General features: G+C 71.4%; 76 protein-coding genes, 1 pseudogene and 1 riboswitch. Of the genes and pseudogenes, 56 read left to right on the forward strand and 21 right to left on the reverse strand.

The features are described from left to right. A partial coding sequence (locus tag ABT297_RS17460; RefSeq protein WP_350550190.1) for an indolepyruvate ferredoxin oxidoreductase family protein occupies positions 1–2,850 on the reverse strand: 2,850 nt, incomplete at its 3' end. Between the two features lie 42 nt (positions 2,851–2,892). Next, positions 2,893–3,804, reverse strand: coding sequence for a hypothetical protein (locus ABT297_RS17465; protein WP_350550193.1), 912 nt, complete (start codon positions 3,802–3,804; stop codon positions 2,893–2,895). 84 nt (positions 3,805–3,888) lie between these two features. Here ABT297_RS17465 and ABT297_RS17470 point away from each other — a divergent pair, with 84 nt between their 5' ends. The 13 genes from ABT297_RS17470 (at position 3,889) to ABT297_RS17530 (ending at position 15,625) form a co-directional block, all read left to right on the forward strand. Beyond that, complete coding sequence (locus ABT297_RS17470) at positions 3,889–4,734, forward strand: enoyl-CoA hydratase/isomerase family protein (RefSeq protein WP_350550377.1); 846 nt, start codon at positions 3,889–3,891, stop codon at positions 4,732–4,734. A 16-nt stretch (positions 4,735–4,750) separates the two neighbouring features. Continuing rightward, on the forward strand, positions 4,751–5,746 hold the full coding sequence (locus ABT297_RS17475; protein WP_350550196.1) for an acyl-CoA dehydrogenase family protein: 996 nt from the start codon (positions 4,751–4,753) through the stop codon (positions 5,744–5,746). Further along, a complete protein-coding gene (locus ABT297_RS17480; RefSeq protein ID WP_350550199.1) occupies positions 5,747–6,925 on the forward strand; it encodes an acyl-CoA dehydrogenase family protein in 1,179 nt (392 codons plus the stop codon). It abuts the gene before it with no gap. 251 nt (positions 6,926–7,176) lie between these two features. Continuing rightward, the gene (locus ABT297_RS17485) at positions 7,177–7,998 is read left to right on the forward strand and encodes an enoyl-CoA hydratase/isomerase family protein (RefSeq protein WP_350550202.1); all 822 of its coding nucleotides are present in this window, start codon (positions 7,177–7,179) and stop codon (positions 7,996–7,998) included. 4 nt (positions 7,999–8,002) lie between these two features. After that, positions 8,003–8,887, forward strand: a complete 885-nt coding sequence (locus ABT297_RS17490; protein ID WP_350550204.1) for an amidohydrolase family protein — start codon at positions 8,003–8,005, stop codon at positions 8,885–8,887. A gap of 1 nt (position 8,888) precedes the next feature. Continuing rightward, a complete protein-coding gene (locus ABT297_RS17495; RefSeq protein ID WP_350550206.1) occupies positions 8,889–9,986 on the forward strand; it encodes a Gfo/Idh/MocA family protein in 1,098 nt (365 codons plus the stop codon). Beyond that, the gene (locus ABT297_RS17500; protein WP_350550209.1) at positions 9,964–10,620 is read left to right on the forward strand and encodes a cysteine hydrolase family protein; all 657 of its coding nucleotides are present in this window, start codon (positions 9,964–9,966) and stop codon (positions 10,618–10,620) included. The genes ABT297_RS17495 and ABT297_RS17500 overlap by 23 nt, the downstream gene beginning before the upstream one ends. Further along, a complete protein-coding gene (locus ABT297_RS17505; protein WP_350550212.1) occupies positions 10,611–11,387 on the forward strand; it encodes an SDR family oxidoreductase in 777 nt (258 codons plus the stop codon). The genes ABT297_RS17500 and ABT297_RS17505 overlap by 10 nt, the downstream gene beginning before the upstream one ends. A gap of 37 nt (positions 11,388–11,424) precedes the next feature. Continuing rightward, the gene (locus ABT297_RS17510; protein WP_350550215.1) at positions 11,425–12,255 is read left to right on the forward strand and encodes an ABC transporter ATP-binding protein; all 831 of its coding nucleotides are present in this window, start codon (positions 11,425–11,427) and stop codon (positions 12,253–12,255) included. A 2-nt stretch (positions 12,256–12,257) separates the two neighbouring features. Then, positions 12,258–13,148 (forward strand): ABC transporter permease, encoded by an 891-nt coding sequence (locus ABT297_RS17515; RefSeq protein WP_350550218.1) that lies wholly within the window; start codon positions 12,258–12,260, stop codon positions 13,146–13,148. A 32-nt stretch (positions 13,149–13,180) separates the two neighbouring features. Continuing rightward, positions 13,181–14,263 (forward strand): ABC transporter substrate-binding protein, encoded by a 1,083-nt coding sequence (locus ABT297_RS17520; protein ID WP_350550221.1) that lies wholly within the window; start codon positions 13,181–13,183, stop codon positions 14,261–14,263. A 3-nt stretch (positions 14,264–14,266) separates the two neighbouring features. Next, entirely contained in the window at positions 14,267–14,566 is a 300-nt protein-coding gene (locus tag ABT297_RS17525) for a hypothetical protein (protein WP_350550223.1), read from the forward strand. An 81-nt stretch (positions 14,567–14,647) separates the two neighbouring features. Beyond that, the gene (locus ABT297_RS17530) at positions 14,648–15,625 is read left to right on the forward strand and encodes a zinc-binding dehydrogenase (RefSeq protein ID WP_350550380.1); all 978 of its coding nucleotides are present in this window, start codon (positions 14,648–14,650) and stop codon (positions 15,623–15,625) included. Here the strand turns inward: ABT297_RS17530 and ABT297_RS17535 are convergent. Beyond that, positions 15,598–16,536, reverse strand: a complete 939-nt coding sequence (locus ABT297_RS17535; protein ID WP_350550225.1) for a TIGR03619 family F420-dependent LLM class oxidoreductase — start codon at positions 16,534–16,536, stop codon at positions 15,598–15,600. The genes ABT297_RS17530 and ABT297_RS17535 overlap by 28 nt on opposite strands. A gap of 145 nt (positions 16,537–16,681) precedes the next feature. On the opposite strand from ABT297_RS17535, the gene ABT297_RS17540 reads away from it, so the two are divergent. The 8 genes and pseudogenes from ABT297_RS17540 to ABT297_RS17575 all read left to right on the forward strand — a co-directional run bounded on the left by ABT297_RS17540 (position 16,682) and on the right by ABT297_RS17575 (position 23,315). Then, on the forward strand, positions 16,682–17,188 hold the full coding sequence (locus ABT297_RS17540; RefSeq protein ID WP_350550227.1) for a nuclear transport factor 2 family protein: 507 nt from the start codon (positions 16,682–16,684) through the stop codon (positions 17,186–17,188). A 234-nt stretch (positions 17,189–17,422) separates the two neighbouring features. Next, positions 17,423–17,632 (forward strand): annotated as a pseudogene (locus ABT297_RS17545) (AfsR/SARP family transcriptional regulator); the annotation flags it as partial. Between the two features lie 18 nt (positions 17,633–17,650). Then, positions 17,651–18,928: a BTAD domain-containing putative transcriptional regulator gene (locus tag ABT297_RS17550; protein WP_350550382.1), complete on the forward strand. Its 1,278-nt coding sequence runs from the start codon at positions 17,651–17,653 to the stop codon at positions 18,926–18,928. A 513-nt stretch (positions 18,929–19,441) separates the two neighbouring features. Continuing rightward, complete coding sequence (locus ABT297_RS17555) at positions 19,442–19,990, forward strand: MauE/DoxX family redox-associated membrane protein (RefSeq protein WP_350550230.1); 549 nt, start codon at positions 19,442–19,444, stop codon at positions 19,988–19,990. Next, positions 19,987–20,523, forward strand: a complete 537-nt coding sequence (locus ABT297_RS17560; protein WP_350550233.1) for a TlpA family protein disulfide reductase — start codon at positions 19,987–19,989, stop codon at positions 20,521–20,523. The genes ABT297_RS17555 and ABT297_RS17560 overlap by 4 nt, the downstream gene beginning before the upstream one ends. 2 nt (positions 20,524–20,525) lie before the next feature. Further along, positions 20,526–20,978 carry a S26 family signal peptidase gene (locus ABT297_RS17565; protein ID WP_350550236.1) on the forward strand — a complete coding sequence of 151 codons (453 nt, stop codon included), beginning with the start codon at positions 20,526–20,528 and terminating at the stop codon, positions 20,976–20,978. Positions 20,979–20,988: 10 nt separating this feature from the next. After that, on the forward strand, positions 20,989–22,857 hold the full coding sequence (locus ABT297_RS17570; protein ID WP_350550239.1) for an ABC transporter ATP-binding protein: 1,869 nt from the start codon (positions 20,989–20,991) through the stop codon (positions 22,855–22,857). 8 nt (positions 22,858–22,865) lie between these two features. Continuing rightward, complete coding sequence (locus ABT297_RS17575; protein ID WP_350550242.1) at positions 22,866–23,315, forward strand: S26 family signal peptidase; 450 nt, start codon at positions 22,866–22,868, stop codon at positions 23,313–23,315. Here ABT297_RS17575 and ABT297_RS17580 read toward each other — a convergent pair. The 3 genes from ABT297_RS17580 to ABT297_RS17590 all read right to left on the reverse strand — a co-directional run bounded on the left by ABT297_RS17580 (position 23,303) and on the right by ABT297_RS17590 (position 25,976). Then, positions 23,303–25,087 carry an ABC transporter ATP-binding protein gene (locus ABT297_RS17580; RefSeq protein ID WP_350550244.1) on the reverse strand — a complete coding sequence of 595 codons (1,785 nt, stop codon included), beginning with the start codon at positions 25,085–25,087 and terminating at the stop codon, positions 23,303–23,305. The genes ABT297_RS17575 and ABT297_RS17580 overlap by 13 nt on opposite strands. A gap of 5 nt (positions 25,088–25,092) precedes the next feature. After that, positions 25,093–25,662: a TlpA family protein disulfide reductase gene (locus tag ABT297_RS17585; protein ID WP_350550247.1), complete on the reverse strand. Its 570-nt coding sequence runs from the start codon at positions 25,660–25,662 to the stop codon at positions 25,093–25,095. A gap of 116 nt (positions 25,663–25,778) precedes the next feature. Then, positions 25,779–25,976, reverse strand: a complete 198-nt coding sequence (locus tag ABT297_RS17590) for a hypothetical protein (RefSeq protein WP_350550249.1) — start codon at positions 25,974–25,976, stop codon at positions 25,779–25,781. A 379-nt stretch (positions 25,977–26,355) separates the two neighbouring features. Here ABT297_RS17590 and ABT297_RS17595 point away from each other — a divergent pair, with 379 nt between their 5' ends. From ABT297_RS17595 to ABT297_RS17685, 19 genes are all read left to right on the forward strand, one after another. Beyond that, positions 26,356–27,654 (forward strand): SidA/IucD/PvdA family monooxygenase, encoded by a 1,299-nt coding sequence (locus ABT297_RS17595; RefSeq protein ID WP_350550251.1) that lies wholly within the window; start codon positions 26,356–26,358, stop codon positions 27,652–27,654. After that, positions 27,651–29,015 carry a diaminobutyrate--2-oxoglutarate transaminase family protein gene (locus ABT297_RS17600; protein WP_350550254.1) on the forward strand — a complete coding sequence of 455 codons (1,365 nt, stop codon included), beginning with the start codon at positions 27,651–27,653 and terminating at the stop codon, positions 29,013–29,015. The genes ABT297_RS17595 and ABT297_RS17600 overlap by 4 nt, the downstream gene beginning before the upstream one ends. A gap of 1 nt (position 29,016) precedes the next feature. After that, entirely contained in the window at positions 29,017–29,361 is a 345-nt protein-coding gene (locus ABT297_RS17605; RefSeq protein ID WP_350550256.1) for a cupin domain-containing protein, read from the forward strand. Then, positions 29,351–30,511 (forward strand): NAD(P)/FAD-dependent oxidoreductase, encoded by a 1,161-nt coding sequence (locus ABT297_RS17610; protein WP_350550259.1) that lies wholly within the window; start codon positions 29,351–29,353, stop codon positions 30,509–30,511. Before ABT297_RS17605 ends, ABT297_RS17610 begins: the two co-directional genes overlap by 11 nt. A 10-nt stretch (positions 30,512–30,521) precedes the next feature. Further along, the gene (epsC, locus tag ABT297_RS17615) at positions 30,522–32,732 is read left to right on the forward strand and encodes a serine O-acetyltransferase EpsC (protein ID WP_350550262.1); all 2,211 of its coding nucleotides are present in this window, start codon (positions 30,522–30,524) and stop codon (positions 32,730–32,732) included. Positions 32,733–32,756: 24 nt separating this feature from the next. Next, entirely contained in the window at positions 32,757–33,884 is a 1,128-nt protein-coding gene (locus tag ABT297_RS17620; protein ID WP_350550265.1) for a hypothetical protein, read from the forward strand. Beyond that, positions 33,823–34,554 (forward strand): hypothetical protein, encoded by a 732-nt coding sequence (locus tag ABT297_RS17625; protein ID WP_350550268.1) that lies wholly within the window; start codon positions 33,823–33,825, stop codon positions 34,552–34,554. The genes ABT297_RS17620 and ABT297_RS17625 overlap by 62 nt, the downstream gene beginning before the upstream one ends. A gap of 9 nt (positions 34,555–34,563) precedes the next feature. Then, entirely contained in the window at positions 34,564–37,719 is a 3,156-nt protein-coding gene (locus ABT297_RS17630) for a non-ribosomal peptide synthetase (protein ID WP_350550271.1), read from the forward strand. Then, complete coding sequence (locus tag ABT297_RS17635; RefSeq protein ID WP_350550274.1) at positions 37,716–38,507, forward strand: thioesterase domain-containing protein; 792 nt, start codon at positions 37,716–37,718, stop codon at positions 38,505–38,507. Before ABT297_RS17630 ends, ABT297_RS17635 begins: the two co-directional genes overlap by 4 nt. Before the next feature lie 18 nt (positions 38,508–38,525). Continuing rightward, complete coding sequence (locus tag ABT297_RS17640) at positions 38,526–39,695, forward strand: winged helix-turn-helix domain-containing protein (RefSeq protein ID WP_350550277.1); 1,170 nt, start codon at positions 38,526–38,528, stop codon at positions 39,693–39,695. Positions 39,696–39,967: 272 nt separating this feature from the next. Beyond that, positions 39,968–40,669: a LuxR C-terminal-related transcriptional regulator gene (locus ABT297_RS17645; RefSeq protein WP_350550280.1), complete on the forward strand. Its 702-nt coding sequence runs from the start codon at positions 39,968–39,970 to the stop codon at positions 40,667–40,669. 9 nt (positions 40,670–40,678) lie between these two features. Further along, the gene (locus tag ABT297_RS17650) at positions 40,679–42,103 is read left to right on the forward strand and encodes an MFS transporter (RefSeq protein ID WP_350550283.1); all 1,425 of its coding nucleotides are present in this window, start codon (positions 40,679–40,681) and stop codon (positions 42,101–42,103) included. A 35-nt stretch (positions 42,104–42,138) separates the two neighbouring features. Then, a complete protein-coding gene (locus ABT297_RS17655; RefSeq protein ID WP_350550285.1) occupies positions 42,139–45,486 on the forward strand; it encodes a non-ribosomal peptide synthetase in 3,348 nt (1,115 codons plus the stop codon). A gap of 14 nt (positions 45,487–45,500) precedes the next feature. Then, positions 45,501–52,727: a non-ribosomal peptide synthetase gene (locus ABT297_RS17660; RefSeq protein WP_350550287.1), complete on the forward strand. Its 7,227-nt coding sequence runs from the start codon at positions 45,501–45,503 to the stop codon at positions 52,725–52,727. Beyond that, the gene (locus tag ABT297_RS17665; protein WP_350550290.1) at positions 52,720–53,496 is read left to right on the forward strand and encodes an SDR family oxidoreductase; all 777 of its coding nucleotides are present in this window, start codon (positions 52,720–52,722) and stop codon (positions 53,494–53,496) included. Before ABT297_RS17660 ends, ABT297_RS17665 begins: the two co-directional genes overlap by 8 nt. Before the next feature lie 27 nt (positions 53,497–53,523). Further along, the gene (vioD, locus tag ABT297_RS17670) at positions 53,524–54,633 is read left to right on the forward strand and encodes a capreomycidine synthase (RefSeq protein WP_350550291.1); all 1,110 of its coding nucleotides are present in this window, start codon (positions 53,524–53,526) and stop codon (positions 54,631–54,633) included. Further along, positions 54,630–55,661 (forward strand): Rieske 2Fe-2S domain-containing protein, encoded by a 1,032-nt coding sequence (locus tag ABT297_RS17675; protein ID WP_350550293.1) that lies wholly within the window; start codon positions 54,630–54,632, stop codon positions 55,659–55,661. The genes vioD and ABT297_RS17675 overlap by 4 nt, the downstream gene beginning before the upstream one ends. A gap of 20 nt (positions 55,662–55,681) precedes the next feature. Further along, complete coding sequence (locus tag ABT297_RS17680) at positions 55,682–56,425, forward strand: thioesterase II family protein (RefSeq protein ID WP_350550296.1); 744 nt, start codon at positions 55,682–55,684, stop codon at positions 56,423–56,425. Then, on the forward strand, positions 56,426–57,166 hold the full coding sequence (locus ABT297_RS17685; RefSeq protein WP_350550299.1) for a thioesterase II family protein: 741 nt from the start codon (positions 56,426–56,428) through the stop codon (positions 57,164–57,166). 45 nt (positions 57,167–57,211) lie between these two features. Here ABT297_RS17685 and ABT297_RS17690 read toward each other — a convergent pair whose 3' ends face one another. Then, the gene (locus ABT297_RS17690) at positions 57,212–58,141 is read right to left on the reverse strand and encodes a D-2-hydroxyacid dehydrogenase (RefSeq protein ID WP_350550301.1); all 930 of its coding nucleotides are present in this window, start codon (positions 58,139–58,141) and stop codon (positions 57,212–57,214) included. Between the two features lie 14 nt (positions 58,142–58,155). After that, complete coding sequence (locus tag ABT297_RS17695) at positions 58,156–58,362, reverse strand: MbtH family protein (RefSeq protein WP_350550384.1); 207 nt, start codon at positions 58,360–58,362, stop codon at positions 58,156–58,158. A 185-nt stretch (positions 58,363–58,547) separates the two neighbouring features. On the opposite strand from ABT297_RS17695, the gene ABT297_RS17700 reads away from it, so the two are divergent. Genes ABT297_RS17700 through ABT297_RS17745 form a run of 10 tightly spaced genes read left to right on the forward strand, consistent with a single transcriptional unit; the run spans position 58,548 to position 74,544 of the window. Beyond that, positions 58,548–60,377, forward strand: coding sequence for an amino acid adenylation domain-containing protein (locus ABT297_RS17700; RefSeq protein WP_350550304.1), 1,830 nt, complete (start codon positions 58,548–58,550; stop codon positions 60,375–60,377). Between the two features lie 2 nt (positions 60,378–60,379). Then, entirely contained in the window at positions 60,380–61,672 is a 1,293-nt protein-coding gene (locus ABT297_RS17705) for a cytochrome P450 (protein WP_350550307.1), read from the forward strand. Then, complete coding sequence (locus tag ABT297_RS17710; RefSeq protein WP_350550310.1) at positions 61,659–62,936, forward strand: cytochrome P450; 1,278 nt, start codon at positions 61,659–61,661, stop codon at positions 62,934–62,936. The genes ABT297_RS17705 and ABT297_RS17710 overlap by 14 nt, the downstream gene beginning before the upstream one ends. Before the next feature lie 2 nt (positions 62,937–62,938). Beyond that, positions 62,939–63,955: a guanitoxin biosynthesis L-enduracididine beta-hydroxylase GntD gene (gene gntD, locus ABT297_RS17715; RefSeq protein WP_350550312.1), complete on the forward strand. Its 1,017-nt coding sequence runs from the start codon at positions 62,939–62,941 to the stop codon at positions 63,953–63,955. 13 nt (positions 63,956–63,968) lie between these two features. Then, positions 63,969–67,151: a non-ribosomal peptide synthetase gene (locus tag ABT297_RS17720; RefSeq protein ID WP_350550315.1), complete on the forward strand. Its 3,183-nt coding sequence runs from the start codon at positions 63,969–63,971 to the stop codon at positions 67,149–67,151. Further along, positions 67,148–68,302 (forward strand): pyridoxal-phosphate-dependent aminotransferase family protein, encoded by a 1,155-nt coding sequence (locus ABT297_RS17725; RefSeq protein WP_350550318.1) that lies wholly within the window; start codon positions 67,148–67,150, stop codon positions 68,300–68,302. The genes ABT297_RS17720 and ABT297_RS17725 overlap by 4 nt, the downstream gene beginning before the upstream one ends. Further along, positions 68,299–71,994, forward strand: coding sequence for a non-ribosomal peptide synthetase (locus ABT297_RS17730; RefSeq protein ID WP_350550321.1), 3,696 nt, complete (start codon positions 68,299–68,301; stop codon positions 71,992–71,994). The genes ABT297_RS17725 and ABT297_RS17730 overlap by 4 nt, the downstream gene beginning before the upstream one ends. Next, complete coding sequence (locus ABT297_RS17735; protein WP_502885582.1) at positions 71,991–72,305, forward strand: phosphopantetheine-binding protein; 315 nt, start codon at positions 71,991–71,993, stop codon at positions 72,303–72,305. Before ABT297_RS17730 ends, ABT297_RS17735 begins: the two co-directional genes overlap by 4 nt. Further along, positions 72,302–73,564 carry a cytochrome P450 gene (locus ABT297_RS17740; protein ID WP_350550323.1) on the forward strand — a complete coding sequence of 421 codons (1,263 nt, stop codon included), beginning with the start codon at positions 72,302–72,304 and terminating at the stop codon, positions 73,562–73,564. Before ABT297_RS17735 ends, ABT297_RS17740 begins: the two co-directional genes overlap by 4 nt. Then, positions 73,561–74,544 carry a thioesterase domain-containing protein gene (locus ABT297_RS17745; RefSeq protein WP_350550326.1) on the forward strand — a complete coding sequence of 328 codons (984 nt, stop codon included), beginning with the start codon at positions 73,561–73,563 and terminating at the stop codon, positions 74,542–74,544. Before ABT297_RS17740 ends, ABT297_RS17745 begins: the two co-directional genes overlap by 4 nt. Here ABT297_RS17745 and ABT297_RS17750 read toward each other — a convergent pair. The 6 genes from ABT297_RS17750 to ABT297_RS17775 all read right to left on the reverse strand — a co-directional run bounded on the left by ABT297_RS17750 (position 74,444) and on the right by ABT297_RS17775 (position 80,737). Beyond that, complete coding sequence (locus ABT297_RS17750; protein WP_350550329.1) at positions 74,444–75,385, reverse strand: alpha/beta fold hydrolase; 942 nt, start codon at positions 75,383–75,385, stop codon at positions 74,444–74,446. The genes ABT297_RS17745 and ABT297_RS17750 overlap by 101 nt on opposite strands. A gap of 101 nt (positions 75,386–75,486) precedes the next feature. Continuing rightward, entirely contained in the window at positions 75,487–75,645 is a 159-nt protein-coding gene (locus ABT297_RS17755; protein WP_350550331.1) for a hypothetical protein, read from the reverse strand. After that, the gene (locus tag ABT297_RS17760; RefSeq protein WP_350550333.1) at positions 75,642–78,134 is read right to left on the reverse strand and encodes a bifunctional lysylphosphatidylglycerol flippase/synthetase MprF; all 2,493 of its coding nucleotides are present in this window, start codon (positions 78,132–78,134) and stop codon (positions 75,642–75,644) included. The genes ABT297_RS17755 and ABT297_RS17760 overlap by 4 nt, the downstream gene beginning before the upstream one ends. Before the next feature lie 8 nt (positions 78,135–78,142). Continuing rightward, positions 78,143–79,450: an alpha/beta hydrolase gene (locus tag ABT297_RS17765; protein ID WP_350550335.1), complete on the reverse strand. Its 1,308-nt coding sequence runs from the start codon at positions 79,448–79,450 to the stop codon at positions 78,143–78,145. Then, positions 79,447–79,815, reverse strand: coding sequence for a hypothetical protein (locus ABT297_RS17770; RefSeq protein WP_350550338.1), 369 nt, complete (start codon positions 79,813–79,815; stop codon positions 79,447–79,449). Before ABT297_RS17770 ends, ABT297_RS17765 begins: the two co-directional genes overlap by 4 nt. Before the next feature lie 304 nt (positions 79,816–80,119). Then, a complete protein-coding gene (locus tag ABT297_RS17775; RefSeq protein ID WP_350550341.1) occupies positions 80,120–80,737 on the reverse strand; it encodes a TetR/AcrR family transcriptional regulator in 618 nt (205 codons plus the stop codon). Positions 80,738–80,833: 96 nt separating this feature from the next. On the opposite strand from ABT297_RS17775, the gene ABT297_RS17780 reads away from it, so the two are divergent. Continuing rightward, entirely contained in the window at positions 80,834–82,234 is a 1,401-nt protein-coding gene (locus ABT297_RS17780; RefSeq protein WP_350550344.1) for an MFS transporter, read from the forward strand. Between the two features lie 102 nt (positions 82,235–82,336). Here ABT297_RS17780 and ABT297_RS17785 read toward each other — a convergent pair whose 3' ends face one another. From ABT297_RS17785 to ABT297_RS17795, 3 genes are all read right to left on the reverse strand, one after another. After that, positions 82,337–82,651, reverse strand: a complete 315-nt coding sequence (locus ABT297_RS17785) for a DMT family transporter (protein WP_350550347.1) — start codon at positions 82,649–82,651, stop codon at positions 82,337–82,339. A 20-nt stretch (positions 82,652–82,671) separates the two neighbouring features. Then, positions 82,672–82,736: riboswitch (guanidine-III (ykkC-III) riboswitch) on the reverse strand. Between the two features lie 18 nt (positions 82,737–82,754). Then, positions 82,755–83,807, reverse strand: coding sequence for a CU044_5270 family protein (locus ABT297_RS17790; protein WP_350550350.1), 1,053 nt, complete (start codon positions 83,805–83,807; stop codon positions 82,755–82,757). Continuing rightward, positions 83,800–84,372: an RNA polymerase sigma factor gene (locus tag ABT297_RS17795; protein ID WP_350550352.1), complete on the reverse strand. Its 573-nt coding sequence runs from the start codon at positions 84,370–84,372 to the stop codon at positions 83,800–83,802. Before ABT297_RS17795 ends, ABT297_RS17790 begins: the two co-directional genes overlap by 8 nt. Positions 84,373–84,514: 142 nt before the next feature. On the opposite strand from ABT297_RS17795, the gene ABT297_RS17800 reads away from it, so the two are divergent. Beyond that, positions 84,515–87,778, forward strand: coding sequence for a S8 family serine peptidase (locus ABT297_RS17800; protein WP_350550355.1), 3,264 nt, complete (start codon positions 84,515–84,517; stop codon positions 87,776–87,778). A 106-nt stretch (positions 87,779–87,884) separates the two neighbouring features. On the opposite strand, the gene ABT297_RS17805 is transcribed toward ABT297_RS17800, so the two are convergent. Then, on the reverse strand, positions 87,885–88,328 hold the full coding sequence (locus ABT297_RS17805; RefSeq protein WP_350550357.1) for a MarR family winged helix-turn-helix transcriptional regulator: 444 nt from the start codon (positions 88,326–88,328) through the stop codon (positions 87,885–87,887). 64 nt (positions 88,329–88,392) lie between these two features. Between ABT297_RS17805 and ABT297_RS17810 the strand changes: the two genes are divergently transcribed. Both ABT297_RS17810 and ABT297_RS17815 read left to right on the forward strand, forming a co-directional pair. Then, complete coding sequence (locus ABT297_RS17810; RefSeq protein ID WP_350550359.1) at positions 88,393–89,460, forward strand: alpha/beta fold hydrolase; 1,068 nt, start codon at positions 88,393–88,395, stop codon at positions 89,458–89,460. Next, positions 89,457–90,173, forward strand: a complete 717-nt coding sequence (locus ABT297_RS17815) for an alpha/beta fold hydrolase (RefSeq protein ID WP_350550361.1) — start codon at positions 89,457–89,459, stop codon at positions 90,171–90,173. Before ABT297_RS17810 ends, ABT297_RS17815 begins: the two co-directional genes overlap by 4 nt. Positions 90,174–90,212: 39 nt before the next feature. Here the strand turns inward: ABT297_RS17815 and ABT297_RS17820 are convergent, their stop codons facing one another. From ABT297_RS17820 to ABT297_RS17830, 3 genes are all read right to left on the reverse strand, one after another. Further along, the gene (locus ABT297_RS17820) at positions 90,213–90,422 is read right to left on the reverse strand and encodes a TolB family protein (protein ID WP_350550364.1); all 210 of its coding nucleotides are present in this window, start codon (positions 90,420–90,422) and stop codon (positions 90,213–90,215) included. Positions 90,423–90,469: 47 nt separating this feature from the next. Next, positions 90,470–91,102, reverse strand: a complete 633-nt coding sequence (locus ABT297_RS17825) for a hypothetical protein (RefSeq protein ID WP_350550367.1) — start codon at positions 91,100–91,102, stop codon at positions 90,470–90,472. Positions 91,103–91,220: 118 nt separating this feature from the next. After that, positions 91,221–92,663 (reverse strand): amino acid adenylation domain-containing protein, encoded by a 1,443-nt coding sequence (locus tag ABT297_RS17830; protein WP_350550370.1) that lies wholly within the window; start codon positions 92,661–92,663, stop codon positions 91,221–91,223. Between the two features lie 121 nt (positions 92,664–92,784). Between ABT297_RS17830 and ABT297_RS17835 the strand changes: the two genes are divergently transcribed. Next, positions 92,785–93,150 carry a VOC family protein gene (locus tag ABT297_RS17835; protein ID WP_350550373.1) on the forward strand — a complete coding sequence of 122 codons (366 nt, stop codon included), beginning with the start codon at positions 92,785–92,787 and terminating at the stop codon, positions 93,148–93,150. 188 nt (positions 93,151–93,338) lie between these two features. Then, positions 93,339–94,754, forward strand: coding sequence for a nitrilase-related carbon-nitrogen hydrolase (locus tag ABT297_RS17840; RefSeq protein WP_350550375.1), 1,416 nt, complete (start codon positions 93,339–93,341; stop codon positions 94,752–94,754). Positions 94,755–95,611: the final 857 nt, after the last annotated feature.

Raw genomic sequence — 95,611 nt, forward strand, 5'->3', positions numbered from 1 at the left:
ATCGAGCCCGGCCGCTCCCAGCCGGCGGGTCGCGACCGGCGCATCGATCGCGGTCGGCGTGGCCACGTGGCGCCGGCCGGCCCGGAAGGCCGCGATGTTCGTGTCGACCGCGACGCCGTTGAGCCGGATCGCCTCCTCGATCGAGCCGGCCGACAGCGGCAGGGCCCCGACCTGGTAGGCCACCCCGAGCAGCAGGACGTTGGCCGTTGTCTCGTCGCCGAACAGGGCGCGGCTGAGCTGGGTGACGTCCACCGCCGTGGTACGCCCGACCGCGTCCCGGATGCGCTCCAGCAGCGCGTCGGACGGCGGGAGGCTGGTCGCGATGTTCGTCACCACGGCCGAGGTCGGCGTGAGCGATGAGGCGACGACCGACACCGTCCGCTCCGGATCGGTGCGGGCGAGGTGCTGCGGTGCCGCCCCGCTGAGCATGTCGAACACCAGGTAGAGATCGGCCTGGCCGTCGGTCACCGCGGCGGTGCGGTCGTCGACCGGGGCGGCGCCGATCTGCAGGTGGGACACGACCGCTCCGGCCTTCTGGCTCATCCCGGTCTGGTCGAGGCCGGCCGTGTGGAGCCCGTCGAGCAGGGCCGCCGTGGCCAGGATCTGGTTGACCGTGACCACCCCGGTGCCGCCGATGCCGACCAGGTAGACGCCGTAAGCCTTGTCGCTGACCGATGCCTTGGCCGCCGGCTCGGGGGGTACCTCACCCGAGTCCGCGCGGCGGGGCCGGGGCCGGCGCGGGGTCGCGGCCGCCGTCGTCCGGACCGTGACGAAGGACGGGCAGTCGCCGTCCAGGCAACTGAAGTCCGAGTTGCACGACGTCTGATGGATCTGGGTCTTGCGGCCCAGCTCGGTCTCGACCGGCTGGACCGAAAGGCAGTTGCTCTTCACGCCGCAGTCGCCGCAGCCCTCGCAGACGAGCTCGTTGATGACCACCCGGCGGTCGGGCTTGGGCAGCTTGCCAGAGCGGCGCATCCGCCGGGCCTCGGCCGCGCACACCTGGTCGTAGATGAGCACCGTGACGCCCTCGACCGCGCTGAGGCGCTCCTGTGCGGCCAGCACCTCCGAGCGCGGCAGCACGGTGACTCCCTTGGCCAGGTCGCGCACGCCGCGGTAGCGCCCGGGATCGTCGGCGCACACGATGATCTGCTTGACGCCCTCGGCGGCCAGCTCGCGGGTCAGGGCCGGCACCGGCATGCCGCCCGCGATCTGCTGACCGCCGGTCATCGCGACGTAGCCGTTGAACAGAATCTTGAAGGTGATGTTCACGTCCGCCGCGACGCAGGCGCGCACCGCGAGCAGGCCCGAGTGGGAGAACGTCCCGTCGCCCAGATGCTGGAAGATGTGTCCGGTCTGCGAGAACGGGGACATGCCGATCCAGGGCACGCCCTCGGAGCCCATCGGCACGACCGGCAGCTTCTGGTTGCCGGCCAGCCGGGGGTCGAAGTACGACATGCCGTGACAGCCGACGCCACCGCCCACGACGGCGCCGTCGGGGAGCACGGTGGACCGGTTGTGCGGGCATCCGCTGCAGTAGGCCGACGTGCGGTTCAGCAGCGGCAACGGAATCCGGCCCGTGGACGGGGCGCGGACCGGTTCGGGCAGGCCGAGTTCGCGCCGCAGGATGGGCTTGATGCGGTCGACCCCGAGCTCGCCGTAGGCGGGCACGAGCAACCGGCCGTCGCGGTCGCGCTTGCCCACGACGGTGGGCCGGTGCGGGGTCGAGTAGAGCGCGCCGCGCAGGGCCGACTCGATGAAGTCGCGCTTCTCCTCGACCACCACGATGTGCTCGAGGCCGTCGGCGAACTGCTCCACAATGGACGGATCGAGCGGATAGATCATGCCGAGCTTCAGCAGGCGGACGCCCCGCTCGCGCAGGCCGGCGTCGTCCAGGCCGGAATCGGCCAGCGACTGCCGGACGTCGTAGTAGGTCTTGCCGGCCGCGACGATCCCGATCCGGGCGCCGGTCCCGGCACCGGCTACGGCGCCCTCGATCCGGTTGAGGCCGTTGGCGGCGGCGAAGGCGACGGCCGCGAGGTGGCGGCGCTCGAGCAGGTCCCGCTCCCGGTCGACGAGGATCGTGGGGACGAGTTCGATCCGCTGCCGGTGCTGCCACGGCTCGCCGTCGATCTCGAGCGCCGGGTGACGCAGGGACAGCCGGTCGGGGGCCAGGTTCACCGAGCCCACCGAGTCGGCCACGTTGGTCACCACCTTCAGCCCGACCCAGCAGCCCGAGTACCGGGACAGCTCCAGCCCGATCACGCCGAAGTCCAGCAGCTCCTGGGTGGTGCCGGGCACGAGCACCGGCATCAGCGCGTCGTAGAAGGCGGTCTCGCTCTGGTTCGGCAGCGACGAGGACCTCGCCGCCGGGTCGTCGCCGGCCACCGCGATGACGCCGCCGAACGGGCTCACGCCGAACTGGTTGGCGTGCTTGAACGCGTCGCCGCACCGGTCCACGCCCGGCGCCTTGCCGTACCAGAGCCCGAAGACGCCCTGCAGCCCGTCGCGGAACCCGCCGGGCGACGGCTGCTGGGTCCCGAACACCACCGCGGCCGCGAGCTCCTCGTTCACGCCGGGCACGTGCCGGATGTCCTCGGTCTCGAGGGTGGCGGCCGCCCGGTGCAAGGTGAGGTCCAGCCCGCCCAGGGGCGATCCGGGGTAGCCGGACGCGAGGCCGCCGGTGCGCAGCCCGGCCGCCCGGTCGATCCGGTGCCGGTCCAGGAGGATGCGCGTGATCGCCTGGGTGCCGGTGAGGACGACGGTGCCGTCGTCGGCGTCGTAGCGGTCCGTCAGTTGGTAGCCGGCGCGCTGCAGGCCAGCCGGTGTCACCGCGCTCACCACGTCGGTCATGGGTGTCTCGGGCCCTTCGTTGCGGGGATGGGCGACTTCACGTCAGGCGGACTCGCCGGTGGCCAAGGGCACCCGGGCAGCGCTGGACGGGTCGCGCGGATCCTTGTAGAGCAGGATGGTGCAGGCGCCGCCGTCCAGGCCGGCCGGGCAGAGGTTCACCGGCCAGGGCACGCCGAGGCGCTCGCGGGCCATCTCCACGTGCCAGATCGGCACGTGGGTGCGGTAGATGGTGGTCGGACGCCCGCCCCAGGTCACCCGGTGCTCGTCATCGACGACCGCGAGACCGAGCCCGGCCGCGAACCGCCCGTCGATGACCTGGCGGGAGCAGGTGCCGCACGGGTCCTGCACGATCGTGAACTTCTCGTCGTCCTCGCTGACCACGAGGTCGGTGAAGTGCCCCTGCAGCAGGCGGACCAGGTTTACCAGGCGCTCGCCCGGGGGCCGGTCGATGTCGTTCATGAGGCCGCGCAGGGCGTCCTCGCCGCGGTGCCGGTGGAACGCCTCGAGCTCGTCCGGGCCGTAGCTGGTGTACACCTGGGAGAGCAATGCGGACAGCCAGTCCCGCAGCACGTCGATGGCCGAACGCCACTCGGCCTCACGGTGGTCGAAGATCGCCAATGCGCCATCCGCGTCGCCGTCGTCGGCGGCCTCGGTCACCTCGTCGACCATCGAGGCCGGCGCCTCGTCCCGCACGGGATCGACGCCCGGATACGCCGCGAAGAAGGCCAGGGTCCGGTTCACCAGGAGGCGCAGGCCGTCGCGGCCGTGACGCTGGACGGCGGCGTCGAGGATCGACGTGACCCAGTCGAGGTAGCGCTCGCGCTGGCCGTGGTGCTCGCGTTCGAGCAGCGCCAGCTCCTCGCGCAGGCCATCCACGTCGGACCCTTCGAGCCGGCGGAGCAGCCGGCCGCGGGGCGACATCGACAACGCTCGCAGCGCCTCATCGGTGAACACACGATTCGATCGACCAGTCTTCACGTCGGCCCTTCTGCTCACCCTTGACGTCTAAGGGTTTAACCTTATAACCTCCGCGACGTGATGCACAACACATCAGTTGCCGGCGACGATGCGGCGCTGACCACACTGCGACTCTCCGTGGACGCCGGGGTCGCATGGGTCGAGCTGAACCGCCCCGAGGTGCTGAACTCGTTCGACGAGACGATGCTGCGCGAGCTGGCCGGCGTGTGGGCGCGACTCCGCCTCGACGACGAGGTGCGGGTCGTGGTCGTCACCGGGGCCGGCGAGAAGGCGTTCTGCACCGGGTACGACCGCTCGGGCCTCGACGCCGACGACGGCGAGGACGAGTCGACCGCGCTGCTGAAGGCGAGCAGCCCGTTCCTGCGCGCGGATGTCGGGGACTTCCTCGGCCCCAAGTCGTGCGGCCTGTGGAAGCCGGTCGTCGCCGCGGTCAACGGCATCGCGTGTGGTGGCGCGTTCTACCTGCTCGGCGAGTCCGACATCATCATCGCCGCCGACAACGCCACCTTCTTCGACCCGCACACGACGTTCGGCATGCCGGCCGTGTTCGAGCCGCTGCACATGTTGCGCCGCATGCCGCTGGGGGAGGTACTGCGGCTGACGCTGCTCGGATCGGCCGAGCGGATGTCGGCCCAGCGTGCGCTCGAGATCGGCCTGGTGTCCGAGGTGCTGCCGAGCGACCGGTTGCGGGCGGCGGCCGGGGCGATCGCCGGGACCGTCGCGGCCCTGCCGACGCTCGCGGTGCAGGCGACCCTGCGCTCCATCTGGGCCGGCTCGGAGATGACGCCGGGACAGGCGCTGGGCGTCGCGCACGCGCTGGTCGCCGCCGGCACCGATCCGGCCGCCCTGGCCGCCGGCCAGCAGGCGTTCCGTACCGGCAACCGGCCGCAGTGGCGGCTGCGATGAACGGCGGGAACGGCTGATGGACTTCACCCTGTCGACCGAGCAGCTCGACCTGCGGGCGGGCCTGACCGCCCTGCTCGCCGACCACTCCACGCCCGAGCGTGTCCGGGCGGCCGAACCGCTCGGCTTCGACCCGGCGCTGTGGGCGGTGCTCGGCGAGTTCGGCTTCCCCCAGCTGGCGAGCTCCCGCGAGGGGGCACCGGCCGGCCTGGCCGAGCTTGTCATCGCCGCCCAGGCGGCCGGGGCCTGCCTCGCCTCGGCCCCGTTGGTCGAGACCGTGGTCGCGACCCGGCTGCTCGACCGCCTCGGCCGCACCGACTCCGCTGACCTGGTCACGTTCTCGCCCCGGCCGGCTGTGGCCGGGGTCGCCCGGACGGTGCCGTGGGCGGCGGTCGCCGATCGGGTCCTCGCGTGGGACGGGGGCCGGATCGTCGCGTCCAGGATCGGTCACGACGCCGACTGTCCGAAGCAGACCATGTCCGGATTGGCGATCGGCCACGTGGACCTCACCGGCGCGACCGTGCTCGCGTCGGGACCGGAGGCGGCCGCGCTCTTCGACGAGGCCCTGGCCGACTGGCGAGTCCTCACCGCGGCCGGACTGGTCGGCATCGGGGCCGCGGGCCTGCGCCTCGGCGTCGAGTACGCGAAAACGCGCCACCAGTTCGGCCAGCCGATCGGCTCGTTCCAGGCCCTGGCCCATCAGCTGGCCGACGCGGCGACGCTCGTGGACGGGGCCGAGCTGCTGGTTCTCGAGGCGGCCTGGGCCGGTGACACCGGCAGCACCCGGCGGCACGGCCTGGCCGCGATGGCCTTCGCCTTCGCCGTCCGGGCCGCCGGCCAGGCCGCCGACCGCAGCCTGCACGCCCATGGCGGCTACGGCTACACGATGGAGTACGACATCCAGCTCTACTTCCGCCGAGCCAAGGCACTGGGACTCCTCGGCAGCGGCGCCGGCGCGGCCACCGATGCCGTCGTCACCCTCGCACTGGCCGACACCGATGAGGGGCGGCGGTAGATGGACTTCGAGCCTTCCGAGGCGCAGCGACGGTTCCGGACCGAGGTCCGGCAGTTCCTGGCCGAGCTGCCGCCGGCGACCTCGGCCGCCGTACACGACTCCGGCACGCTGCACAGCTGGAGCGTGCACCGAGCCATGGCCGAACGCGGCTGGCTGGCCGCGGCCTGGCCGGCCGACCAGGGCGGGCAGGGCCGGGATCCGTTCGAGATGGCCACGCTGAACGAGGAGTTCGCCCGGGCCGGGATCCCGATCGAGGGCTGGCTCATCGCCGAGCTGGTGGCGAAGACGCTGCAGATCGTCGGTACCGAACAGCAGCGGCGCGAGGTCATCCCGGCCATCCTGAGCGGCGAGATCCTCATGTGCCTCGGGTACTCGGAGCCGGACTCGGGCTCCGACGTCGCCGCGGCCCGCACCCGGGCGATCCGCGACGGCGACGAATGGGTCATCGAGGGCCAGAAGATGTTCACCACCATGGCCCACGAGGCGACCTACGTCTTCCTGCTGGCCCGGACCAACCCGGACGTGTCCAAGCACCGCGGCCTGACCATGTTTCTGGTACCGCTCGACGCCGAGGGCGTGGAGGTGCGCCCGGTGCACACGCTCGGCGGCGAGCGCACCAACGCGACGTTCTACGAACGGGTCCGGGTCCCTGACAGCGCCCGGGTCGGCGAGGTCGACGGGGGCTGGGACGTCATGATGGTGGCGCTCGCCTTCGAGCGGCAGCCGGCCGCGGCCGGGCACCTGCTGCACCTGGTCGACCGGGCCATCGCCTGGGCCCGCACGCCCGGCGCCGACGGGCACGCGCCCATCGAACGGCCCGAGGTACGGGCCTGCCTGGCCCGGGCCTACACCGACCTCGAGGTGAGCCGCCTCATGGGCTACCGCATGACCTGGCTGACCGCGCGCGACGTCCTGCCCCACACGGAGGGGTCGCTGGCCAAGCTGTTCAGCTCGGAGGCGCTCATGCGGGCGGCATCGTCCTTCGTGGACATCCTCGGCGCGGACGGGCTGCTCGCCGGCCACGGCACCGAGGCGCCGGCCGACGGCTGGATCGAGCACGAGTTCCGGCACTCGGTCGTGACCACCATCTACGCCGGCACCAGCGAGATCCAGCGGGGCATCATCGCGGAGCGGCATCTCGGCCTGCCCCGGGCCCAGGCGAGGCGGGCGAGCACATGACCGGTTCCGGAGCGAAGCGGAGGAGGCCGGTCATCATCGGCTCGGTTTGGAGGGCATGCGGCCGGAGCGGAGCGGAGGCGGCATGACCGGTTCCGGAGCGAAGCGGAGGAGGCCGGTCATCATCGGCTCGGTTTGGAGGGCATGGGGCCGGAGCGGAGCGGAGGCGGCATGACCGGTTCCGGAGCGAAGCGGAGGAGGCCGGTCATCATGGGCTCAGTTTGGGAGTGCGGCCGGAGCGAAGCGGAGGCAGCATGACCGGCTCCGAGGACGTGACCCAGCAGGTGCGCTGCACCGTCGCGGACGGTGTGGCCCGTATCGTGCTCGACCGTCCCGAGAAGCTCAACGCGCTCGGACCACCCCAGCGCGAGCGGCTGATCGCAGTGCTGGACCAGGCCGGCTCGTCGGTCCCGGTACGGGCGGTCGTGCTCTCGGCCGTCGGCCGGGCCTTCTGCGCCGGCGGCGACCTCAGCCTCCCCCGGCGCGATCCGGCCGTGGACGGCCGACCGGCCCGGGTCGTGGGCGAGACCGGGCCCGGTGTCCGCAGCGCGCAGGCCCTCATCGCGGCGGTGCTCGACTGCCCGAAGCCGGTCATCGCCGTGGTGAACGGGGTGGCCGCCGGCATGGGGGCCCAGCTCGCCCTCGCGGCCGACTTCGTGGTGGCCTCGACCAGGGCCCGGTTCGCGGAGCTGTTCATCACCCGCGGGATCGTGCCCGACGCCGGGGCGGCGTACCTGCTACCCCGCATCCTCGGGCTGCACCTGGCGAAGCGGCTGCTGCTGCTCGGCGGAGATCTGCCCATTGTGGACGCCGAGCGACTGGGCATCGTGCACCAGCTGGTCGAGCCGGAGGAACTGCAGACCGCAGCCGACGCGCTGGCCGCCCGACTCGCGGCCGGGCCGACCGTCGCGGTCGGTCTGGCCAAGCGACTGCTGAACCAATCGCTGGACTCGGATCGGGTCGCGGCGTTCGACCGGGAGGAGATGGCCGTGGCCATGAACGTCTGGACCGAGGACAGCGCCGAAGGGCTGCGCAGCTTCGCCGAGAAGCGCGACCCGGTCTTCCGGGGGTGGTGAGGCGATGCCCAGGCCCACCGATATCGGTGTCATCGACCTGATGATGGGAATCCCCAAGGGACCCACCGACGACAGCTGGCGCAGGTTCCTCGGCACCCAGCTGCGCGACCAGGAGAGCCGGGAGACGTACCGGTTCCCGGCCGAGTACATGTACAAGAGCCTGCCCGACCAGCGGTTCAGCACCGACGGCGCCAAGGCCGTGCTGCTGGAGATGGATCGCTGGGGCGTCGAGCGCGGTATGATCACGGTGAGTTACGACGACGAGCTCGCGGTCGCGGCCCTGCGGGCCCACCCCGACCGGTTTCTCGGCGCGTTCCCGGTCGACCCCAACGCCGGGATGGAGGGCGTGCGCGCGCTGCGGCGGGCGGCCGAGGAACTTGGCGTGGTGGCGGCGAGCGCGATGCCGAGCGGCCTCAACCCGCCGGTGCCCATCAACGACAAGAAGTTCTACCCGATCTACGCCGCCTGCATCGACCTGGACATGCCCATCTTCGTCTGTGCCGGTGTGCCCGGCCCCCGCATCCCGTTCGCGGCCCAGGAGGTCGCCCTCATCGACGAGGTCTGCTGGTTCTTCCCCGAGCTGCGCTTCGTCACCCGCCACGGGTGCGAGCCGTGGGTGGACCTGGCCGTGAAGCTGCTGCTGAAGTGGCCGAACCTGTACTACTCGACCAGCGCCTTCGCCCCTCGCTACTACCCGAAGGAGATCCTGGACTTCGCCAACACCCGCGGCGCGGACAAGGTGCTCTACGCCGGCTACTTCCCGTTGGGCCTGTCGCTGGAGCGCATCTTCACCGAGCTCGACGAGCTGCCCCTGCACGAGCACGTGTGGGAGAAGTTCCTGCGCACCAACGCGCTGAACGTGCTCGGTCTCGCCGCGGACGGAGCGTGACATGTCCCGTCGCGCGATCGTCGTCGGCACCGGCTTCGGCCTGCGGGTGCACGTGCCGGCGCTGCGGGCGGCCGGGTTCGAGGTGGCCGGGCTGGTCGGCCAGGACGCCGAGCGGACGGCCCGCCGGGCCCAGCGGGTCGGCGTCGCGGCCGGGTTCGACTCGCTCGCGACCGCCCTGGACGCCACCGGGGCCGAGGTCGTCACGATCGCCACGCCGCCGGACACGCACGCCGAGCTGGCCGGGCTGGCCATCGCGGCCGGCCGGCACGTGATCTGCGAGAAGCCGCTGGCGCTCTCGGTCGAGCAGGCCGAGGCCATGACGAAGGCGGCCGACGCGGCCGGCCTCGTCGCCCTGGTCGGCACCGAGTTCCGGTGGGACCCCGCGGTCGAGGCGGTCCGCGACGCGATCGCCTCGGGCCGCGTGGGCCGGCCGCACACGGCCACGATCGTGCGCTCCTACCCGATCCTGGCCGCCGCCGAGGCGGGCACGCCGGGCTGGTGGTTCGATCCGGCGCGCGGTGGTGGATGGCTGCGGGCCAACGGCACGCACCTGCTCGACCAGCTCCAGCTCTGGCTCGGCCCGATCGTGGAGGTGTCGGCCACGCTGGGCCAGGCGGTGCCCCGGCCGGCCGGCGGGGCCGACGACGGCTACGGCGTGCTGTTGCGCACCGCGACCGGTGCGGTCGGGGTGATCCAGGAGTGCGCGGCGGCCTGGGGCGAGCCGGTCGAGGTGACCCGCGTCGCCGGCACCGCGGGCACGGTATCCATTGTGGACGGTCAGGCCCTCCTCGCCACGCCGGACGGGTCGCGCCGGCTGACCCCGGACGCGCCTCCGCCGCCATCGACGGTCCCCGGCAACAGCCGGCCCTGGACCGCGCGGGAGATCGCGTCCTACACCGGCCTCGCCCGCTGGCTGTACCAGCGGCTCGACCACCCGGGCGGCGAGGCGGCACCCGGCTTCCCCCGCCCGGCGACCTTCGCCGACGGCCTGGCCGTGCTCCGCGTGGTCGAGGCGATCCAGGCGTCGGCCGAGCGGCGCTGTGCCGTCCCCGTTCCGTCCAGCCCAGAGGAGTCCCATGAGCCGACGACTCGACAGTGACGTGATCCGACCCGGCGACACCGCGGTGCTGACGATGGAACTGCAGCGCGGCATCGTCGGCACCGAGAGTCTGGTGCCGCAGCTGGGCGAGCAGTTGCGGGCCTCCGGCGGGGTGGACAGCGTGCGCCGCCTGCTGGCCGCGGCCCGCCCGGCGGGGGTCGCGGTCGTGCACGCCACCGTGGCCCACCGGGCCAACGGCCGGCGGGCCGCCGGTAACGCGCCGATCCTCGAGCGGGCCGAGGCCATGCCCGATCACCTGCTCACCGGCTCGGTGTCGGCGCAGCTGTTGCCGGAGCTGGGACCGGAGCCCGGTGACATCACGGTCGAGCGGCTGCACGGCGTGACCCCGTTCACCGGTACCGAGCTCGACGCGACCCTGCGCGGCCTGAGGGTGCGCACGATCGTCCTCGTCGGCGTGTCGTTGAACATGGGCATCCTGGGCGCCTCGATGGAGGCGGTGGGGCTGGGCTACCGCGTGGTGGTGCCGGTCGACGGCGTGGCCGGCGTCCCGGCCGACTACGCGGCGGACGTGATCCGGTACAGCCTGCGCCACCTGGCCACACTATCCACAGTGGACGACATTGTCGCGGCCTGGCCGGCGCCGGCCGAGCGGGCGGAGCCGGCATGGACCTGAGTGGACGAGTCGCCGCCGTCGCGGGCGTGGGCCGGGGACTGGGCCGCGAGCTCGCCGTGACCTTCGCCGAGTCCGGGGCCGACCTGGCCCTGCTGGCCCGCCAGGGTGCGTACCTGGACGAGGTCGCACGCGAGGTCGTCGCGGCCGGACGAGCGGCACTGTGCCTCCCGACCGACCTGACCGACCGGGCCCGCTGCGCCGAGGCCGCGCGGCTCCTGAGGGAGCGGTACGGTGCGGTCGACGTCCTGGTGCACAACGCGTTCTCCCGGCCGCCGCTCGGATCATTGGGCGAGCGCTCGGCCGCCGACTGGCACGCGGCGGTCGACGGCAACATCCTGTCGGCGACCAACCTGCTGTACGAGCTGCTGCCACTCATGAAGGGCCGGCCGGCGGCGGTCGTCCTGGTGAGCTCCATCTCGGCCCGCCGGCCTTACCCGGAGTCCGGCATCTACGCGGCCATGAAGTCGGCCATGCTCACGCTGGTCCAGATCCTGGCCCGCGAGCTCGGCCCGCACGGGGTCCGGGTCAACGCCGTGGTTCCCGGCTACATCGAGTCGGACAACCTCGAGACGTTCTTCGCAGACGCCGGCACCCGCCAGGGTACGAGCGCCGCGCAGGCCCGGCAGAGCGCCGAGGCGACGACCTGCCTGGGTCGGTTCGTGACGCCCCGCGAGGTGGCCGACGTGGTCGCCTTCCTCGGGTCGTCCGCCTCGGCCGGCGTGACCGGGCAGACGCTGGACGTCAACGCCGGCCAGTGGTTCGGCTGACCCGTCAACACCCCGCCCTGAGAACACCTGGAGCACAGTGGACACACAGACACGGCACGCGACCTCGGCGCCTCCGCCAACGGCGCCCACCAACGCCAAGCTGCTCGCATCGGGCGTGGAGCGGCAGTTCATCTCCGGAAAGCAGCGCGTCCACGCCCTCGGCCCGCTCGACCTGCGGGTGGCCGACGGCGAGTTCGTCTGCCTGGTAGGTCCGTCCGGCTGCGGCAAGTCGACGTTCCTGCGCATCGTCAACGGACTGCTGCCACCGACCGCCGGCACCCTCGACCTCTGGCTGGACGAGGGCCGGGCGGCGACGTCCATGGTCTTCCAGGACTACGGCGTGCTGCCGTGGAAGACCGTCCTGGCCAACGTGCGGTTCGGCCTCGACATGGCCAAGGTACCGCGGCGGGAGGCGAACGAGCGGGCGATGCACTGGATCCGCCGGCTCGGTCTGAACGGCTTCGAGAAGGCCTACCCGGCCACCCTCTCCGGTGGCATGCGCCAGCGGGTGTCGATCGCCCGGGCGCTCGCCGTGCAGCCCCAGATCCTGCTCATGGACGAGCCGTTCGCGGCCGTGGACGCCCAGATGCGGGTCGTGCTGCAGGAGGTGCTGCTCAAGGTCTGGGAGGAGGACCGGCGCACGGTCATCTTCGTGACCCACAGCATCGAGGAGGCACTGGTCCTGGGCGACCGCGTGGTCGTCGTGTCGGCCCGGCCCGGCCGGGTGGTCAGTGACATCACGGTCCCGTTCGAACGTCCCCGCTCGAGCGACCTGCGCCGCATGCCTGAGTTCGCGACCCTGCAGCAGAACGTCTGGGATGTGCTGCGCGACGAGGTCCAGGCCTCGTTGGCGGCGGGAAAGGAGTAGTCATGGCCCAGCCAACCGCGCTCGTGCCGCCGGACGAGCAGACGAACGGACGCGTGGTACGCCGCGAGGCCTCGGCGACCCCGGAGAAGGCCGCGGTCCGGCGGCGCCGGCGCCGGCTCATCGAGATCCTGCTGGGCCTCGGCGCCCCGCTGGTGCTGTTCGGGCTGTGGCAGGTGGCCGCGACGAGCGGTGCGGTGAACCCCCTGTTCTTCCCTCCGCCGACCAAGGTCTGGAGCTCCGCCCTGCAACTCGTCGAGAGCGGCGAGCTGTTCCACCATCTCTGGGTCAGCCTGACCCGGGTGCTCATCGGCTGCGCGATGGGCGTCGTCTCGGGGGTGGCCGCCGGCATCGCGCTCGGCGCCTCCCGCTGGATTCGGGCCGCCCTCGAGCCGCTCCTCTCGGCGCTCTACACGGTGCCGAAGCTGGCCATCTTCCCGTTGCTGCTGCTCATCTTCGGCCTCTCCGACACGGCCCTGAACGTGGCCATCGGCATGACGGTCTTCTTCTTCATGTGGGTCAGCACGATGGCGGCGTTCCTGGCCGTGAGCCCGGGGCACCGGGAGGTGGCGCAGAGCTTCAACGCCGGGCTCTGGCAGACCTTCCGCCATGTCCTGCTCCCGGCCGCCCTGCCACAGATGTTCATCGGCCTGCGGATGTCGGTCAGTGTCGCCGTGCTCATGATGGTCGGCGTCGAGTTCACCCAGGCGAGCGAGGGCATCGGCTATCTCATCTGGTACTCGTGGACGCTTTTCCAGGCGCCCAAGATGTACGTCGGCATCGTGGCGGTCGCCGCGATGGGACTGCTGCTCAGCAGCATCGTCAAGTGGGTGTCGCTGCTCGTGCTGCCGTGGGCTCGCGTCGAGATCGAAGGCGGCGACCGGAACCTCCTGTAATCCGTTTCCCTGTCCCGAGAAAGGAAGTCACAGTGCGCCGATTAGCTGTCACGTCCCTCGTCGCCATGCTCGCCGCCTCGCTGCTCTCCGCCTGTGGCGACAACGGCGCAGCGCCGGCCTCGACCGCGACCCCGCCCGCGACCCCGCCCAGCGCCGGCCCGACCGGGCCGAACACCCCGGCGCCCAAGCCGCTGCCGAGCGAGGTCACGGTCAATGCCTCGCTCCCCTTCCGCAACATCGAGGCGTACGCGCCGTTGCTGCTCGCCGAGCACTTCGGCGAGTTCAAGAAGGAAAACATCAAAATCAACATCCAGCTCGTCCAGACGAACAACCTCGTCGTGCTGATGCAGAAGGGCGACATCGACTTCGCGCCGGCCGCGCCGTCGGCCGGTCTGTTCAACGCCATCGCGGGCGGGGCCGAGATCAAGGGTGTCGGCGGCGGCGTCGGCTGGAGCCCGGCCAACCACCAGGGCTACTACGTGCGCAAGAGCCTGCTCAAGGCGGACGGCTCCTTCACCGCCTGCGACCTGAAGGGCAAGAAGGTGTCGACCGGCTCCGCGACCGGTCTCGGCTCCCCGGCCGTCGTGGAGCTGGCCGCGTACCTGAAGACCTGCGACCTCACCGTGAAGGACGTGACGATCGTCCCGCTGGGCGGCGCCGACCTGCTCGCCGGACTCGACTCGGGCGCCGTCGACGCCGGCAACCTGAGCGACCCGGTGTGGAGCACCGCCGAGGCGGCCGGCCACAAGCTCATCATCCCGTTCAACGCCTCCATCACGAGCTACTGGATGGGGAAGATCCGCACCGAGAAGCCGGACGTGGCCGCGGCCATCCTGCGCGCGCTCGTCCGGACCAGCCGCACCTACCTGCAGGGCGACTACCGCAGCAACCCGGAGGTGAAGCAGGGCCTCATCAAGGCGATGGAGGCGACCGAGGCGCAGCTCACCGGACCGTCCAGCCTGATCTTCGACCCGGACTTCAAGTTCCCCATCTCGAACATCGCGCCCATCGAGACCGCCTGGGCCCAGATCGGCGGCATCGTCAACTTCGACAAGCCCCTGCCCGAGTCGAAGCTCTACGACGACGGGCCGCGGCAAGCGGCGCTGGCCGCGTAGCCGATGCGTAAGTTCCTGGCCATCGGCCACCACGGCCCGGTCGATCCCGAACTGGGACTGCGGATCGCCGACGTGGCCGTCGACTGGATCTCGGCCCGGCTGGCCGACGGCACCTTCGACTGCCTGTACTCGGTGGCCGGCGGCGGGCGGATGATCGTCGCGAACGTGGACAGCGAGGAGACGCTGCTGGCGATGCTGCGGTCGGCTCCGGACGCACCGCGCGAGTGGACGTTCACCGAACTGTTCGACGGCATCGAGGTCATCAGGAAGTACGTCGAGTCCATGCGGACCGAGAACGCGTGAGATACCCGCCGGGCGGGCCCGATGGCCCGCCCGGCGGGCCGTCCGAAGGCTCGTCCGAGAGGGAGTACAGCGTTGAGTGACATGTGGGCAGCCCAACTCGTCGCACCGTCGACGTTCGCCGACGTCCGCGTGCCGGCGCCGACCGCGGCGGCCCTGGCCCCCGGCGAGGTACTGCTGCGGGTGCGCGCCGGTGCGATCTGCGGCAGCGATATGCCGTTGTTCAAGGGCGCCATCCAGCGCTCGGGCGGGCTGGGCAACCACCCGGACGGAGCGCCCCCGGGTCCGGGCTGCCCGATGCACGAGGTCGTGGGTGACGTGCTCGCCTCCCGGCATCCCGACTTCGAGGCCGGCGCCACCGCGGTGGGCTGGGCCCTGGGCCAGGACGCGATCGCCGACCTGGTCGTCACCGAAGGGGACTCGCTGGTTCCGGACGACGGCTCGCTGCCGCCGGCCGGCGCGGTCGTCGCCCAGCCGCTGGCCTGTGTGATCTACGCGGTCGAGCGGATGGGGGACGTGGCCGGGCAGCGGGTCGCCGTCCTCGGCCAGGGGCCGATCGGCATGCTGTTCAGCCATGTCCTGAAGTCGATGGGCCGGGCGGCCCACGTGGTCGGCGTCGACCGCGTCGACCGGTCGGCCGAGGCGCGGGTCTTCGGCGTCGACGAGTTCGTCCGGGCGTCGTGCGACCGGTGGGTGGAGTCGCTCGCCGCGGACGACCGGCCGCAGGTCGTGGTCGAGTCCATCGGCCACCAGGTCGGCACCCTCGCCTGCGCCGTCGACGCGGTCGCCGGCGGCGGCCTGGTCTACTACTTCGGGGTGCCCGACGACCTGGTCTATCCGGTCCCGATGCACACGTTCTTCCGCAAGGACCTGACCCTGCGGGCCGGCACCACCAAGGACCGCCGGCGGGTGCTCCGGCTCGCCCAGCAGTACCTGCGGGAGCACCCATCGATCCTGGACGCCTACGTCACGCACCGGCTGCCCATGGCGCGCGTCCAGGATGCCTTCGAGCTGGCGGCAGCCCCGCGCGCCGGTCAGCTCAAGGTGGTCCTCGAGTCGTGAGGGTCGCGCGCGTCCCGGGCGTCGAGCAGGGGCCGCAGGAATGCCGGCAGCTCCTCGGGCGCCCGGACGAACGCGAGCGGGTGCACGATGACGCAGTCGGCGCCGGCGTCCCACAACGCCCGCGCCTCCTCGAGGACGGGCATCGCGCCGGCCTCCTCGGCCGACTTCCCGTGCGCCACCAGCGTCGTGGCCGCGGTGACGGTGACCGAGCCCGGATCCCGGCCGACCCGGCGGCACTCCTCGCCGAGGCCGGCGATCGCGGCCCGCACGGCCTCGGTCGGCATCGGGGGCGCCCACCAACCCACGCCGAGGCGCACGATGCGCTCGATCGCCCGGGGGGTGGGGTTGAAGCCGAACGACAGCCGCAGGTCCGCGCCCTGCACCGGCACCGGCATGCTGTGCAGGTCCGTGAAGTCCAGCCGCCGGCCCTCATGCGCCGCGGGGCCACCGGCCCATAGCGCGCGGCAGGCCGCGACCTGCTCCTCGAGGTACCCGAAGCGGCCCTCGAACGGCCGCTCGGTGACCCGGTACTCCTCCACCTGCCAGCCCGCCCCGAGGCCCACATCGAGCCGCCCGGCACAGATGACGTCGAGCGTCGCGAGCTGTTTGGCCAGCAGTACCGCGGGGCGAAGCGGCGCGACGAGCACGTTGGTGCCGACGTGGGCGCGCTCGGTGACGGTGGCGACCGCCGCCAGCGTGATCAGCGGATCGAACCAGTTGGTCGAGATCGGGTACGGGAAGCCGACGGCCACCCGGTCGCGGTGAGCCTGCTCGCTCATCGTCACGTGGTCGGGCAGCACGAGCAGGTCGACGCCCATCCGGTCGGCCAGGGTCGCCGCCTCGAGGATGCCGGTGAACCGGTTGCCGTAGAGCTCGTCCATGCCCATCAAGTTGAAGCCCAACCGCGCCATTGCGTCTCCACTTCCGCCATCGGAACCGTTGGTAGCCAACGGGTTTCTTAACCAAGCAAGTGCTTGGTAGCTTACCTGTGTGGGCCCGGATCGCACCAGGCCAAGGCTCCACACCGGACAGTCGACGTGATCCCGAGGAGGTTCGATGACGAACGAGGATTCCGACCGAGCGGCCATCCGTGAGTTGGTGTGCCGGTACTGCAGGGGCATCGACCGGCTGGACATGGACCTGGTCCGGTCCTGTTACCACGACGGGGCGATCGACCATCACACCGGCTTCGACGGGCCCGTCGAGGAGTACATCGCCTGGGTGGAGCCGAAGCTGCGCGGCTTCGACGGGACCATGCACCTGGTCGCGAACCATCTCGTGGAGTTCGCCGGGTCCCGGGCGCTGTCTGAGACCTACGGCATGGCCGTGCACTGGGGTGCGCCGTCCGGCAGCGCACGCATGAACTTCACCAGCGGCTTCCGCTACGTCGACCTCGTGGAGCGGCGGGACGGCGAGTGGCGGATCCTCGAGCGGTACGCGTCGCGCGAGTGGACGCGCTCGGACGCCAATCTGTTCATGCCTCGCGAGGGTCCGGGCCCGGCCGGGCGGCGGGACCGGGAGGACTACGTCTACCGGCTCCGGAGCCGGCTGATCACACCGTAAGGGGGAGTGGCCTCATCTCCCTCAACCCGAGCTCGCACCGAAGTCAAAAACTGACGCGAATCCCGTAAGAAAGTTTCGAGATGGCATCAGACGGTTTCATCAAGTCATCGAAACATTGCGGTAACCGTCTGGACATCGCTAGGCTGTTCGCGACCGAACGACACGCGTTCTGCGGGGGATGTGTTGAGGTTCAGGCTTCTTGGCGCAGTCCAGATCTTGCACGGAGACACGGTCGTGGCGATCGGTCCGGCGAAACAGCGCAGCCTGATGGCCGCGCTCCTGCTGGAACCCAATCGGGTGGTGCCGGTCGACAGACTGGTCGATCTTCTCTGGGACGGGCGGCCGCCGGCTTCGGCGGTGGCGAATGTGCGTACGTACGCCTCACGGCTGCGCCGCGCGGTCATCGACTGCCATGGTGAGCGACGACTGGAGAGTCACGGGGCGGGCTACCGTCTGTCCATTATGGATGATGAGCTGGACCTGACCGCGTTCCGTGGGCTCAGCCAGGCCGGACGGGCCGCGCTCGCCGAAGGGCAGGCGAACCATGCGGTCGAGCTGCTCGGCCGGGCGCTGGCCCTGTGGCGGGGCGCGGCGGCCGAGGACGTCGAACGCTCCGCGGCGCTCGACCGTTGCCTGGGGGCGCTCGACGAGCAGCGGCTCGTCGCCGTCGAAGACTGGATCGACGCGAAACAGCGGCTCGGCGAGGGCGGCAGCCTCATCGCCGAGCTGCGTAGCCTGGTCGACGAGCATCCGCTGCGTGAGCGGCTGTGGTCGTCGCTGGTCCTGGCGCTCTACCGGTCCGGCGACGTCGCCGGCGCGCTCACCGTGTTCGGCCACGCCCGGCGGTCGCTCGCCGAGCATCTGGGCGTCGACCCGGGACCCGAGCTCACCCGGCTGCACCATGCCGTGCTGCGTCGGGACCCGGCCCTCGACGGTGTCAGAGACGCCGGAACGGCCGTCCGGGTCGCACCGGTCATCACCTCCGCGGCGCCGCTGTCGCCGGTCGGCGCGCCCGCGACCGTGCCGCCGGCCGGCGGTGCCGTGGCGGTTGCGCCGCAGGCGCTGGTCACAGTGCCCCGCGAGCTGCCGGCCGACACCGCGCCACTGGTCGGCCGGGACCGCGAGCTGGCGGCCATCGAGGCGATCCTGAGCGGGTACCGCCGCGCGGGCGCCGTCTACCCGCCGCTCGACGGGCCGGTGTTCATCGGCGTGCACGGACCGGCCGGCGTCGGCAAGTCGGCGCTGGCAGTGCAGGCAGCCACCCGGCTGAGCCGATACTTCCCCGACGGGCAGCTCTACGCCGACCTGCGCGGCTCGGCACCCGGTCGGGAGCCCCGCCGTCCCGTCGACGTGCTTGCCGGGTTTCTGCGCTCGCTGGGCGTGCCCGAGCCGTGGACGCCGTTCTGCGAGGAGGAGGCCGCGGCCCGGTACCGTTCGACGGTGGCCAACCGGCGGCTGCTCGTGCTGCTCGACGACGCGGCCGACGAGGCGCAGGTCCGGCCGCTGCTGACCGCGACCGCGGGCAGCGCGGTCCTGTTCACCGGCCGGCGCCAGCTCGCCGCACACGACCGCGTCGTCCATGTTGAGCTCGGTCTTCTTGACCTGGACCACTCGGTGGAGCTGCTGGCCCGATTGTGCGGCGCGGCCGGGCCGCAGCGGCAGTTCAGCCGGCTGGCCCGGGAGTGCGGTGGTTCGCCCGTCGCACTGCGCGGCGCCGCCGCCCGCGCGATGCGCCGCTGACCCGGCGCACCGGCGGGCCACGTCACCAGCTGTATCGGCGGCGCGGACCACCGGAACGCTGGATCTCAACACGGCTGGATGACGCGGCGGGTCACACGCGGCAGCGCGCGACCCGCCGGTCACCCGGCTCTACTACACGCAGCGGTAGCTGCACTTCTTCTGGGTGCAGCCGCCAGGACCCGTGTAGTAGCAGCAGTACTCGTATTGGTAGCCACCCGCGCACGGTCCCGACGTCCGCCGGCCCGTGGGGACGCACTCCCCGCACGCCGCCGCCGTCGCGCGGGGAGCGACCGCACCGAGCAGCCGATCGACGATCTTGCCAACCTGTCGCATTGTTTCCCTTTCGTTCGTCTGTTGAGACCCCGGGCTCGTCCAATGTGGACCGGCCCGGCGAGGACACGCTAGCGGCGGCGGATACACCGCCGATGGAGTTGCCCGCCGAAGCGGTGTACTGGCGATGTGCGGACGATGTATCGCGGTCGCCTAACGTGCGGTACCGACGGATGGAGGCACATGGGGTACGTATTGTTCGGCTGCCAGGTGCTGACCGGTCTGGTGTTCGTCGTCGCGGGCATCACCAAGCTGCGCGACGTCGACGGCTTCCGGCGGTCCATGCTGGCCCTGGTCCCGCTGCCGGTCGCGCTGTCGCCGGCGGCGGCCCGCGCGCTCATCGGCCTCGAGCTGCTGGTCGTGGCGCTGCTGGTGGTGCCGGCCACCGTCGCCGCCGGTCTCGCCCTGAGCCTGATCCTCGACCTGGCGTTCACTGTGGCGATCGTGCTCGCCCTGCGCGCCGGCAGACGGGCGCCCTGCGCGTGCTTCGGCCGGACCGAGCGGCCGCTGGGCATCCGGCACGTCGTCCGCGACCTCGTCCTGGCCGCCGTGGCCCTGCTGGGCCTCGTCGCGGCGGCGGCACCCCATACCCCGGCAAACGCCGGCGGGCTGCTGGTCGCCGGGCTTGCCGGCGCCCTCGGCGGGCTGCTGGTGATCCTGCTCGACGACATCGTCGCGTTGTTCGCGCCCGGCCCCTCCGGCCGGGCTTCATCCGCTGAGGAGGCGTGGTGACAGTACTTATCGCAGCCGTCGTCCTGGTCGGCGTGCTGTGCACGGTCGACCTCGCGCTGACCGTCGGTGTCATCCGGCGGCTGCGTGAGTACGAGGTGCAGCGCACCGTTGGCGGCGCGTCGACCTCGCTCGCGCCTCCGGGTACACCGGTCGGGCAGTTCGCCGCGACCACCGTGGACGGCGGCGAGGTCACCCGCGACGCGCTGGCCGACGCCGGCGGAGCGCTGGTCGGATTCTTCACCCCGCACTGCGAGCCGTGCGAGCAGCAGCTGCCCGAGTTCGTGGCCTACGCGGGGGCGCTGAGCACACCGGTGCTCGCGGTGGTCGTCGGGGCATCGGGCGATGTCGCGGACCTCGTGCGGGCCCTGGAACCGGTCGCGCGGGTGGTCGTCGAGGAGCCCCTCGGTCCGCTGGCCGCGGCGTTCCAGGTGCGGAGCTTCCCATCGGTCATCACCGTCGACGGCAACGGCCGGATGACGGCCGGCGGCCACGCTCTCGCCGCGGTACGCCAGCCGGTCCCCACCGGGCGTTGACAATGTCGGTCGTCGTCGCCGCCTGCACCGTGGTGGCCGGGATCGTGGCGGGCATCGTGTGGCTGCGCTACCGATTCGTGGTGGTGACCGTCGCCGGGCACAGCATGGCACCGACCTTCGAACCCGGTGACCGGGTCCTGGCCCGGCGTGCCCGCCTGGGCCGGGTGCGTGCCGGCGACATCGTGGTCGTCGGGCCCGCCGGGCGAACGCCGGCCGCCCTGCCGCCACCGGGCCACGGCCATCCGTGGATCATCAAACGGGCCGTCGCGGTGCCGGGCGACCGGGTGCCCCGGGAGCGGGTGCCGGCGCTGGCCGCCGTCGCCGAGGCCACGGTACCGCCAGGCAAGCTCGTGCTCCTCGGCGACGGCCCGCACAGCTCCGACTCCCGACAGGTCGGCTACTTCGACGGGGCCCGGCTCGTCGGCCGCGCCGTGTACCGACTGCCACGACGCTGAGGACCCACCCATGCGCCGATCCGACCCGACCCGAGTCCCCACCCAAGCCCCGCACCCGGGTGCCCTGCGGGCCCTGCCGGCCGCGCTGGCGCTCTACGCCCGCGCGGCGCCGGCCGCCGCTGCCGTGCGGCTGCTGGTCGCCGTCGTGACCGGCGGCGCGCCCGTGGCAATGGCATGGCTGACGAAGGTACTGCTGGATCGGCTGACCGGACAGCCCGGGCCGAGTGTCTGGTTGAGCGCACTGGCGCTCGCCGGCACCGGCGCTGCCGTGTCGCTGGCGGTGCACGCCGGCCAGTACGCCGACCGGGAGATCGGCCGCCGGGTCATGCTGTTCACCCAGACCGAGCTGTTCACGGCGGCGAGCCGGCCGGACGGCATCGCCGAGCTGGAGGACCCGGCGCACCAGGACCGGCTGCAGCTGGCCCAGATCGCCGGCCAGTCCGGGCCGCAGCAGTTGGCCGGCTCGGTGCTCGGCATCGGCCAGGCGGCGCTGACCATCGGCGGCTTCCTGGCCGCCCTGCTCGCCGTCTCGCCGCTCGCCGGCGTGCTGGTGCTGGCCTCGGCGGTACCGACGCTGTGGGCGCAGCTGCGGATCGGCCGGCAGCGCACCGAGCTGATGACCCGGATCACCCCGAACACGCGCCGCCAGATCTTCTACGCCAACCTGCTTCTCGACGTACGGGCCGCCAAGGAGATCCGGCTGTTCGGGCTGGGCGACTTCCTCCGCGGCCGGATGCTCGCGGAACTGGGCACCGCGCAGGCCGGCGAGCGCGCGGTGGACCGCCGGGCGCTGCGGGTCGACGCGTCGCTGGCCCTGCTGACCGCCGTCGTGTCGGGCGTCGCGCTGGTGGTCACCGCCGTCCGGATCGGCCACGGCGCCGGCGGTGTCGGCGACCTGGCCGTGCTGGTCGCCGCCCTCGCCGCGGTGCAGGGCGCGCTGGCCGGGATCGTCACGCAGGTGGCCATGGCCAACCAGGTGCTGGTCCTCTTCGGGCACTACGCGGACGTGGTACGTCCGGACACCGCCCGCCAGGACCGGCCGGGACTGCCGGTGCCGCCGCTGCGCGAGGGCATCGAACTGCGCGACGTATGGTTCCGCTACCACCCCGATCACGACTGGGTGCTGCGGGGCGTGAACCTCACCATCCGGCCCGCGCAGTCCGTGGCACTGGTCGGCCTCAACGGCGCCGGCAAGTCCACCCTCATCAAGCTGCTCTGCCGGCTCTACGAACCGACCCGGGGCGCCATCACCTGGGACGGCCGGGACGTGCGCGACCTCGACATCACCGAGCTGCGTGCCCGCATCGGCGCGGTCTTCCAGGACTACATGAGCTACGACCTGTCCGCCGCGGACAACATCGCCGTCGGCGACCTCACCGCCGACCAGGAGCGGCTGCACACCGCCGCCGACGCGGCCGGCATCGGGTCGACCCTGGCCGCGCTGCCGCAGGGATACCAGACCATGCTCAGCCGCATGTTCGCCGGCGACTCCCCCGAGGAGCAGGGCCCCGGAGCCTCCGGCGTGGTGTTGTCCGGCGGGCAGTGGCAGCGCGTCGCGATCGCCCGCGCCATGCTGCGCACGGAGGCGGACCTGCTCATCCTGGACGAGCCCTCGGCGGGCCTCGACGCGGTGGCCGAGGACGGCATCCAGCGCAGCCTGCGCCGGCTGCGGGCGGGCCGCAGCAGCCTGCTCATCTCGCATCGGTTGGGCAGCCTGCGCTACGCCGACCACATCGTGGTGCTCGACGGGGGCGAGATCGTCGAAGAGGGCACGCACGAGGTCCTCATGGACCTCGACGGCAGGTACGCCGAACTGTTCCGCATGCAGGCCGACGGGTACCAGCTCGGCGTACCCGCAGAGTCGTCCCGCCACGGTTAGACTGCCTCGTGCTGATCGTGCTGATCATCCTGGCGGTGATCGCCGTGGTGGTCGTGCTGGGGCTTCTTCTCCGCCGGGGACTGTTGGTGAGCCGGGTTCGCGGTGGCAGCATGTTGCCGACCTATCAGGATGGCGACATGCTGCTCGCCGTCCGGCGTGGCCTGTTCCGCCGGCCGCGCGCGGGTGACGTGGTCGTCTGCCGGCTACCGTATGGTTTCGCCATACCGGGCGGCGGCGACAATCCGTTGCTGGTCAAACGGGTCGGTGCCGTCGCCGGCGATCCGCGCCCGGGTGGTGATGGTGTGTCGGACCCGCTTCCCGCCGGCACGATCTACGTCGTCGGCGACTCGCCCGGTCACAGTCTTGACTCGAACACGTTCGGTCCGTTGCCGGAGGACCTTGTCGTCGGTGTGGTGGTACGCCGCATGTCGGGCGCCCAGCCGTCTCAGTCCCGGTAGCCGTCGGCTTGGTGGTGGAACAGGCCGGCGTACCTGCCGCCGCGGCTGATCAGCTCCTGGTGGGTGCCGGCCTCGGCGACGACACCGGCCTCCAGCACCACGATCAGGTCCGCCATCCGGACCGCGTTGAGGCGGTGGGAGACGAGCAATCGCGTACGCCCTGAGGTGCGCTGGTGGACCAGCCGGTGCACCTCGAACTCGGCCTCGGCGTCCAGGCCCGAGCTCGGCTCGTCCAGAATCAACAGGTCCCGGTCGGCGCGCATGAGCATCCGTGCCAACGCCAGCCGCTGCCACTGCCCGCCGGACGGCATCACTCCGGCCCGCTCGTCGCCGTGCTCCGATCCGTGGGTACGGCTGAGCATCGTCGCATAGCCGCTGGGGAATCGCTCGATGGCGGCGTGGATGCCGGCGAGCTCGGCGACCGACCGGACACGGTCCGGGTCGTCGAGGTGCCGCAGGTCGCCGAGCCCGATGTTCTCCGCCGCGGTCAGGTCGTACGTCATGAAGTCCTGGAACACCACGCCGATGCGCTGCCGCACCGAGTCGGGGTCGAGCTCGGCAAGGTCGACACCGTCCCACAGGATCCGCCCCTTGGTCGGCTCGTACAGCCGGGTGAGCAGCTTCACCAGGCTGCTCTTGCCTGCGCCGTTGAGACCGACCACGGCGACCGAGTGACGATACGGAATCCGCAGCGTCACCCCGCACAGCACCCAGGGCAGGTCCTCGCCGTACCGGAACCAGACGTCCTCCAAGGTGATGCCGTCGCGCAGCGGCTGCGCTGTCGCGCCGATCGCCGCGACATCCGGTGCCAGGTCGGCCAGAGCCCGAAAGTGCCCGATCAGCAGGAGCGCCTCCGCACCGGCTGCGAGTTGCCGCACCATGCCCGCCACCGCAAGCGCCAAGGCGGGCAGCGCGGCAAGCGCCACAACGACATCACCCGGTGTCAGTAGCCCGTTCATCGCCCTGAATACCACCAGCGCGATGCCCGCACCGACCGCCACCGCGGACAGGGCGTCGAGCCCCGCCTGTACCCGGAACACCCGCCACCCGAGCGTCCGCTCGATATTCATAATGGTGCTCAGCTCGCGGACCATTCGGCCGTGGAAGAAGTCGCCGAGGCCAAAGATCCGCAACTCCTTGGCCGCCTGCGGTTCGGACTGCAGCCGGGCGTAGAACAAGGTGCGGCGCTGCGCCGGGCTCACCTCGACCTGCACGTCGACCCGGCGCCGGGCCAACCGCAACACGGCGACCAGCTGCGGCACGACCGCCACGCAGGCCAACCCGGCGACGGCGGGACTGACCGCGATCAGCGCGACGAGGAAGCCCACCAGCGAGCTTCCCGCCTGCAGGAGCCCGTTGGCGACCGTCACCAGCTGATACGGCGCGGCTTGTCCGGCCCGCTGGGCGAGCTGGAGCCGGTTGTGGAAGCTCGGGCGCTCGAACATCGCCAGGCCGGGAAGCCGGTTCAACGTGCCGAACAACTCGCCCTGCGCGGCGTGCTCGATTCGCCGGCTGACCTGCTCCTGCACGTAGCGCAGCCAGCCCTGGCCGAGCTGGCCGAACAGGAGCGTCGACACCAGCCCGCCAACGAGCAGCGCCTGCCCGGTACCGCCGTTGGCGCGGTGACCGGCGAGCCCGTCGACGATCACCTTCGTCAGCCACGCGGCCGTGACCGGAACGACACCGAGAACCAGCGAGCCGGCGACCGTGACGAGTGCGCCGACCCGATGACCCCGCCAGATCAACCGAACGGCCGCACCGAGCCTGCGCACGAGCGTCAGCCGGCCGTGGCGCCGACCTGTACTGCTGTTCTGGCACGCAGCAGGTCTCGCAGGCTGCCGGCGGTGGCTTTCGGTACGCCGTCCGCGCCGACGAGGTAGAAGGTCGGGTACTTGTCCACCCGGAAACCGTATTGGATCGGACCGCCGAACTGCTCCTCCACGATGACCGGAGCGTCCCCGACCTCGGCTCGCAGGGCGGCCGGCTCCGGCTCCTCGCCGGGCACCAGCGCGGCGACGATCAGGATCTTCCCGCCGGGGGTCTCAGCGTGTTCCCGCAGGAGGGGAAGCTGGACCTTGCAGGCGGAACAGCCGTAGGTGAGGAAGGCCACGACGGACTCTTCGCCGACCAGCCAATCGGCCGAAACCGGCTCACCACGCAGCGATGTGGCGGTGAAGTCGCTGATATCAAGGTTCGCGGGCACCGTGTCGACCGGTGGACGGCCACGTTCCAGCCGGTGCAGGCGTTCAGTGAGGTCGCGCAGCCGGCGCACGATCCCAAGCAGGAGCAGCAGGCAGAGCAGGACGACGATCGCGAGAACCACCACAGCCGCGTCGAGAACCGTCATGGGCGTTGTAACCCCTCTCAAGGAGAATCCACGTCACGACTGTGCGAGCACAACGGCAGCGGACGGTGTGTTCGCCGGCCGCTGCCGTATGCCGTGCTTCGGAGCGCTTTCGATACTCAGCAATAGCCGACGTTCGTGCACTTGCATCCCGTGTGCTCGAAGCAGCAGCGGTACCAGTCGACCCGCGCGCCCTGGACGCAGCACTTGTAGACGCAGGACGGGCCGTCGCAGCTCAGGCAGGCAGCCTGTGCGTCGGCCGAGGGTACGATCCGTTCCAGCACGCGGTCCGCGAGCATCTTGACGGATTTCACCACGATGATTCCTTTCCCTTACCGAAGTTCATCACGGATTCGATGGCCACCTCGTAGCAAGGTTCGAGCTCTGTCCGCCAGACTTATCGATGGCGGTACACGCCCTGTCCACATCTGGTACACACCCGACGCGCCCAAGAACGGAGCTGCCGGACGCCGCAAGCGCATGAGCAACGCGGTCGGATCGGGCGTCAGCGACGCAGGGCGGACTCGGCCGCCACGACCCGGGCGATCTGTCGCCGGGTCGCGCCGGCTGTCCACAGCGAAACGTTCGTCATCCGCAATGTGTTGATGCGGCAACCAACTCGGGTGCGACGACGGTCGGATGGGCGGTGCCTAGCCTGATCGATGTCGGGAAGGTGCGGCAAGAGGACGGTGCACGATGCCCCCGGATCTGGATGTCGTTGGCATCGGCTTCGGCCCTGGCAACATCGCCTTGGCCGTCGCATTCGAGGAGCTCGAACTTGGCCTGAGTGCGCACTTCTTCGAGCGTAACTCCGGTCCGAGCTGGCAGTCGGGCATGCTCCTCGACGGCTCCGACATCCAGCACAACGCGGCTCGCGACCTCGCCCTCCCTCGCAACCCGCGCAGCCGCTACACGTTCTACAACTACCTGTTCGAGCGCGGGCAGCTGTTCGAGTACCTCAACCTGGGCCTGCCGTACCCGTTCCGCAAGGACTACGCCAACTACATCACCTGGGTGGCCGGCGAGTTCGCGGGCCAGGTCACCTACGGTAGCGAGGTACGAGCGGTGCGTGCAGGCGGCGACGGCGGCCGGTTCGTCGAGGTGGAGCTCGCCACCGGCGAGCGGGTTCATGCCCGGGCCGCGGTGGTCGCGCCGGGCCGGCAGCCGCGGATCCCGGCGACCTTCGCCACCGTGGCCGACCCGCGTGTCTTCCACTCGTCGCTCTACCTGCACCGGCTGGACCGGTTTTCGGCGCGGCCGCGACCTACGGTGGCGATCATCGGGGCGAGCCAGTCCGCGGTCGAGCTCGCCCTCGACGTGTCCCGGCGTTGGCCCGCGGCCACGGTCGTGAACATCATCCGCGAGTTCGGCCATCGGCAGAAGGACCTCAGCCCGTTCTCGGGTGAGGTCTACTTTCCCGCGTTCACCGACTACTACTACGACTCCACCGAGCCGGCCAGGCGCGAGCTGGACCGCCAGCTTCGGTACACCAACTACTCGGCCGCCGACCCCGACGTGCTGAACGCGCTCTACGTGCAGATGTATGCCGACCGGCTGGACGGGGTCGAACGGGTCCGGCTGGTCCGCAACACCGCCGTCACGGCGGTCGGTGTGAGCCCGGACGCGGTCCGGCTGGAGCTGACCGAGGTGCATCGCGGCCAGGCGAGCACGCTGGACGCCGATGTCGTCATCCTGGCCACCGGATACCACGACCTCACCGATGCGGCCGGGCCGCAGTTCCTGCCCGGCATCCTCGGCGAGGTCGCCGGTGGCGTGGCCCGCGCTCCCAGCGGCCACGCCCAGGTCGACCGCGACTACCGGCTGCTGCCCGGCGGCGGAGGCTCGCTGCCGCCGATCTATCTCAACGGCCTGTGCGAGACGACGCACGGACTCGGCGACGCGGGATCCTTCAGCCTGCTCTCGGTGCGCTCCGCGACGATCGCCACCAGCATCGCCAAGCAGCTGGCCAACACGCGCGGTGAGGAGGCACCATGACCGTCCCCGCGGTGACGGAACAGGTTCAGCTCGAGATACGCACGCCGATCCCGGGCCCGGGATCCACCCACCTGCTCCGCGAGCAGGAGCGGCTGGAGTCCAATGCCCGGACCTATCCGCGGCGCCTGCCGATCGCCGTCGACCGGGCCTTCGGCCCCTACCTGCGCGACGTCGACGGCAATGTCTTCATCGACTTTCTCAACGGCGCGGGTGCGTTGCCGCTGGGACACACCCACCCCGAGGTGGTCGAGGCGGTCGAGGCGCAGCTGCGCCGGCACGTCCACGGCCTGGACCTGCCGAGTCCGGTGCGCCAGGAGTTCGTCGACGCCCACCTGTCGCTGCTGGCGGAGCCGATGCGCTCCCAGACAAAGATCCACTTTTGCGGTCCGACCGGCGCGAACGCCATCGAGGCGGCGATCAAGCTCTGTAAAGTCCACACTGGACGGTCCGGCATCGTCGCATTTCAGGGTGGCTTCCACGGTTCGACGCACGGCGCCATGTCCGTCAGCGGTCTGGTCGGTCCGAAGAACCAGGTCGGCGCTGCGATGCCCGACACGCACTTCCTGCCGTATTCGTACTGCCGGCGCTGCCCGCTCGGGCTGTCCCCGTCGAGCTGCGACACCAACTGTGCCACCTACCTGAGCAACACCCTGCGCAACGACTTCGGCGGCGTGCCGCGGCCGGCCGCGATCCTGCTCGAACTCGTGCAGGGCGAAGGCGGCGTCATCCCAGCCACGGCCGAGTTCGTCCAGCGGGTCGCCGCGACTGCCGCCGAACGGGACATCCCGCTGATCGTCGATGAGATCCAGACCGGATACGGCCGTACCGGAACCTGGTTCGCCTTCCAGCGCTACGGCATCGAACCCGACGTGGTGGTCGTATCGAAGGCGGTGGGCGGGATCGGCCTGCCGGTCGCCGCGATCCTGTACAACCGGCGGCTGGACTCCTGGGCGCCCGGCACCCACATCGGCACGTTCCGCGGTCATCACCTGGCCTTCGCCGCCAGCGTGGCCACCCTTCGGGTGATGCACCGCGACAACGTCCTGGACAACGTCACCGAGCAGGGCGACTGGATGTTCCGGCAGCTACGCGGCCTCGCCGCTCGGCACGCCGCGATCGCCGACGTGCGGGGGACCGGCCTGATGGTCGGCGTCGAGATCGCCGACCCGGCCACCGGGCAACCCAGCGGAACGCTCGCCGCGGCGGTGCAGGCCGCCGCGCTCTCCCGCGGGCTCATCGTGGAGGTCGGCGGCCAGCACGGCTGCGTCATCCGGATGCTGCCACCGCTCAACGTGAGCCGTGCGGTCGTCGATACCGCCATCGCGATCCTGGACGAGTCACTGGCCGAGCTCGGGAGCTGACATGCTGCGCCACAGCTGGACCAACGACGACATCACGCCCGAACCGGACTACGCCGTGCGTGCCGTGCGCCTCGCCCGGCTCGGCAACGAGCCCTACGAGGGCGGCGCGTGGGTCATCGTCGATCCACACACGACCATGACCGAGCACGTCAATCCGGTGGGCGAAACCGAGATCTTCTACGTCATCGAGGGATCCGGCACCCTCGTTGTCGGCCAGGAGTCCAGCGTGGTCCGGCCGGGCGACAGCGTGCTGATCCCCCCCGGTGAGCGCCACCGGCTGCACAACGACGCCGACACCCCGTTGCGCATGCTCGCCCTGTGGTGGGGGGCCGGCAGTGACGGCTAGTGATGTCACGGTCGTAGGGGGCGGCGTCATCGGTGCCAGCATCGCCTACCACCTGGCCCGTCGCGGCGTCGACGTGACGCTCTTCGACGCCGCCGATCGCACCGCCGGCGCGACCGTCCACTCGGCCGGGCAGATCCGGATGCACCACTCCGACCTGTTCGACTGCCGGCTCGCGGCCTTGTCGCTGCCGACCTATGAACGCTGGGCGCAGCGGATCGGCGGCCACTGCGGCTTCGCGGCGGTCGGCTTCGCGTTCCTGGCCGACGCCGACCGGCGCGCCGAAGTGGCCACCATCGTCGCCGCGTTGACCGGCCTCGGGATCGAGGCCACCGCGATGTCGCCGCAGCGGTACCGGACGCTCGCGCCCGAAGTGAGCCTCGACGGCGTCGGCACGGTGGCGGTGGAGCCACGCAGTGGCTACGCGCATCCGGCCCGCACCACCGAGGCACTGCTGGTCGCCGCCGGCCGCCTCGGCGCCCGGGTGGTGCGCTCCACCGCCGTCACCACGCTGCGACGGCACGGCGCGACGGTGACCGGAGTCCGGACCGCGGCGGGCATCCATCACAGCCCTCGGGTGGTCGTTGCCGCCGGCGTTCACAGTGCCGCCCTCTGCGCCACCGCCGGACCGCAGTTGCGCCTGCGGACCCGCCGCGTGGGCTGGGCGATCGCCGTTGCCGCCCCGCCGGCACACGTCATCATCGACGACACCCTCGGCGTCTACTTCCGGCCGCACGGAACCGATCGCGTGCTCTTCGGGGTCCCGCTCGACGACTGGGACCCGCCCGCACCACACGACCCGGCGCGGCCGGACACCGCCGCGCCGCAGCGGGACCGCATCGACCGGGCCCAGCGCACGGTCGCGCAGCGGCTGCCCGCGCTGCGTGAGGCTCCCATCGCATCCGCGGCTGCCGCGATCGAGGCGTACTCCCCGGACAACCACCCGCTCATCGGCCCGCTGCCCGATCTCGCCGGCGCCTACGTGTGCACCGGATTCAGCGGCGGTGGGTTCAAGGTGGCACCCGCCGTCGGTGAGGCGGTCGCCGATGAGATCGATGCCGGCCACCCGCGCGAGGAGCTGCAGCCCTATCGGCCGGATCGGTTCGAGCGGGGAGCCGCGATCGCTCCCGCCGTCGCCTATCGGCACATGTGAGGTGGGTAGCGTGCGTGGGCGGCTGGCGGAGGACATCGACGTCGTCCTGGCCAAGGATCCGGCGGCGAGGTCCAGAGCGGAAGTCCTGCTCTATCCGCACCTGCACGCCATCTGGCTGCATCGCATCGGGCACTGGCTGTACCGCCACGGCCACCGGCTGCTCGCTCGGGCGGTCGGCCAGTTCGGCAGGCTCGTCTCCGGCGGCATCGAGATCCATCCTGGTGCGCGGGTCGGACGCCGGCTGTTCATCGACCACGGCTGCGGGGTCGTCATCGGGGAGACCGCGGTCGTCGGCGACGACGTCATGCTCTACCACGGCGTGACCCTCGGCTCGGTCGGCTGGGCGGCGGACCGGTCGGCCGGCAGTGGCACCCGGCGCCATCCCGCCGTTGGCGACAACGTCGTACTCGGCGCACGTGCCAGCGTGCTCGGCCCGGTGACCATCGGCGACGGAGCGCGGGTCGGGGCGCACGCCGTCGTGCTGACCGACCTGCCCGCGCAGGCCACCGTCCCGGCCGGCGCCGTGGTCCGCCGCCGGCACACCACCGCCGCATACTTCCCTGTTGCGCCGACCGAAGGGTTGCCTGACATGTCCCGTACGAGCGGACAGGTCCTCATCACCTGCGCGCCACCGAACCCGAACGGCGACCTGCACCTGGGCCACCTCAGCGGACCGTTCCTCGGCGCCGACGTGCTGCGCCGATACCTGTGCGCCCGAGGCGTCACCGCGCACTACGTGAGCTATACCGACGACGAGTCGTGCTACGTGCCGCGCCGGGCCGCGGAGCTGGGCGCGGGGGCGAAGCAGACGGCGCACAAGTTCACCCGGCGCATCGAACAGACCCTGGCGCTGGCCGACATGCTTCCCGACTACTACGCCCACCCGCACCGGGAACCGCGCCACGCCGAGACGGTGCAGGCGCACTTCCTGCGGCTCTACCGGGCCGGCCTGATCGAAGAGCGAGTCATGGCGACGCCGTACTGCGAACACTGCCAGCGCTACCTCTACGAGGCCGATCTGCGCGGGCAGTGCCGGTTCTGCGGGCTGGCCTGCGACGGAACGTACTGCGAGGACTGCGGATTCCCGCAGGATCCCCAGGGCATACGCAACGCCCGCTGCATCCGCTGCTCGGCCACCCCGGTCAGCCGGCCCTCGTCGCGACTCGTGCTCGCGCTGTCCGGCCAAGCCGACGCACTGCGCGGCCTCTACCAGAGGCGGTCCTGGTCGCCGCGGATTCAGAAGCTCTGCGAGGAACTGCTCGAGCTCGGCCTGCCGGACACCCCGATCAGCCGGATCTACGACTACGGCGTCGCGGTCCCGCTCGCCGGTTGGGAAGGCCACGTCCTGGACACCTGGTACAGCGGGATCTACGGCTACATGGCGGCCACCGAAGGACTCGGCGTCGCTCTGGGCGATCCCGGCCTCGCGCAGAACCTCTGGCACGATCCGGAGACCACGCTGGTTCACTTCATCGGCTTTGACTGCGGCTTCTCCCACGCCGTGCTGTGGCCCGCACTCCTGGAGGCCGAGAACGGGCTCGACGGCAGCGATCTGGTCCAGCCCCGCCACATCATCAGCAACGAGTTCTACCAACTGGAGGGCGAGAAGTTCTCCACCAGCCGGGGGCACGCGATCTGGGGCTCGGACTTCCTGCGGTCCAATCCCGCGGACGCTCTTCGCTTCCACCTCTGCCGCACCAATCCGGAGCGCGAACCCACCAACTTCTTCCGCGCCGAGTACGAGCAGTGCTACACCCGCTTCCTCAGCGACCAGCTCGAGGGCTGGGCGGCGACGCTCTTCGAGCGTGTCCGCGCCGGTGGTGGCAGCATTCCCGAGTCCACGCCCTCGCAGTGGCCCGGCGCGGTACGCGAGCTGATCGAGCGGCTGCCCGGCCGGGTCGCCGACGCCCTGGAACCCGCGACGTTCTCGTTGCGCCGGGCGGCGCAGGAAATCGAGAGCGCCGTCGCCGTGGCGAGCAACGATCTGGCACGGTCTCACGGTGACGCGGCACCCGAGCAGCTCGCCGCGCACGCCGAACTGCTGGCGGTGCTCGCCGCGGTTGCGGCACCGCTCATTCCGACCTGGTCGGCACGAGTCTGGTCGCAGCTTCAGCCGAGCGGGACGGCCGGCGCACCGCCGTGGCCCGAGCCCGGCCAGCGGCTGCTCCCGGCCGGCACCGCCCTGACCGCCGCGTACCAGCCGATCTTCGCCGGCCGCTGATCGATGGGCGTTGGGCTCACGCCGATGCCGGTGTTGCGGCTGGCCGCGGCGGTGGTCGGGGTCGCCGGGCTGTTCCTGCCGGCGACGCTGCGGCCGGCGGGCCCGGCCGCGCTCATCGCGTGGTGTTACCACGGTGCCGCCGGTCTGCTGCTGCTGCTCGCGTTGCGCCCGCTGGCGAGCCCGAGCAGCGGCGGTGTCGCGGCCGTCGCCGGCATGGTGTTCGGCGCGCCGGTGCAACGCGCGCTGCGCTGGTGCTACATCGTCGGCGTCACCGCGGGCCAAGCCGTGGTCGCCACGGTGGGTGGGCACCTGGTGGCGGCGGCCGCGTCGGCGCCCTGGGTCCAGTTGCCGGCGACGCTGGTGATCCTGGCCGGCGCCGCCGTCGCCACGGCCGGCGGCTGGCGCGCGCCGGCGTGGGTATCGCCGGCCGGCTTCGCCGCGGTCATCGCCTGCATCCTGGCCGGATCGACCGTCGCGCTCAGCGGCGCCGGCGCGGCGGCGTTCAGCTGGCCGCAGCTGGCGGTGATCGCCGTGTTCGCCTTCGTCGGCTGGGAGAGCGTGCTGCGTCTGGCCGCGCCGCCGGTCTGGGCCGTGGCCGCGGCCGCCGGCGCCGTTGCCGCCATCTACCTGAGCGCGGCCACGCTGCCGCACGACGGTACCGCCGGCCCGGCCGGCCGTGCGCTCATGGCGCTGGCGGCGATCGTCTGCGCCGTCGCCTGCCAGCGCAATGTCGCCATGGTCGCCGATCTCGCCGTTGCCGACCGCGCCGGCGTGGAGGCGACCGCGACCGGTCGAGGCCGCACCCGCGCCGTCGTCGCCGGAGCCTGCGCGCTCGTCGCGGCCGGCGGCGCGGTGCTGATCGGCCAGGAGCGGATCTCCGTCTTCTCGGTCCTGCTCATTCCCGGCGCCATGGGGCTCGCGGTGTTCGTCACCGCGGCGCTCGCCGGGGCCCACGCCGGGCGGGGGTGGGCGCGCGCCTGCGCTCTGCTGGCGGCAGCCGCCTACCTCACGCTCCTACCGTTCGCCGGCTACCCAGCCTGGCTGGCGGTGATCCTGTTCGTCCTCGCGTTCGCGGTATCCGGAGGTCGCCATGCCCTTGTTCTCCCAAGGTTCCTTCGACGCCTTCCGCGCCGTAGCGAACGGTCCGGCTAGTACCCAGTTCGGTGCGACCGGCGAACGCAGCTTCGCCGCGCTGCGCGAACTCACCCGCCAGGTACAGCCCGTACCGGTCACCTTCGTTCGCTCCGCCGCGCCGGTGCGCCTCGAACTGGCCGCGCTGAACCTGCCGGCCAGCAGCCACGGCATGCTCCGCCGGGTGCTGGACCCGGCCGCGAACATCCACGTCCTGGCCTGGTGCTGGGATCTCAGCGGGCGCGCGCCGGTGGTGCTGCCGAACGCGGACAGTGCCGAGGCGAAGCGGTGGCGACTTGATCTCACCGACGGGCGCCGCAGCCTCGGGGAGAGCCTGGTGCTGTGGTCAGACCAGCCGGTCGTGGCCGGCCTGTGCGTGCGCGTCATCGTCTGGGAGGGTGAGCACGCCCGCGTACCGGAGGAGATCGGCGAGGCGATGCGCCACTCCCGTCTCACGGCCGTCCTCACCGGCCTGCCGGACCCGGCCCGCACCACCATCACCTCCGCGATCATGGCCAGGGAGGCCGCCGCCGGCCTCGGCACGGACATCGCTCCGGTGCTGCGCGCGCTCTGCCCCGACTACGTCGACCTGTTCGAGGGCTTCTTCCCGGCCACCAGCGCTCCGGCGGACGCGGAGGAGATCAGCCATCGCGGCGATGATGCCGAGCTCCGCGTCCGCATCAGTGGTTGAGAGGGATCCATGGAACTGAAGCCGCTATCCCGGGCCCAGTACGACGCCTGGCTCGGCCACCACTTCGCCCCCGTGGCGTGGTCGGGCACCGTCACCAGCGTGCGGCGCCTGCGCGCGGCCGTCGATCCGGTGACACTGCGGCCGGCGCTGGCCGCCTTCGTCGAACGGCACGACCGCTTCCGCAGCCGGTTCGTGTCCACTGTGGATGACGTACGGCGCGAGGTCGTGCCCGCGTTCGCGGTGCCCCTCACGGTCGACGACCTGACCGCACTTCCCGCGGCCGAGCGCGAGCACGCGATCGACCGTGCCATCGACCATGAACGGCACATGTCGTTCAACCTCGAGTCAGGCGCGCTGCTGCGGGCCCGGCTGATCCGGTGCGCGCCGGACGAGCAGGTCCTGTGCCTGACCACCCATCGGATCTGCCTCGACCCGCACTCCGTCGACCTCGCCGTCGACGAGCTGCTCGATCTCGCCGTCGGCGGGCCGGGCCGGGGCGAACCGACGCCGGCACCGCCGATCACCGATTCCGGTCTGGCCTTCTGGTCACGGGCCGCGGCCGGCGCGGTGAGGCTGGAGTTGCCCACCGACCGGACCCGGCCCGACCAGCCCTCCGGCGCTGTCGGGCGGACCGGCAGGCGCCTCGGCTCGCGCGCCACCGAGCACGTGCTCACCGCCGCCCTCGTCGTCCTGTCCCGGCACGGCAGCCAGCCCGACGTGACCGTCGGCTACCGCCACGACGTGGCCGAACCGCACACCCTGCCGCACCCGGCGGCCGGATCGCTGCTGCGACTCCGGCTGGGCGACAACCCGACGTTCGCCGAAGCCGTCAACCGGGTCACGGCGGCCTGCCACGCGGCCGCGGAGCATCCACTGCCGACGCTGGACGCGTTGCGCCGAGCGGTGCCGAGCCTGCCCCAACCACCGGCGCGGGTCGCTGTCACCACCGTCGCGGCCGAGCCGCCGGCGAGCCCGCGGCCGGCCCGGATCGACGAGACCGCCGGGAGGGGGCACCCGGTGGCCGGCGCCGAGCTCGAGCTGATCCTCGAGGCGGCAGGCGAGGACACGGTTGTGTCCGCGCTGTTCGACGCCGACATCTTCGACACCGGCCGCATCGAGCGTCTGCTGGGGCACATCGATGTGCTCGCCGCCGCGGCGGCCGGATCCCCCACCGCGGCGGTGTCCGAGTTGGCGATGCTCACCGACAGCGAACAGGCGCAGCTGATGACCGCCTGGCAGGGGCCGGCCGTGGAATATCCGCGGGAGCCGGTGCACGCGCAGATCCGCGAGCACGCTCGCCGCCGGCCGGATTCCATCGCACTGCGCTGCGACGGCCTCACGGTGACCTACGGCGAGCTGGACCGCCGGGCGCAGGCGCTGGCCCGGCGGCTCCGCCGGCTCGGCGTCGGCCGCGACGACATCGTCGCGCTCCTGCTCGACCCCGGCATCGACGCGGTCGTCGCGATGCTCGGCGTCCTGCATGCCGGCGGCGCCTTCGCGGTGCTGGACCCGCAGCACCCGACCCGGCGGCTCGAGTTCATCCTGGCCGACACCGCCGCGCGCGCCGTGATCACCCATGCGGCCCTGGCGGACCGGCTGCCGGCCTCGACCGGCTGGGCCACGCTGACGATGGACACCGACCCGCCGGACCTCGAGGCGGCGGCCGGCACGACAGACCTCGAGCTCGCCGAGCTCGCCGACGAACACGCGCTGGCCTATGTGCTGTACACCTCCGGCTCGACCGGGCAGCCGAAGGGTGCGCTGATCGAACACGGATCGCTGTCCAACTTCGTGCTCTGGCCGCGCTGGCTGTTCGACCTCGGACCGGGCGACCGGATGTTGCAGCACATGACCCTCGTCTTCGACTTCGCCGAGGGAGAGATCTTCACCGCGCTCACCAGCGGTGCCACGCTGGTCATCGCGCCACCGCGATCCCGGTCCTCGCCGGCCGAGCTGGGTGCGCTCATCGCCGACGAGGACATCACCTGCGTGTTCGGCCCCCCGGCCATCCTGAACACGGTGGACGCCACTGCCTGCCCGCACCTGCGCTACATCGTCGTGGGCGGCGACGTGTGCACACCCGAGCTCGTCAATCACTGGAACACGCCCGGCCGGCGGTTCATCAACGGCTACGGGCCCACCGAGGCGACGGTCGGCTGCACAGCGTATGAGTGCGAACACCGGACCTGGACCGCTCAACCGCCGATCGGCCGGCCGATGCCCAACCGCCTTACCTACATCCTCGACCCGGCCGGCCGGCCATGTCCGGTAGGCGTGCCGGGCGAGCTGTTCATCGGTGGGGCCGGCCTGGCCCGCGGCTACCTCAACCGGCCAGGACTCACCGCCGAACGGTTCGTCCCCGACCCGTGGCACTCGGGGCAGCGGCTGTACCGCTCCGGTGACCTGTGCGAATGGACACCGACCGGCCAGATCCGATTCCTCGGCCGCATCGACACCCAGGTCAAGCTGAATGGCCTTCGGGTCGAGCTGGAGGAGATCGAGGCCGCGATCGCCGGCCATCCCGACGTGAGCCAAGCCGCGGTCTCCCTTGTGGACCCGGCAACCGGGCCCCGGCGCCTGGTCGCCCACGTCGTGCCGGCGGCGGAAACCTTCGACGTCGCCGCGCTGCGCGCACACGTGGCCGGCATCGTCCCGGGCAACCTGGTTCCGGCGCACTTCACCCCGATCGATGCGCTGCCGCTGACCGCGGTAGGCAAGATCGACCGCGCGGCCCTGCGGGCGCTGCTGCGAGGCGCCCAGCCGGCCGAGGAGTTCCGGGCTCCACGCACGCCCGTGCAGGCGCTGCTCGCGGCCGTCGTGGCGGAGCTGCTCGCGGCCCACCAGGCGGGACAAGCGCCGGTCGGCATCGACGACGACCTGATCGACGCCGGCTTGCGGTCGCTGGACATCGTGCTCCTCGCCAGGCGCGTCAGCGCGTCCCTCGGTGCGGTGCTGCACCCGCGGGAGGTGCTCGCCGCGCGCACCATCGCCGCCATCGGCGAACTGCTCTCCAGCGCGCGCCCGGCACAGGCGATGCCGGCGCCGGCGGGAACGACCGGGCCGGCGCCGGGCGGTGCACCGGACGCGGCACCGCTGGACCCGCTGGCACTGCTCGAGCGGATCGAGCAGATGGACGACGCCGAGATCGCGCGGGTCATGCGGTGACGGTCGGCATTCCGCCCGATCGCCTGCGGCTGCTGCGGCAGCTGCGCCGGTCGGCATCGCCGGTACCGCCCGGTGTCGTCGATACCACTGTGGTGGTCAAGCCCGACGGCGGCCGGCCGCCGTTGTTTCTCGTACCGGCCGTTTCCGGCTCGCCGTACTCCTACCTCGGCCTGCGCGCCCTGCTGCCGGCCGATCAGCCGGCGATGACCTTCGAGGGTCCGGGGCTGTCCGGCTCGGACCCGCCACCGAGCACTGTCGAGGAGCTCGCGGCGCATTACCTCACCGCGATCCGGCGGCACCGGCCACAGGGGCCGTATCTGCTGGCGGGGTGGTCGTTCGGCGGCACGGTCGCGTTCGAGATGGCGCACCAGCTCACGGCGGCGGGTGCCCGCGTAGCGTTGCTCGCCCTCGTCGACGGTGCCGTGCCGGCAACCTTCGCCAGCCCCGACGAGGACGAGGTCGCGGCGGCCTTCACGCGCGATCTGGCCGGCTACGGCATCACGGCCGACGCCCTCGAACCGGACTTGTGGCAGCGGCGCTTCGAGGTATTCCGGGCCAACATGCGCGCCTATCGGGCCTACCGGGCCCGAGTCTGGCCGGGGCCGGCGGTGCTCATCCGCGGCGCCACGTCGACCGAGCCGACGGCTGGGTGGCACGCGTGGTGCCACGGTCCGGTCGCGGAGTGTGTCGTGCCCGGAGATCACTACTCGATGTGGGAGCCGGCCAATGTGGGCGCTGTGGCGGACGCGTTGAGCGCGGCCGCCCGCACCGCGCTGGCCGGCGGATGACGGCCAGGGGCGGCGCTGATGGGTAACGATCGATTCCCGGGCGCGAGCCTGCCAAGTCTGTCCGCGCGCGAGGCGACCCGGCTGGCGGTGCGGGCCCAGGGCTTCGCCGGCCTGACCGACGCGACGTCAATGCTGGACGCGGTCGGTGCGGTGCAGCTCGACACGATCGCGGTGCTCGCTCGCTCCCACGAGCTCGTCGGGTACTCCCGGCTCGGTCCGGTCGGGCGGGCCGCCGTCGAGCACGCCTACTGGCGCACCGGACGGGCCAGCGCGTTCGAGTACCCGGCACACGCGGCCTGCCTGCTTCCGGCCGCCGCGTGGCCGTATTTCCAGTTTCGCCGGCGCGAGAAGCAGGCGAAGAGCAGCGCGCAGCTGCACGCCGACCCGGTGCTGGCCGAGGTCCGCGCCCGGCTGGCCGATGGACCGGTGACCGTGACCGATCTCGGCGGGGCGAGCGGCGGACCCGGCTGGTTCAACCCATCGCGGGTCAAGGTGCTGGCCGAGTGGCTGTGGGGGACCGGTGAGGTGGTCTGCACGCAGCGGCAGGGCTTCAAGCGCGTCTACGACCTGCCGCACCGCGTCCTGCCCGAGCAGGTGCTGCGGGCCGATCCGGACGACGACGCGTGCCATGACTATCTGGTTCGCGCCGCCGTCCGGGCGATGGGGGTGGCGACCCGGCATGACATCGCCGACTATTACTGGCTTCGCCTGCGGGCGGTCGATCGCGCGCTGCAGCGCAGCGATCTGGTCGCGGTGCGGGTCGAGGGCTGGGACGACGTCGGCTGGACGCAGGCCGCGTCGATCGAGCGGCCGGCCCCGCCGTGCCCGCGCACCACGCTGCTGTCGCCGTTCGACTCGCTGATCTGGACCCGAGACCGGATGCGGCGGCTGTTCGGCGTCGTCGTGCTCCTCGAGGCCTACCGTCCCAAGCACGAGCGCGTCAACGGGTACTTCGCGATGCCGGTGCTGTCCGGGGAACGCATCATCGGCCGGGTGGATCCCGCGCGGGAGGGCAACACCCTGGTGCTGCGCCAGGTGGCCCTCGAGCCGCCGGCAAACGCGCAGCAGGTGGGCCGGCTCGCCGAGGCCGTCCGCGAGGCGGCGCGGTGGGTGGGGTGCACCGCCGTCGCGGTGGAGCGCGCCGAGCCGGCTCAACTTGCCCACCGGCTGACTCGTGCCCTCGGCTAGCGACGTGCGTCCAGCGTTTACCGCGATGACCACCTCGCCGTCGACCCCGGATCCTTAAGCCCGTTATAAAGACAGCTCTGATTTCCTTAAGCCCATTATAAAGACATCTATCGTTCCCGCGCTCGCGTCGCTAGACTCACGCCTCGTTGATCATGTGCACAGGAGGATTGCCATGCCAGTGGACTCTTCGTTAACGAACCCGACTCCGCTCGGTCGGACGTAGCCGCACCGAACGAGGGAGATGGATCGATAAGGGTCGCAGGTCAGACGCTATGCAGAACAACGTTAACCGCTCCGTGCGCCCCGTCCGGGTCGTGGTCTGCGAGAGCGAGCCCCTGGTCCGGGAGGGCCTCAAGTCCAGCCTTCGCGAGGCGAACGTCGAAGTCGTCGCTGAAGTCGAAACGAGCAGCCAGCTGATGCATGAGTCCGTCCGGCACGAGTTCGACGTCGTGCTCATGGGGGTGGCTCAGCCTTTTCCCGAGCGTACTGACCTGGCCGCCATGGCCAGCCGCCTGCGGTGCCAGTTCGTCGTCATGTTGCGGGCCTCGGACCAGGAGGCCTTCATACCCTTCGTCCAGTCCGGTATTCGCGGCTTCGTCGCGAGCCAGACCGCGCCGGCCGACGTGTCGCACGCCGTCCGATCGGTCGCCCGCAACGAGGCGTACCTCTCGCCGGTGCTGGCGCGCCAACTGCTCGACTGGCTCGCCGACCGGCTCAGCCAGCCGACCCGCCAGCCGGACGTACCAACCGCCAAGCTCAGCGAGCGCGAGCAGGAAGTGCTCGCCTTGCTCGGCGTCGGCGCCTCCAACGCGGAGATCTCGCGCAAGCTGCGCATCCAGGAGACGACCGTGCGCAGCCACGTCTATCACATCCTCACCAAGCTGAATCTTCGTAGCCGCACGGAGGCCGTCCTGTACGGGTTCCAGACCGGACTTCGCCAGGCGGGGGAGAATGGGCTCCGCCAGGCCGGATAGGAGGCACGCATGAAGGCCGGCGCCGCGGAGGTTCCATTGCGTCGACTACTCACCCACGGCGGCTACTGGCGATGGTCGCTCGCGACCCAGCTCATCCGGCTGCCGGCGTTCATGGCACCGATGGCGTACGTGCTGGCCAGCGTCCACCTGATGGGCGGCCCCGGTCCAGGAGCGCTCGTCCTCGCCGTCATGCTGGTCGTCGGCGAGCTCTCGGCACCGTTCGCCGGGCGCGTGATCGACCGCTTGGGCGTGGCCCGCTGGGCCCCGCGTTCGCTGTTGCTCAGCGCCTTCGGGCGGCTGGTGCTCGCCGGCCTGTTCGCGCTGCAGTCGCCGACGTGGCTACTGGTGGTCGTCGTCACCGTGTTCTCGTGCATCGGCTCCGGCGCCGGCGGGATCGTGCGGGTGATGCTCGGCCGCACGGTGCCCGACGAGATGCTGCCCAAGGCACTCGCGATCGACTCCTCGATGGTGGAGTTGGTCATCGTCGCCGCGCCCTTCCTCGTGACGGTCGCCGCGTTCGGCGGAGGTCTGGCCCCCGTCATCGTGATGTCGGTGTGCTCCGCGATCGGCGCGATCCTGCTGTGGGACCGCCGTGCGAGCCGGTCGCCGGCGGCATCACAGACTCCCGAGCCGACGGGACAGCAGCCGGGGGAGTCGTCGGCGGCGACACCCGACGCGGCGACGGCCGACCCGGCGGCGACGCGGCCGGCCGGCGTACAGCGGCGGCGTTCGCTGTGGCGCAACCGCGAGTACGTGTTCTGGGTGCTGGTGGCGATCGCGTTCGGCCACCTGCTCGGGACGGCCGAGACCGGCGCGCTGCCGCTCGCGCTGCACCTGGGCGCCAACAACGCCGTTGCGGCCGTTCTGATCGCCGTGCTCGCCGGCGCCAGCGCTGTCTCCGGAATCCTCTACGCGGTGTACAGCAACAGGATCCGGCTGAGCAACAACGTGCAGGCGGTCGGGCTGGTCGTGCTGATGGTGGGCAGCTCCGTGCTGATCGCGTTCGGACCCGGCTGGCCGGCGATCGTGGCCGGGTTCTTCCTCCTGGGTGTGTGGACCGCGCCGATCAACACGGTGCGCTCGTACGCGGCCGGTCTGGTCATCCCGAAGGATCGCCAGGTCGAGGGATTTGCAGTGATTGATACCGCCAATGGCATCGGCTTCGCCCTGGCGGCGCTGTTGCTCGCGGTGCTTCCGGTTGAGGGCATGCTCGCCGTGGGTGGCCTGACCGGCCTGCTGGCCATCCTGCTCGCACCGGTCTTGCTGAGCTCGGAGGCCGCGTTCAACCCGATGCGGCGGTGGTTGCGCCGCTCGCCGGCAGGCCCGTCGCAGCAGCAGGACCAGCCGCCGGCCGGCGCCGAGAGCAGCGTCGACGAGCGCGGCGTGGATGAGCCGGTCCGTGATGTGTTGACGGCGGCTCAACAAACGGAATGATTCGATGCGGAAGCGGCCTACCTAGAATCGAGGCCGTGACCGCTGACTCGGCATCCACCGCCTCCGCGCAGCGACTCGAGCTTCTCCGTCGCCTTCGCGGAGGCGGTGGCCGTTCGGGGCCGGTCATCCCTCGGCGGGCCGAGGGTGCCTCCGCGCCGGCCAGCTCGCTGCAGCAGGGGTTGTGGTTCATCGATGTTGCGACGGGGCCGACCGCCGCCTACAACCTGCCCGCCGCTCTGCGGCTGCGCGGTGCGCTCGACGTGGCCGCGTTGCGCACCGCGCTCACCGCGCTGGTCGCCCGGCACGAGTCGCTGCGCACCACGATCCGTGAGGTCGACGGCGTCGTGACGCAGCTCGTGGGCCCCGCCCGGAGCGTCGACCTGGCCGTGACCGACCTGACCGCGCGGCCCGGAGCCGGCCGCGAGACGGAATTGGCGCAGACGCTGCGCCGGATCGCCCGGGAACCGTTCGACCTCGCGACCGGCCCGCTGTTCCGGGCAACGCTGGTGCGGGTGGCGACCGACGAACACGTCCTCGTCCTCACCCTGCACCACATCGTTGCCGACGGCTGGTCGATGGGCGTGGCGCTGCGCGAACTCGCGGAGTTCTACCGCGCCGGCGTGCAGGCGGGTCCGCCCCGGCTCGCCGGGCTCGACATCCAGTACGGCGACTACGCCGCGTGGCAGCAGCAACGATTCGGCAGCCCGGAGTACGAGCGGGATCTGCGGTTCTGGCTGGCCCGGCTGGACGGGGCGCCGTCCTATCTGAACCTCGCCACCGACCATCCGCGGCCGGCGGAGCAGTCCTTCGACGGCGCCGAGGTCCACTTCCGCTTCGACGACGACGTGGTCGCCGCCATCCGGGACGCGTCCCGGGAGCAGCGGACCACGACATTCATGACAGTGCTCGCGGCGTTCCAGGTCGTGCTGGCGCGCTACTGCCGCCAGGACGACATCGTGCTGGGAACGCCGGTGGCAGGGCGCACGCAGCGGCAGACCGAGCCCGTGGTCGGCATGTTCCTCAACACGGTGCTGTTGCGGGCAGACCTGTCCGGCGATCTCACCTTCGGCGAGCACCTGGTGCGGGTGCGCACGACCGTGCTCGACGCCCTGGCACACCAGGAGTTGCCGCTGCACCACCTGGTTCAGCGGCTGCGGCCGGACCGCGGTGCCGGCTACACCCCGTATCTGCAGGTGATGGTCGACGTGGCCAGCACCGACGACCTGGTGGTCGCGATGCCAGGGCTGCGGGTGGAGGTCGAGCGGGTCGACGCGGGCGAGGCGAAGTTCGACCTCATGCTCGACATCGACGACTCCGCCGGCCACATCCGGGCCACGCTGGGCTACCGCACCGACCTGTTCGAACCTGCCACGATCGAGCGGTTTGCGCGTCACCTGCAACGGGTCCTGCGCCTGGGCCTGGGCGATCCGTCCGCGCGTATCTCGTCGATCGAACTGGCCGACGCGGCGGAACGCGAACGCGTCCTCGCCCTCAATCCTCCGGCCCCCGTCCGCGACGAACAGTGCGTGCACGAGCTGATCGCCGCCCGAGCGGCCCACGCCCCGGACGCCGTGGCGGTGCGATACGAGGGTCAGCAGCTACGGATGCGTGAGCTGATGCGCCGGGCCAACCAGTTGGCGCGGTACCTGCGCGAGCGGGGTGTCGGGCCGGAGACGGCGGTCGGGCTGTGCCTGCCGCGCTCACCGGAGCAGGTGATCGCGCTGGTCGGCATCCTCTGCGCCGGAGGCGCGGTGGTGGCATTGGATCCCGAACACCCACCGCAGCGGGTGGCCGCGCTGGCCCGCGACGCGCGGTTGCGCCTGGTGGTCACCAGCCAGGATGCGCAACCGGCCGGCCTCGACGACGGCGGGCGGATCGAGCTCGTCCGCGTCGATCTGGACGCGGAGCGGATCGCCGCCGCTCCCGGGGCGCCGGTCGACGCCGCGACGGTCCCGGCGAACCTCGCCTATCTGCTGTTCACCTCCGGCTCGACCGGCCACCCGAAGGCCGCGATGAACACCCATCGCGGCATCGTCGCGCACCTGACCTGGGTCCAGGAGACGTACCGGCTCGACGAGTCCGATCGCGTCCTGGCCCGCACGCCGCCGAGCTTCGACGACTGGGTCCGCGAACTGCTGTGGCCGCTGATCGCGGGAGCCTGCGTCGTGCTCGCGCCGCCGAACAGCCATCGCGACCCGGCGGCGCTGATGCGCCACATGGATGCCGAGGGCGTCACGGTGCTGCATGTGGTTCCGTCGCTGCTGCAGGGGTTCGTCGAGCAGCCGGCGACGCTGGGGCGCTGCGCGTCGCTGCGACTGGTGATGACCGGCGGTGAGGCGCTCACCGAGTCGCTGCAGCGCGCCTATCGAGACCGCTTCGACGCGCCGCTGGTCAACCACTACGGCCCAACCGAGACCGCCATCGACGTGACGCGGTGGGAGTGCGCCCCGGGCGACGGCGTGCCGATCGGCCGGCCGGCGACCGGCAGCCGCGTGTACGTCCTCGACGCAGCCGGCCGGCCCCAGCCGATGGGCCTGTCCGGCGAGCTCTACATCGGCGGCGCGCAGGTGGGCCGGGGCTATCTCGACCGGCCCGGCCTCACCGCCGCGGCGTTCGTTCCGGATCCGTTCGCACCGACCGCCGGTGCCCGGATGTACCGCACCGGGGACGTCGCACGCTGGCGCGGCGACGGCGTGCTCGAGTACCTCGGTCGAGACGACGACCAGCTCAAGGTGCGCGGCCACCGCATCGAACCGGCGGAGGTGCAGCGGGCGTTGCTCGCGCACCCCGCGATCCGTGAGGCGGCGGTGATCGTGCGCGAGGACCGGCCCGGCGACCGCCAACTCGTCGCGTACTGCGTGCCGGCCGGCGACGAGCCGGATTGGCCGGCTGTGCGTGGCCGGCTTGCCGCGGTCCTGCCGCACTATCTGGTGCCGAGCGCCTTCGTAGCGCTGCCACAGCTGCCCCGTACCACGGCCGGCAAGCTCGACCGCCGCGCGCTGCCGCCACCCGGCCCGGCAGCGCCCCGAACGGGCGTGGTCGCGGCGCGCACCCCGACCGAGGCGGTAGTCGTGCGGGCCTGGCGAGCGGTGTTCGATCGGGACCTGATCGATGTCCGGGACGACTTCTTCGACCTCGGCGGGCACTCACTGCTCGCGGTCCGCGTCGTGGCCCGGCTCCGGGAGGCACTCAAGGTCGATGTGCCGGTGAACACGCTGTTCGTCGCGACCACAGTGGAGCAGCTGGCCGCGCAGCTCGACCGGTTGCTGGCGCAGCCGAGCGGCGGCGGGGCCACGCCGATCCAGCGGGTCGACCGGGGCCGCTACCGGACGCGGTCGCACCGGCCCGGTGAGACACCACACGAGCACGCCGCGCTGACCTAGCGATGGGGGCCTACATGTCAGTCGATCAACAGCACGAGACCGACCTTGTCGTGGTGCCGGCGTCGTACGCACAGCAACGGCTGTGGTTCCTCGACCAGCTGGTTCCCAACGGATACTTCTACAACCTCCCGCTGGCGATGTGGCTGCGCGGCGAGCTCGACCACGAGGCGCTGCGCTGGGCACTCGGCGAGATCGTGGCGCGGCACGAGGCGCTGCGCACCACGTTCGCCGCCGGCGAGCCGGAGCCGCAGCAGGCCGTCGCACCGCCGGGCGCGGTGGACGTCCCAGTCATCGACCTGACCGACCGGCCGGAGCACGCCCGCGCGGCCGCCGTGCGCGACCTGCTCAACGAGCAGCAGCGCCGGCCGTTCGACCTCACCACCGGGCCACTGCTGCGTGCCTGCCTGCTGCGGGTCGACGAGCGTACGCACGTGTTCTCGGCGGTGTTCCACCACATCGTGGCGGACGGGTGGTCCATCGGGGTGTTCCTGCGCGAGCTGGAGACGCTGTACGCCGCCCGGCTGCGCGGCACGACCGAACCCCTGCCCGACCTGATGATCCAGTACCTCGACTACTCGCTCTGGCAGCGTGAACCAGACCAGGCACAGCGTCATCGGGACCAGCTGGAGTACTGGCGGCAGCAGCTCGCGGACGCACCGCAGGTGCTGGACCTGCCGACGGACCGGGCCCGGCCGTGGGCTCGCGACGTCGCCGGGGCGAGCGAGATCCGCCGGCTGCCCGACGACCTGGCCGACGCCATCGGGGCGCTGGCGCGCGCCGAGCGGGTCAGCGAGTTCATGCTCCTGCTCGCGGCGTTCGACGTGCTGCTGTTCCAGCACACCGGGCAGAGCGACCTGTGCATCGGCACGCCGGTCGCCGGCCGGGTGCGCCCGGAGCTCGAGCCCCTGATCGGGCTCTTCGCCAACACGCTCGTGCTGCGCACCGACATGTCGCGGGCCACCAGCTTCCGCTCGTTGCTGGCCCAGGTGCGCGATACCTGCCTTGTCGCCTACGAGCACCAGGACGTGCCGTTCGAGCACGTCGTCGACGCGGTGGGGGTCGAGCGCACGATCAGCCACTCGCCACTGTTCCAGGTCATGTTCGTCGTGCAGAACGCGCCCAGTGAGGACGGCGCCAGCCTGCCCGGGCTGGACATCGAGATCATCGAGCCGGAGCTCACGGTCGCGAAGTTCGACCTCACGGTGATGGCGTGGCGCGGTGCCGACGGCATGACGATGTCCTGGGAGTACAGCACCGATCTGTTCGACCGGCAAACGATCCACCGCTTCATGGACAGCATGGAACTGCTGCTGCGCGGGATCGTCGAAGACCCGCAGCGCGACCTCCATGAGCTGAGCGTCGTGACGCCGCCGCAGCTGCGGCGGCTGGTGTATGACTGGGGCGCTGCCGGCGCACCGGTCGCGCCGCTGCCGCCGGCGTTGCCCGTGCAGTTCGAGGAGCAAGCGGCCCGCACCCCCGACGCGGTCGCGGTGCGCTGTGGCCCGGACATGTTGACGTACCGGGAACTCAACCTGCGGGCCAACCGCCTGGCGCACCTGCTGATCGAGTCCGGCGTCGGGCCGGAGAGCCACGTCGGCATCGCGGTCTCCCGCTCCACCGGGCAGATCGCCGCCATTCTGGGCATCATCAAGGCGGGTGGCGCCTACCTGCCGATCGACGTCACGCTGCCCCAGGCCCGGATCGCGACCATCCTTGCCGATGCCAGGCCCGCCGTGCTGCTGCTCAGCACTGACGTCGCGGCCGCGGTGCCCGATCACCCCGGCGTCACGCGGCTGTGCCTGGACGAAGAGCCGACCCTGGCCCGGGTGCTCGCCGCGCCCAGCCACAACCCGTCCGAGTCCGAACGGCGCGGCGAGCTCACCTCGCAGAGTCCGGTCTACTCGCTGTTCACCTCCGGGTCGACCGGCACTCCAAAGGGTGTGTCGATGTGCGCGGGGGCGGTGTCCCGGGTCTTGCGATGGCAGGCGCAGGCCATGCCCGCGGTGCCGGGTCGGCGGGTGGCCCAGTTCACGTCCCTCACCTTCGACGTGTCGGTCCAGGAAATCCTCGGCACCCTGCTGTCCGGACAGTGTCTGTCGATCGTGGACGAGGAGACCCGGCGCGACCCGTTCGCGTTCGCCCGGTGGCTGGAGCACGAGCGCATCAACGTGCTCTTCGCCCCGAACCTTGTCATCGAGTCGGTGCTCGCGGCGGCGAGCCAGCAGGGCCTTTCGCTGCCGGAGCTCACCGACATCGCGCAGGCCGGGGAACAGCTGGTGATCAGCGAGGAGTTCGCCCGGTTCTTCCAGCGCGACCCGCGCCGGCGGCTGCACAACCACTACGGCCCGACCGAGACCGGCGTGGTGATGTCGTACCCCCTGCCCGAGGACACCACCGCCTGGCCGGTGCACCCGCCGATCGGCCACGCCATCGGCGGATCGCGGGTGTACGTGCTGGACGCCGCACTGCGCGCCGTTCCGCAGGGCGCCCGGGGCGAGCTGTACCTGGCCGGCGACTGCCTGGCCCGCGGCTACCTCAACCGCGGCGGCCTGACCGCGGACCGCTTCCTGCCCGACCCGTTCGGGCCGGCCGGCTCGCGCATGTACCGCTCCGGAGACGTCGTGCGGTGGAACAACGTCGGACAGCTGGAGTTCCTCGGTCGGGCCGACCACCAGGTCAAGATCCGCGGCTACCGGATCGAGCTGGAGGAGATCGAGGCCGGCCTCATCCGCCACCCGCAGGTGCGCGAGGCCGCCGTCGTGGTCCGCGACGACATCGACGGTGACCGCAGACTCGTGGCGTACCTCGTGGCGTCGGGCCCGACCGCGCCGACCGCGTCCCAGCTGCGCACCTACCTCGGCGACATCGTTCCGTCGTACATGGTGCCGGCGCACTACGTCACGATCGGGGCCATGCCGCTGACCCGCAACGGCAAGCTCGATCGGGCCGCGCTGCCGGCACCGGAGCTGCACCGCGCCATGGACGAGGCGTACGTCGCGCCGCGCACCCCCGAGGAAGAACTGATCAGCGACGTGTGGGCCCAGGTGCTGGGCCTGGCCCGGGTCGGCGTCCATGACAACTTCTTCGAACTCGGTGGCCACTCGCTGCTCGCGACCCGGGTGACCGCCCGGCTGCGCCAGGCGGCCGGCCGCGCTCTTCCACTGTGGACGATATTCCAGTCGCCGACGGTCGCGACGCTGGCCGAGCATCTGGCGCAGGCACCGGCCGGAGAGCCGGCCGACGGTGTCACCGAGGAGCCGGTGGTCGCCCAACCGCGGCCGGCGCACGGGCCGGCGGTGTTCCCGGCCGCGTACTCCCAGCAACGACTGTGGTTTCTGGAGCAGATCGCGCCGCAGACCGCCGCGTACCACATCCCCGCGGTGGAGCGCCTGCGCGGGCCGCTCGACGTGTCGGCGCTACGCCGGGCATTCGAGGAACTGGTGCGCCGGCACGAATCGCTGCGCACCGGCTTCGACGACTCCGGCGGCGAGCTGACGCAGATCGTCGCGCCGGCGGAGCCCTTCGACCTCCCGGTCGACGAGGTGCCGGGCACGCCGCAGGAGCCGGCCGTCCCGGCGATGATCGATACCGAGACGCGTCGCCCGTTCGACCTGCGCACCGGTCCGCTGCTGCGCGCGCGCCTGCTGCGCCTCGCGCCGCAGGATCACGTGCTTGTGATGACGGTGCACCACATCGCCTTCGACGGCTGGTCGACGTCGATCCTGTTCAGCGAGCTCGCCGCGCTCTACGACGGGTTCCTGCACGGCCGTGCCGCCGGTCTGCCCGAGCTCGCGATCCAGTTCGCCGACTACGCCGCCTGGCAGCGCAGCCGGCATCAGGGCGGCGGGTATGAGCGCCAGCTCGACTACTGGAAGAACCGGCTCGCCGGCGCGCCGCCGACCATCGCCCTGCCCACCGACCGGACCCGAGCCGGGGAGCGATCCATGCGCGGCGCGGTCGAGCAGCACCGGTTGCCCGCTGGGACGTGGAGCGCCGTGGAGCGGGTCGCCACGGCTGCCGGCGCGACACCGTTCATGGTGCTGCTGGCCACCTTCCAGGCGCTCTTGGCGCGCTACAGCGGGCAGACCGACATCTGCGTCGGCTCGCCGGTGGCCGGTCGCGTCCGGCCCGAGCTCGAGCCGATCATCGGCTTCTTCGTCAACACGCTGGTGTTGCGGGGCGACCTCGACGGTGATCCGACCTTCGCCGAGCTGCTCGCCCGCACCCGGGTGCGCGCGCTGGAGGCATTCGAGGCTCAGGACGTGCCGTTCGAGCACCTGGTCGAGGTGCTGCGGCCGGACCGCGACCCGGCCATGACACCGCTGTTCCAGGTCCTGCTGGCGGTGCACAACGCCCCCGGTGGCCAGTTCGCGTTGCACGGGCTCACCGCCGAGGCGTCCGAGGTGACCGTTGTCAACGCCAAGTTCGACCTCTCGCTGCACATCTGGCCGGACGATGACGCCGCGGTCGTGCTGCTCGAGTACAGCACCGACGTCTTCGAACGCGCCACGGTCCAGCGGCTCGCCCACCACTTCGGCACGCTCCTCGACGACGCGCTCGCCGATCCGGGGCGGCGCCTGTCCGTACTCAGCCTGGCCCGAGACGACGACGAGCTGCCCTGCCCGCCGGCGCGGGTCGTGCACCGGGTGCCGCAAGTCCTGCCGGACCTGGTCGACGCCCATGCCCGCCGCCGGCCCGACGCCGTCGCCGTGCGTGCCGGTGACCGGCAGCTTGGCTACGGCGAGCTCGTGGCACGAGCGAACCAGCTGGCCTGGCGCCTGATCGAGGCCGGAGCCGGGGTGGAGACGCCGGTCGCGATCTGCCTGGACCGCGGCATCGAGCAGATCGTGGCGATCCTGGCCACGCTGAAGGCCGGGGCCGCATACCTGCCGCTGGACCCCGACGCCCCACCGGAGCGGCTGCGGCTGATCGTGGCCGATGCCGGTGCGGCCATCGCGGTGACGACGACGGCGCTGGCCGGGCGGGTCGCGGGCACCACCGGCATCGTGGACATCACCGCCGAGGCCGCGGAGATCGAGGCATGCCCCCGTCATGCCCCACCCGGCCGGGCGGCCCCGGACAACCTCGCGTACGTGATCTACACGTCGGGTTCGTCGGGGCGGCCCAAAGGTGTGGCGGTCAGCCACCGCCACGTCGTGCGGCTGCTGCAGGCGAGCGCGGCCGACTTCGACTTCGGGCCCGGCGACGTGTGGACGATGTTTCACTCCTACGCCTTCGACTTCTCGGTCTGGGAGTTCTGGGGAGCGCTCGCGTTCGGCGGCACCCTGGTCGTGGTCGAATCGGCCGTCGCCCGGGCACCGCACGAGTTCGCCGAGCTGCTGGCACGTGAGAAGGTCACCGTCGTCAACCAGACGCCGTCGGCACTGCGGGAGCTGCGCGCCGCCGCGCTGGAGCTCGCCGACCGGCTCGCGGTGCGCCTGGTCGTGCTGGGCGGTGAGGCGCTCGCACCGGTCCAGCTGCGCGAGTGGTTCGACCACTTCGGCCGGCGCGGTCCCCGGTTCGTCAACATGTACGGCATCACCGAGACGACCGTGCACACCACGATCCGACCGCTCACCCCGGCCGATGTGACCGCGCACCGCAGCCCGATCGGCCGGCCGCTCGACGACGTCAGCGTCCATGTGCTCGACGCGGCGATGCGACCCGTCCCTGCCGGTGTGCCGGGCGAGCTCTATGTCGGTGGCGGAGGCGTCGCCCGCGGATATCACGGCGCGCCCGGGCTGACGGCGCAGCGGTTCGTCCCGGACCCGTTCGCCGCCGACGGCTCGCGCCTGTACCGCAGCGGCGACCGGTGCCGCTGGACACCCGCCGGAGAGCTCGAGTATCTGGGTCGCGCCGACGATCAGCTGAAGATTCGCGGCTTCCGGATCGAGCCGGGCGAGATCGAGACGGTCCTGGCCGACCATCCCGCGGTGCGGGCGAGCGTGGTGCTGTCGCGCGACTTCGGCGACGGCGACCAGCGGCTGGTCGCCTACGTGCAGACCGATGACGCTGACGCGATCTCGTCCCTGCGGGCTCACGCGGCCGGCCGGCTGCCGTCGTACATGGTCCCCGCCGCGTTCGTCGCGGTGCGGACCTGGCCGCTGACGGTCAACGGCAAGCTCGACCGGGACCGGCTGCCCGAGCCGGACGGCGCCCGGCCGCAGGTGGCTGCGGCCTACGTGGCACCCCTGCCGGGCCTGGAGAGCTCGATCGCCGAGATCTTCGGCCGCGTACTGCGGATCGACCGGGTCGGGCGCCACGACAACTTCTTCGACCTCGGCGGCCACTCGTTCCTGGCGCTGCAGGCGATGCGCCGCCTGGAGCAGGAGGCGGGCGTCGCCGTCGGAGCCTGGTCGATCTTCCGGACGCCGACCGTGGCCGGGCTCGCGAAACTGGTCGGCGAGACCGAACAGGCACGAGGTGTGCTCGTCCCGCTGCGGGCGAGCCGGGGCGGGCGAGTCCTCGTACTCGTACATCCGGTCGGCGGCAACGTGCTGTGCTACGCCGGGCTCATCGAGCGCATCGACCACAGCCACGGCGTCGACGGGCTGGTGGCGCCCGGCCTGGACGGTCGCGCCGCGCCCCTGACCGAGCTGGCGGCGATGGCGAGCCGGTACGTCGACGCGGTCCTCGCCGCCTACCCCGACCCCGGCGGTATCGTCCTGGGCGGCTGGTCGATGGGCGGGCTGGTCGCCTTCGAAATGGCCCGGGTCATCCGCGACCGCACCGGCGTGCGGGTGCCGATGGTCGCGTTCGACAGCTACGCACCGCACTGGCAACGCGGCGGAGCGCTCGACGACGCGTCGCTGGTCGCGGACTTCGCCGCCGACTGGGGCCGGGCCCGCGGCGTCGACCTCGCGGTCGACGCGAGCGAGCTCGCCGCGCTGTCGCCGAGGCGGCGGCTCGACCTGGTGTGGTCGCGGGCGGTGGCCGCGTCGCTGGTCAGCGCCGAGGACGACCCGGAGACGCTCGCGGCGCTGGTCGACGTCTTCACCGCCCACGTGCGCGCGATCAACGGTTACCGGCCGCCGCGCGACTACGACGGCGACATCACGCTCGTCTGGGCAACCGAGGACCAGCCCGACGGCGCCGATCCCACCCGGGGCTGGACCGAGTGGACCAGCGGGACGGTGCGCACGCATCCCGCCCGGACCGATCACTACGGACTGCTTCGCGAGCCTGGCGTCGACGGACTTGCCGCCGTCACCGCGACGCTGCTGGCGGCCCGCCATGGGTGAGCACCCGTCCACGTCGACGGACCGCGCGCCGCTGGCCGGGCGGGTGGCCCTGGTGACCGGGGCCGCGACGGGTATCGGCGCCGCGAGCGCGCTCGCCCTCGCCCGGGCCGGAGCCGCGGTCGCGGTGAACCACCTCGGCCGGCCGGAAGAGGCCGCCCGGGTGGTGGCGCTGGCGCGGGAGTACGGCGCCCAGGCCGTCGAGGTCGAGGCGGACGTGCGCGACGCGACCGCCGTCGCCGGCATGGCCGAGGAGGTACTGCGCACGCTCGGCCCGATCGACATCCTGATCAACAACGCCGGGGTCATCTCCCGCGCGCCCTGTACCGAGCTGGCCGAGGACGAGTGGGACCGGGTGGTCGACACCAACCTCAAGGGCGTCTACCTGTGCTGCAAGTACGTGGTGCCGCAGATGGTGTCCCGCTCATGGGGGCGGATCGTCAACATCTCCTCGGAGCTCGCGTTCACCGGCGAGGCGCGACTGATCCACTACTGCGCGGCCAAGGGCGGCGTGCTCGCGATGACCCGCGCACTGGCGCGGGAGCTGATCGGCGATGGCATCACCGTCAACGCGGTAGCGCCCGGGATGACCGAGACGCCGATGCTGATGGCCAATCCGGTGACGTACAACGACGAGACCCGCGGGCGGATCCCGGCCGGCCGCTGGGGGTCGGCGGCCGAGATCGCTCAGACCGTGCTGTTCCTCGTCTCCGCCGCGGGGGACTACTACGTGGGCGCGACGCTCAGCCCCAACGGCGGCGTGGTCATGTGACGCGCGTGAACGATTGCGAGGAGTGACATGCGCATGCAACCAGCGCTGCTGGAGGAGTGGCTACGGGAGCGCTACTTCGCCGCCGGCGCCGATCTGAGCAGCAGCGGAGTCCAGCCTTGGACCTACGGCGAGCTGCGCGAGCTGATCGGGCTCGACTCCGGCGCGCTGGACGCGCTCGTCTTCGCCGACAGCGAGTCGTTCGGGGCTCGCCCGCTGCGCGCCGCGATCGCCGAGCGCTGGGCCGGCGGTGACGCCGATCGGGTGTTCGTGACCCACGGCTCCAGCGAGGGGATCTTCCTCGTCATGCACGCGCTGCTGGAGCCGGGTGACGAGGTCGTCGCGGTCGAACCGGCGTATCACGCGCTCGTCGACGTCGCCGCCGCTGCCGGCGCTCGGCTGCGCCGGTGGGTGCTGCGGCCCGAGGACGGCTTCGCCCCCGACCTGGATCGGCTCGCCCAGCTGATCACACCGGCAACCCGCATGGTGATCGTCAACTTCCCGCACAACCCGACCGGAGTGAGCCTCGACGAGGCCGGACTGGCGCGCCTCGTCGACCTGGTGGCGGCCAACGGCAGTTACCTCGTCTGGGACGGCGCGTTCGCCGAACTGACCTACGACGCGCCGCCGCTGCCCGATCCGGCCGGCTGGTACGAGCGGGCGGTGTCGTTCGGGACGCTGTCCAAGGCGCACGGACTGCCGGGGCTGCGGGTCGGCTGGTGCATCGCCGACCCCGCCATCTTCGCCAAGCTGTTGCCGCTGCGGGACCGGATGACGCTGGCGATCTCGCCACTGGTGGAGTTCGTCGCCACTCGCGCGGTCGCCTGCGCGGACCTGCTCGTCGCGGCGCGGCTGAGCCAGGCGGCGTACAACCGGGACACCCTGGCCGACTGGGCGAAGCAGCTCACCGGGCTCGTGGACCTGCCGATGGGCGGTGGCGGGGTCTGCGTGTTCCCGCGAATCCACGTCGAGGACGTCGACGCCTTCTGCCAGTCGCTGTTCGAGCGGGACGGGGTGCTCGTGGTTCCGGGGTCCTGCTTCGGCCACCCCGGGCACATCCGGCTCGGCTACGGCTGCGCCACCGACGACTTCGACTTCGGTCTGGTGCGCCTGGCCGACGCGCTCGGCGGTGCCCGATGACCGCGGCCATCGACCTCGCCGAGGTGGAGCGGCGGTTCCTGCGCCACGTCTGGTTCCCGGTGGCCCGCAGCGAGGACCTCACCGACACGGTGCTGCCCGGCCGGCTGCTCGGCGTCGACCTGGTCGTCTACCGCCATGAGGGAACGGCCGTGGTGGCGGCGGGCCGCTGCCCGCACCGCGGCGTCGCGATGTGGCTGGGTCGCACCGTGGCCCACGGCATCGAGTGCCCGTACCACGGATGGGTGTTCGCGCCGAAGACCGGCGAATGCGTTGCCGTGCCGTCGTTGCCCGAGGGCGGCGCGATCGGGCACATCCAGCTCGCGACCTACCCGGTCACCGAAGCCTACGGGCATGTCTGGACCAGCCTCGCGGAGCCGTACCTGCCCCTGCCGGAGCTCACGATCGAGCCCGACGCCGGCTGGGCGTTCTCGCACGGTGTGCCGCATGACCTGCGCTGCGGGATGCGCCAGCTGACCGAGAACTTCCGCGACATCGCGCACTTTCCGTTCGTCCACTCCGGATCGATGGGGCCGAACGTCCGCCGCGTCGTCGACCCGTATCGCGTGACCCGGCAGGGCTGGAGCCTCGAGTGGGAGATGACCACCGATCTGGGCGGGACCGCACTGGACGGCGCCGCCGCGCTCGCGAACCGGATCCGGCTCATCCACGGGGTGGCGTTGCCGATGGCGGCGACCGTGCGGACCCGCTTTCCGGACGGCGGGCGCCGGTTCCTGGCCCAGTTCGCCACGCCGCTGGACGAGGACGGCGAGCGGGTGCGGCTGTTCTGGACGCTGGGCATCGACCGGATCGTGCGCGAGGTGCACGGCGTCGACATGGACCGCATGTGGGAGTACGAGCAACAGATATTCGAAGAGGACTATCCGATCGTGGAGAACCAGCTGCCGGTCGAGGCGCCGCTCGACCTGCATACGCAGCAACACACCGCCGCCGACCGGTACAGCATCGTGTATCGCAAGGCCTACGTCGAGCTGCTGCACCGCTTCCACGCCGACGCCGGTGCGCCGTGAGCGCGCGGACGGACTGGCTGGTGAGGTTGCGGCCCCCCTCGCAGCCGCTGGCGCGGATGATCTGCGTGCCGTATGCCGGGGCGGGGGCGAACGCGTTCCGGTACTGGGCTGAGCTGCTGCCCGCCTGGCTGGAGCCGTGGGCGGTGCGGCTGCCGGCGCGGGAGACCCGCCTGGCCGAACCGCCGACCTCCCGGGTGGAGCAGATCGCGGCCGCCATCGCCGCGGAGCTGCGCGACCTCGTGGTGCTGCCCTACTGCCTCTACGGCCACAGCATGGGGGCCCTCGTCTGCTTCGAGCTGGCGCGCGAGCTGCGCCGGCAGGGCGTGGCGCAGCCAGTGCACCTGTTCGTCTCCGGCCGGCGGGCGCCGCAGCTGCCCGACGACCTGCCGGGGATCTGCCACCTGCCGCGGGATGCGTTCATCGCCGCGGTCCGGGCCTTGAACGGTATCCCGGAGGGGGTGCTGGCCGAGCCGGGGCTGATGGAGTTCATCGAGCCGGCCCTGCGCGCCGACTTCGCTGTCTGCGAGGAGTACCGGTTCCAGCCGCAGCCGCCGCTGGCGTACGGCATCTCGGCGTTCGGCGGCGACGCGGATCCCACCACCAGTGCCGGCCAACTCGCGGCATGGCGGGAGCAGTGCGCGGCGGAGTTCGTCGTGCGCAGCTATCCGGGTGACCACTTCTTCGTCCACGCCGAGCATGCGCGGATCCTCGCCGCGATCTGCTCGGACCTGCGCAACGTATGCCCGAGCATCGGAGGCCGGTGAATGGCGAGCGGACGCTGGAGTCTCAACCGGATCCCTGCCGAGGCCGATCAGCTCCTCTTCGGTTTCCCGTACGCCGGCGGCGGGGCGTCACTGTACCGGCAGTGGCCGCGCACCGTTGGTGACGCCTGGTTCTGTGCCCTGCAGCCGCCGGGTCGCGAGCACCGCTTCGGCGAACCGTCGTTGCGCACGCATGCCGAGTTCACCGCGGCGCTGGTCGAGTTTCTCGGAGAGACCATCGCCGCGCAGCCGCAGCGGCCGTACGCCTTCTTCGGCCACTGCGGGGGAGTTCCGCTCGCGCTGAGCACCGTCCTGGCGTTGCAGGACGCCGGGCTGGCACTGCCCGCCCGTGTCTTCGCCTCCGGCTGGGGGGCGCCGCATCGCAGCCTCTATGGGCGGCTCAACTTCATCGACCTGCGCACCGCCGACCTGAATGCCGAGGTGCGGCAGCTGTTCACGCAGTTGGGTGTTCCGGCGCGGGAGGACTTCGTGGACATCGCGGCCGCGATCCTGCGGGTGGACCTGGAACTGCACCGCCCGCACCTGTACGACGCGAGCCGTTTCCTGCCCGTGCCCGCGAGCGTGATCGGCTGGACCGACGACGACGTCGTGCCGGCGGCGCAGGTGTGCGCCGGCTGGGAGGAGTGCGCGCAGGTGACCTATCACGTGCTCGAAGGGGAGCACTTTGCCTTCACCCGGTGCCCGCAGCCGCTGTCCGACCTGCTGGTGGCCGGCATGCGGTAGCGGGCAGCCGGCAGCGTCAGCCCCGAGCCGCTACGGCCGGGCGTGTCAGTAGCCGACCGCCGGATCGACCGCGTCCAGCGGCTGCCCGCTACGGAAGCGTCGCACCCGGTCCAGGTACAGGTCCACGAAGCGCGTGTCGGTGGCCCGCGTGTGGTCAGCACAGTGCGGCGTGAGCAGCACCCCCGGTTCGCTCCAGAGCGCGGAGTGCGGCGGCAGCGGCTCCGGGTCCGTGACGTCGAGCGCCGCGCCGCCCAGGTGACCGCGGCGCAGTGCGCTCACCAGCGCCGCGTGATCAATGATCGGTCCCCGGGCCACATTGATGACCACGCATCCGGGTGCTACCAGCGCGAACTCCCGCTCGCCGAGCATGCCGCGGGTCGCCGGCGTCAGCGGTGCCGCGACGACCAGGACCTGCAACCCGGCGAGGAAGGCCTCCCGCTCGTCCGGGCCGTACAGTTCATCCGCCCACGGGAGGGCGGGCGGAGCGGTGAGGCGACCCTGGGCACGGTAGCGCAGCACCCTGACCCGGGTTCCGAATGCCCGGATGAGCGCGGCGACGTGGCCGCCCACATCGCCGGCCCCGATCACGCCGACCGTGCGTCCGGCGAGCTCGCCCAGCGTGGGCGGCACCAGCCAGACCCGGTCGCGTTGCTGCCCGACCAGGCCCGGCAGGCCGCGCAGTACCGCCAGCAACAACGTCACCGCGTGCTCGGCCACCGCGACGCCGTGCGCGCCGCGGCCGGTGGTGAGCGTCGTGCCCGCCGCCGCGGTGAGGGCGAGGATTCGTTCGTCGACGCCGACGGAGCGCAGCTGAACCCAGCGCGGCGGTGCGGCTGAGGTCAACAGATCGACCACGGGCTGCGGGTCGTAGGTCCAGGACAGGACGACGTCTCCGGAGCCCGAGTCGGCGATGCAGGCTTCGGGCCATGCCGCGGCGATCCGGTCCCGATGCGGGCCGGGTAGGGGGCCGAGCACCCGCAGCCGAGTGCTCAGACGGCCTCCATCCGCAGGCGCACGCTGCGCGGGCGCATGTCGGTCCACGCGGCGTCGATGTGCGCGATGCACTCCGCGCGCGTGCCACGCGTTCCCTCCACCCGCCAACCCGCCGGCACGTCACGATCGGCGAACCAGATCGAGTACTGGTCCTCGTCGTTCATCACCACGAGGTAGATCCGCGAATCCTCAGCGTCAGACACGTCGTCGCCCTCCTCGGCCTTCCGTTCGAGGATGGCCAGCGTAGGCATCGTGGTATCGCCCGGGCATCAACACATGTGCCGGTCGCCACTCAACCGTGCGTCGATGTACCGCCGGTTTCGCGGGCCTAGCGTTCTCGCCGAACCCATGGGTGGCTCACACGCAGAGCTGGACGTGAGGACAGGCCATGACCGAGCACGACGATCCGCCGCCAGATGTCATGACCATCCATGGTCATGTCGCCGCTTGGGCGGCGCGGAACCCGAACGCCGTCGCCATCGACGCGGATGACAGTTCCGTGTCGTACGGACAGCTGCACGACGCGGCGGCGAGCGTAGCCGCCGGCCTTCAGGCTCGCGGGATCGGTCCGGAGTCCACGGTCGCGGTCGCCTTGCCGCGCAGTGCCGACCTCGTCGTCGCGCTGCTCGCGGTGCTGCGCGCGGGCGCGGCGTACGTGCCGCTCGATCTGGACTACCCGCAGCAGCGGCGGGACTTCATGCTGGCCAACGCCGGCGTCGCCGCGATCGTCACCAATGCGGACCTGGCTGCCCAGCTCGACGGCCGGACCCCGATTCCGGTGCTGACGCTCGACGCACTTGCCGTGGCGGACCACCCGCCGGCCGACGAGCCGTCGGGTGCGTCCGGAACCGGTCGCGAAGCCGCATACGTGATCTACACCTCCGGCTCCACCGGGACGCCCAAGGGCGTGGTCGTGGAGCATCGCGACGTCGTCGCGCTGGTCCGTGACGACCCCCGGTTGGCCATCGCCCCGGGGCAGCGCGTCGCTCAACTCGCTCCCGTCTCCTTCGACGCGTCGACCTTCGAGATCTGGGCGGCCCTGTGCCGCGGCGCCACGGTGGTGCTCTTCCCGGCCACCGCCCTGCGCTCGGTCCAGGAACTGCACCGCCGCCTCGCCCGGCACCGTCCGGACTGGTTGTTCCTGACCACCGGGTTGTTCCATCTGCTCGCCGACTTCGCGCCGCAGGCTCTGGCCCATGTCGGTACCCTGCTCACCGGCGGCGATGTGCTCTCGCCCAAGCACATCCACACCGCCGCGGTGCACGCCGGGACGGTCTACGCCGCCTACGGGCCGACCGAGACCACGGTGTTCGCCTCGCTACACCGCGCCGGCGCGGACGAGCCGGCGCAACGGGTCGCGATCGGTACCCCGCTGACCGGTGCCACCATGTACGTCCTCGACGCGACGCTGCAGCCGGTGCCCGCGGGAACGGTCGGCGATCTCTACGTCGGCGGCCACGGTGTCGCGCGCGGCTACCTGCACCGCCCCGGGCTGACCGCACAGGTCTTCCTGCCCGACCCCTTCGCCGGCGGTCCCGGCGCCCGGATGTACCGCACCGGCGACCGGGCCAGCGTGCGCGCGGACGGCGCGATCGACTTCCACGGGCGCACGGATCGTCAGGTCAAGGTCCGCGGATTCCGGATCGAGCTCGGTGAGATCGAGGCGGTCGTGGCGTCCAACCCCGCCGTCAGCGGCTGCGTCGTCGTCGCGGTCGAGTCGGACGGCAACGACAAGCGCCTCGCCGCCTACGTCGCCACGGGCGGCACCGACTCGGCCGGCGCCGTGACGGCATCGCAGTTGCGCGCCTGGGCGGCGCAGCGGCTGCCGGCGTACGCCCTACCGGCGACCTACGTCGTGCTGGCGGAGCTTCCGCTGGACCCCAACGGCAAGTTTGACCGGGCCGCGCTGCCGCAGCCGTGGAAGTCGCGCGGCAACCTGCTGGACCTGCCCGAGTTCACCGCAGCGCGCAACCACGTCGAGCGCACCATCGCGGCCGCGTGGACGCAGGCGCTGGACCTCGACGTGGTCGGGATCCACGACAACTTCTTCGCTCTTGGCGGCGACTCGCTGCGCAGCGTCAGCATTCTCGAACAGCTGCGGGCCCAAGGGCTGGACCTCTCCGCGGGCGACTTCTTCAGCCACCCCACCGTCGCCGAGCTGGCGGAGCACCTGCGGCAGGCCTCGCCCGAGCCCCAGCCGGTGCCGGTCGGCGGTTGACCATGAGGATCACACCGAGGCCTCCGGAGACGGTCGCGCCGGCCGACATCGACCTGTTCGACCCGGAGCGATTTCGTTCCGGCGACCAGCACGGCGCCTGGCGAACGCTGCGCGAAACCGCGCCGGTCTGGTGGCACGAGCGGGCGGGGCAGTCCGGATTCTGGTGCGTGACCCGCTATGCCGAATGCGAACGGGTGCTCAAGGACTATCGGAACTTCAGCTCTGAGCACGGCACCATCCTCGCCTCCGTCGGCGCGCCCGACCCCGCCGGCGGCGCGACGATTTCGCTGATGGACCCGCCTCGGCATACCGCGCTGCGTACCCAGGCGATGCGCTCGTTCAGCCATACGGTCGTGCGCAACCGGACGCCGCGGGTCACCGCGCGCGTCGCGGCGCTGGTCGACCGGCTCGGCGAGGGCGAGCAGGACCTGGCCGAGCTTGCCCGCAGCCTGCCGATGGCCGTCACCGGCGAGCTGATGGGCATCGAGGAGCAGTACTGGGACCGGCTCGCCCACTGGAGTGCCGTCGGGCTGACCCCCGAAGACCCGGCGTTCGCGGTCGGCGCCAGCACCGCGGCCACCCTGAGCACCTCGCACCACGAGATCTTCGCCTGCTTCATGGAGATCATCGCGCACAAGCGGGCCAACCCGGGTGACGACCTCATCAGCGCGTTGATCGCGCTGGCGCCGGGCGGCCGGCCGATGGACGACGGCACGCTGCTGCTCAACTGCTACAGCTTCATGGCAGGCGCGAACTCGACCACGCCGCACGTCATCAACCACACCGTGCTCGCCCTGGCCGAGCGGCCCGACCTGTGGCGGAGCGTCGCGGCCGACGAGACGCTCGTGCCCGCCCTGGTCGAGGAGGGCGCCCGGTGGACCTCGACGCCGTACCACCTGGTGCGGCGAGCGGTCAACGACGTCGTCCTCGCCGGCGTCCCGATCGCCGCCGGTGACTGGGTGTGCGCCTGGCTGCCGTCCGCCAACCGGGACGAGAGCGTCTTCGCCGACCCGTACGAGTTCTCGTTGCGGACACTGCCGAGCCCGCATCTCGGATTCGGCGCCGGCCCGCACTACTGCATCGGCGCGCCCCTGTCACGGATGGCGCTGGGCGTCTTCTTCCGGGAACTGGTGCGCCGGTTCGACGGCGTGGACATCACCGCGCCGCCGCAGCACCTCTATTCCAATTGGATCAACGGCTTCAGCTCGGTTCCGGTGAGGGCGCGGCGCCGCCCGGCCGTGGCATCGTCGATGCCCGCAGCGAGGGAGGGTGCTTGTGCGCATGGCACATCCTGAGGCAGATCTCCTGCCGGAACTGCAGGAGATAGATCTCTACGATCCTGAGCGCTACCGGACCTCGTCGCAACACCCGGCCTGGGCCCGGTTGCGCGAGCAGGCACCGATGTGGGCCCAGCACACCCCGGACGGCGACCGGTTCTGGTCCGCCACCAGGCATCGCGACGTGGCCGCGATTCTCATGGACGACAAGCGGTTCAGCTCCGAGTACGGCACGATCCTCGCCGTCGCCAAGGGCGACATCGCGGGCGGTCGCACCATCAACCTGATGGACCAGCCGCACCACGCGCGGGTCCGGCTGCCGGTGATGCGGACCATGTCGACCAGGGTGTCGCGCGAGCGCAAGGAGCGCGTGCGGGAGCATGTGCGGCGGGCCGTCGGCGACGCCTTCAGCTCGGGCGAGGTGGTCGACGTCGCCGCCTTCGCCATCCACCTGCCACTGGCCGCGATCGGTGACGTCATCGGCATTCCGCGGGAGCTGTGGCCGCAGGTTCCGCGGCTGGCGATGGCGGGCGTCGCACCCGGCGACCCGACCTACTCGGCCGGCGGGGAGAGTCACACCCTCAACAACGCCCATCTTGAGCTCTTCTCGATGTTCAGCGAACTCATCCAGGAGCGCCGCCGCAACCGCCGCGACGATGTCATCTCGGCGCTGCTCGACATCGACTTCGGTGGTCGTCCGCTGAGCGACCATGAGCTGCTGCTGAACTGCTACAGCTTCGCCATGGGAGCGATCACCACCACACCTCAGGTCGCCTCGCACCTGATCCTCGAGCTGTGCCGGCAACCGCACATCTGGCGACGGCTGCGGGCGGACCCGGGTCTCGTGCCGAGCGCCGTCGAGGAGGCACTGCGGTGGGCGTCGCCGACGAACCACCTCATGCGCCGGGTGCTCGCCCCGGTGCGGGTCGCCGGTGTCCAACTCGAACCGGGAGAGCTGGTCTGCACCTGGGTCGCCTCGGCCAACCGGGACAGCGCCGTGTTCGACGACCCCGACACGTTCGATCCCGGCCGTACACCCAATCCGCACCTGGCTTTCGGCGTGGGGGCGCACCGGTGCATCGGTGGCCCGCCGGCGCAGGTCGTGCTGGCGGTCCTGCTCGAGGAGATGCTCGACGCGGTGCAGGAGATGAGCCTCGCCGGCGAGGTCACCCACATGCGGTCGAACTTTATCAACGGCATCACGCGGCTTCCGGTGCTGTTCCGTCCCCGTCCCGGCGGCGGTGCCGCCGTCGGTGCCGCGTCGATGGCCAGCTCGAGGTAGCGATGCTTGAGATCAACCTGACCGCCGACGAGGTCGCCGCCTGCCGGTCGGTCGTGGATGCGCTGGTGGCGGAGCAGCAGTCGATCGAGGACGAGGCACTGCTCGCCCGGGCGAGCGTGTTCGCTCAGGAACTGCCGCGGCGGCTGCGCGCCGAGCTGAGCCGGTTCCGGCTCAACGAGACCAACGCCGCGGTCCTCATCAGCGGTTACCCGGTGGACGACGAGCGGATCGGGGACACGCCGCGGCATTGGGGGGAACAGAGCACCGGCACCTGCACCATAGCGGAGGACGGGTTCTTCCTGCTCTGTGCCTGCCTGCTCGGGGAGCCGTTCGGCTGGGCGACGCAACAGAACAGCCGGATCATGCATGACATCCTGCCGATCCGGGGCCACGAGAACCTGCAGCTCAACTCCGCGAGCACGGCGAAGATCTGGTGGCACGTCGAGGATGCGTTCCACCCCTACCGGGCCGAGTACGTCGGCATGATGTGTCTGCGAAACCTCGACCAGGTTGCCACCACCTACGCTCCCGTCGACGCGGTGCGGCTGCCCCGCGATGTGCTGGAGGTGCTGTTCCAGCCCCGATTCCAGATCCGTCCCGACGAGTCGCACCGCATCGACTCCGAACGGGTGGAGCAGCTGGCCGAACCGCAGCGGCGAAGCTACGAACGCATCCGCCAGCTGCACCAGCGGCCGGCCCGCATCGCCGTGCTGTTCGGCGACCCGGCCGCGCCATACCTGCGACTGGATCCGTACTTCATGGACCCGGCGGCGGACGACCCACAGGCGCGGGAAGCCCTCGCGGTGCTGTCCGAGCAGCTCGACCTGGCCCTGACCGAGATCAGCCTCGCCGCCGGCCAGGTCCTGTTCGTGGACAACTACCGCGCCGTACACGGTCGCAACCCGTTCCGGCCGCGCTACGACGGCCGCGACCGGTGGCTCAAGCGGCTCAACGTGACCCGGGACCTGCGCAAATCCCGGGACGCGCGGGAGCGCGCCGACTCGCGAGTGCTGTTCTAGACGGGAGCCCGACATGGATTCGGCGGAGCTTGCGGATGCCGAGCTCGCGGCAAGGATCGCCGCGTTGCCACCGCACAAGCGCGTCCTCTTCGAACAGCTGTTGGCGCAGCGGCAGGGGCCGAGCGCGCATGAGCTGTCGGTCACGCAGCAAGGGCTGTTCTTTCTCGACGCGATCACCCCGGGCAGCGCGCTCTACACCATCGCGTGGCGCTGCCGGCTGACCGGTGTGCTCGACCGGGACCGGTTCGTCCGTGCGGTGCGGGCGGTCGTGGCCCGCCACGGCGCGTTGCGCACCCGCTTCGACGTCGGCGACGGCGGGCCGGTCCAGGTGGTCGAGCCGGCGGCGGCGATCGAGGTGCCGGTGGAGGATCTCACCGACTGCCCGCAGCCGCAGCGCGAGGAGCGGCTGCACACCCGGCTCACCGAGTTGGCCTCGGTCGGGTTCGACCTGCGTCGCGGGCCGCTGCTGCGCACCGTGCTGTTCCGCCTCGACCACGACCGGCATGTGCTGGCGCTGCTGGCGCACCACATCATCTTCGACTACGTCTCGACCGAGATCTTCCTCGCCGAGCTCATGCGTGCCTACGACGGCGAAGACCTCGGCTCGCTGCAGCTGCAGTACACCGACTTCGCCCGGTGGCAGCGCGAGTACCTGCGGGGCGAACGGCTCGAGGAGCACCGCGACCACTGGGTTCGCCGGCTCGCCGGTGCCGACGGCCTGCTCGACCTGCCGGCCGACCGGCCGCGCCCGGCGGTCCAGTCCTACCGCGGCGCGTGGTACTCGTTCTCCATTCCAGGCACGACCATGGACGCGTTGCGCGACCTCGCGCGCCGCGAACGGGTCACCCCGTTCATGGTGTATCTGGCGGCGTTCCAGGTGCTGATGCACCGCTGCAGCGGGGCGGGCCGGGTCAACGTGGGCCTCGCCGTCGACACCCGCAACCGGGCCGCGCTGCGACCCGTCATCGGCTACTTCATCAACGCGGTCGTGGCCAGCACCGAGATCGCGCCGGAGTCGTCCTTCGTGGACCTCCTCGATCGGATCCGGCGGGTGTGTCTGGACGTCTACGCGCACCAGGACCTGCCGTTCGACCAGGTCGTCGAGGTTGTCGGCCCGGCACGCAGCCTCAGCTACAACCCGCTGTTTCAGGTGACCTGCGCACTCGACGAGGAGCCGCCGCGCGGGGTGACGGCGGACGGGCTCACCCTCGCCGCGGTCGAGGGCATGCACACCGGGTTGGCGAAGTTCGACCTCTCCTTCGCCGCGATCATGCACTCGACCCACACACAGGTCAACGTCGACTACAACACGGACCTGTTCGACGAAGCGACGGTGGCCCGGCTGGGGCGTTGTTTCGTCACGCTGCTCAACGCCATCGCGCACCACCCGCGGACCGCGATCTCGGCGTTGCCGTTGCTCGACGACGCCGAGCGGCGGGTGCTGACCCGCGAGTGGCCGGTCGGCTCGGCGCTGCCGGCCGTCCCGGCCGTGTCATCACTGGCCGGCGCGCCGGCCCGGGACGAGGGGGCCGGCCGGCTCGCGGTGCTGCGGGCGATCGACCGGTGGGCCAGCCTGCGCCCCGACGCGATCGCGGTGGTCGCCGCCGGCCGGGAGCTGAGTTACGCGGTCCTGCGACACGAGGTCGAGCGGATGGCGGCGGCCCTGGGCGAGCAGGGGATCGGGCCACGGCATGTCGTCGGCGTGCCGGCGTTCGGCGACGCCGGTCTGGTCGTCGCGGTGCTCGCCGTCCTGTCCCGCGGGGCCGCGGTCATGGCCGCCCAGATGTCCGCGGTCGAGTCACTGGCACCCGCGTCGCGGGACGCCGTGGCCGGCCTGCCCTTCGCCGACGGTGCGACGCTCGCGTACCTGCCGGTCGTCGCCGGCCACGGTCCGCTGGCGGTCACCTTCGCGGCGTTGGACGCCGCGATCGCCGCGGCGGCGCAAGAGCTTGGCCTGACCGGCGCCGACCGGGTGGCGGTGCTCAACCCGCTCGGGCACCCGGACGCGCTCTGGGAGCTCGGCGCGGCCCTGCTGGCCGGCGCCACGGTGCAGCTGCCGGACAGCGACGGCTCGACACCGGCGGCGGCACCGACGGTCGCGGTGCTGGCGCGGGGAGAACCGGCCCCGGCCGGGCTCCGGACGGCGGTGACGACGGCCGAAGTCTCGGTCGCCGCCGGGTCCGGCGTGTGCTGGGCCTACGCCCCGCCGGGGGTGTCCGGGCCGGTCGCGTGGACGTCCCGGCCGCTGGATGCATGCGGCGAGCGCTCGATCGGGCGACCCGGACCCGGGGCTCGGCTGTACGTCCTGGACGCCAACCTGCAGCCGCAGCCGATCGGGGTACGCGGCGAACTTTACATCGGCGGCGACCAGGTGGCGCTGGGCTACCCGGACGACGCCGCGCGGACGGCGCGGGCGTTCGTGCCCGACCCCTTCCACAGCGGCGGCCGGCTGTTGCGCACCGGACAGTGGGCCCGCTGGCGGCCCGACGGCACCATCTCGCTGCTTGGGCGGGTGGCCGAACCGTGGCAGGACGAGCACGGCCGGCACGTGCCGACCCGCCGGGTCGCCATGGCGCTGGCCCGCCACCCGGCCGTGGCCGACGCGGCGGTGCTGATCCAGCGCCGCCGGCGCGCGCCGGCGGCGCTCACCGCCTACGTGGTGGCGGCCGAGGGCAGCCAGGCCCCGGGTCTGCGTGAGGTCCAGCGCTTCCTCGGCGGGATGGTTCCCGACTACATGCTTCCCCGTGCCGTCGTGGCGCTGCCCCGGCTGCCGCTCGACGCGAGCGGCGGCGTCGATGCTGACGCGCTCGCGGTGCTCGAACCCGCGGGCGGCGTGGCGAGCACGACCGCGCCGCCACGCACGGCGGTCCAACGGTTGCTCACCGCGGCGTTCGCCCAGCACCTGGCCGTCGACGAGGTCGGCGTCGACGACGACTTCTTCGACCTCGGCGGCCATTCACTGCTCGCCATCCAGTTGCTGTCCTATGTCGGCGAGCTGTTCGGGATGGCGCTGGAGACCTCGCTGCTGTTCCGCGCGGCCACACCAGGCGTCCTCGCCGCCGAACTCGCGCATCGGCTCGGCGGTGAGGAGCAGGCTGAGCAGCTCGCGCAGTCCGTGGAGGCCGTCTTGTCCATGTCGGACGTCGAGGTCCAGCAACGGCTCGCGGCACCGAGCGAGGAGGCGACGCCGGCATGAGGAGCAGGTATCGGCTGATGGTCCCGGGGCCGACGGCCGCGCCGCCGCAGGTGCTCGCCGCCGGGGCGCTGCCGGTTTTCGACGAACGCATCCCGCGCTTCGCCGAGCTGTACGACCGGGTGCTGCACGGACTCCGGCGTGTCTACCTGACCGAGGGCGACGTGCTGGTCTTCACCTCGAGCATGACCGGTGCGTTCGAAAGCGTGGTCCAGAACGTCCTCTCGCCGGGCGATCGGGTGCTGATAGCGAACAACGGCTATTTCGCGCAGCGCTGGGTGGACATGTGCCGGGCCTTCCGGCTGGATGTCGTCGAGCTGACGCACCGGTGGGGGGAGGCGGTCGACAACGAGCGGGTAGCCGACGCCATCGCCCGCGACCCCGCCATCATGGCCGCGGTCTGCGTGCACTGTGAGACCTCGACCGGCGCGCTCAGCGACGTGCGGGAGTTCGGCGCGGCGACCAGGACCGTCGTGTCCATCGTGGATGCGGCGTCCAGTCTCGGGGCGGACGAGCTGCGCACCGGGGACTGGGGCCTCGACGTGGTCATCGGCGGGGGACAGAAGGCGCTGATGACGCCCGCCGGGCTGAGCTTCGTCGCGGTGAGCGAGCGGGCCTGGCACGCGCACGAGCGGGCCACCAGCGCGCGGTTCTACTTCGACTGGGCGGCCACCCGCGAGGCGATCGTCGAGCGCCACGCCACCCCGTTCACCCCGCCGGTGAGCCTGGTCGTACAGCTTGACCAGGCGCTCACCGCGATCCTGGACGAAGGTCTCGAAGCGGTCTGGCGCCGGCATTCGGTGCTCTCCGCCGCGACCCGGGCCGCCGTCGGTGCGCTCGGCCTCGAGCACACGGTGGCCGCCGCACACGCCAGCGGGGCGGTCACCGGCGCACGCCTGCCGGCGCTGCTGGACGCCCGGCTCCTCGTGGCCCACCTGCTCGAACGGTACGGCGTGCAGATCACGGCGGGCGTCGGCGCCGACGCCGCCCGAACCGTCCGGATCGGACATTGCGGATATGTGGACGGTGGCGACGTCGTCAGTGCGGTCGCCGCACTGGAACAGGCGCTGGTCGATCTCGGGCACCGGGCGACGCTCGGCACGGGCGTGGCCGCGGCACAGCGCGTACTGGCCGGACAGGAGATCCTCCGATGACCGCGACGGCGACGACGATGGGCGACCTCGCCGGGCCGGCGCGCGACTTCGGCCGCGGCGAGGTGGTCCACGACGTCATCGCGGATCGGGTGCGGCGCACCCCGTGGGCGGTGGTGGCCGAGCATGACGGCGCCGTGCTGACCTACGGGCAGCTGGACGAGCTCTCCGCGGCGCTGGCAGCGCGGCTGCGCGGGCTAGGGGTAGCGCTGGAGGGGCGGGTCGCGGTGATCGCGCCGCCGTCGCGCGAGATCCTCGTGGCCGCCGTCGGCGTGATGCGCGCCGGCGCGGCGTGGGTGCCGATCGACCCCGACTACCCGCCGGAACGGATCGCGCTGCTGTTAGCCGACTGCACGCCGGATGCCATCGTCTGCACCGCGGGGGTCGCCGATCGGGTGCCCGGATCCGCGCCGCCCGTCGTGATCGTCGATGCGGACGCCGAGCCCGGCGTGACCGCCGAGGTCACCGCGGCCATCGACCCGGCGGCGCCGCCCGTCGATCCGGCGAACGCGGCATGCGTGATCTACACCTCCGGCTCCACCTCCTCGCCGAAGGGGGTGGTGATCACGCATCGCGGGCTGGTCAACCTGGCGTTGCTGGCCGCTGAGCGCTTCGCCCTGCGGCCGGGACACCGCTTCCTCCAACTGGCCTCGGTCAGCTTCTCCGCGTTTCTGGAAGAGGTGTTCCCGTCCGTACTGACCGGAGCGACCGTCGTGTTCGCCGGCTACCGCAAGGCGATGCAGTCGATCCCGGGGTTCCTCCAGATCGTGCGTGACAGCGGGGCGAGCGCCTTCGGCATCACCACCGCCTACTGGCAGGAACTGGTCGAGCAGCTCGACGAGTCGCAGCAGCGCCTGCCGGCGACGGTGCGGATGGTGCTCATGGGCGGCGAGGCCGTGCGGGCGGACGCGGTGGCCCGCTGGCCGCGGCTCGGGGTGGCGCTCGTGCACGTGTACGGACCGACGGAGGCGACCGCCACCGCGACCTACTTCCACAGCGGCGAGCACGACCAGCGGCTGTTGCGGACCGGGCGGCTGCCGATCGGCAGCCCGGTGGCGAACATGACGGTACGGCTGCTGGACGATCGGTTGCTACCGGTCACGGGCGGCGAGCCGGGCGAGGTCTACATCGCCGGCATCGGGCTCGCCCGTGGTTACCACGCGGCCCCCGGCGCCACCGCGTCCCGATTCGTGCCCGACCCGTACGGGCCGCCGGGCACCCGGATGTATCGCACGGGCGACCTGGCGGCCCGCCGCGACGACGGCAACCTCGAGTTTCTCGGGCGCATCGGCACCGGGAGCGCCGCGGAGGTGAAGCTCCGCGGGGTGCGGTTCCAGCCCGCCGAGGTCGAAGCGGTGCTCGAGTCGCACCCCGGTGTACGCCGCGCCGTGGCCCAGGTGCGGCAGGTCGGCGCGCTCCGCCAGGCGCTCGTCGCCTATCTCGTCGCGCAGTCGGAGCAGGTCCCGAGCGTGTCCGCCCTGCGCGAGCATGCCGCCGCCCGGCTGCCGGCCGCGCTGGTACCGGCCCGCTTCGTCGTTGTTGACCGGATCCCGTTGTCGGCCAACGGGAAGACCGACTACGCGGCGCTGCCCGAGCCCGACCTGAGCCGGCCGGCGCTCGACACCCCGTGGGTCGAGCCGCGGAACCAGACGCAGCGGCGGGTGGCCGAGGTGTGGTCGCAGGTGCTCGGGGTGGCGAGCCCTGGCGCGCACGACAGCTTTGTCGAGCTGGGCGGCGACTCGCTGGCCGCCACGCGGGTGCTCGCCCGGCTCGGCGACATCTTCGGGATCCGGCTGCGGGTCGGCGACACGCTGCGGGCGGGCAGCGTGCAAGCGCTGGCCCGGCTCATCGACGAGCAGCGCGCGGCCGGGAGCGAGGCGCACGACGACCTGCCCCAGGCACGCCGGCGCGCGCAGCTCGTGGCCAACGCGCTGCGCGACCGCGCGGCGCCGCCCGGGGCGAACCTGCTGTCCGTGAGCCAGCAGGGGCTATGGGTGCTGCACGGGCTCAGCCCGGACAACCCGCGCTACAACGTCGCGATCCGGCTCCGGCTGAGCGGGGCCGTGGATGTCACCCGGCTCGCCGATGCGGTCGCGCGGGCCGGTGCCCGCCACCGGACGCTGGGCAGCGTCTTCACCACGGTGGACGGATATGCGCTGCAGGTGCTCCCATCGGCCGGCGCCGGCGCGGTGACCCTGCGCCCGGTGGACCTGCGCGGTCTCGATCCCGCGACCCAGGTGGCACAGGCCGACCAGTTGATCACCGAGGAAGCGGCCGCGCCGTTCGACCTCGCCGCGGGGCCGGTCTGCCGGATGTCGCTGTACCTGCTCGGCGACGACGAGTTCGAGCTCACCATCCAGGCACATCACCTCGTCTTCGACGGATGGTCCGCGCGGGTGCTGCTCGACGACATCTTCACCGAGTACGCCGGACGCGGCGCACCGGCACCCGAGCTGAGTTACGCCGACTTCGCGGCACTGCAACGGGAACGGCTGCGCGGGGAGCACCTGGACCGGCTCGAGCGGTACTGGGCGAAGGCGCTGGCGCACGCCCCGCAGCGGCTCGAGTTGTCGCAGCGCCAACGTCCGGACACCTTCGATCGCGCGGGCGAGAGCATCCGGATGCCCCTGGACCCGCAACTGCTCGGCGCACTCACGGCGTTGGGGCACGAAGAGGACGCCACCCTGTTCATGGTGGCCCTGGCCGGCTTTTACGTGATGCTGCACCGGCACAGTGGCGCGACCGACCTCCTGATCGGCACACCGTTCGGCAATCGGCCCGGGGCCGGGTTCGATCGGGTGGTCGGATTCTTTGTCAACACCATCGTGCTGCGGGCCGACCTGCGGGGCGAGCCCAGCTACCGCGACGTGATCCGGCGAGTACGGTCGACCTGCCTGGACGGGTACGAGCACGGCGAGCTGCCGTTCGACCTGCTCGTCGAGCGGCTCGCCCCACCGCGCCGGCGAGGTGAGAACCCGTTGTTCCAGGTCGCCTTCAGCCTCGACTCGGCGCCGGGTGCGAGCAGCCACACACCCGGCGTCATCCTGCACCAGGGCCGGCTGGTCGCGACCGGCTCGGCCATGTTCGACCTGACCTGGCTGGTCGAGCTCCAGCCCGGCGGGGGAATGGTGGTTGCCGCCGAGTTCGACACCGCACTCCTGCGCGCCGATGAGGTCGCGGCGATGGTGACGACCTACCGGGAGGTGCTGCGGACCATGACCGCGCAGCCGGATCGGTCGATCACCGCCTCGATCGATCGGGATGAGGCCGGCCTGTCGGCAGCCGACGGGGCGGACGCGGTCGAGCGCTTGCTGAGCGCGATGTGGTCGGAGGCGTTCGACGGCGTCGCGGTCGGCCCGCACGACGACTTCTTCGAGATCGGCGGGTACTCCCTGCTCGCGTCCCAGCTGTGCACCCGCATCGGCGAGCAGCTGGGGGTGCGGATCGAACTGCGCACGTTCTTCGAGTCGCCCACGATCGCCGCGCTGGCCGAACGGGTGCGCCAGCAGCGTGCCGCCGAGCCGAGCCCGCAACCGAGCCTGGCCGCGCAAGCCGGGCCGGCCGGAACCGGACGGTCGCTGCGCGACCTGCTCGACGAGATCGAGAGCCTGTCCGACGACGACGTCGTGGCCGCCGCGAACGGCCCGGACCCGACGCCTGCCCCGCCCGCTCGCAGCGAAGTGGTGAACCCATGAACCCTCCCGAATCACTCGGTGTCACGGGCCGGCAGGACCTGCCTCTGAGCTCGGCCTATGCGCCCCCGCGCGGCGAGTTGGAGTCGGCCCTGGCCGAGCTGTGGTCCGGCCGGCTCAACGTCGACCCGGTCGGCGTCGACGACGACTTCTTCGAGTTGGGCGGGCACTCCCTGATGGCCGTCGAGCTGTTGCTCGACATCCAGGCACGCCTGGGCATCGAGGTGAGTGCCGTGACCCTGTTCCTGCGGCCGACGGTCCGGCAGCTGGCGACGATCATGACCGGGCCGGACGAGGTTGGGGACCAGCCGTGAGAACCGCGCCCGCGCCCGACGTCGCCGCGGTCGACATCGGCGTCGATTTCACCGACCCGGCCGTCTTCCGGGACGGCAACCCGCACGCGGTCTGGCACGCCATGCGCGAGCGCGACCCGGTGCACTGGCATCCGCCGACCGGCTCGCGGGTGGGGTACTGGTCCGTCACCCGGTACCGCGACGTCGAAGCCGTGCTCCGAGATCACCGCACCTTCACGTCGGAGGGCGGCACGCTGCTGGCCTTGCTGGGCGAGCCCGACCCGGCCAGCCGCCAGCAACTGTCCGCGACGGACCCGCCGCGGCACACCCAGATGCGTGCCCCGCTCCAGCGTGCGCTGGTCGGCGGGCGCACCGATCGGCACCAGGATCTGCTGCGCGAGCACGCGCGCCGGCTGCTCGACCCGATGCGCTCCGGCGAGCCGTTCGACTTCGCCGCCGCGATGCACGAGCTACCGGTGGTCATGTTCGGCACGCTCATGGACCTGCCGAGCAGCGACTGGGCCTGGCTTGCCCAGCGGGCGGAGACCGCGATCGCGCCGGACGATCCGCTCTACCGGCTGCCGGCGGGGGCACAGGCCACGGCGCAGCGCGCGCACCGGGAACTCTTCGCGTACTTCCAGGACATGGCGACCGCGCGGGCCCGCCGGCCGGGCGACGACCTGCTCAGCCTGCTGCTCACGATGCACGTCGACGGCCGGCCGCTCGACCGCGGCGCCGTCATGGCCAACTGCTACCTGCTGCTCATCGGCTCGACGGTCACGGTGCCGGAGGTACCGAAGGTGGCACTGCTCGAGTTGATCGCCACGGGCGGCTACGAGGCCTGGGCCACTCAGCCGGACCTGCTGGGCAGCGGCATCGAGGAAGCCCTGCGCTGGGCCTCGCCCGCGAACCACGTGCTGCGTTATGCCACGTGCGACACGCGCATCGGCGACGTCTCGATTCGCGCCGGCGACGCGGTCGTGGTCTGGTACGGCTCGGCGAACCGCGACCGGGAGGTCTTCGACGAGCCCTTCACGTTCGACGTGCGCCGCCACCCCAACCGCCATCTCACCTTCGGCTCGGGCGCGCACTACTGCGTCGGGTTCGCGGTGGCCCGGATGACCCTGCGGACGCTGTTCGAAGAGCTGTTCGCGACCTTCGAGACGATCGAGCTGGCCGGCGAGGTCACCCACATCGCCTCCAACTTCGTCGCCGGCATCACCAGCCTGCCCGTGGCCGCGCGCACACGCGGCGCGATATCCGTGGGGGAGAGAGCATGAGCAGCCCGGAGCACGCCGGCGCGGTCCGCAAGTCACCCTGGCTGCTGCGCCCGCCGAGCGAGGACGCCCAGGCGCGACTGTTCTGCCTGCCGTACTCCGGCTGCGGAGCGAGCATGTACCGGCGGTGGCCCCGGACGGTGGACGGGCTGGAGATCTGCCCGATCCAGCTGCCCGGGCGGGAGAACCGGATGCGGGAGACGCCGTACGCCACGTACGAACAGCTCGCCGCGGACCTCATCGAGGCCCTACTTCCGTACCTGGACCGGCCGTTCGGCTTCTTCGGTCACTGTGGCTCGGCCTTGATCGCCTACGAAACGGCCGTGCAACTGGAGCGCGGTGGCGCCGCCACGCCGGCGTGTGTCTTCGTCTCGTCCCAGGTCGCGCCGCACGAAGGGCCGTACGGCACCTACCTGACCATGGACGACGAGCAGCTCGGTGCGGAACTCGAGGACCTCATCCGGCAGATGGGCGGCACACCGACGCCCGATCTGGTGGAGCTGTGTCTGGGCGTGATGCGCGCCGATGTGGACGCCAACGCCCGGTACAAGATGGCGCAGCCGGTGCGCCTGCGGGGCCCGCTGGTAGCGATCGGCTGGGACAGTGACACCAACGTCCGGCAGGAGCTGATGGGCGGGTGGGCGGACTGCAGCGGGGCCGCCGACGCGGTCGTCCTCCCCGGTGCGCACTTCGAGTTCCTGCGGTTTCCGGCGCCGCTGCAAGCGACCTTCCTCGCCTACCTCGGGCTCGAGGCCGCGCAGCCGTCGTGGCGGGTGAGCGTCGACGCGGACAGCTGTGTCGGCTCGGGGACCTGCGTCTCAGTCGCGCCGGATCGCTTCCAGTTCGACGACGAGGACCGTTCCCGCCCACGCCACAGCGTCGTCACCGAACTCGACGTGGTGGAGCTGGCCGCTGAGATGTGCCCGACGGCGGCGATCCGGCTCTCCGCGCTGGCCACACGCGATCGAGAAAGTCGGCGATGAGCGGGGCGATCTGCGGGAGGTGGGTTTCGAGGGCGAAGTGGCCGGTGTCGAACAGGTGCAGTTCGGCGTCGGGTACGTCGCGTAGGTAGGCACGGGCACCGGGCTCGGGGAAGAACGGGTCGTTGCTGCCCCAGGTGATGAGGGTGGGCGGGGTGTGCTCGCGTAGCCACGCCTGCCAACGGTCGTAGCGTTCGACGTTGGAGTGGTAGTCGAACGCCAGCGCCAGCTGCGCCTGGGTGCGGCCGGGCAGGTCGAGGAAGTGCTGGTCGAGGGTCCAGCCGTCGGGCGCGATGAGGCTGGGATCGGCGACGCCGGTCTCGTACTGGCCGCGGGTGCCGGACAGGGTCAGCAGGTCCCGAACGGCTGCTTCGGCGCCGGGTGTCTGCGGGCGCAAGGCGATGAAGTCCCGGGCGCCGTCCGAGAGCCCCTCGGTGTAGGCGTTGCCGTTCTGTACGACCAGTCCCGCGATCCACTCGGGGTGCCGCTCGGCGAGCCGGAAGCCGACCGGGGCGCCGAAATCAAAGACGTACATCACGAACCGGTCGAGGCCGAGCCGCTGGACGAAGCCTTCGGTGATGTCGGCCAGGCGATCGAAGGAGTACGTGAAGCCGTCGGGCGCCTGGGTGTGGCCGAAGCCGGGGTAGTCGGGGGCGATCAGCCGGTATCGCGCGCCGAGGGCGTCGATGAGGCGGCGGAACTGGTGGGAGGCGGACGGGAAGCCGTGCATCAGCAGCAGCACGGGCGCGTCGGGACGGTCGGGGTGCGACTCGCGGTAGAAGACACGGACGCCGTCGACGTCCAAGTGGCGGTGCGTGGTCCGGGCGATCGGTGGAATCGACATGCCTAATGCCTCTCGGTAGCGAAGACACATTAGGTATACCGATCGTCGATCTAACGTGTCAACACCGAGATGTAGCATTAGCGGCGTGAGTGGTGGTTGCCTCAGCCGGTCGGGCGGTCGCTGATCCAGCGGGCGGCGAGCAGCCCCGACAGGGCGGTCAGCACGGCAGCCGCGACGACGGTCGCGTTGATGTTCCCCGCCGTCGCCGCGGCCGCCAGCCGAGCGTGACCGGACGCTGCCGCCGACGCGGCAAGGTTCACGCTCCTGCCACGGTCGGATCAGTGCCGGCGGGGGCGGGCGGCCGGCGGGCGGGCCACGTCGCACGCAGGGCCTGGCGGAGCAGGCGCACGCTCTGCGCCGGCGTGAGGCGCGGCAGGTAGGCGCGTGTCACGGCGTTGCAGATCGTTGGAAGAGCGGCTGGGTCGGGGTAGGCCAGCAGCAGTGGCCGGTACTCCGGCTGGAACTTCGCCTTGAAGGCCAGCAGGGAGCGGAAACCGTACATCGGCTCGAGGGTGCCGCCCAGCCGGTGCAGCAGGTGCGCCAGGCCGCTGGGGGGCGGGGCGTCGCGGCGGGCGAGCGGAGCTCCGGACAGGCTCAGGAACTCCGCGCCCTCCTCCTGGCACCGGAGGGCCGCGGAGGCGATGAGCAGCTCCATGACGCCGTTGAAGCCGTCCGGGCGCCGGCGCATCATGTCCAGCGTCCAGCCGACCACCCGGCCCTGGCGATACACCGGCAGCCAGCTCGTGACGGCGTGAACGCGCCCGTCCCGGTCGACCGCCAGCAGGCACCGCACCTCGTCGTCGCGCACCTCGTCGAGGCCGCCCAGGGTGAACCCCATCTCCGGCAGGCCCTTGCCCACGACCCAGGCGTCGGAGATCGTCCGCACCTGCGCGGCGATCTCCGGGGGCGCCTCGCTGAAGCGGTACCACCGTGCCTCGATGCCCTCGCGACCGGCGCGGTTGAGCGCGGTACGCACGTCCTGCCACCGCCGGCCGCGGAAGGCCAGCCCGGGCAGGGGCAGCACCGTCTCCTCCGCGACCTGGACCAGGCCCCAGCCGTTGTCGCGCAGCGAATCCGCGCACTCCTCGGTGATGCCGTAGAAGCACGGCGTCCAACCGCGCTCGAGGCAGTACCGGCTGTACTCCTGCATGGCGGCGGCACGCGTGGCCGGGTCGCCGACCGGCCCGCCGAGGGTGAGCGCGACGGACGAGTTGAGGCGGTACGCCAGCACGGCGCGCCCGTCGTCGCTGAACCAGTAGCTGTTGCCGCGCCAGGTGACCATGTACGACAGCGAGTCGCCGCCGTGCTCGACCAGCAGGCGCCGGGCCCGGGCCGCGTCGCCACCGGCCTGTTCGGGCTCGTCGCCGAAGTAGCTGCGCGCGATCCCGGTGAGCAGCGCCAGCCAGGCCGCCGTGCCGATCCAGCCGTGCAACACCTGCGCCAGTGCCCCGCGGGGCACGAACGCGGGCGGGAAAAGGTCGAGGTACCCGATCGGCAGGAACCGCAGCGGCAGGTCGGCCAGCAGCTGCCCGACCGTCGGTGCCGGGTCGAACTGGTGGCGCAGCAGGTACCCGCCGACGAGGTAGGCGACGGCCGCCGCCGCGGCTCCGCCGGCACCGAGCAGCCACAGCGCCCGGCGCCGCGGCCGCGCCGGCACGAGCGGGAAGCTGCCACGCAACGCCAGCAGCAGGCCCGCGACCAGCAGCGGCTGTGCCACGGCGGCGACGACGGACACCGTCTCCGCCGGCGCTTCGGGCGACTGGGCGGAGTCGTCCAGCCGCAGTACCAGATCGAACGCCAGCGCGCCGAGCCCGGCGAGCGCGAGGTTGGTGACCACGGCGAGGCGCAGCGCGAAGCGCCGCCCGCGCCGCAAGCCCTCCGCGGCGAGCAGCAGCAGGGCGACGGGCAGGATCGACAGCAGCAACGACCCCAGGCCGGTGGTGTCGCGCAGCTGGGCCAGCATCGTGTGGCACTGGTCGATCAGCTCCGGGTCGCCGCAGGCGATGTTCACGTCGGCGAGCTCGGGTGGCAGTGCGAGCACGATGTACCGAAGCGGCGCCAGCGGCCCGCTCGGGCGCGCCATCAGCGTGGCGACCAAGGGCCCGACCGCACAGGCCGCGACCGTCAGTGCCAGCTGCACCCGGACCTCGGGGCGGGTGGGAGGCCCGGCGGCCGGCGGATCGCCGCGCCGGAGCAGCCGGCCCAGCGGCAGGCCCGCCAGACCGGCGATGAACGCCACCAAGTCGGTGGGGCGGCCGGCGTACAGGACAAGCATGACCAGCGCGACCACGAGCACCAGCCGCAGCCGCCGCCGCCACAACGGCGCCAGCACGGCGCTGCCGGCGAGAGCGAGTCCGAGCGCCGCCGGCGCCGGCCCGATCACCGTCGGCCCGTCCGGCGCGGGAATCCACCAGCCGGGCACGGCAGGCGCGGACGCGAGCACGAGCGCCCCCAGCGGTACCGCCACGACCTGCATCGCCAGCCAGACGGCCGCCGTGCGCAGGGTGCCGATCCGGCGCTCCATGGGGGCCACGAGCGCGACGACGGCCAGCGTGGCGACCACGTACCCGGTCAGGTTCGGGCAGTACAGCGCCGAGGTCAGCGGCGTCCACCAGTGCGGCGGCCATTGCCCGATGCCGACGGCGGCGGCCAGCCCGCCGCTCGGCCCGTGCCGCAGCGTGCCGGAGGCGGCGCCCACCAGCCACAGTCCGAGGATCAGCGCCGTGCAGAACGGGGCTGACCGCAGCATCGAGCGGTTCATCCGGCGATGAGTCCGATCCGCGCTGCCAGCTGCGGCAGTGCGGCGACCAGGCCCGGGCCCCACACCTGCCAGTTGTGCCCGCCCGGGGGCTCCCACCACTGCACGGTCATCCCGGCCCGCTCGCACGCGGCCCGGACAGCCCGCTGCTGCGGCCCGTACTCGCCGTCATCCCGCCCGACGACCATCAGCATCGTGGTGGTGGGAAAACGTTGCGTGGCAAGGATGTCGAGCGGGTTGACCCGGGTAAAGGCCGCGGCGTCCCCGCCGAAGGCCGCGGAGACGGTCATGGCCCGGTCGCCCAGGGTCGGCTCGCTCTGGCCCGAGAGGTCCAACAGCGTCCGGTACCGGTCGGGCCGTCGCACGCCCAGCTGGAGCGCGCAGGTGCCGCCGTAGGAGAAACCGCCGACGGCCCAGTGCCGCACGTCCGGGTCGACCTCGAAGTGCGACCGGATCCAGGAGGGCACGTCCTCGGTGAGGTACGTCTCGACGTTGCCGAGGCGGGAGTCGAGGCAGAGCGGATTCGCCATGGTGGAGCCCAGGGCGTCGGGCATCACCACCAGTGGTGCCAGGCCGTCGTGCTCGCGGGCGAAACGGTCCATCACCTGGTCGACCTGGCCGCCGTCGAGCCAGTCGCGCGTGCTGCCCGGCTGGCCGGAGAGCAGCACCAGCACCGGCAGTACGGCGCGCTCGGTCGCGAGGTAGGCCGGCGGGAGGTACACCCAGGCCGGCCGCGCGGAGAAGCCCGACTTCTCACCGGGGATGGGCGCGCTCAGCAGCCGCCCGCTGGCGGGCAGGTAGGCCGGCCGCCGCCAAACCGCGGCCAGCGGCCGGTCCGGCACCGGCTCGACGCTGTGGCGGGCGTGCGGCTCCACGTCCTCCAGCCGGATCTTGTTGGCCGGTCGAAGGCCGAGCGCGGCGCGCACCGTGCTGTACTGGCCGTACAGGCCGTTGATCGCCAGCCCGCTGCCCAGCAATGTCGCCGCCGCGGCCAGCACCGCCACGCCCCGCAGCCGCCATCCCGTGCCCGGCCAGCACACCACCGCCAGCCCGGCACCGGCGAGCCCGAACGCGACCCAGCCGAGCACCTCGGCCGGGAGGTGGTCGGGGAATGGCCGCCACACGTTGTCGACATACCACCCGCCGGCGGTGCTGAGCGCCACGGCCGACCCGCAGGCGACCAGTCCCCAGCGGATCCGCCCGCGGCCCGCGCGGTACAGCAGCATGGCCATCCCGGCCGCGGCGGTTACCCCGACAACGATCGGCAGCCCGCCGCGCACCAGTGACCAATCCAGCGGCGAAGTCATCGGGCGTGGGCCTCCGCGGATCGGGCGACGAGCGGCGACAACCAGGTCACGTCCTGTGCGGGCTGGCGCTTGTACGACGGGCGCCGCCTCGGGCAGTGCCACTTCAGCCGCCGGTCGGGTGCCGGGCCAGCATTGTGCTGCTCGTTCGTCCGTCCTGCAGCCGGTGACGCGTGCGTGCAGGCCGACCGGCGGCAGGACGCCCGGGGCGAGGCGGTCGGGGCCGACGGACCGGCGCAGGTGGCCGTCGTGTGATCGGTGAACACCATTGCCGGGCTGTTCCACTTGCCGGCGTCGCCGACCAGGTCCACCCCCACGCCCAGCGTGACGACGGCACCTAACATCGCCGCTACGGTACGTGTTCGCATGCCTTCTCCTCAACCCCCGTCGGCATTTCCCGTTGATAGACGAATGAGTGGTGCGGATCGGTTCCCTCGGTGAACGGTTGGTGAGTTTCCGCTCCTTTGCGGCGGTGCGCCGACGCCGGCCGGCGTCGCGCGGTTCACGGTGGGATATCGCGACCCGGACAAGCCGCTCCAGTATGCCGATACATACGGCGATCATTTCGCCGGTCGACCACTCGGAACGTTCGCCATGTGTTCAGCAGGGCATCTTGAAATCTCTCGATGGCCCGCACCCAACGGTCTTTGTCGAGGAGTACACCGTTTGTCACTAAGCGTGCAGGGGTGAGGTCTGGCCTCCCTGTGTCGCCGGTACCACGCATACGGCCAAGGCCATCTCGGCGACGAAACGTGGCGCATCCGTCGTATCGAGCCGCCCGGTCGCGACGTCGGTCGCCGCGCCGTGCAGGATGTGGTGCAAGACGCTCGCCAGCAGGTCGGCCGGAATGTCGGCCCGGAAAACGCCTTCGGCCTGGCCGCGGCGGATCAGATCATGAACCCGCTGCTCCGGTTTGGCGTGCAGTTGCTGCACCTGGCCGGGGGGCAGAACCGTCTGCGCCGCCTGCAGGACCGAGGACGCCTGGGCAATCAACAGCCAGCCGGACTCCATAAGCGCCCGCAGCCCGTCGCCGGGATCGCCGGCGAGGTCGATGGCCTCCAATACCTTGTCGCCCTCGGCCAGTAGGCGCACCAATGCCGCTTCGACCAGGGCCTCTCGGGACGGGAAGTGCCCGTACAGAGTTACCCTGCCGACCCCCGCCTCCCGCGCGATGTCGTTCATGCTCGCCTCCGGATCGCGCCCGAGGCGGGCGATCGCCGCCCGCACGATCCTCTCGGCGTTCTGCCGCGCGTCCGCCCGGCGGGCCGACCCGGCAACGGAGTGAGCCATACAACTTCCTTAAGTCAAACAGTGGGTGTACGAGCTACAGTACGCGGACGTAAGTTGAACACTACCTGTATGACTTAAGCGTCCGGAGGCGATCACGTGTCCGAGTCCAGGACCGCAACCACCTCGGCAGCCGGCTCGACCGGCAGCCCCTATCCGCAACGCTGGCGAATCCTCGGGCTGGTCGGCGTCGCGCAACTCATGCTCATCCTCGACGTCACCGTCGTGGCCGTCGCACTGCCACACATGGGCGCAGACCTCGACCTCCGGCGGGAAACCCTCACCTGGGTGGTCAGCGGCTACACGCTCGCGTTCGGCGGACTGCTGCTGCTCGGCGGCCGCGCCGCTGACCTGTTCGGGGCCCGCCGGCTCGTCCTCGCCGGTCTCCTGCTGTTCGCGGCGGCATCGCTCACCGCGGGGCTGGCCTCCTCCGGGCCGATGCTCCTCGCCGGCCGGGTGGCCCAGGGCATGGCCGCCGCCATGCTGTCACCGGCGGCGCTGTCGCTCATCGTCACGATCTTCGAGGGCGACGAACGCAACCGAGCGCTCGGCATCTGGTCGGCGCTCGGTGGCAGCGGCGCCGCACTCGGCGTCCTGCTCGGCGGGCTGCTCACCGCTGGACCGGGCTGGGCATGGGTCTTCTACGTCAACGTCCCGGTCGGGCTCGTGCTGCTGTTCACGCTCCGGGGCCAGCTGCCGGTGCGGCCGGCACCCGCCGCCAGAGCTGCCCTCGACGTCCCCGGCGCGGCCCTGGTGACCGCGGCGACCGCGGCCCTGATCTACACGCTGATCAGGGCCGGCGACCACGGCTGGGTCACCTGGCCCACCGCCGTGCTGCTGCTCGTGTCGGCGGTCCTCTATGGCGCATTCGTGGCGCGCCAACGCCTCGCCGCAAACCCGCTGATGAGCCTGCGGCTGCTGACCCGCAGGCCCGTGGCGACCGGCACCCTGTTGATCCTCGTCGCCGCCGCACTCATGATCATGATTCTGTTTCTCGGCACGTTCGCCTTGCAGGGGCACTACGGCTACGGCGCGCTGGCCACCGGCCTGCTCTTCCTTCCCGTCGCGCTGTCCACCATGCTCGGCGCGAACGTGGCCGGGCGCATCATCGGCCGCACAGGGCCCCGCGCCCTGGCGGTGGCCGGGCTGGTCGTTGCCGCCGCCGGTCTGGCCGTCCCCGCGCTCTGGACCGGAACGGTAGCCCTGGTGACCGGTATAGCGGTGACGGCCCTCGGCACCGGGCCGCTGTTCGTGGTCGCCTCCGCCACCGCGCTGGGCCAGGTGGCGCCGCACGAAGCCGGCCTGGCCTCCGGAATCGTCAGCACCTTCCACGAGTTCGGCGCCTCGCTCGGCGCCGCCGTCATATCGAGCACGGCCGCCGCCAGCATCGCCGGCACCGGCACGGACGGGTTCTCCCGCGGTTTTGCCACAGGTGCCGTCGTCGCCGTCGTCACCGCCGTCGCCGTGCTCGCGATCGCACCGAGCGCCCGGTCCAGGTGACCAGCCAACCGGGCGGGCCGTCGGCGGGACCTGACCGGGCTTGGACTTCGTGTGGATCCGCGGGCTTCGGATGCCGCTTTCGGCATCCGAAGCCCGCTGCGATCAGTGGAACACCTTCAGCCCGACGACCCCGGCGATGACCAGCAGGAGCGACAGGATGCGCAGGGCGTTGGCGGACTCGCCCATGAAGAACATCCCCGCGAGCGCGGTGCCTGCCACGCCGATGCCCACCCACACCGCGTAACCGGTGCCGATCGGGATGGTGCGCAGCGCATAGCCGAGCCCGATCATGCTGCCGATCAGGCCGACCACGAAGACCAGCGACGGGGTGAGGCGAGTGAAGCCTGCCGACTTCGACAGCGCCACCGCCCACACGGATTCCAGGAGCCCGGAAACGATCAGAACGAACCAAGGCATGACGACCTACAACCTTCAGGAACGGTCGTCTTTGCAGGCCGGGTACGACTCGCCTCGTCCGGGAACACCGCTGCAGCGGCTTCGCTTCCAGTATAACCGTTGATCAACCTAGGTGATCGGTGTGGTCGGCGCCGAGGAACAGCTTGGCGCCGGCGACGGTATCGTTGGGTCGTTCGACCTCGTCATACGCCAGCAGAGCGCCGGTGAGCGGGTCGAAGATCAATATTTGTTGCAAGGTTTTTGTGTCGATGCTGATCGCCATCCCGGTGCGATCGGCGCGGTCGGTGACCGAGCCCCGCCACGCGATCCCGGACACGGTGGCCAGGGCACGCAGAATCTGTGCTCTGGTCTGTTGCGGCACCACGTGCATCGAGTACAGGTCGCGGACGGCGCTGAACACGACCTGCGCGCCGTGCTGGCCGACCGCGTCCACGCCGAGGCGCTTGGCCAGGTCCGCGCTGTCGGTCGGTAGCGGCTGCCGCGGGCCGATCCCAGCTGGCAGGTCGAGCACGTAGACGTTGGCGGCGCCGGGCGTCGCGGTAGACCCGAGCCGACGCTCCCAGTACCGGCGAGAGGCCTCGTTGGGGTACACCGGCGCCAGCGGGGTCGTCTTGATGCGGCCCGATCCGTTGGCCATGTACCAGATCTGCTTGTCGTCGGGCCGGATGACCTGTGTGTTGCCGTCCGGGGTGTCGTCGAACACCGCGTTCCAGCCAACGGTGTGGATGTAGGTGTAGCGACCTGACGTCGTGTCGTAGGGGGCGGGTGCGACACGATCGGCAAGCTCGCGCAACCGTTCACTCGCCGCCGGCGGGTTGGTGGTGTACTGCAGCGCGACCGGCTGCACCACCGGCCCCAACCGCAGCCCGGGCTGCGGACGGTCCTGGTGCGTGTCCGACGTGTCCGTTCCGGCTTGTTCGTGCGGTCCTGGACTGTTGCGCTTCCAGGTGTAGGCCGAGCCGGCCGCGGCCGCTACCGTGGCCGCCGCGGCGATCAGGAGAAGGCGACGAGTGCGAACCCGGTGCCCGACCGGAACCGACTCGGCCTCCGCTTTGGCGATCACGTCGGCCGCCGAGGTGCGCGGCGGTGGCACGGCGACCTGACGGGCTGGATCCACCGGGCCGAGCAGCGCCCGGACGGCGCGTTTGTCAAACATGTCTGATCTCCCTAGCTCTCGTCGAATCGAAGGCGAACTCATCGCTATCGGGCGGGATGGACCGCAACGCCTCGGCCAACCGGCGCCGCGCCCGGTGCAGCCGGACCGCCGCCGTCGCTGCCCGGCATCCGAGGACCACCGCAGCCTCGGTGACGGTCAGTTCCTCCCAGCCGATCAACCGGAGAATCTCCTGGTCCATGTCGGACAGGGAGGCGAGCGCCACCGAGACCCTGTCGAGCCGGTCCCCGGCGGCTTGTCCGGTCGATGCCGCAGCGATGTGCTCCCGCTGCGCGCCTTCCACTGCGAGCGTGACGATTTCCGGTGCCGCGCGACGAGCGCGCCAATGGTTCGCCAGAAGGCGCCGGGCCACCCCGTACAGCCAGGGCAGGTGGCGGTCCGGCACGTCAAGACGTCGTCGCCAGGCGACGATGAAGACCTCCTGCGCGAGGTCCAATGAGGCATCCGGGTCGCCCAGGCGGCGCAGCGCATATCTGACGACCTGCGAATGGTGGGCGGCATAGAGATCAGCGAACCAGCCCTCTGAGCGCGCTCCCGACGATGGCATCCGGGCTCCTGACTGTCGAAGACGATGACACCGCTTCTTGTGTCGGCAAAGCGAGGAGCATTACCGGCCGAGCCGGTAATCTAGACCACTTCGTCGACACAGGTGCATGCGTAGGAAGTCCTGCGTCGAACGGAGAGTTGTGGTGCGTGTGCTTCACGTGTTGCTGCCGCTGATACTCGTCGCGGCCTCGGTGGTCGGTCTGGCCGGTGGGTCGCCACCGGCGCACGCGGCCGGCGCGGCCCCCGCGACACGTACGTCGGTCGTCACGCTGGTGACCGGGGACCAGGTGCTGCTGGGCGAGCGCGGCGAAGTGAGCGTGCGGGCCGGCGCTGGGCGAGAGCGGGTGGCGTTCGCGACCAGCACGGAGCGGGGACACCTCATCGTGGTGCCCGGCGACGCGATCGGCCTCGTCGGCAGCGGGCGAGTCGACCGGCGGCTGTTCGACGTCACCGCGCTACGTGAGGCGGAATACGACGACAGGCACGCCGCGGATCTGCCGCTCATCGTCCAGTACGGTGCCTCGCTGAGCGTTCCGGCCGCGCCGGCGGCCAGCCGGAAAGTCCGTTCCCTGTCCGGTGCTCGCGCCGACGCGTTGCGTGCGCCGAAGCGCACCGCGGTGGATTTCTGGCGCCGGTTGGCAGGCGGCGGCGAGCTGAACGGCGGCGTCGCCCGCCTGTGGCTGGACGGCCGCCGCCGGTTGGACCTGGACGTCACCGTGCCGCAGATCGGCGCGCCCAAAGTGTGGCAGGACGGCTACACCGGTGGCGGAGTCACCGTCGCGGTCCTCGACTCGGGAATCGACGCGACGCACCCGGACCTGGCCGGACAGGTCATCGCCGCGCAGGACTTCACCGGCAGCGGGGTGGTCGGGGACCCGATCGGGCACGGTACCCATGTCGCCGCAACCGTCGCTGGTACCGGAGCGGCATCGGACGGCCGCTACCGCGGGGTCGCGCCGGGTGCGAAGCTCCTCGACGGCCGGGTCTGCGAGCTCACCGGCTGCCAGGAGTCGGCGATTCTCGCCGGCATGCAGTGGGCGGCCGAGCGTGGCGCCCGCGTGGTGAACATCAGCCTGGGTCACGCCGACACCGAGGGCGTCGACCCGCTCGAGGATGCCGTCAACCGGCTCAGCGCGCAGCACAACATGCTGTTCGTGGTCGCAGCGGGCAACGGCGGCAAAATCAATGCGCCGGTGAGCTCGCCCGGCACCGCCGACGCGGCGCTGTCCGTGGGTGCCGTCGACAAGTCCGACCGGCTGGCGGAGATCTCCAGCCGTGGGCCGCGGCCGGGGGATGGTGCTATCAAGCCGGATGTCACCGCTCCAGGCATCGATGTCGTGGCCGCGCGTTCATCCACCGGCATGATCGGCGTCCCGGTCGGGGAGCGGTACGTGCGGCTCAGCGGCACATCGATGGCCACGCCGCACGCCGCGGGCGCGGCGAGCCTGCTGATGAGCGTGCACCCGGACTGGCCGGCGTCACGGGTGAAGGCGGCGCTGACCGGCTCCGCCGTGCCGCTGGACGGGGTCTCTCCGCTGGCGCAGGGCTCGGGGCGGATCGACGTCGCCAAGGCAGCCGCCGCGGCGGTCACCAGCGAACCGGTCAGTGTCGGGCTGGGCACCCAGGCATGGCCGCACGGTGACGATCCCAACCTGACGCGTACGGTGACCTACCACAACACCGGCCAGCAGCCGGTGACGCTCGCCTTGACCGCTGACGTCTCGGGACCTACCGGCCAACCGGCACCGGCGGGCATGTTCACTCTCACCGCCACCGAACTCACGGTCCCGGCCGGCGGAGACGCCACCGTCACACTCACCGTGAACACCTCCCTGGCCGGCGCCCCCGATGGCTGGTACACCGGCCGGATCAACGCGACCGGCGGCGGCGCGACAGTCACCACGCCGCTGGCCGTCGAGCGGGAACCAGAGGCGTACAACGTCACCCTGCGCTACGTCGGTCGCGACGGCAGACCCACCGGCTTGTACCAGGTCTCCATCGCGAGCTACGAGACAACTTCCGTAGTCCACCCGCACGACGCCAGCGGCACCATGACCGTCCGGCTGCCCGCCGGGCACTATGTGTTGTCGTCGTGGATCCTTGAGGCTGACGGCTCGGAGAGTCTGCTCGTACAGCCGTGGCTCGACCTGACCCACGCCGACGCCGCAGTCACCCTCGACGCCCGCACGGCGAAGCCGATCGGCATGACCGTGCCGTCCGCGTCCGCCCGGATGATGATGGGTGTTGTTCAGTACTACGCGGCTGACGGCGGCATCCAGGGCGGTATGAACGCCGCGTCGTTCGACGGCCTGTACGTCGGCAATGTCGGCGCGCCGGCACCGGAAGGCAGATTCGCCGCGACGATCACCGCGCACTTCGCCGCGCCGGGTCCGGCAGGCAACTTCGCCGACAGCCCATACCGATACAACGCCGCCTTCACCAGGAACGGGAGGATGTTCGACGGCTTCAACCGCCGACTGAAGGCCGGCGACTTCGTCGCAGTCACGCAGCGCGATCTGCAACCAGGCGACGCCAACCGGGCAACACTGGCTGTCAGCAGCGCACCGGGGAGCATGCTCGGCCCATGGTCCTATGACGGCCCGCTCATGGTCGTGCCCGGCGCCGCCCGTGCCGAGTACTTCACCACCGGCGACGTGCGCTGGCTCCAGAATTACGTGCGCCTTCGGGTCGTGGGCGAGGATCGGACCCAACGGTCATCCGAGTACCTGAGCTGGCAACCGGTTGAGGCCGGTGAGATGCGCTGGGGTGCCCCGGTGCTCGGCCCGGCGATGCCCGTCAACCGGTTGCCGGGCGCGACCCGGCACGGCGACAGAATGCTCATCGGGGTCGAGCTGTATGCCCCCGGCCTGCCCAACGCCGGCGGAGGGATGCCGGTCACCGCGGCCCGAACCGCGCTCTACCGCGACGGCGCCTTGCTGGCCCAGTCCGACCTGCCGGGCGTACTCAACGCCATCGTGCCGGGAGCGGCGGCCGGCTATCGCCTCGAGGTGCACGCCACACAGGACGCCACGCCCTACTCGACCAGCATCGACGCCGTATGGACGTTCAGTTCGGCGACGCCGCCGGCTGACAGCCGCCTCGGTGTGCCCCTGTCGCTCCTCGCGGTCCGGTTCGGCCCACGATCGGAACGAAGGTCGGAACTGCCGGTCTGGGTCGAGTGGCAGCGCCCCGACGGGGCCGTCGTCCGGCAGTTGTCGGTCGACTTCTCGTACGACGACGGCGCGCACTGGCAGCGGGCCAATCTCGCCGCACGCGCCGATGGCTGGGTCGCCCGTATGCCGGCCGGCACCGGAACCGGTTATGTGTCCTTGCGCACGCGAGCCGTTGACAGTCACGGCAACGGCGTCGAGGAAACGATCATTCGGGCCTACCGCACCGCCTCGTAGCGGCCTCGAACCGGCCGCCTCGCCGCGCGGCCCCCGGCGCAACGCGTTGCCGCGCCGGGGGCCGCCGGCCTTCGGGTGAGGCCTTCACGCGATGACCCGTGCGTCGCTATTGCGGTGGCGTGGTTCGCTGGGCCTGATCCTGGAGAACTCGAACCAGCAGCGCGAGGTCGTTGCGGAGCGCGGACCAGTCGATGTCGGCCGCCTCGGCCTCGATGGCGTCGACCCACGTGCCGTGCGCACGGCTGATCGTCGAGAGCGCGGCTGTGCCGCGGTCGGTGACGACGAACAGCTTCGACAGGCGGTGGCGCGGGTTCTCGTCGTAGCGTCCGAGGCCATCGGCCACGAGCTCATCGGCGATGCGTTGCACGCCCTGCCGGTGGAGCCCGAGCCGGCGAGCGATGTCGGGCACCGTCGCGCCGTCCGCGGCGGCCTGGAGGACCATGCGGCGCGCGTGGGTCTGGCCGGCCGCTGACGCGATTCGCTCACCGGCTTCGCGCAGGAGGCGGTTCGCTTCGAAGAGGTGATGGAGCGCCGCATCCGCGGCGCTCATCGGCCGCCCTTTGACAACATGATGTCATTCTCCTTAGTCTGCAACAGTGACAACATGTTACCAGTTGCTCCTGGGGGCGCTGCCGGGCCTGCCGCAGGATGCGGATGAACTGATCCGCCGCCTGGACGCGACGACCTGGCCGAGCCTTCCTGCCGATGAGACGTGGGCAAACGGCGCCCCGATGCCGCTCATCCAGCGATACTCGAGCGGTTGGGCTCGATGGCTCGAACAGCCGCGGCTTCCCCCGGTAGGGCAACACGAGATCGTCGAGGCGGAGACCTCGAGCGTGCACGTCGTGCGGTTCGAGGGCAGCGGGCGCGTGCCGATCCTGCTGCTCCACGGCTGGCCGACGTCCTTCCTGGCGTTCCATCGAGTGATCGAGCCGTTGCGTGCGATCGGATCGGAGCTCGTCCTCGCGTCGCTTCCCGGCTTCGGCACGACGCCGCTCCCGTCGCAGAACTGGTCCGTCACGGACTCGGCGGCCCTGCTGGCGAGCGCGATGGAGAGGCTCGGTCATGACCGTTTCGTGGTGCATGGTCAAGATTGGGGTTCTGTCCTGGCGAGGGAGATCGGTGCGTACGCGCCGGATCGGGTGATTGCCGTCCACGTCAGTGCCGGGTTGCGCGGGGTCATGGCCGACGGCACCACGACGGACTCCGCTTGGGTTCGTCTCCGGGAGTTCGCGATCGACGGCGCCGGATACTTGCAGCTCCAGTCCCGGCGGCCCGACTCGCTGGCGTTTGCGCTGGCCGACTCACCGACCGGGCTGCTGGCGTGGCAGCTCGACAAGTATCAGCTCTGGCAATCGGCACTGGGCGAGCACTTCGGGCTCGGGTCGGACTTCATCTTCGCCAACGCGACGCTCTACTGGCTTACCCGCAGTGTCGGAAGCAGCATGCGGATCTACGCCGCGAACCGCGACGTTCAGCATGCGGCGGCGTCGCGCGTTCCCACCGCAGTCAGCGTGTTCGGGAACGGGGACTTCGCGTCGAGCGACGTCGCCTCGCGCGAGAACAACCTCGTCGCCTGGTACGAGCACACGACCGGCGGGCACGTCGCCGCTCTGGACGCGCCGACGGAGTTCGTCGCGGACCTGACCGACTTCATTCACCGAACAGGAGCGGACCGATGACCGATACTCACACGATCGTGCTTCTCGGCGGCAGCGGGCTGGGCCCGTGGGCATGGCAGCGGGTGATCCCGGTCCTCGACGCTCGCGGATTCCGCACGCTCGCCCCGCAGCTGCGCGCGACAGGCGAGGACGCCACGCCTGCTGCGAAGGTCTCCCTCGGCGACTGGATCGACGACATCACCGGCTTCCTCGCCGACCACGAGCTGAGCGACGTGACGCTGGTCGCGCACTCCTTCGCCGGATACGTCGCGGCGGGAGCGCTCGCCCGCGACGCCGGCGCGATCCGAACCGCGGTGTTCCTCGATGCCGTGCTGCCCCAGCCGGGCACGTCGTGGTTCGAGGTCATGGGGCCCGGCGTGGAGCAATACATGACCGGTCTCGCAATCGACGGCGCGATCCCGTGGTTCACCGGGGAGCAACTCGACCAGGTCTATCCCGGGCACGGCATCAGCAACGACGACTTCGCGTGGATGCGATCGAAGCTCACGCCGCAGCCGATCGCGACCTATGCTGAGCCGGCGATCGCTGAACCACTGGAGACGACTCGCGCGAAGCTCGCCTATGTGCGATGCCTTCGCACCACACCGCCGGCGGCGGACATCGCCGAGGACAGCCCAGGCTGGACCTTCCGCGCGCTCGACGCCGGGCACTGGCCGATGATCACCCATCCCGACGCGACAGCGCGGGCCATCGAAGAACTGGCGCGTCGGTGACGTCGTATCGATCAGCGCGCATAGGGCCGTTGCCATTGTTCACGCCCGCAGCACCGTGATGCGGCGAAGGCCGTTGCGGTAGTCGACGACGGCGACACGCCGGCCGTCGGGCGACAGCCCGGCGCCGGCGAACTTCCCGGCTCGCAGCAGCCGGACGGTGCCACGAGCGGCGTCGACCATCCATAGGCCCGCCGTGCCGTCGTGCGTGGCCTCTATCAGGAACAGGGATCCGTCTGGTGTGGCTGACACGCGGCCGACGTTCGAGAACCCGCCGGCGATCGGCGTTGCCGCACCGGTCAGTCCGGCGGACGCCAGATACAGGTCCACGCCGCCGCGTCACCGGTGTCGCCTGTAGCCAGAGCAGCGATCCGCTCGCGGTCGTCCAGCGTCACCGGGAACCGGACCCGGCCGACGTCCGGACAGGTGGATGGCCCCTGGACGGCCCAGCGGCTGGACGGCCAGGGGCGCCCATCGAACGACGGCCCGGTCTCGATCGCCTCGATGCGTGCACCCACGATGCGAACCACGCCGAGGCACGGACCAGTGGCAACCGACTTGAACGCCGTCTGGCCGGACCACACCACGTCCTGTCCCGGCGGCCCGACCAAGGTCGTGGTAGCGCCGGAGGCTCGGTCGACTGCCAGCATGCGGACCCTGAGCTCGCCGTCCTCAAAGCAGCCGGCGGCCACCGCCAGGTCACCGCCCGGCCGGCGCTCCGGCCGCAGCAGCGTTGGGCGGCACTCGGCAACCCGGACGGCGACCGGCTCGCCGGCCGCCTGCCCGTCGCGCCACCGCCACAGCTCGTCCGGGCCATCACCATGCAACGGGGCGACCCCGAAGTACAGCCCGTCGTCGAGCCACACCGGCGAGTACGGCTGGCCGCTGCCGGACCGCACGACCGCGCCGCCATCGTCGGCCGTCGACGACACACCGCACCCGACCAACGCAAGCACAACGAGTACAACCAGCCAGCGACGTCGTTTCACGACCGGCCGGCCACTCGAGTGCCGGCCACAAGGTTGTGTCGCAGTCATCGGAGGCCCGATGTCATGCGGTGCCGAGCGCGGCGACGAGTCCGCGACGGTCGATCTTTCCATTCACCGTCATCGGGAGCTGATCGAGTATTTCGATCGTGGCCGGGATCATGTACTCGGGCAGGTTCTCTCGCAGGGCTGCCGTCAGCTTCTCCGCCTCGATGTCGCCCTCGACCCATGCGTACAGCGACATGGATGTGCCCTCGCCGACCGGCGCGACGACGGCGAGCCGGACTCCCGGCACCCGCATCATCTGCTGCTCGATCTCGCCCGGCTCGACCCGGTATCCCGTGAGCTGCACCTGGTCGTCGATGCGGCCCAGATACTCCAGTTCGCCGTCGGCATTCCATCGGCACAGGTCGCCCGTGCGGTATGCGCGGGGCGGTCCCGCCGCGAACGCCTCGGCCGTCAGTTCGGGCCGGTTGCGGTAGCCACGACCGACAAGGTCCCCACTGATGACCAGCTCGCCGCTGCGTTCTGCTTCGGTGATCGCGATACCGGCGGTGTCGAGCAGCGTAATCTCCACACCGGGCAACGGCCGCCCCAGTGGCGGCAGGCTGCTGCGCCGGCGGTACGTGCGTAGGTCGCCGGTAATTGTCACCTGGACGGTGGCCTCGGTCGGCCCATAGGCGTTGTACACGGCAGCCGAGTCGGGGTCTGGCCAGCTGCGAAGTTGCTCGGAACCGGTCTCGATCGTCCGGACCGTCGCCGACCGGGCGCCGGCCGCCAGGTAGCGCTCGAACATCGCGGTCGGCATGTTCGAGTGCTGGACCCCGAACTCGTCCAGGAAACGCGCCATCTCGTGCGGGTCGCTCAATATCGACTGCTCAGGGACCGCGACCGCGCCACCCGTGCAGAGCGCGGCCCATACGTCAACGACGAGGCAGTCGAAGCCGACGTTGGAGAACATCGACGTACGCGAGTCCTGCCCGAGCGCATAGAACTCCCGGTACCAATGCGTCAACGCGGCCAGGTTTCGGTGCTCGATCTCGACGCCTTTCGGCGTGCCGGTCGATCCGGAGGTGTAGATGACGTACGCGAGCCGCTGGGGATTCCATGGCGCCGGGGCGATCGCCGCGGCGGGACGGGTGATCGCCACGATGTGATCCGGCAACAGGTGCCGCAGCTCGTCGGTGGTGAGTACGCGCCGACAGCCAGCCTCGCGCAAGATCGTCTCGAGTCGTCCTCGCGGGAGGCTGGGATCCAATGGCAGGTACGCCGCACCCGCCATCCACGCGGCCAGCTGAACTACGGGGATCAACGCATCGCGGGACCGCATGACGCCCACCACCGGGTCGGGGCCGGCCAACTCGCCGATCGCGCCCGCCCAGGCCGTCGCCCGCTCCCACAGCTCGGCGTAGGTGGTCACACCATGAGGACCGACCAGTGCCGGCGCGTCGGGTCGGGTGCTCGCCCAACCTTCGATCAGCTGCGGCACCAACTTCGCGTCGTTCACATCGCCTCCACGTACATTGTATTCAAATGTAGTGATGAGTGCTGGCGACAGCCCGGCGGCGTGTTGGTGTCGGATCCGAAATCCGATTGACGGAGTAAGTGCTCACTCCGTAGTGTGGTGCATGACCATCACCCTGAACCACACCATCGTGCCCGCGGTTGACAATGAGAAGGCCGCCCGATTCTTCGCCGGCATCATGGGATTGACGTACTCCGGCAATGTCCGCCACTTCGCCCAGGTAAGGGTCAACGAGCAGCTCACCCTCGACTTCATGGGCGTCGATCACCCGGTCGGACTGCACCTGGCGTTCGACGTCGACCCGGCAACCTTCGATCAGATCCTGGCTCGGCTGCGTGACAACGGCGTGCCCTACGGGAGCGAACCCGACGAACCTGACAACGGCCGCATCGACCACCCGTTGTGTGCCCGCGGCCTCTTTTTCATCGATGACGCCCGCAACCTCTACGAAGTCATGTCACCGGCGTAGCCCGCCCTGCGGGGTTCGGCGTGTCAGGACACCACGATCGTCTTCGTTGACTCGCGGCGACCCGTTGGCATGAACCTCATGGTGGTTGACGGCCGACGTTCGGCCGGCGCTGGCTCGCATCGGTTCGCGCCGATACTATCGGTGGGCTGCCTACTGAACGGAACGTCCATGTCCATGTGGGTCGCCCCGTGAGCGGTACGGTGGTCGGGCAGGTCGCCGCGTGTGTGGCGGTTACCGCGATATCTGGTTGGCTGTTTCGGCTGGGTTCAGGGCTTCGGCCGGTTGCGGTTGCTGCCTGGGCGCCGCTGCTGCCGTTGCTCGTGTTCGCGCCGAGAGTGCCGTGGTTCGCGGCGGTCAGCGTGGCTGCCGGTGCCTGGTTTATTGGCCAGCTCGGGTTTTGGTCGTTCTACACCCGCGATGTGCACATGTCCCGTCTCCTGGTGGCGGTGCGGTTCGTCGGTGGTTGTGCGGGGGTGGCGTCCGTCGTGGCGCTGGCGAGGGTGCACCTCGTCGCCGGTCATCTGGGGTTGGCTGCGTTGGCCGTGCCGGTGGCGTGGGTCGCGTTGGAGTTCCTCGTGGCGCTTCGATCCCCGCATGGTGTGTCGTGGAGTGTGGCATATTCGCAGGCGGACGTTCCGGCCGTCACGCAGGTGGCCTCGTTGACCGGGTTGTGGGGCATAACAGCGTTGCTCGCGCTACCGTCCAGCGTTGCCGCCGCGGTGACGGCGCCGGTGGGTACGGGCGGGGAACGGGTGGCGGTGCTCCTCGCCGCCGCGGCAATTGTTGCCGCGCTCGCGGGGTACGCGGTCCGGCGCGGCCGGTGTGCTGTGCTCGGAGAGCGGGTGCACGTCGGCCTGGCCGTAGTTGAGCAGTCTGATGGGCCGGTGCGGATCGACTCGCCGGAGGGCGCGGCTTTGGTGTCGCGGTATGTCGAGAAGGTGCGTCTGCTCGCCGGTCGTGGGGCAGGTGTCATCGTGTTGCCCGAGGTGATATTCGCCGTCGACGAAGTCCGGATGGTTGAGCAGTTGCAGCCTCTGGCACGGGCGGCGGTCGACCTTGGCGTGGATGTCGTGGCGGGAGTGGCGCGCCTGGGCGAGACGGCGTCGGCGAATGTCGCGGTGGTCTTCAGTGCCGGGGGAGACCCGCCAGGCGTGTACCAGAAGCATCATTTGGTACCGGGGTTGGAGGCCGTCTACCGCCCGGGTCGCGACCTGCGGTATCTGCCTGGTGACCGGCGCTTGGGTGTGCTCATCTGTAAGGATCTCGACTTTCCCTCGCTGGTTCGTGCCTACCGGCGTGGCGGGGCGCAGATGTTGCTTGCTCCGGCGTGGGACTTCGTCCGTGACGGTTGGTTGCACAGCCGTATGGCGATCGTGCGAGGTGTGGAGTCGGGTGTCGCGGTGGCGCGGGTTGCCCGCAGTGGCCGAGCCACGGTAAGCGACGCGTTTGGCCGGATCGTCATCGAGGCCGACACCACGGAGGGCGTGGCGGTCGATGCCAGGGTTTCACTCGCCACAGCCACGACCGTCTACAGTCGACTCGGAGACTGGTTCGGTTGGTGCTGTGTGGCACTCACCGCCCTGATCGCGGTGGCGCCGATCTGACGCAAGACGTGATCTCAGCAAGGATTCGGTAGGTTCCGGTATTCGAAATGGATGAGGACGAGGCCAACGCGGACGGTGTCACCGATGGTGGGCGGGCTGGCGGTGGCGTGGCGTGGTTGCGCCAACGGTTGGTGAGCAGCGCGAAGCCGCGTTCGCCGGGTGCACGTTTGGTGCGCAGCAGCGCATGGTAGGCCCGGTTGTCCGGGGCCAGCCGGGTGCGGCGGGTGCGGCGTTCGATGGCCGGCAGACACGACACGTAGCGGAATGGTTCCCTCGGCACGTCAAAGGACGGCACGGTAGGCGACCACGGATGGCAGGGCCCCGACAAGTCGAGTTCTGTCCGTTTTGGAACACCAATCGCGATCCGGCCCCCCTGTTCGTGGGCCTTTGAGTGGCAACGGCATGGTTGGACAATTCGGACGTCTCGCAACTTTGCCGGGCCTGTCACGGATGGAGTCCTCATCCGTAGGTGGATCTTCGAGGGCTTCGCCCAGCTTCCAGCGCTGTCCGATGTGGACGGTATGCCCGTGGCGGTCACATCCCGGCGGCATGCTCGCTGCGATCACGTCATTCGGGAATCTGCACCGGCGGTCCATGGGGACAGTGGTTGCTTGTTCCTGCCGTGCGGAGTGTTCGGTGGAAATGCCGCTCGGCCGTGCGCGGCATTGTCGAACGACGGCCGCGATGCACCGGTGGCCGTATATTTCCGCCGACCGTTTGATGCGTTGCCGGACCGGCGGGCCGGCGCGGCTGTGACGTGGATGCGCGACGACGCTTCGGGCCAGGACCGGGCCGCCCGTCGCCGTCCACCTGGCGGGGTGCGGGTTCGCGGTCGTTCGCCGCGGTGTTGCTCGCGG

Source organism: Dactylosporangium sp. NPDC000555 (genome assembly GCF_040300025.1).
GTDB lineage: Bacteria > Actinomycetota > Actinomycetes > Mycobacteriales > Micromonosporaceae > Dactylosporangium.

What these genes read in the sequence shown, in the direction of transcription:
- ABT297_RS17470 (WP_350550377.1), top strand. Translation starts at nt 3,889, where the DNA reads ATGCACAACACATCAGTTGCCGGCGACGATGCGGCGCTGACCACACTG.
- ABT297_RS17475 (WP_350550196.1), top strand. Translation starts at nt 4,751, where the DNA reads ATGGACTTCACCCTGTCGACCGAGCAGCTCGACCTGCGGGCGGGCCTG.
- ABT297_RS17480 (WP_350550199.1), top strand. Translation starts at nt 5,747, where the DNA reads ATGGACTTCGAGCCTTCCGAGGCGCAGCGACGGTTCCGGACCGAGGTC.
- ABT297_RS17485 (WP_350550202.1), top strand. Translation starts at nt 7,177, where the DNA reads ATGACCGGCTCCGAGGACGTGACCCAGCAGGTGCGCTGCACCGTCGCG.
- ABT297_RS17490 (WP_350550204.1), top strand. Translation starts at nt 8,003, where the DNA reads ATGCCCAGGCCCACCGATATCGGTGTCATCGACCTGATGATGGGAATC.
- ABT297_RS17495 (WP_350550206.1), top strand. Translation starts at nt 8,889, where the DNA reads ATGTCCCGTCGCGCGATCGTCGTCGGCACCGGCTTCGGCCTGCGGGTG.
- ABT297_RS17500 (WP_350550209.1), top strand. Translation starts at nt 9,964, where the DNA reads ATGAGCCGACGACTCGACAGTGACGTGATCCGACCCGGCGACACCGCG.
- ABT297_RS17505 (WP_350550212.1), top strand. Translation starts at nt 10,611, where the DNA reads ATGGACCTGAGTGGACGAGTCGCCGCCGTCGCGGGCGTGGGCCGGGGA.
- ABT297_RS17515 (WP_350550218.1), top strand. Translation starts at nt 12,258, where the DNA reads ATGGCCCAGCCAACCGCGCTCGTGCCGCCGGACGAGCAGACGAACGGA.
- ABT297_RS17525 (WP_350550223.1), top strand. Translation starts at nt 14,267, where the DNA reads ATGCGTAAGTTCCTGGCCATCGGCCACCACGGCCCGGTCGATCCCGAA.
- ABT297_RS17530 (WP_350550380.1), top strand. Translation starts at nt 14,648, where the DNA reads ATGTGGGCAGCCCAACTCGTCGCACCGTCGACGTTCGCCGACGTCCGC.
- ABT297_RS17535 (WP_350550225.1), bottom strand. Translation starts at nt 16,536, where the DNA reads ATGGCGCGGTTGGGCTTCAACTTGATGGGCATGGACGAGCTCTACGGC.
- ABT297_RS17540 (WP_350550227.1), top strand. Translation starts at nt 16,682, where the DNA reads ATGACGAACGAGGATTCCGACCGAGCGGCCATCCGTGAGTTGGTGTGC.
- ABT297_RS17550 (WP_350550382.1), top strand. Translation starts at nt 17,651, where the DNA reads ATGGATGATGAGCTGGACCTGACCGCGTTCCGTGGGCTCAGCCAGGCC.
- ABT297_RS17555 (WP_350550230.1), top strand. Translation starts at nt 19,442, where the DNA reads ATGGGGTACGTATTGTTCGGCTGCCAGGTGCTGACCGGTCTGGTGTTC.
- ABT297_RS17565 (WP_350550236.1), top strand. Translation starts at nt 20,526, where the DNA reads ATGTCGGTCGTCGTCGCCGCCTGCACCGTGGTGGCCGGGATCGTGGCG.
- ABT297_RS17570 (WP_350550239.1), top strand. Translation starts at nt 20,989, where the DNA reads ATGCGCCGATCCGACCCGACCCGAGTCCCCACCCAAGCCCCGCACCCG.
- ABT297_RS17585 (WP_350550247.1), bottom strand. Translation starts at nt 25,662, where the DNA reads ATGACGGTTCTCGACGCGGCTGTGGTGGTTCTCGCGATCGTCGTCCTG.
- ABT297_RS17595 (WP_350550251.1), top strand. Translation starts at nt 26,356, where the DNA reads ATGCCCCCGGATCTGGATGTCGTTGGCATCGGCTTCGGCCCTGGCAAC.
- ABT297_RS17600 (WP_350550254.1), top strand. Translation starts at nt 27,651, where the DNA reads ATGACCGTCCCCGCGGTGACGGAACAGGTTCAGCTCGAGATACGCACG.
- ABT297_RS17605 (WP_350550256.1), top strand. Translation starts at nt 29,017, where the DNA reads ATGCTGCGCCACAGCTGGACCAACGACGACATCACGCCCGAACCGGAC.
- ABT297_RS17620 (WP_350550265.1), top strand. Translation starts at nt 32,757, where the DNA reads ATGCCGGTGTTGCGGCTGGCCGCGGCGGTGGTCGGGGTCGCCGGGCTG.
- ABT297_RS17625 (WP_350550268.1), top strand. Translation starts at nt 33,823, where the DNA reads ATGCCCTTGTTCTCCCAAGGTTCCTTCGACGCCTTCCGCGCCGTAGCG.
- ABT297_RS17630 (WP_350550271.1), top strand. Translation starts at nt 34,564, where the DNA reads ATGGAACTGAAGCCGCTATCCCGGGCCCAGTACGACGCCTGGCTCGGC.
- ABT297_RS17640 (WP_350550277.1), top strand. Translation starts at nt 38,526, where the DNA reads ATGGGTAACGATCGATTCCCGGGCGCGAGCCTGCCAAGTCTGTCCGCG.
- ABT297_RS17645 (WP_350550280.1), top strand. Translation starts at nt 39,968, where the DNA reads ATGCAGAACAACGTTAACCGCTCCGTGCGCCCCGTCCGGGTCGTGGTC.
- ABT297_RS17650 (WP_350550283.1), top strand. Translation starts at nt 40,679, where the DNA reads ATGAAGGCCGGCGCCGCGGAGGTTCCATTGCGTCGACTACTCACCCAC.
- ABT297_RS17660 (WP_350550287.1), top strand. Translation starts at nt 45,501, where the DNA reads ATGTCAGTCGATCAACAGCACGAGACCGACCTTGTCGTGGTGCCGGCG.
- ABT297_RS17665 (WP_350550290.1), top strand. Translation starts at nt 52,720, where the DNA reads ATGGGTGAGCACCCGTCCACGTCGACGGACCGCGCGCCGCTGGCCGGG.
- vioD (WP_350550291.1), top strand. Translation starts at nt 53,524, where the DNA reads ATGCGCATGCAACCAGCGCTGCTGGAGGAGTGGCTACGGGAGCGCTAC.
- ABT297_RS17675 (WP_350550293.1), top strand. Translation starts at nt 54,630, where the DNA reads ATGACCGCGGCCATCGACCTCGCCGAGGTGGAGCGGCGGTTCCTGCGC.
- ABT297_RS17685 (WP_350550299.1), top strand. Translation starts at nt 56,426, where the DNA reads ATGGCGAGCGGACGCTGGAGTCTCAACCGGATCCCTGCCGAGGCCGAT.
- ABT297_RS17700 (WP_350550304.1), top strand. Translation starts at nt 58,548, where the DNA reads ATGACCGAGCACGACGATCCGCCGCCAGATGTCATGACCATCCATGGT.
- ABT297_RS17705 (WP_350550307.1), top strand. Translation starts at nt 60,380, where the DNA reads ATGAGGATCACACCGAGGCCTCCGGAGACGGTCGCGCCGGCCGACATC.
- ABT297_RS17710 (WP_350550310.1), top strand. Translation starts at nt 61,659, where the DNA reads ATGGCACATCCTGAGGCAGATCTCCTGCCGGAACTGCAGGAGATAGAT.
- gntD (WP_350550312.1), top strand. Translation starts at nt 62,939, where the DNA reads ATGCTTGAGATCAACCTGACCGCCGACGAGGTCGCCGCCTGCCGGTCG.
- ABT297_RS17720 (WP_350550315.1), top strand. Translation starts at nt 63,969, where the DNA reads ATGGATTCGGCGGAGCTTGCGGATGCCGAGCTCGCGGCAAGGATCGCC.
- ABT297_RS17725 (WP_350550318.1), top strand. Translation starts at nt 67,148, where the DNA reads ATGAGGAGCAGGTATCGGCTGATGGTCCCGGGGCCGACGGCCGCGCCG.
- ABT297_RS17730 (WP_350550321.1), top strand. Translation starts at nt 68,299, where the DNA reads ATGACCGCGACGGCGACGACGATGGGCGACCTCGCCGGGCCGGCGCGC.
- ABT297_RS17735 (WP_502885582.1), top strand. Translation starts at nt 71,991, where the DNA reads ATGAACCCTCCCGAATCACTCGGTGTCACGGGCCGGCAGGACCTGCCT.
- ABT297_RS17745 (WP_350550326.1), top strand. Translation starts at nt 73,561, where the DNA reads ATGAGCAGCCCGGAGCACGCCGGCGCGGTCCGCAAGTCACCCTGGCTG.
- ABT297_RS17750 (WP_350550329.1), bottom strand. Translation starts at nt 75,385, where the DNA reads ATGTCGATTCCACCGATCGCCCGGACCACGCACCGCCACTTGGACGTC.
- ABT297_RS17760 (WP_350550333.1), bottom strand. Translation starts at nt 78,134, where the DNA reads ATGCTGCGGTCAGCCCCGTTCTGCACGGCGCTGATCCTCGGACTGTGG.
- ABT297_RS17765 (WP_350550335.1), bottom strand. Translation starts at nt 79,450, where the DNA reads ATGACTTCGCCGCTGGATTGGTCACTGGTGCGCGGCGGGCTGCCGATC.
- ABT297_RS17770 (WP_350550338.1), bottom strand. Translation starts at nt 79,815, where the DNA reads ATGCGAACACGTACCGTAGCGGCGATGTTAGGTGCCGTCGTCACGCTG.
- ABT297_RS17775 (WP_350550341.1), bottom strand. Translation starts at nt 80,737, where the DNA reads ATGGCTCACTCCGTTGCCGGGTCGGCCCGCCGGGCGGACGCGCGGCAG.
- ABT297_RS17785 (WP_350550347.1), bottom strand. Translation starts at nt 82,651, where the DNA reads ATGCCTTGGTTCGTTCTGATCGTTTCCGGGCTCCTGGAATCCGTGTGG.
- ABT297_RS17790 (WP_350550350.1), bottom strand. Translation starts at nt 83,807, where the DNA reads ATGTTTGACAAACGCGCCGTCCGGGCGCTGCTCGGCCCGGTGGATCCA.
- ABT297_RS17795 (WP_350550352.1), bottom strand. Translation starts at nt 84,372, where the DNA reads ATGCCATCGTCGGGAGCGCGCTCAGAGGGCTGGTTCGCTGATCTCTAT.
- ABT297_RS17805 (WP_350550357.1), bottom strand. Translation starts at nt 88,328, where the DNA reads ATGAGCGCCGCGGATGCGGCGCTCCATCACCTCTTCGAAGCGAACCGC.
- ABT297_RS17815 (WP_350550361.1), top strand. Translation starts at nt 89,457, where the DNA reads ATGACCGATACTCACACGATCGTGCTTCTCGGCGGCAGCGGGCTGGGC.
- ABT297_RS17835 (WP_350550373.1), top strand. Translation starts at nt 92,785, where the DNA reads ATGACCATCACCCTGAACCACACCATCGTGCCCGCGGTTGACAATGAG.